This window comes from Pseudoalteromonas sp. SR45-4 (assembly GCF_014163535.1).
Lineage (GTDB): Bacteria > Pseudomonadota > Gammaproteobacteria > Enterobacterales > Alteromonadaceae > Pseudoalteromonas > Pseudoalteromonas nigrifaciens.
Genome location: NZ_JACJDO010000001.1, coordinates 114109 through 229451, shown reverse-complemented (window position 1 = coordinate 229451; position 115343 = coordinate 114109). Strand labels below are relative to the sequence as shown.

The 115343-nt window shown below is 39.4% G+C and carries 97 protein-coding genes (2 of these 97 only partly in view); 53 read left to right on the top strand and 44 right to left on the bottom strand.

All coding sequences use genetic code 11. From position 1 onward, the window contains the following. From folA to H5058_RS01025, 4 genes are all read left to right on the top strand, one after another. Window positions 1-461, top strand: partial view of a type 3 dihydrofolate reductase gene (gene folA / locus H5058_RS01040; protein ID WP_172459222.1) — the 3' portion only. 31 nt of this gene lie to the left of the window's left edge; the window shows 461 of its 492 coding nt (coding positions 32-492); its start codon lies off the left edge, out of view; the stop codon is at window positions 459-461. Between the two features lie 79 nt (window positions 462-540). Then, window positions 541-918, top strand: coding sequence for a DUF3718 domain-containing protein (locus H5058_RS01035; protein WP_179806927.1), 378 nt, complete (start codon window positions 541-543; stop codon window positions 916-918). 381 nt (window positions 919-1299) lie between these two features. Then, window positions 1300-3225: a methyl-accepting chemotaxis protein gene (locus H5058_RS01030; protein WP_182676577.1), complete on the top strand. Its 1926-nt coding sequence runs from the start codon at window positions 1300-1302 to the stop codon at window positions 3223-3225. A gap of 92 nt (window positions 3226-3317) precedes the next feature. Next, entirely contained in the window at window positions 3318-3791 is a 474-nt protein-coding gene (locus H5058_RS01025) for a peroxiredoxin (protein WP_086997685.1), read from the top strand. Between the two features lie 70 nt (window positions 3792-3861). Here H5058_RS01025 and H5058_RS01020 read toward each other — a convergent pair whose 3' ends face one another. Next, the gene (locus tag H5058_RS01020; RefSeq protein ID WP_182676575.1) at window positions 3862-5997 is read right to left on the bottom strand and encodes a S8 family peptidase; all 2136 of its coding nucleotides are present in this window, start codon (window positions 5995-5997) and stop codon (window positions 3862-3864) included. A 313-nt stretch (window positions 5998-6310) separates the two neighbouring features. Here H5058_RS01020 and H5058_RS01015 point away from each other — a divergent pair, with 313 nt between their 5' ends. The 5 genes from H5058_RS01015 to H5058_RS00995 all read left to right on the top strand — a co-directional run bounded on the left by H5058_RS01015 (window position 6311) and on the right by H5058_RS00995 (window position 12831). Next, window positions 6311-7495: an NAD(P)/FAD-dependent oxidoreductase gene (locus H5058_RS01015; RefSeq protein ID WP_182676573.1), complete on the top strand. Its 1185-nt coding sequence runs from the start codon at window positions 6311-6313 to the stop codon at window positions 7493-7495. A gap of 131 nt (window positions 7496-7626) precedes the next feature. Continuing rightward, on the top strand, window positions 7627-8454 hold the full coding sequence (locus H5058_RS01010; RefSeq protein ID WP_182676571.1) for a TnsA endonuclease N-terminal domain-containing protein: 828 nt from the start codon (window positions 7627-7629) through the stop codon (window positions 8452-8454). Then, window positions 8441-10579 (top strand): DDE-type integrase/transposase/recombinase, encoded by a 2139-nt coding sequence (locus H5058_RS01005; RefSeq protein ID WP_182676569.1) that lies wholly within the window; start codon window positions 8441-8443, stop codon window positions 10577-10579. The genes H5058_RS01010 and H5058_RS01005 overlap by 14 nt, the downstream gene beginning before the upstream one ends. Then, on the top strand, window positions 10576-11997 hold the full coding sequence (locus H5058_RS01000; RefSeq protein WP_182676567.1) for an ATP-binding protein: 1422 nt from the start codon (window positions 10576-10578) through the stop codon (window positions 11995-11997). Before H5058_RS01005 ends, H5058_RS01000 begins: the two co-directional genes overlap by 4 nt. Window positions 11998-12072: 75 nt before the next feature. Then, window positions 12073-12831 (top strand): TniQ family protein, encoded by a 759-nt coding sequence (locus H5058_RS00995; RefSeq protein ID WP_182676565.1) that lies wholly within the window; start codon window positions 12073-12075, stop codon window positions 12829-12831. 27 nt (window positions 12832-12858) lie between these two features. On the opposite strand, the gene istB is transcribed toward H5058_RS00995, so the two are convergent. Beyond that, a complete protein-coding gene (gene istB / locus H5058_RS00990; RefSeq protein ID WP_024603886.1) occupies window positions 12859-13614 on the bottom strand; it encodes an IS21-like element helper ATPase IstB in 756 nt (251 codons plus the stop codon). A 14-nt stretch (window positions 13615-13628) separates the two neighbouring features. After that, window positions 13629-15173, bottom strand: a complete 1545-nt coding sequence (gene istA, locus H5058_RS00985) for an IS21 family transposase (RefSeq protein WP_182676563.1) — start codon at window positions 15171-15173, stop codon at window positions 13629-13631. Between the two features lie 458 nt (window positions 15174-15631). Between istA and H5058_RS00980 the strand changes: the two genes are divergently transcribed. The 9 genes from H5058_RS00980 to H5058_RS00940 all read left to right on the top strand — a co-directional run bounded on the left by H5058_RS00980 (window position 15632) and on the right by H5058_RS00940 (window position 30470). Continuing rightward, window positions 15632-16240, top strand: a complete 609-nt coding sequence (locus H5058_RS00980; RefSeq protein ID WP_404936285.1) for a TnsD family Tn7-like transposition protein — start codon at window positions 15632-15634, stop codon at window positions 16238-16240. 125 nt (window positions 16241-16365) lie between these two features. Then, window positions 16366-17235, top strand: a complete 870-nt coding sequence (locus H5058_RS00975) for a WYL domain-containing protein (RefSeq protein ID WP_182676561.1) — start codon at window positions 16366-16368, stop codon at window positions 17233-17235. A 37-nt stretch (window positions 17236-17272) separates the two neighbouring features. Then, a complete protein-coding gene (locus H5058_RS00970) occupies window positions 17273-18856 on the top strand; it encodes a type I restriction-modification system subunit M (RefSeq protein WP_182676559.1) in 1584 nt (527 codons plus the stop codon). Beyond that, a complete protein-coding gene (locus tag H5058_RS00965) occupies window positions 18853-20091 on the top strand; it encodes a restriction endonuclease subunit S (RefSeq protein ID WP_182676557.1) in 1239 nt (412 codons plus the stop codon). The genes H5058_RS00970 and H5058_RS00965 overlap by 4 nt, the downstream gene beginning before the upstream one ends. 14 nt (window positions 20092-20105) lie before the next feature. Beyond that, window positions 20106-20543, top strand: a complete 438-nt coding sequence (locus H5058_RS00960) for a DUF2513 domain-containing protein (RefSeq protein WP_182676555.1) — start codon at window positions 20106-20108, stop codon at window positions 20541-20543. A gap of 14 nt (window positions 20544-20557) precedes the next feature. Then, window positions 20558-23518, top strand: coding sequence for a type I restriction endonuclease subunit R (locus H5058_RS00955; protein ID WP_182676553.1), 2961 nt, complete (start codon window positions 20558-20560; stop codon window positions 23516-23518). Window positions 23519-23574: 56 nt separating this feature from the next. Further along, window positions 23575-28059, top strand: coding sequence for an AVAST type 2 anti-phage system protein Avs2 (gene avs2, locus H5058_RS00950; RefSeq protein WP_182676551.1), 4485 nt, complete (start codon window positions 23575-23577; stop codon window positions 28057-28059). A 273-nt stretch (window positions 28060-28332) separates the two neighbouring features. Further along, on the top strand, window positions 28333-29046 hold the full coding sequence (locus H5058_RS00945) for a hypothetical protein (protein ID WP_182676549.1): 714 nt from the start codon (window positions 28333-28335) through the stop codon (window positions 29044-29046). A 224-nt stretch (window positions 29047-29270) separates the two neighbouring features. Then, window positions 29271-30470, top strand: coding sequence for a hypothetical protein (locus H5058_RS00940; RefSeq protein ID WP_182676547.1), 1200 nt, complete (start codon window positions 29271-29273; stop codon window positions 30468-30470). 149 nt (window positions 30471-30619) lie between these two features. On the opposite strand, the gene H5058_RS00935 is transcribed toward H5058_RS00940, so the two are convergent. The 4 genes from H5058_RS00935 to coaBC all read right to left on the bottom strand — a co-directional run bounded on the left by H5058_RS00935 (window position 30620) and on the right by coaBC (window position 36727). Beyond that, window positions 30620-31726: a GGDEF domain-containing protein gene (locus tag H5058_RS00935; RefSeq protein WP_179806931.1), complete on the bottom strand. Its 1107-nt coding sequence runs from the start codon at window positions 31724-31726 to the stop codon at window positions 30620-30622. 119 nt (window positions 31727-31845) lie between these two features. Then, complete coding sequence (locus H5058_RS00930) at window positions 31846-34626, bottom strand: S9 family peptidase (RefSeq protein WP_182676545.1); 2781 nt, start codon at window positions 34624-34626, stop codon at window positions 31846-31848. A gap of 161 nt (window positions 34627-34787) precedes the next feature. After that, window positions 34788-35375, bottom strand: coding sequence for a nucleoid occlusion factor SlmA (gene slmA, locus H5058_RS00925; RefSeq protein WP_011329292.1), 588 nt, complete (start codon window positions 35373-35375; stop codon window positions 34788-34790). 158 nt (window positions 35376-35533) lie between these two features. Beyond that, on the bottom strand, window positions 35534-36727 hold the full coding sequence (gene coaBC, locus H5058_RS00920) for a bifunctional phosphopantothenoylcysteine decarboxylase/phosphopantothenate--cysteine ligase CoaBC (protein WP_086997701.1): 1194 nt from the start codon (window positions 36725-36727) through the stop codon (window positions 35534-35536). Between the two features lie 143 nt (window positions 36728-36870). On the opposite strand from coaBC, the gene radC reads away from it, so the two are divergent. The 4 genes from radC to rfaH all read left to right on the top strand — a co-directional run bounded on the left by radC (window position 36871) and on the right by rfaH (window position 39024). Continuing rightward, complete coding sequence (gene radC / locus H5058_RS00915) at window positions 36871-37545, top strand: DNA repair protein RadC (RefSeq protein ID WP_011329290.1); 675 nt, start codon at window positions 36871-36873, stop codon at window positions 37543-37545. A gap of 273 nt (window positions 37546-37818) precedes the next feature. Continuing rightward, entirely contained in the window at window positions 37819-38055 is a 237-nt protein-coding gene (gene rpmB, locus H5058_RS00910; protein WP_041454777.1) for a 50S ribosomal protein L28, read from the top strand. Between the two features lie 11 nt (window positions 38056-38066). Continuing rightward, entirely contained in the window at window positions 38067-38222 is a 156-nt protein-coding gene (gene rpmG / locus H5058_RS00905; protein ID WP_004335545.1) for a 50S ribosomal protein L33, read from the top strand. Between the two features lie 316 nt (window positions 38223-38538). Beyond that, window positions 38539-39024, top strand: coding sequence for a transcription/translation regulatory transformer protein RfaH (gene rfaH, locus H5058_RS00900; protein ID WP_011329287.1), 486 nt, complete (start codon window positions 38539-38541; stop codon window positions 39022-39024). Window positions 39025-39081: 57 nt separating this feature from the next. Here rfaH and H5058_RS00895 read toward each other — a convergent pair whose 3' ends face one another. The 7 genes from H5058_RS00895 to lptD form a co-directional block, all read right to left on the bottom strand. Continuing rightward, window positions 39082-41097 (bottom strand): methyl-accepting chemotaxis protein, encoded by a 2016-nt coding sequence (locus H5058_RS00895; RefSeq protein WP_182676543.1) that lies wholly within the window; start codon window positions 41095-41097, stop codon window positions 39082-39084. Between the two features lie 252 nt (window positions 41098-41349). Continuing rightward, window positions 41350-42168 carry a symmetrical bis(5'-nucleosyl)-tetraphosphatase gene (locus tag H5058_RS00890; protein WP_011329285.1) on the bottom strand — a complete coding sequence of 273 codons (819 nt, stop codon included), beginning with the start codon at window positions 42166-42168 and terminating at the stop codon, window positions 41350-41352. A 12-nt stretch (window positions 42169-42180) separates the two neighbouring features. Continuing rightward, the gene (gene apaG, locus H5058_RS00885) at window positions 42181-42570 is read right to left on the bottom strand and encodes a Co2+/Mg2+ efflux protein ApaG (protein ID WP_011329284.1); all 390 of its coding nucleotides are present in this window, start codon (window positions 42568-42570) and stop codon (window positions 42181-42183) included. Beyond that, a complete protein-coding gene (rsmA, locus tag H5058_RS00880) occupies window positions 42554-43360 on the bottom strand; it encodes a 16S rRNA (adenine(1518)-N(6)/adenine(1519)-N(6))-dimethyltransferase RsmA (protein WP_011329283.1) in 807 nt (268 codons plus the stop codon). The genes apaG and rsmA overlap by 17 nt, the downstream gene beginning before the upstream one ends. After that, complete coding sequence (gene pdxA, locus H5058_RS00875) at window positions 43357-44349, bottom strand: 4-hydroxythreonine-4-phosphate dehydrogenase PdxA (protein ID WP_011329282.1); 993 nt, start codon at window positions 44347-44349, stop codon at window positions 43357-43359. The genes rsmA and pdxA overlap by 4 nt, the downstream gene beginning before the upstream one ends. 2 nt (window positions 44350-44351) lie before the next feature. Next, complete coding sequence (gene surA, locus H5058_RS00870) at window positions 44352-45647, bottom strand: peptidylprolyl isomerase SurA (protein WP_011329281.1); 1296 nt, start codon at window positions 45645-45647, stop codon at window positions 44352-44354. Between the two features lie 98 nt (window positions 45648-45745). Next, window positions 45746-47992: an LPS assembly protein LptD gene (gene lptD / locus H5058_RS00865; RefSeq protein WP_041454580.1), complete on the bottom strand. Its 2247-nt coding sequence runs from the start codon at window positions 47990-47992 to the stop codon at window positions 45746-45748. 93 nt (window positions 47993-48085) lie between these two features. On the opposite strand from lptD, the gene H5058_RS00860 reads away from it, so the two are divergent. The 3 genes from H5058_RS00860 to djlA are packed head-to-tail and all read left to right on the top strand — an operon-like array spanning window position 48086 to window position 50615. Beyond that, window positions 48086-49087 carry an aminoglycoside phosphotransferase family protein gene (locus tag H5058_RS00860; RefSeq protein ID WP_089368768.1) on the top strand — a complete coding sequence of 334 codons (1002 nt, stop codon included), beginning with the start codon at window positions 48086-48088 and terminating at the stop codon, window positions 49085-49087. Further along, complete coding sequence (gene murU, locus H5058_RS00855; protein WP_058374205.1) at window positions 49084-49737, top strand: N-acetylmuramate alpha-1-phosphate uridylyltransferase MurU; 654 nt, start codon at window positions 49084-49086, stop codon at window positions 49735-49737. The genes H5058_RS00860 and murU overlap by 4 nt, the downstream gene beginning before the upstream one ends. Window positions 49738-49754: 17 nt before the next feature. Next, window positions 49755-50615: a co-chaperone DjlA gene (gene djlA, locus H5058_RS00850; protein ID WP_089368767.1), complete on the top strand. Its 861-nt coding sequence runs from the start codon at window positions 49755-49757 to the stop codon at window positions 50613-50615. On the opposite strand, the gene H5058_RS00845 is transcribed toward djlA, so the two are convergent. Continuing rightward, window positions 50598-51611 (bottom strand): DUF3530 family protein, encoded by a 1014-nt coding sequence (locus H5058_RS00845; protein ID WP_182676541.1) that lies wholly within the window; start codon window positions 51609-51611, stop codon window positions 50598-50600. The genes djlA and H5058_RS00845 overlap by 18 nt on opposite strands. A gap of 92 nt (window positions 51612-51703) precedes the next feature. After that, entirely contained in the window at window positions 51704-52357 is a 654-nt protein-coding gene (rluA, locus tag H5058_RS00840; protein ID WP_179806938.1) for a bifunctional tRNA pseudouridine(32) synthase/23S rRNA pseudouridine(746) synthase RluA, read from the bottom strand. Window positions 52358-52494: 137 nt separating this feature from the next. Here rluA and H5058_RS00835 point away from each other — a divergent pair, with 137 nt between their 5' ends. The 3 genes from H5058_RS00835 (at window position 52495) to H5058_RS18660 (ending at window position 53188) form a co-directional block, all read left to right on the top strand. After that, window positions 52495-52722, top strand: a complete 228-nt coding sequence (locus H5058_RS00835) for a hypothetical protein (protein WP_011329274.1) — start codon at window positions 52495-52497, stop codon at window positions 52720-52722. Next, window positions 52722-53009 carry a type II toxin-antitoxin system RelE/ParE family toxin gene (locus tag H5058_RS00830; protein WP_182676539.1) on the top strand — a complete coding sequence of 96 codons (288 nt, stop codon included), beginning with the start codon at window positions 52722-52724 and terminating at the stop codon, window positions 53007-53009. Before H5058_RS00835 ends, H5058_RS00830 begins: the two co-directional genes overlap by 1 nt. Window positions 53010-53098: 89 nt before the next feature. Then, window positions 53099-53188, top strand: coding sequence for an IS3 family transposase (locus tag H5058_RS18660; RefSeq protein WP_404936287.1), 90 nt, complete (start codon window positions 53099-53101; stop codon window positions 53186-53188). Window positions 53189-53288: 100 nt separating this feature from the next. Here the strand turns inward: H5058_RS18660 and rapA are convergent, their stop codons facing one another. Further along, window positions 53289-56183 (bottom strand): RNA polymerase-associated protein RapA, encoded by a 2895-nt coding sequence (gene rapA / locus H5058_RS00825; protein WP_011329272.1) that lies wholly within the window; start codon window positions 56181-56183, stop codon window positions 53289-53291. Window positions 56184-56627: 444 nt separating this feature from the next. On the opposite strand from rapA, the gene H5058_RS00820 reads away from it, so the two are divergent. The 3 genes from H5058_RS00820 (at window position 56628) to H5058_RS00810 (ending at window position 62745) form a co-directional block, all read left to right on the top strand. Further along, window positions 56628-58025, top strand: a complete 1398-nt coding sequence (locus H5058_RS00820) for a PhoH family protein (protein WP_182676537.1) — start codon at window positions 56628-56630, stop codon at window positions 58023-58025. A gap of 66 nt (window positions 58026-58091) precedes the next feature. Continuing rightward, a complete protein-coding gene (locus H5058_RS00815; protein ID WP_182676535.1) occupies window positions 58092-61862 on the top strand; it encodes a PAS domain-containing hybrid sensor histidine kinase/response regulator in 3771 nt (1256 codons plus the stop codon). After that, window positions 61846-62745 carry a diguanylate cyclase gene (locus tag H5058_RS00810; RefSeq protein ID WP_011329268.1) on the top strand — a complete coding sequence of 300 codons (900 nt, stop codon included), beginning with the start codon at window positions 61846-61848 and terminating at the stop codon, window positions 62743-62745. The genes H5058_RS00815 and H5058_RS00810 overlap by 17 nt, the downstream gene beginning before the upstream one ends. Window positions 62746-62882: 137 nt before the next feature. On the opposite strand, the gene H5058_RS00805 is transcribed toward H5058_RS00810, so the two are convergent. Then, complete coding sequence (locus tag H5058_RS00805; protein WP_011329267.1) at window positions 62883-63827, bottom strand: D-2-hydroxyacid dehydrogenase; 945 nt, start codon at window positions 63825-63827, stop codon at window positions 62883-62885. Between the two features lie 502 nt (window positions 63828-64329). Here H5058_RS00805 and H5058_RS00800 point away from each other — a divergent pair. From H5058_RS00800 to H5058_RS00785, 4 genes are all read left to right on the top strand, one after another. Further along, window positions 64330-65463: a 1-acyl-sn-glycerol-3-phosphate acyltransferase gene (locus H5058_RS00800; protein WP_011329266.1), complete on the top strand. Its 1134-nt coding sequence runs from the start codon at window positions 64330-64332 to the stop codon at window positions 65461-65463. 318 nt (window positions 65464-65781) lie between these two features. After that, the gene (locus H5058_RS00795; protein ID WP_011329265.1) at window positions 65782-66027 is read left to right on the top strand and encodes a DUF1289 domain-containing protein; all 246 of its coding nucleotides are present in this window, start codon (window positions 65782-65784) and stop codon (window positions 66025-66027) included. Between the two features lie 181 nt (window positions 66028-66208). Beyond that, window positions 66209-66412, top strand: a complete 204-nt coding sequence (locus H5058_RS00790; protein WP_011329264.1) for a DUF3283 family protein — start codon at window positions 66209-66211, stop codon at window positions 66410-66412. Between the two features lie 220 nt (window positions 66413-66632). After that, window positions 66633-71138 (top strand): EAL domain-containing protein, encoded by a 4506-nt coding sequence (locus H5058_RS00785; RefSeq protein WP_182676533.1) that lies wholly within the window; start codon window positions 66633-66635, stop codon window positions 71136-71138. A gap of 57 nt (window positions 71139-71195) precedes the next feature. On the opposite strand, the gene H5058_RS00780 is transcribed toward H5058_RS00785, so the two are convergent. Together H5058_RS00780 and H5058_RS00775 are read right to left on the bottom strand one after the other, a co-directional pair. Further along, complete coding sequence (locus tag H5058_RS00780) at window positions 71196-72149, bottom strand: ion transporter (protein ID WP_011329262.1); 954 nt, start codon at window positions 72147-72149, stop codon at window positions 71196-71198. Further along, window positions 72150-74816: a bifunctional acetate--CoA ligase family protein/GNAT family N-acetyltransferase gene (locus H5058_RS00775; protein ID WP_182676531.1), complete on the bottom strand. Its 2667-nt coding sequence runs from the start codon at window positions 74814-74816 to the stop codon at window positions 72150-72152. It lies immediately after the preceding gene. Window positions 74817-74928: 112 nt separating this feature from the next. On the opposite strand from H5058_RS00775, the gene H5058_RS00770 reads away from it, so the two are divergent. Next, window positions 74929-75645 (top strand): SIMPL domain-containing protein, encoded by a 717-nt coding sequence (locus tag H5058_RS00770; protein ID WP_011329260.1) that lies wholly within the window; start codon window positions 74929-74931, stop codon window positions 75643-75645. Here H5058_RS00770 and H5058_RS00765 read toward each other — a convergent pair. The 8 genes from H5058_RS00765 to H5058_RS00730 form a co-directional block, all read right to left on the bottom strand. Next, window positions 75614-76300, bottom strand: coding sequence for a hypothetical protein (locus H5058_RS00765; protein WP_182676529.1), 687 nt, complete (start codon window positions 76298-76300; stop codon window positions 75614-75616). The two genes, H5058_RS00770 and H5058_RS00765, sit on opposite strands and share 32 nt — an antisense overlap. 109 nt (window positions 76301-76409) lie before the next feature. After that, a complete protein-coding gene (locus tag H5058_RS00760) occupies window positions 76410-78242 on the bottom strand; it encodes a DUF885 family protein (RefSeq protein WP_179806949.1) in 1833 nt (610 codons plus the stop codon). A 54-nt stretch (window positions 78243-78296) separates the two neighbouring features. Beyond that, window positions 78297-79433, bottom strand: a complete 1137-nt coding sequence (gene hemW / locus H5058_RS00755) for a radical SAM family heme chaperone HemW (protein WP_182676527.1) — start codon at window positions 79431-79433, stop codon at window positions 78297-78299. Further along, window positions 79430-80029 (bottom strand): XTP/dITP diphosphatase, encoded by a 600-nt coding sequence (locus tag H5058_RS00750; protein ID WP_086993672.1) that lies wholly within the window; start codon window positions 80027-80029, stop codon window positions 79430-79432. The genes hemW and H5058_RS00750 overlap by 4 nt, the downstream gene beginning before the upstream one ends. Before the next feature lie 7 nt (window positions 80030-80036). Next, window positions 80037-80480 (bottom strand): DUF4426 domain-containing protein, encoded by a 444-nt coding sequence (locus H5058_RS00745; protein WP_182676591.1) that lies wholly within the window; start codon window positions 80478-80480, stop codon window positions 80037-80039. Between the two features lie 58 nt (window positions 80481-80538). Then, a complete protein-coding gene (locus H5058_RS00740) occupies window positions 80539-81072 on the bottom strand; it encodes a YggT family protein (RefSeq protein WP_058374186.1) in 534 nt (177 codons plus the stop codon). A 12-nt stretch (window positions 81073-81084) separates the two neighbouring features. Further along, window positions 81085-81906 (bottom strand): pyrroline-5-carboxylate reductase, encoded by an 822-nt coding sequence (gene proC / locus H5058_RS00735; RefSeq protein ID WP_011329253.1) that lies wholly within the window; start codon window positions 81904-81906, stop codon window positions 81085-81087. A 17-nt stretch (window positions 81907-81923) separates the two neighbouring features. Beyond that, window positions 81924-82637 (bottom strand): YggS family pyridoxal phosphate-dependent enzyme, encoded by a 714-nt coding sequence (locus H5058_RS00730; protein ID WP_011329252.1) that lies wholly within the window; start codon window positions 82635-82637, stop codon window positions 81924-81926. Window positions 82638-82639: 2 nt separating this feature from the next. On the opposite strand from H5058_RS00730, the gene H5058_RS00725 reads away from it, so the two are divergent. After that, entirely contained in the window at window positions 82640-83680 is a 1041-nt protein-coding gene (locus tag H5058_RS00725; protein WP_041454575.1) for a type IV pilus twitching motility protein PilT, read from the top strand. Window positions 83681-83689: 9 nt separating this feature from the next. Next, window positions 83690-84826, top strand: a complete 1137-nt coding sequence (locus H5058_RS00720; protein ID WP_011329250.1) for a PilT/PilU family type 4a pilus ATPase — start codon at window positions 83690-83692, stop codon at window positions 84824-84826. A 66-nt stretch (window positions 84827-84892) separates the two neighbouring features. On the opposite strand, the gene ruvX is transcribed toward H5058_RS00720, so the two are convergent. The 6 genes from ruvX to H5058_RS00690 form a co-directional block, all read right to left on the bottom strand. After that, a complete protein-coding gene (gene ruvX / locus H5058_RS00715) occupies window positions 84893-85342 on the bottom strand; it encodes a Holliday junction resolvase RuvX (protein ID WP_011329249.1) in 450 nt (149 codons plus the stop codon). A 12-nt stretch (window positions 85343-85354) separates the two neighbouring features. Further along, complete coding sequence (locus H5058_RS00710) at window positions 85355-85912, bottom strand: YqgE/AlgH family protein (RefSeq protein ID WP_058374183.1); 558 nt, start codon at window positions 85910-85912, stop codon at window positions 85355-85357. A 140-nt stretch (window positions 85913-86052) separates the two neighbouring features. Next, window positions 86053-87003 (bottom strand): glutathione synthase, encoded by a 951-nt coding sequence (gshB, locus tag H5058_RS00705; RefSeq protein WP_011329247.1) that lies wholly within the window; start codon window positions 87001-87003, stop codon window positions 86053-86055. Window positions 87004-87057: 54 nt separating this feature from the next. After that, on the bottom strand, window positions 87058-87792 hold the full coding sequence (rsmE, locus tag H5058_RS00700) for a 16S rRNA (uracil(1498)-N(3))-methyltransferase (RefSeq protein ID WP_011329246.1): 735 nt from the start codon (window positions 87790-87792) through the stop codon (window positions 87058-87060). A 72-nt stretch (window positions 87793-87864) separates the two neighbouring features. Then, window positions 87865-88344, bottom strand: coding sequence for a hypothetical protein (locus H5058_RS00695; RefSeq protein ID WP_179806954.1), 480 nt, complete (start codon window positions 88342-88344; stop codon window positions 87865-87867). Window positions 88345-88411: 67 nt separating this feature from the next. Next, entirely contained in the window at window positions 88412-89305 is an 894-nt protein-coding gene (locus H5058_RS00690; RefSeq protein WP_011329244.1) for a hypothetical protein, read from the bottom strand. 79 nt (window positions 89306-89384) lie between these two features. Between H5058_RS00690 and glnE the strand changes: the two genes are divergently transcribed. After that, on the top strand, window positions 89385-92180 hold the full coding sequence (glnE, locus tag H5058_RS00685; RefSeq protein ID WP_182676525.1) for a bifunctional [glutamate--ammonia ligase]-adenylyl-L-tyrosine phosphorylase/[glutamate--ammonia-ligase] adenylyltransferase: 2796 nt from the start codon (window positions 89385-89387) through the stop codon (window positions 92178-92180). 67 nt (window positions 92181-92247) lie between these two features. On the opposite strand, the gene H5058_RS00680 is transcribed toward glnE, so the two are convergent. From H5058_RS00680 to tolC, 3 genes are all read right to left on the bottom strand, one after another. Continuing rightward, on the bottom strand, window positions 92248-92814 hold the full coding sequence (locus H5058_RS00680; protein ID WP_182676523.1) for a toxin co-regulated pilus biosynthesis Q family protein: 567 nt from the start codon (window positions 92812-92814) through the stop codon (window positions 92248-92250). Between the two features lie 48 nt (window positions 92815-92862). Then, on the bottom strand, window positions 92863-93786 hold the full coding sequence (gene lpxL / locus H5058_RS00675) for an LpxL/LpxP family Kdo(2)-lipid IV(A) lauroyl/palmitoleoyl acyltransferase (RefSeq protein WP_011329241.1): 924 nt from the start codon (window positions 93784-93786) through the stop codon (window positions 92863-92865). A 125-nt stretch (window positions 93787-93911) separates the two neighbouring features. Next, window positions 93912-95267: an outer membrane channel protein TolC gene (tolC, locus tag H5058_RS00670; RefSeq protein WP_182676521.1), complete on the bottom strand. Its 1356-nt coding sequence runs from the start codon at window positions 95265-95267 to the stop codon at window positions 93912-93914. 153 nt (window positions 95268-95420) lie between these two features. On the opposite strand from tolC, the gene H5058_RS00665 reads away from it, so the two are divergent. The 9 genes from H5058_RS00665 (at window position 95421) to rraB (ending at window position 104468) form a co-directional block, all read left to right on the top strand. Continuing rightward, window positions 95421-96047 (top strand): NUDIX domain-containing protein, encoded by a 627-nt coding sequence (locus tag H5058_RS00665; RefSeq protein WP_011329239.1) that lies wholly within the window; start codon window positions 95421-95423, stop codon window positions 96045-96047. Window positions 96048-96091: 44 nt separating this feature from the next. Beyond that, window positions 96092-96550: a DUF1249 domain-containing protein gene (locus H5058_RS00660; protein ID WP_182676518.1), complete on the top strand. Its 459-nt coding sequence runs from the start codon at window positions 96092-96094 to the stop codon at window positions 96548-96550. Next, window positions 96537-97346: a metallophosphoesterase gene (locus tag H5058_RS00655; protein WP_182676516.1), complete on the top strand. Its 810-nt coding sequence runs from the start codon at window positions 96537-96539 to the stop codon at window positions 97344-97346. Before H5058_RS00660 ends, H5058_RS00655 begins: the two co-directional genes overlap by 14 nt. Beyond that, the gene (locus H5058_RS00650; protein WP_011329236.1) at window positions 97331-97900 is read left to right on the top strand and encodes a YqiA/YcfP family alpha/beta fold hydrolase; all 570 of its coding nucleotides are present in this window, start codon (window positions 97331-97333) and stop codon (window positions 97898-97900) included. Before H5058_RS00655 ends, H5058_RS00650 begins: the two co-directional genes overlap by 16 nt. A 20-nt stretch (window positions 97901-97920) precedes the next feature. Then, window positions 97921-99810: a DNA topoisomerase IV subunit B gene (gene parE / locus H5058_RS00645; protein WP_011329235.1), complete on the top strand. Its 1890-nt coding sequence runs from the start codon at window positions 97921-97923 to the stop codon at window positions 99808-99810. 34 nt (window positions 99811-99844) lie between these two features. Continuing rightward, on the top strand, window positions 99845-100939 hold the full coding sequence (locus tag H5058_RS00640) for a sorbosone dehydrogenase family protein (RefSeq protein ID WP_011329234.1): 1095 nt from the start codon (window positions 99845-99847) through the stop codon (window positions 100937-100939). Between the two features lie 10 nt (window positions 100940-100949). Then, complete coding sequence (parC, locus tag H5058_RS00635) at window positions 100950-103244, top strand: DNA topoisomerase IV subunit A (protein ID WP_182676513.1); 2295 nt, start codon at window positions 100950-100952, stop codon at window positions 103242-103244. Window positions 103245-103419: 175 nt separating this feature from the next. Continuing rightward, complete coding sequence (locus H5058_RS00630) at window positions 103420-104133, top strand: 1-acylglycerol-3-phosphate O-acyltransferase (RefSeq protein ID WP_086995208.1); 714 nt, start codon at window positions 103420-103422, stop codon at window positions 104131-104133. Then, the gene (rraB, locus tag H5058_RS00625) at window positions 104133-104468 is read left to right on the top strand and encodes a ribonuclease E inhibitor RraB (protein ID WP_011329231.1); all 336 of its coding nucleotides are present in this window, start codon (window positions 104133-104135) and stop codon (window positions 104466-104468) included. The genes H5058_RS00630 and rraB overlap by 1 nt, the downstream gene beginning before the upstream one ends. A 94-nt stretch (window positions 104469-104562) precedes the next feature. Here rraB and H5058_RS00620 read toward each other — a convergent pair whose 3' ends face one another. The 3 genes from H5058_RS00620 to H5058_RS00610 all read right to left on the bottom strand — a co-directional run bounded on the left by H5058_RS00620 (window position 104563) and on the right by H5058_RS00610 (window position 106831). Continuing rightward, the gene (locus H5058_RS00620; protein ID WP_011329230.1) at window positions 104563-105033 is read right to left on the bottom strand and encodes a hypothetical protein; all 471 of its coding nucleotides are present in this window, start codon (window positions 105031-105033) and stop codon (window positions 104563-104565) included. A 71-nt stretch (window positions 105034-105104) separates the two neighbouring features. Beyond that, window positions 105105-105467 carry a hypothetical protein gene (locus H5058_RS00615; protein ID WP_182676511.1) on the bottom strand — a complete coding sequence of 121 codons (363 nt, stop codon included), beginning with the start codon at window positions 105465-105467 and terminating at the stop codon, window positions 105105-105107. A 392-nt stretch (window positions 105468-105859) separates the two neighbouring features. Then, window positions 105860-106831 (bottom strand): zinc transporter ZntB, encoded by a 972-nt coding sequence (locus tag H5058_RS00610; RefSeq protein WP_011329227.1) that lies wholly within the window; start codon window positions 106829-106831, stop codon window positions 105860-105862. A 278-nt stretch (window positions 106832-107109) separates the two neighbouring features. Here H5058_RS00610 and H5058_RS00605 point away from each other — a divergent pair, with 278 nt between their 5' ends. From H5058_RS00605 to H5058_RS00595, 3 genes are all read left to right on the top strand, one after another. Beyond that, window positions 107110-107532, top strand: a complete 423-nt coding sequence (locus tag H5058_RS00605) for an ATP-dependent zinc protease (RefSeq protein ID WP_086995212.1) — start codon at window positions 107110-107112, stop codon at window positions 107530-107532. Between the two features lie 64 nt (window positions 107533-107596). Then, the gene (rimK, locus tag H5058_RS00600) at window positions 107597-108502 is read left to right on the top strand and encodes a 30S ribosomal protein S6--L-glutamate ligase (protein ID WP_011329225.1); all 906 of its coding nucleotides are present in this window, start codon (window positions 107597-107599) and stop codon (window positions 108500-108502) included. Then, on the top strand, window positions 108489-109547 hold the full coding sequence (locus H5058_RS00595) for a succinylglutamate desuccinylase/aspartoacylase family protein (RefSeq protein WP_011329224.1): 1059 nt from the start codon (window positions 108489-108491) through the stop codon (window positions 109545-109547). The genes rimK and H5058_RS00595 overlap by 14 nt, the downstream gene beginning before the upstream one ends. Before the next feature lie 90 nt (window positions 109548-109637). Here the strand turns inward: H5058_RS00595 and H5058_RS00590 are convergent, their stop codons facing one another. The 4 genes from H5058_RS00590 to recQ all read right to left on the bottom strand — a co-directional run bounded on the left by H5058_RS00590 (window position 109638) and on the right by recQ (window position 114205). Then, complete coding sequence (locus tag H5058_RS00590) at window positions 109638-110207, bottom strand: mechanosensitive ion channel domain-containing protein (RefSeq protein WP_011329223.1); 570 nt, start codon at window positions 110205-110207, stop codon at window positions 109638-109640. A gap of 65 nt (window positions 110208-110272) precedes the next feature. Then, complete coding sequence (locus H5058_RS00585; RefSeq protein WP_182676509.1) at window positions 110273-111982, bottom strand: ShlB/FhaC/HecB family hemolysin secretion/activation protein; 1710 nt, start codon at window positions 111980-111982, stop codon at window positions 110273-110275. Window positions 111983-112089: 107 nt separating this feature from the next. Further along, window positions 112090-112374 (bottom strand): DUF3630 family protein, encoded by a 285-nt coding sequence (locus H5058_RS00580; protein WP_011329221.1) that lies wholly within the window; start codon window positions 112372-112374, stop codon window positions 112090-112092. Between the two features lie 7 nt (window positions 112375-112381). Then, window positions 112382-114205, bottom strand: coding sequence for a DNA helicase RecQ (recQ, locus tag H5058_RS00575; RefSeq protein ID WP_011329220.1), 1824 nt, complete (start codon window positions 114203-114205; stop codon window positions 112382-112384). A 201-nt stretch (window positions 114206-114406) separates the two neighbouring features. On the opposite strand from recQ, the gene H5058_RS00570 reads away from it, so the two are divergent. Both H5058_RS00570 and rarD read left to right on the top strand, forming a co-directional pair. Continuing rightward, entirely contained in the window at window positions 114407-114862 is a 456-nt protein-coding gene (locus H5058_RS00570) for a thioesterase family protein (protein WP_172459223.1), read from the top strand. Window positions 114863-114914: 52 nt separating this feature from the next. Continuing rightward, window positions 114915-115343: the 5' portion of an EamA family transporter RarD gene (gene rarD / locus H5058_RS00565; RefSeq protein WP_011329218.1), read on the top strand. It continues 492 nt past the right edge of the window; 429 of the gene's 921 nt are visible here — the first part of the coding sequence; its start codon is at window positions 114915-114917; its stop codon lies off the right edge, out of view.

The following is a 115343-nucleotide window of genomic DNA, read 5'->3' as shown; positions in this document are numbered from 1 at the left end:
ATAACCGTGTAATTGGCCTTAATAATACAATGCCTTGGCATTTACCTGGAGACTTACAGCATTTTAAAAAAGTAACCACAGGTAAACCTGTGATTATGGGGCGCAAAACATTTGAGTCTATTGGACGGCCTTTACCTGGGCGTCGTAATATTATTATTACCCGTAATAGCCAGTATCAAGCAACTGGAATAGAAATTGTTACAACGCCAGAGGCCGCGTTAAATTTAGTTGCTGATGTGGAAGAGGTGATGATCATTGGTGGTGGAAATATTTATCAACAATTTTTAGAAAGTGCACAAAGACTTTATTTAACCTTTATAGACTTAGATGTTGAAGGTGACACTCAGTTTCCTGATTACGAAAAAGTGGCAACCTGGCAGGTTAAAGATGAAATACAAATGGCTGCGGATGAAAAAAATCAATATAGTCATAAGTTTGTAACTTTATATAAAAACCCTTAACATTATTGCGAAATACTGAGCATATTGGTACAATATTAACTAATCCAATAGGAATAAAGTATTATAAAAAGGGTTTTCCATGATTAAGTTATCAAAGCTAGTTGTTATTACTGCGCTTGCAGCCGGTTCGTTTGTATATACTGCCCCTGCACAAGCAGATGATCAGTTAGCGATTTCTATCTGTGAGTATATTGCAGCGGATGATAAAAATCGTTTACGTAGTAAGCTTAAAAGCGCACGAGTGAAAGTTCGTAATATATACGACGCAGTATTTTGTAATGGTAATAATTTATTACGACATGCAGTGGCAAGTAACGCACTAGATAGTGGCGAATATATAGTTAAAAACCTATCTAAAAGCTCACTAGAAGATGGCGCTGATGTATCATGGGCTGAATCGAACGGTCATTCAGGATCGCCCTTAATTGCGATAATTAAAGAGCGCGCAGGTCTTTAATTTTACAATAAATACGATTAAACCACGTTTTATACGTGGTTTTTTTACGCCTGTATTTTTATAAATAATTTTATATAACACAGCACTATTTTAGTGTTGTAATCCCCCCTTTTAACACAAACGCCAACCTTATTAAAAACATAACCCTTTTTACTTATTAACTTACTTATTGTGTTGAAATGAACTTATAGCCGACTCTATAGGTGCTGAAGTTAAAGTAACCTAGGAATAGCCACACAAAATAACTCATTGTTTTTATTTGGGTTAACATTCTTGTTGTTGCTTTGACAGCTCATGAATTTAATACGATTGTTAGTATTTGCCATTAAACTGTCATAAATAGTCAATATTCTACGCGCATATGATTTTAGGGATTTATTTATGCGCGCCTCTACATTTACCCGCTTACTGGCTGTTTTGTTAACTCTCGCAAGTGTTTTATTAGCTATGACTCTACTTTGGGCCAGTCAAACTTTACTTAAACTAGAGCAGCAAGACGGTGCATATAGACAGCTTAAAAATACGATTATGGTTGATCTAGCGAGCTATCTAAGTAATTACTTAGCACAAGGCGATAGCCAATACTTAACACAAGCCTCAAGTTTAATCTCGCAAGTAGAGCAAAAACAGTTAACGCTATTACCAGCAGCTCTTAAATCACAACTTACTGAGCAGTTAATTACTCTAAATAATGATATAAACGGTAAATATAGAGCCTTGGGTAAGCTCTCTGGTAACGAAACGGCTTTACTTGATAATGCGCTAAGGCAAATGGCTGGTTCGGCATCCTCGTTAATTAATTATGCGCGCTCAGCTTCGGATAATAGTAACAACACGCTTAGTTATTATAAATTGGCCAATGAGTATTATAGTGAAGTGATTAACTTATCATTATTTAGTTATCAACTGGTGCTAGATTATCAGCAGAGTGTAGAGCAGAGTTTGCAACAAAGCGTGAAAAATTTAAATGTATTAGCAGCAAAAATAGAGCAGCTACCAAACTTAGGTGTGATGGATAAAGTAGATGAGTATAGTTTATTTATTGACGAGCAAAGTGAAGATTTAGCTACTGATATTAAATCAGAATTAAGTAGTTGGCCAAATCGCTATCCTCGGGATTTAACCAGTACATTAACTCAGGCACAACAACGACAGACGGGGGCCGATGAATTGCGCACGCAGCTTAGTAATTTATCTAAAACAGTGATAAATGCAGAGCAAGCACTAAAAACACAACAAGATAATTTAAAGCAGCAAGTATTTTGGGTGTTTTGTGTTGCTATTAGTGGGCTAGTTATACTTGCTGGCGGTGTTTATATTGTTCAGCGTAATCTGGTACTTAATCCTCTTCGACGGTTGCGCGACGGATTTGCATTTTTAATTGAAACGAATGAGCTTAAAAATATTGTCAGTAATAACCCAAAAACTGAAGTTGGGGAAATAGCCCAATACTTTAATCAGCTAATTGAACGCCAGCGCATAGAAGCACAAGAGCGAGCGCAAATGCTAAAAGTAGTGAATGCTTTTATGCAGCAAATGAGTAAACACTTACAGACGATTGAGCAACAAACTACTACGAGTTATGGGCAAGTGGAACAGAATCAGTATTTACTAACCGATATTCAGCAGATTGGAGAGCAAGTTAATGATATTAATACACAAGTAGCTGATAACGCACAAAGTACCTTTAGTGCCATGGAACAAAGCTTAGGATTTGCGCAAAGTATGTTAAGTGCGAGTGCCGATACACAGGCACGGGTTGAACGCAGTATACAAAGCTTACAAGAGCTACTTAATGGTGTTGAAGGCGTAAGTAAAATTATAGAAGTAATACGTAATATTGCAGATCAAACCAACTTACTTGCGCTAAATGCAGCAATAGAATCAGCTAGGGCAGGTGAGCATGGTCGCGGCTTTGCAGTAGTGGCAGATGAAGTTAGGCAATTGGCACTGCAAACGCAAGGCTCGCTGAGCGAGATAAATGGGCAGCTCACCATACTGAGTGAAAACTCACGGCTAGTTGCTACGCAAATAACAGCATTAACCCAAGGTGCTCAATCGCAAACGCAAAATGCCCAAGAACTTAAGTTAAATTCGGAAGCGGTGGCAAGTAATGCAAAAAATGCTAATAAAGTAGCGTTTGAGGCGATGAAGCTTGCTAAGCAGCAAAGCAATTTATTAGATAACTTTAGTCAGTCAATGGCTGAAATGAAGGGGCAAGTAAGTGAGTCGAGCTCGTTGGTGGATGATATACGACATCAGCTACAACAACAAATTCATTCGATTAAAGGGGGCCTGGGGTTGTAATAAATTAGCTTTAGCGCTCATCTTATATCATGCTCTAAATTCTATGTGCTAAGCTGTATGCTGGTTTTATTTTATAAAATGAAGGATTTATAATGATTGTACAAGGTCAAACTATTCCCTCGGTTACGCTAAGCCAGTTAACCGACGATGGTATGCAAACACTGACTAACAGTGAATTATTTGCAGATAAAAAAGTTGTATTGTTTGCAGTCCCCGGTGCGTTTACACCTACCTGTTCAAATGCACACTTACCTGAGTTTATTACTCTGGCAGATAAAATAAAAGCAAAGGGCGTTGATGCAATTTATTGTGTATCGGTAAACGATGCGTTTGTTATGAAAGCATGGGGGGCATCACAAAATGCACAAGAAATAGCCATGCTGGCAGACGGCGATGCGAGCTTTACCAAAGCATTAGGCCTTGATATGAATACGGCAGGGTTTGGCGGTGTGCGTTCAAAGCGTTACGCAATGATCGTGGAAAATAGTGTAGTAACCGGTTTATTTGTAGAGCAAGAAAAAGAATTTGTGGTTAGTCGTGCTGCTGCTGTTTTAGAAAAGCTATAGAATAAATTAGCGATTTGAAAATACAAAAGCCGATGTTGATGCAACATCGGCTTTTTGCAATTATTGCTTATTAAGGCTGATATTGCCCGCTAATTGTTAAGCCCGAGAAGGTTTTATACGCGTTAACACTTAAGTGCCACGTACCCGCTTGTGGGCTTGAGAAAGTACAGGTTTCGGCATTACCATTTTTATATGGACGACAATCGTAACTCGATGTCGTGGGCTGACTGCCAAACTTAACAAACAAATCAGCATCGCCTGTGCCACCGCTTGTTGTTACTGTAAATGTAGCCATACCTGCTGGCACGTCTAGTGTGTAATGCTTCCATTGACCTGCATTAGCACTCACATCGCTTACAGTGCCACCACCAGCTTGAGGTATGCCTGAGCCCCCGCCCGAAGCTGCTGTAATATTACCAGTTAAGCTGATCCCAGAATAGGCAGAATAACCTCGTAGCATCACATGATACGTACCTGATGTAGGGTTATCGATTGAGCACTCTTCGTTGTTACCACTTTTGTAAGGGCGGCAATCGTATGTAGAGGTTGTTGGCTTACTGCCAGAGCGCACGTATAAATCGGCATCACCAGTGCCTCCACTCATAGTGAAAGTGACATTAGTTGCGCCACTGGGCACTGTCATTGTATAAAATGTTTCTGAGTTAGTTGCGCCGCTTAAACCGGTTTGAGTTTCGCCATCAAGAAGTTCATTACCACTTGGTGGTGGTGCAGTGCCACCACTTGCAGCAGCTACGGCAGCTGCTGCATCAACAATACCGGTACCACAGCTAGTACATGTGGCTGGGAACGAGCGGGTGGTTGTTTTTAAAATATTTTCGATTTCATCGGGAGTAGCATTCGGCTTTGCTTGTTTTATCAGTGCCGCTACGCCAGCAACATGGGGGGCTGCCATTGATGTACCCTGCGAAAAACCGTAGCTATCACTAGAAGGGGTTGACGAACCGGCGTTATAAGTGGATAAAACACCTTCAGAATCGTTAGCAAAACTTTGCGCACCACCCGGTGCGGCAACATCAATATTACTACCGTAATTAGAGTAATAAGCACGACCGCCATTACGGCCAACCGAGGCTACATTTACCACGCCATTACAGTTGCCTGGGTTATAGTTTGCTGAGTTATCGTTATCGTTACCGGCAGCAATTACCACTACTGTGCCGTTATTACGTGCGGTGTTAATAGCACTTTGTGTTGTAGAGCTACATGAGCCACTGCCCCCTAAGCTCATATTTATTACATCTGCAGGATTGGCATTTGCCGGTAGCCCAGATACATTGCCACCAGAAGCCCAAATAATACCATCAGCAATATCAGAGGTTAAACCGCCGCACTTACCTAGTACACGTACAGGCACTACTTTGGCGCCGTAAGCAACCCCAGCAACACCCTCACCATTATTAGTAACTGCAGCAACAGTACCCGCTACATGTGTACCGTGCCAGCTAGAGTTTTGTGCACCGTTAGTACCACATTCATTGGCAGCAACCGCATCGCCCGGATCGCGGGCATCGCTATCGCGACCATTGCCATCATTAGCCACCGATAAATTCGAGATCATATCGTAACCGGGTAAAATATTAGCGTTTAAATCAACATGAGGGCGATAGCCTGTATCGAGTACTGCAACAACAACACCGCTACCAGTGGCTGTATCCCATGCGGTAGGTAAGTTTAAGCCGCCAGCTTGTTCATAATAATGCCATTGGTCGTCAAATCGTGGATCATTAGGCGTTGCAAAGGGTTGCAGCATTTGATCGACTTCAATGTACTCAACGTTGCCAGATTCAAGCATTTCTTGCATAAATTGCTGTGCTTCTTGTGCATTTAGCTTTTTACTTGCACGCATTACATGGTGATTATTAAGTGCCATGGCACGAATATACTTCGCTTTTACTTTGCCTTTTTTAGAGGTGTAATTTTTAACAAAGCTCTGCGCTTTATTTTGCATATTTGATTGGCTTACATCTGTGTCTGTAGCTGCAAAGCTAGCTAAATCATTAGTGTTATTTTTATATTTAATAATGAATTGTGTTTCAAAACCAGTTTGATTTTGTAATTTAGCTGTTGTTTCTGCCATTGATGGTGCAATTGCTTGTGCAGGAGTTGCAATACTCGATGTTGCAGCAAATAGTGAGCTGATAGTAAAGGCTATTGCACACTTTTTAAATGATTTACCTGTTGTCATGATTATCCTTAGTTTTTATTTGTTATTTCGTAGCACAAATCCACGAAGTGGGTACAAAGGTAAATGATCTGTTAAATTAATTGAAAGATTAATTACTTATTAGCTTCTTTCATTTGGTTATAACCTTGTTATTAGCGGGTTTGTAGTTACTTTGTACTTTTTATATTTATAAATATAAGCATAAGTAACTAGTTTTAAATTTGAGTATTAATACTTTTATTTTTTATTTGTTGTGCAATTGAAAATAATCAATTCGATGTCCAGCCGGTGCATAAATTTTGTTATAATCAAAAAAAATTAATGAGATAAATAAATGACCCAAGTAGATGTGATAGTAATAGGTGCGGGAGCAGCAGGCTTAATGTGTGCAGCGCAAGCAGGATATCGTGGCCGTAGTGTTACAGTACTTGATATGGGCAAAAAGCCAGGTCGAAAAATACTCATTAGTGGCGGTGGGCGCTGTAACTTCACCAACGAAAATGCCAGCCCTAGTAATTATTTGTGTGGCAACCCTCATTTTGTTAAATCATGTTTAAGTCGTTATACCCAACATGACTTTATTGAACTGGTAGATCGTCATGGTTTAGCCTATCACCACAAAACACTAGGTCAGCTTTTTTGTGATAATAATGCTCAAGACATTGTTGATATTTTACTTACTGAGTGTAAATGGGCGGGGGTATCTATAAAGTTGCGTAACGAAGTAATCAGCGTTTCAAAAACTGAAACTGGTTATAGCGTAGTAACCGAGCATGAAACATTTTATTGTGAGTCGTTAGTGATTGCCTCCGGTGGCTTAACTATGCCTAAGCTTGGCGCAACACCCATTGGCTATAAAATTGCTGAGCAGTTTGGCTTAAAAGTATTACCGACCATGGCGGCACTTGTACCATTTACTTTGCATCAGCACGATAAAGAACGTTTTGAAGCGCTTTCAGGTATAAGTATTTTATGCGATGTTACTAGTGAAGATGGCACTGCATTTAAAGAAAACATTTTATTTACCCATAGAGGATTATCGGGTCCTGCTATATTACAAATAAGCTCATTTTGGCGCGCCGGACAGGCGGTAACTATTAATTTATTACCCGAAACAGATTTAAGACAACAGCTAGCCGATTGGCGTGAAACGCAATCCCAAAAGTCGTTAAAAAATAGCTTAGCCACTATTTTACCTAAACGTTTTATTGAAGTTCTTCATGAGGGGAAAGCAATTCCTGATTGTAATATTAACCAGCTAACACATAGCCAAATTGGCGAGTTAGTTAACTATATACATGCATGGCAAATTAAACCAAATGGCACAGAAGGTTACAGAACAGCGGAAGTAACGCTAGGCGGTGTAGATACCGATGAACTTAGCTCAAAAACCTTTGAAGCAAAAAAAGCACAAGGCTTATATTTTATTGGCGAAGTAACCGATGTAACCGGCTGGCTAGGGGGCTATAATTTTCAGTATGCGTGGAGCTGTGGTTTTGCTGCTGGGCAGTATGCTTAATATTGTGTAGAGACAATAAAGTTTGCCCGTAAGCATTAAAGTTTGCCCGTAAGAGATTTTCAGACAATAAAGTTTGCCCGTAGTGAGGTTTGCCACTATGCTCTATTTAGTTAAGCGTATTGGTAAAAATAATGTCCAGAGGAAGAAAACTAGAGTCTGTAAAAGACTATCAAAGAGCCCTTAAAAGTAAATATGGCATAGGAGAAGGATTTAATTATAAGCCATGGCTTCGAATTCAGGATGTCAAATCTCACGGAACGAGGTCACTAATTTTTGGACGAAAGTCTCAGCGTGAACATCATATGATGTCCTCAATTGAGGCTGAGCTCTTCTATTTGGCAGAGTTTTCTGACAGCGTTGTTGATATAAGAGAACAATTTCCTATCTTACCACTCAATTATACGCAAAAAGTGGCAAGTATGTTGGGTGTTAAGCATCCGACCCACCCTAATACCAAAGAACCTATAATTATGACTACGGATCAATTACTCACTATTGATTCTACTCAAGGTATTTCATATCACGCCATTTCAGTTAAGCCCGAAAGTGAATCGAATAAACAACGAGTACTAGAAAAAATTGATATTGAGCGAGTTTGCTGGGAACTCCTTGGAGTTAAGTTTAGCTACTTCACCGGTAACGAATTAACCAGAATTCAAAGTCGTAACCTTGACTGGGCATCAGCTCCTTTTCGCGAAAGCCCAACACGTTTTTCTGACGAACAGATAAGTAGTGCCCTAACTATTATAAATGTAGGGCAGGTTTTTTTCGAAGATCTTTGTAATAAACTTATTTCAATGAATATAGCGACACATGATGATTCTCAGTTACTTATTCGTTATTTAATTGCAGATAAATATATTGATGTGGATCTATCTTCAAATATTCCTGAATTAGGGATTATGGATGTAAAATCTATAGTGGTTATGGGTAAAGGTGCTATGAATGGAACTTCCTAGAAACAGTGTATGGGAGTTAAAAGACTCGGACTTAGCCGAAGATGGTCTATACCGAATTTTAGAAATTATGCTTGATGTTACATCGATCATTCTATTTCCTTTGAATACTAAATCGGTCACCACTCGCCCTTTTGCTGTCTCAATTGAAGCATTTACTGAACATGTAAAAAGTCGAAATGCTAGTAAAGCAGGTTTTAATCTTCCCAGTTTTCTTTTAGTTGCAGAGGAAAATATCGCAAAAGAACATATTACTCGTAGAGATAAAAACTATTCTCTAATTGAAGGAATTATTTCTGACCGAGCTTTTATTTTTGATTACGCAACTAAAAAACGAGTTTCACATCTTGCAAAACACGCGAAAAAAGTAGGGATAGATCGAAAGGCATTATCTCGACTTTTAATGCAATATTGGCGTTACGGTCAAGATAAAATGGCTCTTTTACCAGCATATAATAACAGTGGTGGTTTTGGGAAAGATAGGAAGCCAACCGATAAACCACTAGGATCACCGAAACAGCCAAGAACCCTTGCAGTTGAAAGGTCGGTTAAATATATAACGACTGATATAGATAAAAGTAAGTTTAAGAAAGCGCTAAAAAAGTACTACCTAAAACAGGCCGGTTTGACGTTATCAAAAACTTATAAAAATATGCTAAGAGATAGTTATGCTGATGAAATACGCATTGCGGATGCATGCTGTAAACCGCCAGTAGTTCCTACTCTGAAACAGTTTAGCTATTGGTCAAATAAAATATTTACGAAAGATGAAGTTATTAAAAGTAAAAGCACGGAAAATGATCACCTAAGGAATAAAAGAGGTTTATTAGGTAGCGTTATTCAAGATAGTTATTTGCCTGGGGCTCACTTTGAAATCGATGCAACAGTTGCTGATGTTCATATTGTTTCTGAGCTTGGCTCTCAATATGTATTAGGCCGACCAACAATTTACATTATCGTTGACAGAGCTAGTCGAATGATAGTTGGCATGCATGTTTCACTCTTCCATGCTTCATGGCGTGCAGCTAGGCAAGCATTATCAAACTGTTTTATGCCTAAATCACGTTACTGCGAAGAGTTTGGTGTTGATATAGATGATTCACAGTGGCCTTGCGCGCATATTCCAAAGGAGCTTGTTTGTGATAATGGTGAAATGATTGGCTTACAGCCTAAAAAAACGTTAAACCCGATGACTAAGCTTTCTTTCACCCCTCCTTACAGGCCGGATTGTAAGGGAGTGGTTGAGAAGCGCTTTGATATTTTAAATAAAGAAGTTATTCATGAATTTTTAGGTACCACTCGAGGTGGTAACATCATCAGGGGGAGTAGAGACCCTAGAAAGGATGCTATTTACACTCTAAAAGAAGTGACTGTTCAAATCATTAAAGCTGTTTTAGAGCATAATAAATCCATATTAGGTGACTTAGCTTTTTCAAGTCCGTTATTAGTTGAAAATGATTTATCTCCAACTCCCATCAATTATTGGAAGATCCATCTCGCTAAGCATAAACATGAACTTCAAGCCGCTCTACCTCATGATGTTATATCCCGCTTACTTCCCCCTACACAAGTTAGTATGACGCGTAATGGAATTCATTTTAATGGGTTGTATTATTCGAACAAAGAAATTGAAGAACGAAATTTAGCATCTGTTGCTAGATCATCAGGTCAATGGAAATTAGAAGCACGAATTGATGAAAATACAACTAATCACATTTATGTAAAACTAGATAAAAATAAAAATTTTGAGCTCTGTTATTTATCGCCACGTAGTCGCATGTTTATAGATAAATCGATGTATGAGTCTGAATTTATACAGGAATGGCTCGACTCAAAAAAAGAATTGACCCCTATAAGTGTTACATCTATAGATGATCACCAAAACCGTCATCATGTGACTAAAAACGCTAAAAAAAGAAGCTACAATGCTGAAAAGATAGCGTTTTCCGAAAAAACGAAGAATGTCCGCCAAAGACGTGAGGATGAGTTGCAAGCAACAACGAACGTACTTCAGCCAAAAATACAGAGCAATAAAAATATCGATACTACACCATCAGAAAACAGATCTGATAAGATCGTTTCTTTACCGGTTGGTAGAAAGAGAAGAACAAAAGGAGAGTCATCATGACAATAACTCAAGCTGTATACCATGATGCAATATTACCTGAACACAAAGGTAATCCCTTAATTGAAGCCCTTCCTCCTAAAATTGCTTGGCAAGTTGTTATGACTGTATTTTGTAATTATCCAGATTATGCTGAAGAAGTTTCTGAACACCCAAACCCATTAGTAAGAGAAGAATACCTAAATAGAATAGAAGAACTCAGGCAACCTTTGACTGACTATGAGTCTTGCTTCAGAGCAATAGAAAGAGCTATTAAAAAAGGATACTCAGCAAAAAATCCACTTAGCCCTACTACTACACAATATTTACATTATTTAGTTGATGAAAGGCCTGAAATTGAACCTAGAACTGGCTTTTTCCAGCCTAAAGGTGAGGGTTTAACGCTAATTGGTGAAAGTGGTGTAGGTAAATCGTCAATGCTTGAGCAAGTTCTTAATTACTTTCCTAATGTTATAGAGCATGATTCATACAAAGATTGTTCATTAACAGCACTAAAACAGGTTGTTTGGATAAAAGTTGATTGCCCAAGTAATTCTAGTGTAAGAGATTTATGTGAAGAAATTTTATCAGTATTAGACCTTTCATTAGATAGAGAAAAAACTAAGCCAGCAGGAACAATAGGTGCACTTGTTCGTCAATTAGAGCAGTGTATTAAATCTAGCTTTCTCGGGATGCTAATTATAGACGAGATGCAAAACTTACAGTTTAAACGAACAGGTGGTGAGAACAATCTGCTTAGGTTCTTACATCGATTAGTGAACAAATTAGGTGTGCCCCTCTTCTTTATTGGAAACCCCCCATTTGATCAAACTTTAATTAAAGAATTGAAAGCAGCTAGAAGAGCTGAAAGTGGATACCATCACACTATGTCTGTGCTTGCTAAGGACAGTGATTCATGGCGGGCGTTTATAACTCAACTTTGGAATTATCAATGGACTAATGTTTATACAGAACTATCAGAGGAACTCAATGACTCACTTCATAAACTTTCTGTTGGAAATATAGATATGGCAAGCCGGACTTATCGCGAAGCACAACGCTTAGTGATTGGAACTATTGATGAGCGGCTAACAGTATCAACACTCGAGGCTGGCAATGCATTAGCATGTGGTTTATCCCGACAAACCAATGAGATTCATGAACTAAAAAGTGTAATTACTTTACCAATAGGGAAACAGCGGCGTAGTACTAAAAAGGTTGAGACAGAAAGAGTGAGTACTATCGATAAAACTGGCGATATTACTAAACCGCAACATCCAGAATTTGCGGGTCAACTGATTGAATTAATAGGTGCTGTCGATTTAAACGACAGAGTAAAAGTTCGCGATATATTTCAACAAGCTAGTGGTTTAGAAGATCCAATTAGTTTTTTAAAACAAAAAAAGATGTTACTTGAAGATCCTTTATCAGAGTTATTTTGATGTGTTCAGAAAGCAGGCAGTAAGTCTGTTTGTAGTCTAAAATACATAGATTGTTTAACTTGAAACTCAAGATGAATGCAACTTCCTTTATCTTATCCTGATGAAATAATATTTAGCCGTATTGTGCGTCACTTTACATTGAGTGGCATGACTTGTGAAGGCTATCTATCAGATGTGTTTGGTAACCATAAAGTAACTATTCACCCTTATTTAACAGCGGGCCTTGAACAAGTCTGCAACAAGTTGAGTCACGAATTACCAATTGATGTTTTAAAAAAGCAAACATTAGCTCCTTTATTTATGTATTTTTTACCACTATACGAATCGACTATTTCCAACGCTTTAATTTTAGGTAAAGCAAGCGAGGCTATTCGGGCATGCCAACTATCCTGTGTTCGTGAAAAAGAGAAAATCTCTCTTAAGTTTTGTCCTGAATGTGCTAGAGAAAATACTCAGGAGTTTGGTACACCTTATTGGCATAGAAGTCACCAAATCCCAGGTGTAGAGTCCTGTTCCTTACATCGAGTTAAGTTAGAACATTTTCCGCTAGAGAGCCGCTCAAGATTAAACTATTACTTGCTACCCCCTTTAAATATTAGAGCTAGGCCAACTAACCAGCTTAGCTTTGAGTTTGCTCAATATGCGTATGAGGTATTAACTCAAGTAAGCCACAGTAGTAAACACTTTGATTTACTAGCCTTTAAAACCCAACTTCAAAAATTTGGGTATATAACGGATAAAGGGAGTTATCGTAGAAGTATGATTTTAAAAAGCTTGTATCTGCGTATTCCGGTGATGGTGAACACCGATTCCGGTTTTATCGTGAACACTTAAATTCCACGCATTGGGTTCATGACATTTTTAACCTAAGTGTTCACGATGGTCAATTTTAGATTGAATTTTTCTCATAGACTCTCCCTTTAATTTTATCCGATGAGCATTGTGCATTAGTCGATCTAAAATGGCATCGGCTAAGGTATTATCGCCGATGGATTGATGCCATTCTTCGGTGGGTAATTGACTGATGATGGCGGTTGATGAACTGCCGTGCCTATCATCCATGATCTCCATTAAGTCATTTCGTTGTGCCGCTTTAAGTGGCTCAAGCCCCCAATCATCTAAAACGAGTAAGTCGATCTTAGCGAGTGACTGTAACATTCGACTGTAAGTGCCATCTGCTTTGGCTTGTGTCAGCGCAAGCATCAACCTTGAGAGTCGGTAATATTTAACGCTGTAGCCTTTCATGCATCCTGTATGCGCAAGCGCACAAGTGATATAGGTTTTACCGCTACCGCAAGGGCCTGTGATGAGTAAGTTTTGTGATTTATTCAGCCAATCACATTGCAGTAGCGATGCCATCATCGATTGATTGAGACCTCGCGGGTGATGATAATCTATGTCTCTGGCGTTAGCGGCTAATTTAAGTTTTGCCGCTTTAAGTAAGCGTTGTTGTTTTCGGCTCTCTCGGTCTTGGGCTTCACTGTCTGCTAGCAGTTGTAGTCGCTCATCGAAGGACAACCCTTCATAAGTACTTGGTTGTTCTATTTGGCTCACTAAGGCGTTGGCCATACCACTGAGTTTGAGTTGACGAAGCTGAGTTATCGTTTGTTCTAACATAGAATTTCCTTACCTTAATGGAAGCTTTTAGGACCACGGATATTTTCATGGGATTGTGGCAATAACGTCGACGGCTCTTCTTGCGTTCGCGGCAATTTATCTTGGTTGCAACTGAGTATGTCTTTGATATGTTTTAACCGATATAAACTGTATTGATTGGCTATCGCACAGGCGTTATTGAGCCGATCGGCGGGATAGCTTCTTGATAGGTTGAGTAAGCCTAAGCACACACGATACGCTTGTTCTTCATGTTGTTTCTGTGCCAATTGTGCTTTCACCCAGAGCAAAACGTCATCTCCAATATCTTTCGCCCAATTCATTAAACGCCCTGGTGACCATTTATGATGCTTCTCATGCTTTACAGGCATGTGCTCGGATGTGGTGGTCATGCCCGGATGATATTTTCTCGGGTGACTGGTGATGCGTTTATGCTTGAAATAAGCCTCAATCAAGTTGTCTTTGGCATGAAGTTCAAGCTTTTCACCCACCAAGTGATGGGGTACCGAGTAAAGATGGTTATCATACTGAACGTGATAATCAATATTCGCTTTGACGTGTTTAATATCCGTGAATTGATAAGCAAGTTTGGGCATGGGCGCGAGGGCGGGTTTGTCGATTGACTCGAACCATGATTGTCGTGTCCCACTCAGTTGCTTAAAGGGCTTATTATTGACCTCAAGCAGTAAGGCTTTGATGCAATGGTTTAGCTCAGCTAATGAGAAAAAGGTTTGGTGTCGTAACTTGGCGAGTATCCAGCGTTCAATGATTTGCACGCCCACTTCGGCCTTGGCTTTATCTTGTGGTTTTCTGGGACGAGCAGGCACAATCACGGTGCCATAATGCGCGGCCAATTGCTGATAACTCGGGTTAACATCAGGGTCGTAGCGACACGCTTTACTGACACCACTGCGTAAATTATCGGGGATAACCATGTCAGGTATACCACCGATAAATTCAAATGCTCGCACGTGACTGCCGATCCAGTCGGGTAGACTTTGGCTCCAGGTTGCTTCACAAAATGTATAATTCGATGCGCCCATCACCGCCACGAATATCTGGGCGAACTTCACTTCACCCGTCGCATTACAAACAATGGGCATCGTTTGACCCGCATAATCGACAAAGAGTTTTTCTCCTGCTTTATGCACTTGTCGCATCGAACGTTTTTGCTTTTTAAGCCAGGTCATATAGCGATCGCAGAACTGAGAATAGCTGTAACAACGATTCGGATATTGCTGAGTATATTCTTCCCAGAGTAAGTTCTTGGTGACGCCTTTGCCCGTTAATTCTTTTCGAATGGCTGGCCAATCTGGCACTTCAAATCGCTGGGATGGCCGAGTGTCGGCGCGAGGATAGAACTGACTAGCAAGCACAGAATCATCAAGCTCGTCGGGCAGTGGCCAACTTAACGATAAAGCTCTGGCTTTAGTGAGTAGTTTTTGAATACCACCGACACTGATCTTAGTGCTGGCACTTATTTTTCTGACACTGAGTTGGGCAGCAAAATGTAGCCTCAACACTTCTCGAATTTTACGCATTGTGATCCTCTTAGTCGCCATATCCCTTCCTCAGTAATACAAAAAGGAAATAGCTTAACAAAGTAATTAATAATCAATGCGTTGAAATTGTACTGGTTTGGTGTGAACACCGATTCCGGAAAATCAGTCAAAAGTGTTCACGATAAAACCGGAATGAGCGTTCACGCTAAAACCAGAACGGGTGTTCACGATGGGCCGGAATCACTGTTCACGATGCTCCGGAATATGCATATCCATTCTCTCAAGGTTTAATTTATTATACTCGCGCTTTTTTTCCTAGCTCAGCTAAAGATTATCGTTATATTTCTTACTTACTATCAGGAAAAGTCACTCAGCACCCAATTAAATATCTTGTATTAGGTTTTTGGCTTTCTAAAAAACTATTTAATAAAACACAAAATGATATTTTACCGATTGATTCAAAATCAGTGACACAGATAGAAACTCAATGCATTGATTTGCTAAAGAAAGGTGAGTCAATGGCGAGTATTAGTAGGGTCACAAGAAAAAGTCGCTGCTATATAAAGGGCCTTGCATTGAGATTTAATATTTCGGTTAACCTTAAGCCGAAATATATAACAGAGCAGGTAAAACAGAGGGTATTGAATCTTGCTAAAAAAGGTTTTCACCGAAAAGCTATTGCGGCATTATTTCAAATATCCTCAGGAAGCGTCGAGCAAATCATCTCCTCTGAACCTAGTTTAGTTAAAAATAGAAAGCAATTTAGGTATGAGTCTAAAAGGCGAAGATATAAAGTAGAAATACTAAAATTCGTAAGGCATAACCCTTTTTCTATTAAGCAGGAAATAAAGAAGGGTTGCTATGCTGCTTATTATTGGCTTTATGTAAATGAAAAAAAGTGGCTATACCTAACTTTGCCTTCCCCCATTAAGCCAAAACCTCTAGCAAGGATTAATTGGGATAAAAGAGACAGAGAATTAGCTCCTCAAGTAGAAGCTATACTGAACAAATCTAAGGTTGTTATGTCTCGCACAAAATTAGATGAAGCTATTGGGGGGCATGGTTGGTTGACTAGGTACGCACATAAATTACCGTTGACGATGGCTGTTTTTCAAAAAATCAAATAGCATGCTACTTATAAATAAATGTGCTTCAGAGTCCTAAGTTATAAAACATCATTTGATGTCTAACTCATAATGATACATACTATTTCAATCCAATTAGAAAATGTCAATAGAATCAGATTTATCGAATGGACGAATTCAGTTTTGCACAGAAGCAGCGCCTAGCTTATATCGACTTTAAGCTCTATTTTACTGGGATGGTTACTCGCAGTGAAATCGTTAGTCATTTCGAATTAGGCCTTGCCGCAGCAACCAGAGATTTAAAATTCTACAAAGACAATGCGCCTGACAACATGGCCTATGACAATGTAGAAAAGAAATACTTCATCACAACGCAATTCAAGCCCATATTTAAACACGATGCTCGCCGCACGCTTATTAAGTTAGCAAATAACATTAGTGATGGCTTTGATTCTATTGGTGATACTTCATTCCCTATTGAATCACCAAGTCCGTTAAACGTACCTGATATTGATATTATCGCTAAGCTCTCTCAAGCAATCATCAATCATAAGGCTATTAGCGTTATATACACGTCTATAAGCAGTGGTTCAGGTGCTAGAGAACTTGTGCCTCATTCAATCGTAGATAATGGCTTACGTTGGCATTTAAGAGCGTATGATCGCAAATCAAAGTCATTCAGAGACTTTGTTTTAACTCGCATTACCAAAGTTACAATTCTCGCACAGACACCTTCTCCTGAAGAAGATAAATTAGAAGATCATCAATGGATGCGAATGGTGCCATTACAAATTATTCCACATCCAAATAACGTAAAGCATCCAACTGCCATAAAACTAGACTTTGGTATGGAAAAAGGCATGTTAGAAGTAAACGTGCGTGCCGCAATGGCAGGATATTTATTAAGGCGTTGGAACGTGGATTGTTCTGAAAGTGGTTCACTTTCAGGCCCAGAATACCAGCTCTATTTGAAAAACAGTCAAACATTATATGGTGCAGAAAATCTCGCCATTGCACCAGGCTATCAGCATAGCTAAACACTCATTAAAGAATTTAAAAAGGAAGTTAACCAACATGGTTGAACAACACAAAAAAGCATTAGAAAAACAACTCTGGAATATTGCCAATACCTTACGTGGCAACATGAGTGCCGATGAGTTTCGTGATTATATTTTAGGGTTTATCTTCTACAAATATTTGTCTGAGCGTATGGATTTATATGCTGATGAGCTACTAAAAGAAGATGGCATCAAATTTGATACAATTGATGAAAACACAGACGAAGGCAAAGAATATTTAGAAGCGGTTAAAGAAGAGGCTATCGACCATTTAGGTTACTTTTTAAAGCCTAACGAGCTATTTCATGTATTGGCGCAAAAAGGTGAAAACGGCGAGTTTATTTTAGAAGACTTATCTGAAGTGCTTAATCATATTGAACAAAGCACTATGGGTACTGCCGCAGAAGATGACTTTAACGGCTTGTTTGATGACTTAGATTTAACCTCAAACAAGTTAGGTAAAACAGAAAATGCTAAAAACGAGCTTATTTCAAAAGTACTAACTCACCTTGATGATATTGATTTTCTACACCATGAAACTGACATTGATGTACTGGGTGATGCTTATGAATACCTTATTGGTCAGTTTGCCTCAGGTGCTGGTAAAAAAGCCGGTGAATTCTATACACCACCTATGGTTTCAACATTACTCGCCAAGCTAGTGACACAAGGTAAAGATAAGCTTAAAAGCGTTTACGACCCAACTTGTGGTTCAGGCTCACTACTTTTAAAAGTGTCAAAAGAGATCAAACGAAAAGGTGGTGAAGTTGGCGGCTACTTTGGTCAAGAATCTAACCCAAGTACGTACAACTTAGCTCGTATGAACATGATTCTGCATGGTGTGCATTACCGTAATTTCGATATTCAGCAAGACGATACCCTTGAGCAACCACATCATGTTGAAAAGCGCTTTGAAGCCGTTGTCGCAAATCCACCTTTTTCTGCTGACTGGAGTGCATCAGCTGGCTTCTTAACAGACGAGCGATTTCAAGATTACGGTAAATTAGCACCTAAAAGTAAGGCTGATTTTGCCTTTGTTCAGCACATGGTTCATCAACTAGATGAAAATGGCACTATGGCGGTGGTTTTACCGCATGGTGTTTTATTTCGTGCTGGAACTGAAGGGCATATCCGTAAACACTTAATTAAAGATAAAAATTACCTAGATGCTGTTATTGGATTACCAGCGAATATCTTCTATGGCACAGGAATACCAACTTGTATTTTGGTGTTAAAAAAGAACCGTGGACATAAAGATAATATTTTGTTTGTAGACGCGAGCCAAAACTACGGTAAAGCTACAAATCAGAACTTTCTTCGTGATGAAGACCTCAATACTATTCTATGTGCAGTACAGAAAAGAGAATATTTGGATAAATTTGCTTATGTGGCTTCATATAAGGAAGTAGCAGAAGAAAATGAATTTAACTTAAATATTCCAAGATATGTTGATACGTTTGAAGAAGATGAACAAGTTCAACTAAATGATGTAGCAAAAAAACTAGCTAAAATTGAACAAGATTCAATAGATGTAGACCAACAAATTTTTAAGTTTACTCAAGAATTAGGCATTGATTTCCCTGTACTGGAGAATAAATGATGCAAGTTCTAAGGTTTAGTGAGTTTGAAACCCACATCGAAAATGGAAAAATAGGTGATTTAGTTGAAACCCTAAATTCTGGAGTGAGTGTTAATTCATATGATTACCCGATTGAAAATGACGAAAGTACTGGCATCCTAAAAACTAGTTCAATAGCAAACGGCTTTTTCTTTGTAGACGAAAACAAAAAGGTTATTGAAGGTGATCTTCAAAGAGTTAAAAATTCATTGAGGAAAGATACTATTTTAGTGAGTCGTATGAATACTCCAGCTTTAGTCGGTGAAGTTGGTTATATAGATAAGAATTACGATAATTTATTTGTACCAGATCGATTATGGGTCTTAAAAGCTAACTATAAGTGCTTTCCTAAATGGTTGACGTATATGCTTATTGCTCCAAGAACCAAAAGTGCAATTAAAAATAGAGCCACTGGTACAAGTGCTAGTATGAAAAACATTTCAAAGCCGAGTTTTTTGAATATAAAAATCCCAATACCATACTATGAAGAACAACAAAAAATCGCTAACTTCCTTTCTTCAGTAGATAAAAAGATCAGTTTACTTAAAGAAAAGCATGCTTTGCTCACCCAATATAAAAAAGGCATGATTCAAAAGCTATTCAAGCAAGAAATCCGTTTTAAAGATGAAAATGGCAATGCCTTTCCTGATTGGGAATTAAAGCCATTATCAAAATTAGCGGATAAAAATAGCCTTAAAAACAAAGATAATGCTGTTAATGCTGTACTAACCAACTCAGCTAAGAGTGGCATTGTAAATCAAGGCGATTATTTCAATAAAGATATCGCTAATCAAGGGAATTTAACGGGTTATACCGTTGTTGAAAAAAATGACTTCATTTACAACCCTAGAATTTCAGTGCTTGCGCCTGTTGGCCCTATAAAACGTAATCACATAGGGCAAGGTGTTATGTCGCCTCTATATACTGCTTTCCGCTTTAAAGATGAAAGCGTATTGGATTACTTAGAGCAATATTTTAATACGACTATGTGGCATCGATATATGCACAGCATTGCTAACTTCGGTGCAAGACATGACCGAATGAATATAACATCTGCTGATTTTTATGCTTTACCTATTCCGTTGCCTTGTGAAGATGAGCGAGAAAAAATAGTTAGTTTTATAAAAGCTCTTGAAACAAAAGTGAATGCGGTAAAAGAGCAAATCGAACTAACCGAAACCTTCAAAAAAGGTTTGTTGCAACAGATGTTTGTATAACTAAAGGATTAGATATGAAGATTGATATTGAGTACATAAAGGATATTTTAAACGTATTCCTAGAGGCTGAGACAGCCCATATCACTGTTAATGAGCTTAAAGAATCTGGTATTTCATATGAAGGTTCTGATGGAGATATCGACCAAAAGTTTTTGTTTCACTTTCAATTGCTCATAGAAAACCAACTTATAGGTAAACAGTCCCTGAGGTATGCAGACCTAAAAGATATGGGCTTTCAGCAATGCATGGGAGGCGAGTGGTCAGTATGTGCGCTAGATATTAGGTTAACTCAAACTGGTCATGACTTTGCTCAATCGCTTGCCAACAAAGAAGTTTTCTCCAAATTGAAGTCTGAATTTAAAGACTTTCCATTTAAGGTCATTTTTGACTCTGGCAGAAAATTATTAGAGCACGTTGCCAAAAAGAAAATGGATAAATTGTTAGAGAGCTAGCACAAGGAGTTAATGTGGCCTATCAGTCAGAACAAGAGTTAGAAGATAAATTAGTTGCTCAACTTGCTAAAAAAGTTGGCGGTAAGCAGCAATTTGAAAAGGCCAACATCACCGATGTTGAGTCACTAAGAGCTAACCTAAAGAAGCAGCTATCAAAGCTCAATGGCTTTGAAATAAGTGATAATGAGCTTAAGCAAATTCGTAATGCTTTAGCTAAAGGTAATGTGTTTGATAAAGCAAAAATACTACGTGATAGGCTGCAAATTAATAAAGATGATGGCACCGCAGGTTACATTCGTTTTATTGATAGTGATGTTGATAACAACCATTTTCAGGTAACGCAACAAGTTACCGTAGAAGGTCGTTATAAAAACCGTTATGACGTAACTATTTTGGTTAACGGTTTACCGCTTGTTCAAATAGAATTAAAACGCCGTGGTTTAGAGCTTAAAGAAGCGTTTAATCAAATTAATCGTTATCAGCGCCATTCTTACTGGGCTGAAGATGGCTTATTCCAATATGTACAGGTGTTTGTCATCTCTAATGGTGTAAATACTAAATACTACGCTAATAACCGCAAACAAAGCTTTAAACAAACCTTCTTTTGGGCAAAAGAAAATAACGACCGTTATACTGAATTAGATCAATTCGCTAAGGTGTTTTTAACGCCTCAACACTTAACTGACATGATCACTAAATACGTGGTACTGAACGAAACAGACCGCATATTAATGGTGATGCGCCCGTATCAAATATATGCCACCGAAGCGATTATTGACCGTGTAGCAGAGCGAGAACAGTTAAAAGCTAATAACGAATCAATAGAAAAGCAAAATGGTTATATTTGGCATACTACTGGCTCTGGTAAAACACTTACCTCATTTAAAACCGCCCAATTACTTACGGGTGATAGCGCCATTCACAAAGTGGTGTTTGTGGTTGACCGTAAAGATTTGGATTATCAAACCGCAAAAGAATTTAATAGCTTCATTAAAGGCTGTGTAGACGGAACTGACAAAACAAAAGTGTTAGTTGACCAGTTTACCGGTAAAGATGTTTATTACCTTGAAAAAGACGGTGAGCAGCAGTCATCAACTAAAGCCAAAGGCGGTAAAGTTAATACTCGCCGTAATGAAAAGCTGATAGTGACCACCATTCAAAAGCTTAATAACGCCATTAGCAATAAACGTTATTCAAGCCGCATGGAGCCAGTAAAAGACAAAAACGTGGTGTTTATTTTTGATGAATGTCACCGCAGTCAGTTTGGTGATACTCATCAACGTATTAGCCAATTTTTTACTAATCACCAAATGTTTGGTTTTACCGGTACGCCTATTTTTGCTGAAAATGCGGTGTCTAAATTTTCTCGTAAATACACCACCAGTGACTTGTTCCATAAGCCGCTGCACAAATACACTATTGTTGATGCGATTAAAGACGAAAACGTACTTAAGTTTAATGTTGAGTATGTGGGTCGCTACAAGAAAAAAGACAGCGCCAATGAAGTGGATATTGACGTTGAAGGTATCGACACTAAAGAGTTAATGGAGTCTGACGTTCGGTTAGAAAAAATAACCGATTACATTATTGCTCAGCATAATCGTAAAACCCATAGTAAAGCCTTTACGGGTATGTTTTGTGTTTCAAGCGTGTCTGCATTAATTAAGTACTATGAGCTTTTTGCAAAGAAAAAGGCAGAAGGTAAACACAACCTTAAAATCGCCACCATTTTCTCGTATGCCGCTAACGAAGAAGACCCAGATGCTGATGGCTTAGACGAAGTTGTATTGGATAAAGTTGCAGAACCTGAAGCAGTTTACAGCCATAGTCGAGATAAACTTGAAGAGTTTATTGGTGACTACAACAAAATGTTTGGCAGTAGTTATACAACTAAAGGTAGTGAGTCTTATTACAACTACTACAACGATATATCTAAAAAAGTGCGTGAGCGAAAAGTTGATATTTTGCTTGTGGTAAATATGTTTTTAACAGGGTTTGATAGTAAAACCTTAAATACCCTATATGTTGATAAGAACCTTAAGTATCACGGGTTAATTCAAGCGTATTCACGCACCAATCGCATTTTAAACGAGCAAAAGTCGCAAGGTAATATCATTAGCTTCCGTAACCTGAAAAAGCGCACAGATGATGCTTTAGCGCTGTTTTCAAATAAGGATGCAAAAGATACGGTGATCATGCCGCCGTATGAAGAATTCATTAAGATGTTTAACCTAGCGTTAGACCAAATGCAAACCATCGCACCTGACACGGCAAGTGTTGATAGCCTTGAAGATGAAAACGCTGAACTTGAATTTATTAAGGCATTCAGGGAGTTAATGCGTTTACGCAATGTGCTTTCTACCTTCGCTGATTTTAAGTTTGATGATGTCAGTATTCAAGAACAAGAATATGAAGACTATAAAAGTAAGTACTTAGATTTATACGACAAAGTTAAAACCAATACCGCCCCTGAAAAAGAGTCAATATTAGAAGAAATTGATTTTGAGCTTGAGCTACTAGCGATGGATGAAGTGAATGTAGCTTACATCTTAAAGCTGCTAAGCAAGCTTAAACAGTCTGACTCTAACGAGGAATACGAACAGCAGTATAAATCACTAATGCAAACCATTGGTGGAGACCCTGAACTGCGCAGTAAACAAGAGCTAATTGATAAATTCATTCAAGAAAATCTGCCTGATGTGCAATCAGCCGAAGAAGTTGACGATGCTTTTGCCGCCTATTGGGAAGTAGAAAAAGAAAAAGCCACCAAGGCAATGGCTGATGAAGAACATTTAATACCTGAAAACGTAAAAGAGCTTGTTGAACGCATGATATTCAGTAACCAAGAGCCTCTACGTGAAGACATAGTAGCCACTATGGAAAAACCACCAAGTGTATTACAGCGCAAAAAAGTAATACCAAGGCTTGCCGAGAAGTTTAAAGGCTTTGTTAACACATTTTATGGCGGGATGTAGCGCTTAATAAATATGTAGCTAATTTGATGATCGAAACAGTAAGGAAAATGTAAAGAATGGAACCAGTCACATTGGCAATTGGTGGATCGTCTTATTATGTTGCCACCAAATTTGTAGACCAATTTATATCTCAGGAGGGGTATAGCTGGTTTCGAAAGCAGCTTTTTCAAAAACAAAGATATGTAGACAGGCTCTATCAGCTTATTGAGGAAACCGCTTCAGAGTTTGAAGTTGAATATCCAACGGATTCTGACAAGGTTCCGTTCTATCAATCTCAGCCATTATTTGACGTGTTAAACGAATATATTTTGTTTAAAGAGTTTCCAGATAAAACTGAGGTAGTGAATAAGTTTAGTGATTATCCTAGTGTACTTCCCCCAACTCAAAAACAACTTGAACGTTTTTATGCGATCCTTGCGCTAAAGATAAACGAGTGTGAAACATTAAAAAAACTCCATATCGAAGAGACTTATAAGGAAAAGATATTCGATATCAATGAAGAGCTGATTCAAATAAAACTTCTATTACGTTCTATAGATGAGAAGCTCACGTTTCACCTAAACGATGATTGGTTAAATGAGAAAAATAGGCAAGCAATAGCTGACTTGGGTGGGCGCTACACACCTGAACTAAACTTAAAGCTAGAAATAGCAAAGATATTTGAGGGGCTTGGTAGGACTCAGAACTTTTCAGAACTCTTTTATTCACATATAGATGACTTTCTGATTAAAGGAAACAAGCTCTGTACGTGCGATGAAATATCCTCACAGCTATCTGTAATATCTAAATCTTTAACTGAAATTATAACTTTATATCAAGCAATTGATTTTTCTAAATTAACTAAAATACCAACAGATGAGTTTTGTAAGAATATTGCCTTCTGCAACAATGCAGTAGCAGAATCTGAATCGGTGCTGTGGAAACTGCGTGAAGAAGCAAAAGCAGCCGGAGAATCTAATGATTACAGTGACAAATACTCATCAATTTTAAGGGAACTTAGGGATTTTGATTATGAGTGTAACAAGTTAAGTACTTTCTTAAACTCCATAACAGTAAAATTGTCGAACAACCCATTTTTGCTTCTTGAGGGGGAAGCTGGTATTGGTAAGTCTCACTTACTTGCCGATATCGTTGAAACAAGGATTAAAACAGGTTCTCCATCTCTTTTCTTATTAGGGCAACAGCTCACTTCTGATGAATCTCCTTGGGTACAAATTTTTAAAAGGTTACAGGTCGATACTACATCCAATGATTTTCTAGAAAAGCTTAATTTGTATGCTCAAAAAAATAATAAAAGGATTTTAATATTTATTGATGCGATCAATGAAGGGAACGGCAACAAGTTTTGGGATGACAATATAAATAGTTTCGTTGAAGAAATTAAACGATTTGATTGGCTTGGTTTAATAATGTCAGTTAGGTCAACGTATAAGAATATTACTATTTCTGATGAGAATGTATCACGCAATAATTTTGAAACTCATGAGCATATTGGTTTCAAGAACGTTGAGCTGGAAGCTGTTAATTTATTCTATGACAATTACAATATAGAAAGGCCCTCTTCACCCAACTTAAACCCAGAATTCAAAAACCCGTTATTTTTGAAATTACTATGCGAAGGAGTTAAGAAAAGTGGATTAAGTAAAGTCCCAGTGGGTTTTCATGGGATTTCTAAAATTCTCAGTTTTTTCATTACTGGTGTCAACAAGTCGCTTGCCTCTCCTAAAAAGTATAATTTCAATTCCAGCTTTCCATTGGTTAATGATGCATTAAATGAACTAATCAAGCTTAAGGTGGGCTCAGGGGCTAAGAGTATACCTCTTAAAGATGCGCATGTTGCCGTCCAGTCCGTTGTTCAAGACTATGTTAACGATAAAACTTTTCTTAGCGCATTAATAGATGAAGGGTTGTTAACAAAAGGAATTACTCGAAACGACGAAAACGTTGTTGAAGAGGTAGTATATATATCTTTTGAAAGGTTTGATGACCATTTAACAGTAAACTACTTACTTGACGGCATTGAAAATATTGAAGATGAGTTTAAGACGGGAGGCCGTCTTAGAAGTTATTTTAAAGAAGAGTATGACTTTTACTACAACCAAGGAATTGTTGAGGCTCTTTCGATTCAATTACCTGAAAAATATAGAAAAGAACTCTACGAGTTATTGCCAGAGTTCAATGAGCATGATTACTTAATAAATTCTTTTATTAATAGTTTAGTTTGGAGAGAAATTTCTGCGATAGATTTCGAAAAACTTAAACCGTTTATAAATGACAAGGTACTTCAGTTTAGGGGGACATTTAGCGACTTTTTAGAAATACTGATTTCAATTTCAGGTATTGAAGGGCACCCATTTAATGCGAATTTCTTACATGATTGGTTATCTAAGCACCCCTTACCAAACAGAGATGCATTTTGGACTACTCAATTAAAATATAAGTACAGTGAAGACTCTACATTCAGACATCTAATAGATTGGGCTTGGGATGACTTTGATAAGAGTTACATATCTGATGATTCAATCGAGTTAGTCGCTACTGCGCTGTGTTGGTTTTTAACTTCAAGCAATCGAGAGTTGAGGGATTGTTCAACTAAAGCATTAGTTAACTTGCTAGAAAATAGAATTCCAGTATTGGTTAGGATAATCAATAAATTTGATGCCGTAGATGATCCTTATGTTTGGGAGAGAGTGTTAGCTGTTGCCTTAGGTTGTGTCATGCGAACAAAGGAACATCATGAGCTAGGTGCTGTAGCTGAAATAGTTTATACAAAGGTCTTTGATACAGAGGATGTATATCCAAATATCCTCTTAAGAGACTACGCAAGAGAGATTATAGAGTATGTTTCACACCTTGGGTTGATAACAGAAAATATTGAAGTGTCCAAAACTAAGCCCCCATACAAAAGTGAATGGCCTGATGACATACCAACTAAAGATGAGCTGAAAAGTCTTTATGATAAGAAAGACTACTGGGACTTGTGGGGTTCAGTTATGGGGGGCGGTGACTTCTCTAGGTACACCATAGGCACTAACTTTAATCATTCAGATTGGTCCGGGTGTAGATTTGGCCAATCCCCTGTAAATAGAGAAGAAATCTTTAACAATTTTAAGAGCGATTTACCTGAAAAGCAGCTTGAATTATTTAATTCATTAGACCCTATTATTTATGCTGAAGACTCTGATGATTTGGTTATAGGTGAAACTATAATCCGTATGGGGAGTGCTATTGGCAGAAAAACAGAAGAAGTACTATCTGCGAATAAATTAGCTTTTAAAGAATCTTTATCATCAGAATGGCTAGCTCTTTATGAAAGAGATATAGAGCCATACCTTGATCACAATAACAACCTATTAGATACAGATGCTCATTTTGACCTTAGGCTCGCTGAATGTTTTATTTTTAATCGTGTAATAGAGTTAGGCTGGTCTCCAGATAAGCATGGGGATTTTGATAGAAGTATAGGCACAGGTAGAGGGCGGCATGAATCCCACCAAGAACGAATAGGTAAAAAATATCAATGGATCGCATTTCATGAATTTATAGCAAGGCTTTCTGATAATTACATCCGCTATGAGGGATACGGTGATGAACGAGAAGAGTCTCCTTATCTAGGTCCTTGGGAGCCCTATGAAAGGGATATAGATCCAACAATTTTGCTTAAAAATACAGGGGGTAAATGCATACCTATTGAAGAAAAATGGTGGGTTAGTAAAGAAGCTTTTGAGTGGGATTGTACTTTTGAAAATTGGGTAAAAGATACTTCTACGTTGGATAACCCGCAGGGGTTGATTGAAGTAAAAGATAATAATGGTGGTGTTTGGCTTGTTCTGGAAAGTTACCCGTCTTGGAAAGAGCCTAAAGAAGTAGGTAAGGAAGACTGGGGACATCCACGGAAAGAAGTTTGGTGTCATCTTAGAAGTTACTTAGTTAAGTCATCTGAATATGAACATTTTAAAAACTGGGCTGAAAGCCAACATTATATGGGGCGATGGATGCCTGAAAGCACTGATAGATATCAGTTATTTAATAGGGAGTATTACTGGTCAGAGGCTTTTAAATTCTTTAAATCTGATTACTATAGTGGCTCGGACTGGGTAACAGTTACAGACAAAAAGACAAGGACTGAGATTGCTGATGTTGGTGTTACTACTATCGGTTATCGTTGGGAAGAAGAGTTCGATCAATCAAAGGCCGAAACTTTAAGTTTTCTTAAGCCAAGTTCTCTAATTTTTGACAATATGAAATTAAAACATGGTTCTCAAGAAGGTAGTTATATCGATGAGGCTAATAATATTGTTTGTTTCGCAGCTGAAGCTTTAAACGATACAAAAGCACATTTATTAGTTAAAAAAGAACCATTTTTAAAGATGCTAAAGGATAATGATTTGGAGGTTGTTTGGACCTTATTAGGTGAAAAAGGCGTGATTGGTGGCGCTCTTACTTCGAATCATCGCTATGGCCGCGTGGAGTTTAGTGGCTCTTTTCACATTGATGAAGGTAAAATAGAAGGAAAGCATAAGGTTTTCTCTACTAGATAAAACCTTTAAATCGAAGTGGAATAGTAATTAGCTTGGACAAAGTCGCTTGGTGTTAACAAATTAGCTTGGATGTATTTTGGTCAGATCTGATGGTCACATATGTGTCAAATTAGGACGTTTGAGATACCTAAATCTCTTGTTAGGCAGCGGGCGACTAATTCAACAGGTACTTTTATCAAAATTCTTAAGAGGTAAACGACAACTAAAGTATTTGATTTATGACTACTACTTACAACCAATAATTAAACCACAAGATATACAACGGATATTGAAGTGCTAGAAATAATACGAAGATCAGCAAATAATTTACCCCCAGGAATCATTGATATCCCTCTGTATAGCAAAGAAATTATAGAAGGACTTAGTGAAAGCGGTGTTAGTGCAAAGGAAGATTTCTACGATTTAAGGCTAGGTGAAATTAATAGTCTTGAGCGAAATAAAGATCACTCATTTTTTAATTGCAAAACTTGGAAAGAAGCGGTTGATAAACTTGAATGCAAAGATTGGGATGAAGTAAAAATCGTGAGCTGGTTCACAACTCCAATCTTTGATACTCCATTTCCTGTAGAAGACTCTAAATCTGAACTACGTATAGGTATTGTAGGAGGTGCAAGGTATTGCAAGTTGGGTAATCACCGCTTAGCGGCAGCAAAAGTTTGGATGTTCGATAAAAAACCAAAGAAGCCTACCTTACAAAAGGTTCATTACTATTACTATCCAGTAGAACCTACAGCAATTCCACTACTTAGGGACGGTTTAAGAAATAACGTTCATGTGAGCTTTGGTTTTGATGACAATGGCCTGAAGCATTTGTTTGTCCAGTACTCAAAGAAATGGAAACTATATCAATTAAGAAATGGATATGAACTTATTAAATCAGGAAGATACAAATTCACGGGTAAGTTACATACACAAAATTGTGCCTTGGCATTGATACCAAAAGCGCTCATTGCTGATATTCTCAATGACACATGGCCTAATATTTAAAAAAATAGTAAATCCGTATTAGCTTGGTCAGGATAAGGAAGTCAGTTTAATAACTATTTTGACCCAATAAAAAGTTTATTCTTAATTAAATGGCTGATTACTAGAACTAATTAACGTCCAATAATTTAACTTTGAATTATAGACGTTAATAATACAGAGAAAACTATAGCTTTATAGTAGGAGTTTATTGATTATATTACTTTTAATTACACCAGTCAGATTAAATGGCTAAGAACAATACTTACCTTTATTCGCCCCTGGATGAATCTTTACAGAGTTATTTATTCAGAACTCTAAAGGTTAATGGCTTTGATAACTTTTCAAGTATCCTTGTTCCAAATGTAGGATGGGGAGATAAGCCATCAATTTCTTTTGAAGCAAAGCATCTTTTGCTCAAAATTAATAAATCTTATTTACTAGGATTATTCGAAAATAGTATTCGAGTACTGGAAAATGAATCTGATTTCATTAACCATTTTGACTTCATAGCGCTTTACGAAAAAACATTTTTTCCTGTTAAGCCTACTAAATCTGCGGGTAAAGGCATTAGCATAAATTTTTGCCCTCATTGCATGAAAGAGCAAATAGTCACATATGGGTACTCATATTTCAAAAATTGCTGGAATAATCAAACATTTTGCTCAAAGCACTCGGCAACATTACTGGCAATAAAACCATCTCACTTAAGTCAGCTGATAAAAAATATCAATAATGTGTTGAGGTGCAAAGTAGACACTAATTTTACTTCTCCTTCTACAATAACAAAGCGTCCTTCAAAGGTAATTTCAGATCGCACTATAAAGTTCACTCCCTGTGCAAAAAGTCAGTTAATTAGCTGGGCTATAAAAACCTTAAAGCATTACCCTATAGGATATACAGATACATTTGACTATGGTTTATTAACAAAGAAGTCTCTAAAAGCCTTTAATTTAATAAAGCATCGACAAGAGATAATGTTAAATTGGGAGCTGTTTTATCAGCAATTAACAGTCTATGCCCATCAAGAGTTGATTAACTATATCAATTGCAACATGATTTTCGATAGAGCTCTGTATCAAAAGGATGGTATTCATAGTACATCAAAAGTTATATTAAAAAATAAAACTAAAAGCTGTAGTACGTGTATGCGGTTTTCATTTGAAGAATATAAAGCTTGCCCAAAGAATAAGTTAATTTTTAGTTCACTTGTAGACGATATGCCTGATGTTTTCGAGTTTCTTTATTTTTATAACAGCCCATGTACTTCAAAATATTACGAACTAAAAAGTGAGATAGAAGGTCACCAAAACAAGTTAGGTATAAGAACAGGAGAAATAGAAGTTAAAAGAGAAGTAGAACTATCTAAACACTTTAAAAAGTATGGTGGGAAGGAGGGGTTTTATGAAAACCTCCAAGATATTGTTATGAATATAACGATAGTCTGACGCGGGTTACGGGCAAACTTTATTGTCATTTATTTCTCTTACGGGCAAACTTTATTGTCACTGCACAAATATTTTAGGAACAATAAGTTAGCAGTTACAAGGTTAATTTAGTTTATTGGGTTTAACCGCTGATACTTTAGAGCTAACTTTTAAATAGCAGCGGATTTACTTAATGTGTTTTCATAGTGAGTTTTGGTTAAGTTGTCGCTAGCAACACAGACCTGATCTCGCCCTTGTAATTTTGCTTTATAAAGCGCTTTATCGGCGCGCTCTAAAAGATGCAAAGCAGTGTCGTCAACATGCGCTTTAGCTATACCAATACTGATAGTTAACGCTCTATTATCGATTAAATGAGTGGCAATAAACGCTCTGAGCTCTTCAGCTTCGTTAATTGCGTTATCTAGGCTGCTATCTCGAAGAATAATAGTAAACTCTTCTCCGCCCCAGCGTGCAATTAATGCACTATTTGTAAGCTTGTTTTGTAAAATATTGGCAAACTCACTAAGCACGTTATCACCCGCTAAATGGCCATAAGTATCGTTTACTTTTTTAAAGTGATCTATGTCGCAAATCATCACTATATTTGATTTTCGCTCATTATTATTTTCACTCAGTAATTGCGACAATTCAAAATCAAATTTTTGCCTGTTATATAGCCCGGTGAGCTTATCGGTTTCGGCTAGCTGTTTTATTTCGGCATTGCGCTTCGAAAGATGAGAGTAAGCCGAAAAACGCGTTTTTTCATAAAACCTAAATAATAAAACATGCGCAATAGACACTTCAATAAAATTAAATAATGCAGATAAACCTATGGTAATTGATAGTTGTTGCTGTAAGTAAACTAGATAGGCACAAATACCAAAAGCAATGCTACTTAATATACTTCCCCAATTACGCCCAACTAAAAAAAAAGTAAAAGGCGGAATAAGTGTTGCCCAAAATAATGAATGAGCATGACCCTTTGCCGATACTATAAAGAGCATTATTAAGCCAACTATCATTAATGCAACAACCCAAGCAGCTTTACTAACCTGGGCTGTTTTATTAAACCATATACAAATACTTAATGAGGCTATAAGTCCTAAGGCATCAATAAGTGCAATATCGTAACTCGAAAAATAAAAAACATTTAGTAAGGTTAAAATTAAAAAGTAGCAGCAGCAGATTAATAAAGAATGTGCAATTAAGCGTGTTCGCCAGTAATCCTTATGATCTCTAGGGTATTGCGGAAATTCTTTATACCAAAAATGTAGCATCAAATAACGACTTAATAATTATTAGTTAATTCAGTATTGTCTATTTATTATAAAGTGGGTAGTAATAAATTATAAAACCCCGATAGACTTAAATCTATCGGGGTTCTTATCATTTATTTTTACTCTTGTATAAATGCTTCGCCTTCTTTCATCCACTTTGCGGCGGGTTTGCCTTTTAAGTAATGATCAAAGTACTGCATCATACGAATCGAAAAATCGACTTGATTAGGAAACTTTTTCAAGTGATGAGGTTCGCCTTCATACTGTAAAAAAGTGGCATCTTTACCCGCACGGCGCAGGGCTAAGTAATATTGTACCCCTTCGTGCCAAGGTACAGCGTCGTCTTTATCGCCAAACATAATTAAAATAGGAGTGTTTACTTTATCGGCAAAAAATACCGGTGAGTTTTCTATGTATAATTCTGGCGCTTCAAAAAGGTTTTTACCAATGCGGCTTTGTCCTGTTTCGTACTGAAACTGACGCGCTAAGCCCGATTTTAAACGAATGCCACTATAGGCGCTGGTCATGTTAGACACGGGAGCACCCGATACAACCGCTTTAAACATATCGGTTTGAGTGATCATAAAGGCACTTTGATAGCCTGCCCACGAATGACCTTGTAAACCAATTTTATTTTTATCAGCAATGCCTAAATCAATGAGCTTTTGCGTGGCGTTGATCATGGTTTGCGTTGATGATTTACCTGGGTGGCCTATTTCAAAACGAATGTCGGGTAAAAATACCGCGTAACCGTTTGAGGTAAACATAGGGAAGTTAGGGCGGTGGTTTAATTCCATTTTAGGAAAGTCGTACATGCGCTGGCTCATATAACGGTAAAAATACACCATTACTGGTACTTTATCGCCTTTTTTGTAACCCGCAGGTTTAATTAGTACGCCTTGTAAGTCTTCGCCATCAAAGCCTTTGTAGCTTATGAGTTCTGGTTTTTCGCCCCAGGCAAAGTTACTTATTTGTGGGTTAAGTGTAGTCACTTGTTGCGGAGCACTGAAACTAAAGTCAGTTTGATAAAAGTCTGGAAACTGATGATACGCTTGCTCAGTAAATAGGTATTTATCGGCATTTTTTGCTTTTTTAACTAAATCAAAACGTTTATTACCACTGAGCACTTTAGTTACTGTGTTGGTGGTTAAATCAAGCTTGGCTATTTCACTTTGCTTAGTTTGTAAGTTAATAGCCGATATAAGCAATGTTTCGTCTTTTTTAAAGCCAACTTGGCTTTTATCAAGTTTAATAACGCGATATTGAGTATTGGTTTGTTTACCATTAGTTAAACGTTTTGCCTGCTGGCTATTTACATCAAACGCCCAAATATCGTACTTACTGTAAGCAAGTAGTTGGCTGCTATCTTGATTCCAACCGGCAAAACCATAACCTGGTTGGGCTGAAGGGTAGTCGTGCTTGTCATCAGCAAAAGTAGCTTGAATTGCACGTGTAAGCGTAGTGACTTTATTATTTCTTAAATCTTTTAGCTGTATATGGTTATCGCTAAAGTAGGCGGCAAACTCGCCATTAGGTGCCAAACTTGGTTTAAACGGGTAGTTACTAACAATGGGAGTGTGTTTACCTGTATTAATATTTACAGCAAAGTAGTCAGCAAAAAAGCCGCCATACATTATTTTCTCAAGGTATGGGGTATCAGTATAACCAAGCAGTGATGTATCGCGTTGCGGATTAAGCGCAACCTCTGGCATGCTCACAGTACTTAGCTGGGTAACTTTTTGCGAATTTATGTGGTACACCGCGCTGTAATGGCGGTTTTTGTTTTTTTCGTTCCACTGCTGCTGTTCACGCGGTTTTATTTGCGCGTCGTTGTTATGCCATACTTTTAAGCCTTTATGCTCTCGTATAGTGTCAAAGTCGTATAGTGAGGCTTCGTCGCTATACTCTTTAGCTTTTACTTTAGCGGCTAGTTTAGGGCGATTTTCAAAATATAAACGCTCGCCATTTTCAGACCATATTAACGCGGCGGTTTTACCTATTCCCCAATCTTTGTTGGGGGAGTTAATCGTTGTTAGCTGCTCATTTTGCCAAAGTTGTAAGCTGTAGTTACGACGGCGCATGTCGTCGTTAACATAGTTACCTAACGTAAATGCTACGCTTGCCTCAGTTGGGTGCCAGGCTATTTTACTGGCCACAACACCAGGCTCATCTATGAGTATGCTGCTTACAAAGTCATTTAAATTAAGCAGTGCTATTTGATTGTTGTTACCATCGCTGTAACTCTGGCTAACTAATAGTTGCTGGTTAGTTGCGCTAATACTGTAGTTAAATACATCTGTAATTGTGTGGCTGCGTTTATTGCTTAAATTTACAATAACCAGTGGATAGGTTTTATCATCTTTGTCTGGTGTGATGGCGCTATCGTTTTTATTAGCATGAGTGCTGGCACTTTCATCCTCGGCTTTTTCATCATCGCCTTTAGCTGCTTTTTGATCTAAGCGATAGGCAAGCCAAGTTCCATCGTTTGATAACTTATAGTCTTTCACATTACTAAAACTTTGTTGCTCGCCTGTTTGGGTATTTACTAGTACCAGGTTGTTTTTTAGAGCATCTTTTTTATTCGTGGTTTCTTGTTCTAGTAGCGTGGGTACTTGGGTAAATGCGACCCAGTTAGCAGCTTGATTAATAACTGGTTTAGTACCACGCGGTACTTCTGCAATTAAGCTATTACCGCTTAGCGAGTAAACTTGGCCAGTGGCATCACCACGATACGGGGTTGCACTGAGCGATAAAATACGGCCATCTTCAGATAGCTGCGTTGCTTTGGCTGATTTAAAATCAAACACATCGTTAAATTGTAGCGACTCTTTAGCGTAAACTGTGGTGCTAGCTACGCTGACAATAAGCGCAGAGCTTAAAAGGGTGAGCTTTGTTTTCATTATAGGTTCTCGTTTTTTAGCGTTATTTTATTGTAACGAGTTTTGTCTATAATTCGAGTATATACGACAAGTGGTAGCAAAGCAGAGTTGAAAGGCTGAAGGTGAAAATTTAAAAACCTTGCAAGCGTGGCTCACAAGGTTACGTGTGTTGAATTTGGAGTTTATAACCAGATTTTTTGTAGCTCCGGCCATTGTTTTTCAAATTGTGCGCTTGGCTTAGTACTAAAATTACTGCGTACAAACTGATTCATTTTACCTTCAACATAGGCAAGTAAAAAGTTGGCTAGGGTTAGCTCGTCACTTTGAAAGTTTTTACCTTCACGCAGCTTTCTCTCGCGCAGCACTTGTTTAAATTGGGTCTCAAGTTTTTCAAAGAAACTTTGCACTCGTTCACGTAACCGCTCTTGCTCACCTTGCAATGCGTCGCCGGTTAAAATACGGGTAATACCAGGGTTCTTTTCAGCAAACGTTAGTAGTAAATGCAAAATATTATAAACGCGTGCTTGGCTTTCTTTTTCGTTTTCTAAAATAAGATTTATACGAGATAAAAGCGTGTCTTCAATAAATTCTATTAAGCCCTCAAACATACGTGCTTTACTAGGAAAATGACGATACAACGCTGCTTCCGATACACCAACCTCAGCGGCTAGCTTTGCTGTGGTAATACGCTGGCCGGGACTGGTTTCTAACATTTGTGCAAGTGCTTGCAGTATTTGCTCTTTGCGATTACTTCTTTTTGTCGCAGGCATGAACATTCCTTTTTTATTAGTTATCTTTTAGCAGGAGCTAGTCATTTTGATTCAAATGTTTAAGGCGCGTTTATATTTAGAATTAAACAAATTTAAACTCTTAAAAGTAAACGCGTGTTTAGCATGTTAATGTTTTATTCAGTTTGTTTCCAGCTCTTTTATATTCTCTGAGCGAGCTGTTGGATCACTGTTAGCGCAATTGCTGTTTTGCTATTTGTTGGTAATTCAAGCTGTTCATTATGCCAGTACAGGGTTAGCGCATTATTGTCAGCGTTAAACCCAAGATCACTTTGTGATACATCGTTAGCGCAAATCATATCCAGGTTTTTATTTTTTAGTTTACCTTTTGCGTAGTTTGCTACATTTTGTGTTTCTGCGGCAAAACCAACAGTGTAAGGGCGGTTTTGCTGTAAATTAGCTACGTGTGCAATTACATCCGGGTTTTTAACTAAAGTAAGAGTAAGCTCGTCGCCTTGCTTTTTCATTTTTTGTGCTGCAACGGTTGCTGCGCGGTAGTCGGCAACAGCTGCGCAGCCAATAAACGCATCTGAGCGCGGTGCGTAGTTGAGTGATTCGTTTAATAGCTGCTCGGCGCTTTCTATATTGATCAAATTTACGCCAGCAGGGGCTTTTATAGTCACCGGGCCTGAAATTAAATTAACTTTAGCGCCAAGTAATAAAGCGGCCTCAGCAAGTGCGTAGCCCATTTTACCTGAGCTGTGATTAGATATAAAACGTACCGGGTCAATGGCTTCTCGGGTCGGGCCTGCGGTTATGGTAATGGTTTTACCTGCAAGTAACTGAGGTTGCTCTTTTGCAATACATAAAGCAACTAGCTCATGAGGCTCTAGCATGCGCCCAGCGCCTACATCGCCACAAGCTTGCTCACCCTTTCCTGGGCCCCAAATAAGCACGTTACGTGCCTTAAGTGTGGCTAAATTAGCTTGTGTAGCAGGGTGAGCATACATTTGCTGATTCATAGCCGGTGCGATAGCGACTTTAGCCGGAGTTGCAAGTAATAAGGTAGTGAGTAAGTCATCGGCAATGCCCGCCGCCATTTTAGCAATAATGTTGCTGGTGGCTGGGGCAACTAAAATTAAATCGGCCCACTTGGCAAACTCAATATGGCCCATAGCAGCTTCTGCTGAAGGGTCGAGTAAGGAGTCTGCAACCATTTCACCGCTCACAGCTTGCATAGTTAAGGGGGTTATAAAATGTTTTGCTGATTCAGTCATAACTACTTTAACACTACAACCATGCTCTTTTAAGCGTCTAACCAGTTCTGCGCATTTATAGGCCGCTATACCGCCGCTAATTCCCAGCACTATTTTTTTATTAGTTAAATTAATCATGGTTGTCCATCAGCCTTATTTAATATTAGGGCTAAAATAACAAATCTTGACCCGTACAGCTAAGCTTTTAAGATGAAAATAACAGGCTAATTTTCAAATTTGCATTACAGTTAATATATAAGCCGATTTATCAAGGATGAATAATGCAACTAACCTCACTTCCTAATTCGCAGCGTCCCCGCGAAAAGCTAATCGAAAAAGGCGCAAAAGCGCTCAGTGATGCTGAATTGCTTGCCATATTTTTACGCACCGGTTTGCCGGGTATGAATGTGATTGAGCTTGCCCAACATTTACTTAATGAAAACAAAACGCTACACAATTTATTTAATGCCAGTATGGAAGAGTTTTGTGCGCAAAAAGGGTTAGGTACAGCTAAGTATGTGCAGTTGCAAGCGGTGCTTGAGCTCAGCCAGCGTTATATGCAGGAGCGTTGCCAGCGCGATGCTATATTTAACTCGCCAAACGCTGTATATGATTATTTAACCTTGCAAATGCGTGGTTTGCAGCAGGAGGTATTTATGGTGCTGTATCTTGATAGTCAAAATCGCTTAATTAAAGATGAAATACTTTTTTATGGCACCATTAATTCTGCCAGTGTATATCCACGAGAAGTGGTAAAAGCGGCACTTAAAAATAATGCAGCAGCGGTTATTTTTGCGCATAATCACCCAAGCGGGATTGCCGAACCGAGTCAGGCCGACAAACTTATTACTAATAAATTGCAACAAGCACTGCAATTGGTAGATATAAATGTGCTGGATCATATTATTGTTGGAGGAGAAACCTGTGTTTCTTTTGCTGAACGAGGTCTTATTTAGCTTTACTTTTACAGAAGAGTACTAAAAACGAGCAGTTTAGTGTGTTTTGGCAAATTAGTTTAATTTAAATGCAGTTTTTACTTTCCCTATGGGCTTTCGATCTTTATAATTAGCCGCTATCAAATTTGCACATGAGCTGATTGGATGAGATCAGTTATTTGATCTTCGCCTGTAAAAGCTGTATAAAGAGCGCCCTTCGATTTATCTCTAGGGCACAACTACATGGCCTTAGGGAAAATTAAGCTCGAGCTAAGTTATTGGAGATATATAGACATGGCTAAAGTATGTCAAGTTACAGGTAAGCGTCCTGCGGTTGGTAATCACCGTTCACACGCGAGAAACGCGACTAAACGTCGTTTCCTACCTAACCTACAAACACACCGTTTTTGGGTTGAAAGTGAAAAACGTTTTGTAACATTACGCACTACTACTAAAGGTATGCGTATTATCGATAAAAAAGGCATCGACACGGTTCTTACAGAAATCCGTGCTCGCGGCGTAAAAGTTTAAGGATCTGAATCATGCGCGATAAAATCCGTTTAGTTTCAACTGCCGGTACTGGTTTTTTCTACACTACCGACAAGAACAAACGTAACATGCCTGAGAAGATGGAAATCAAAAAGTTTGATCCAAAGATTCGTAAACATGTTCTTTTTAAAGAAGCAAAAATTAAGTAATTTTAGTTTTCTATTAGAATGTAAAAACCCAGCTTATGCTGGGTTTTTTGTTTTTGATTTACGTAAAATAATAGCTTAATTGTTTAATATTGCCCTTAGCTTTAGCTTAGAGCTTGCTTCTAATAGCTGTAATATATCAGCGCTTACCCCTCAATTAAAACCTACTCGTTTGATTATCAGCGTATTAAATCACTTTTTCTAAGTGAGTACTTATTTACTGTGGGGCTATTTTACATAAAGGTTTGCATAGGAGTATAATGCTGCGCTCATTTAGTTTATGGTTGTCTTATCTTCAACTCAGGCTGTAGGAATTGCCATGGAAAGTTGGTATTTAGTTGTATGTAAACCTCGCCAAGAAGAGCGTGCGCAGGTTAATTTAAAAAACCAAGGAATAGCGTCATTTTTTCCAAAGTTAACTACTGAAAAGTTAGTTAAAGGACGCCGCACTGTTAAGCAGTCTGCTTTATTTCCTGGTTATGTATTTGTGTGTTTAGAAGCTGAGAATGGTAACTTTTTTGCGGTAAAAAATACCCGCGGAGTAAGTGGCTTTGTAACTTATGGTGCTGCATATCAGCGTGTGCCCGTTGAGTTAATTAATCAGCTTAAAGCAGAGCGTTCGCACTCACATGAATCGCAAGTTCCTAAAAACGGTGACTTGGTGAGTGTAAACAATGAGTCATTTAAAAATATTGACGCTATTTATAAAGAGCCTGATGGCGATATGCGCAGTATTTTGTTCATTAATTTGCTTAACAAACAAATAGAAATTAGCGTGAGTAATCAAGCAATAAGCAAAATCTAATAAAAAAAGGGGAAGTAATAAATTACTTCCCCTTTTTATAAATGTTTATAGCAATAATTAAACCTTAAAGTTCTCTACTGATAACCTAAGTTCTTCTGCTAGTTTTGCTACTTCTGAACTTGATATGGTCGTTTGTATTGCGCCCTCAGCGGTTTGCTCGGCTATAGCAACAATGGACTCTAAGCGCTCACTTATTTCTTGTGATACTTGTTGTTGCTCTTGCGCTGCCGTTGATATTTCTTCACTCACGTTATGCGCTTGCGATACGGCTAAAGTAATCGAGTCGAGAGCGCTGCTTGCTAAATCGCTTTGCTTAACACACGACACGGCTTGTTGTTTACCTTTTTCCATAGCCGATACAGCGGCTTCTGCACCGCTTTGTAGTGACTCAATCATAGATTGAATCTCTTGGGTTGATTCTTGTGTTTTACTTGCCAGGGAGCGTACTTCATCTGCTACTACAGCAAAGCCTCGGCCATACTCACCTGCACGCGCTGCTTCAATCGCGGCATTTAATGCCAATAAGTTTGTTTGATCAGCAATACCGCGAATCACATCTAATATACTGCCAATCGATGCGCTGTCTTTGTGGAGCTTATTAATAACATTCGACGCTTCATCAACTTCGTAAGCTAGTTGCTCAATAGTGGCTTTATTTTGATTTGAAATGTCTTTAACGCGCTCGGCTTCTTTATCGGCATTTTTAATCTCATGTAACGCCTGTTGAGCGCTATTACTTACCGTTTGTGATGTACTACTCATTTCTGTTGTTGCTGTAGCTGCCTGTTCAACTTGTGCTTGCTGATTACGAATTGCTTTACTTGATTCGCCAGTAATTGTTGAGGTTTGCTCTGATGCAGCTGCAAGCTGAGTTGAGCGTGAAATAATGCCTTTAATTAAACTGCGAAGGCTATCAATTAAGGTGTTACAGCTTTTAGATAGCTCACCAAACTCATCTTTGGCACTGTCATCTAAGCGCTGTGTCATATCGCCACTTGCTACAATATCTAAAATGCGGTTAACTTCAGCCAGTGGTTTAGTAATACGATTAACTGTAACGACTGCCACGATAATTGCAATTATGGTGGCTATTATCATGCCTATCCAAGTCCACAAGTTTGCAGAATCTACGTCGCTGCGCACCCCTTTTTGCAATGAAAAAGCAACATCGCTGGCTTGTTTTACAAGTACGTCAATTTGATTTAGCGCTGTTTTAGTTGCTTGCTCAGACTCTGCAAGTTCACGTTCAGTAAGGCTAATTGCATCGATTAAGCGTTTTTTATTCGCAGCAAGGCTATTGTTACCTACAATGTTGCTCTCTAGCGTGTCTACGTATTCTTTTAGACTATTGTATAAACCACTATGGCTTTGCTCTATGGCTGGTTTAATTAGCGCTACGGTGCGGGTCACTTCTTCGAAGTAGTATACTTGCTCATTTTTTACAATATCTAAGGTATTAAGCGTTTTAACCGTTAGCATGTCGGTACTGTTGCTTACTACAGACATAAAATTGTTTTCAAGATTATTAGCAGCCTGGTAAGCGCGTGGGTTACTTTGCTCTAAGCCGTTTATATCAATAATATCGAGTACAATTGAGTTTGCATCTTCGGCGGCAAGCTCTATGCTTTCTAGTTGCGCTTTTAACATTTTATTCAGTGCTAGCTGTTTAGCTTTGTCGGCAAGTAAGCCCTCTACCGTGCTTAAAAAACTTAAATAGGTTGTTTCAACTTGTTGGCTACTTTTACTCAATAGTGGATCGTTTTTAACCACTTCTTGTAATTCACTATGCAGCGTATTGAATAACTGCTTTTGTTCGAGCACTTGGTTTTTTATTGGTTCTAGTTGCTCTGCAGAAGAGGTATAAAAACTAGCTTGAGCAGCTTTGCTCATTAAAATAAACTCGGCTTGTAATTCAGCGCTTTTATTTAAAGCGGGCAGCGACAACTGATTTACTTTTTGGGTGGAGCGATCAATATTTGCTATTTTTATTAAAGAGTTACCGCCAATTATTAAAAGCAGTAGAGTGATGAAAATAAATCCACCCCAAATACGCTGGCTCACTGTTAAATTCATACGGATTTCCATTCTAAAGTATATCAGTTAAAACTTATCGGCTTGTATTGCAATAAGTTAAGTAATTAAAGTTAATTTTAATTGTTTAATCTGTGTTGATTATTTTTAATTAAGCAATGGCCATGCGTAGCTCTAATTATAGGAGTGCTATTTTTGCTACTAAATATAATGCCAACTTAATGTGAACAGGTTGTAGTTACAAAGTTTCAACATGCGACATTAAACTTAACAGATGTATTACTTTATTTCAGTTTATTTAGACGAAAGTTGTGATTTTTCTACAGTTTTTTGTTTGCTTTTTAATTCTATTAAGGTCATGGCACCTCCCCAAACACATCCGGTGTCTAAGGCTAATAAATGATTATGAGGTGTTTTACCATTTAATGCTGCCCAGTGGCCAAAAATAAGCGTTTGTTTAGCCGTTGTTATTGCTGGATGCATAAACCAAGGGGTTAAGTTATTGCCACTTGTTACTTCCCCTTTTGCACTTAAGTCGAGTTGGTTATCGGCAGTTAAAAATCGCATACGGGTAAAGTAGTTAACTGTGTATCTAAACTTTTCGTAGTTATTAAGTTCATTAGGGTTATTAATGGGGTGAGGTTGGTACATGTTTGCAAAAAAGTCATGCGCTTTAGGCGAGCTGTAACAATGCTGAGCAAACTGAGCATGTTGTAAGGCTTGTGCTATCGACCAGTCAGGGTTGAGCCCAGCATGGGATATAAAGCTATTGTACTGCTTAAGGTAAAGTGCCAAAGGCTGAGTTTGTAAAAATGCAATATAGTGGGGGAGTTTAGTGCTATTGAATACAGCTGCTAATTTATCATTAGGGTTGGGTGGTTTATTAAGTAGATAGCAGGCAATCAGGTGTAAGTCATGATTGCCTAGCGTAACTGTAATGCTATTTTGGTGTTTGTATAAGTACTCTAAACAGGCTAGTGAGTCAGGGCCTCGAGCGACTATATCGCCCACCAAGTAGAGATGATCTTTACTTGGATTAAAGTTAACGCGTTGGAGTAACGCGTTAAACTCGTTAAAGCAGCCTTGCAAATCACCTATTGCGTAGTCAGCCATGCTTATAGTGTACTAGTGCAGTATGTTAGGGCAGGCTAAACGAAACACGTTAATAGGCGCTTTAAACTCAGTGCCAAACTCGTTACGTAACGTATAATGCCCTTGCATAGTACCTACAGGGGTATCTAGTATTGCCCCACTGGTATATTTATAACTTTCGCCGGGTGCTATAACCGGATTTTCGCCGACCACACCTTCGCCTTGCACTTCAATTTCTTTGCCATTTGCATCGGTAATTAACCAATAACGGCTCAGTAATTTAGCGCTACACAAACTGTGGTTTTTAATGGTTACAGAATAAGCAAATACAAACTTTTCTAGTTCAGGTTGCGACTGCTCTTCTACATAAAATGTTTCAACAGATACCTTTACAGGCGATCCAATATTACTGCTTGTTGTCATAAATCCAATTTGCTATGTCAATAAATTGTTGTAACGATAAGCGCTCAGCACGCAAAGTAACATCTATGCCAATGCTGGTTAGCTCATCTGCAGTTAGTAAGTTGCTTAAACTATTGCGTAGTGTTTTACGACGCTGGTTAAAGGCTTCTAGGCAAACGTTATTTAAAATTTTCACGCTTTTTGCAGTGCGTTGTTCAGGCTTTTTAGGGATTAAGCGAATAACCGCCGAATCAACTTTAGGCGCAGGTTTAAAGCACTCAGGCGGTACTTCTATAACCGGCATTGCATTACAGTAGTACTGAGTCATTACGCTTAAACGACCAAAGGTTTTGCTCCCCGGGCCTGCAACCATGCGTTTTACTACTTCTTTTTGCAGCATAAAGTGCATGTGCTCAATATTGTCTGCAAATTCAAAAAGATGAAATAATAACGGAGTCGAAATGTTATACGGTAAGTTACCAAACACTTTTAGTTTTTTGTCATCTCTCACCAAGCTTGCAAAATCAAAGGTCATTGCATCGCCTTGGTTTACGGTTAATTTAGGTCCCAAAAATGGGTGTTCAATTAAACGCTGTGCCAAATCTTTATCTAATTCTACAACCGTTAAATGGCCGCTTAATTCGGCTACCGGTTCAGTAATTGCGCCAAGGCCTGGACCAATCTCTACTAGGTTATCTTCTGGTTTAGGATCGATTGCGCTCACTATTTTACCGATGATCATGTCATCAAATAAAAAGTTTTGTCCAAAACGTTTACGGGCGCGGTGTCCTAAATGTACTTTATCGGTCATTGATTTTGTGCTTTTTCTTGGGCGAGCTTAATTGCTTCGCGGATCGCTAATTCAAAACTGCCAACATCAGCAGTACCTTTGCCTGCCAAATCCAGAGCAGTACCATGATCTACTGAGGTGCGGATAAATGGTAAACCTAAGGTAATATTTACCGAGTTACCAAATCCCTTGTATTTTAGCACAGGTAGCCCCTGATCGTGATACATAGCTAATACGGCATCGGCTTCATTTAGGTATTTATCTTGAAATAAAGTGTCGGCAGGGAGTGGACCAATCAGGTTCATACCTTGGTTGTTAAGTATTTCAAGTGTTGGAATAATGGTATCTATTTCTTCACGGCCTAAATGGCCATCTTCACCAGCATGAGGATTTAAACCACAGACTAAAATACGCGGCTTTTCTATACCAAACTTAGTTTGTAAGTCGTGGTTTAAAATACTCGCTACTTTGATTAGCCGATCCTCTGTAATAGCACGCGATACATAGGCAAGCGGAATATGCGTCGTTACCAGCGCTACTCTTAGGCCTTGCGTAGCAAGCATCATTACTACATCTGCGGTATTCGACTGTTGTGCAAAATACTCGGTGTGGCCACTAAACGAAATACCGGCTTTATTAATAATACCTTTATGTACAGGGCCGGTAACAACTGCTGCAAAAGTGCCATCCATGTTTTTTTCACTGGCAATACGCAAAGTGTCTAATACGTATTGGCCATTAGCATCGTTAAGCACACCTAGCTCTACAGGCTCAGCTACATCTACTTGATGTAGGTAAAGGCTTCCTGCTGGTGCAGGCGTTGCTGCAGCATGCTGGTCAAACTCTATTAGCTTTATACTTAAGCCTAAATGTTTAGCACGTTGCTTAAGCATATTTGCGTCGGCAATGGCAACAAGCTGTGCGTCCCAAGTTTGTTGGGCAAGTTTTAACAGTAAATCTGGACCAATGCCCGCAGGCTCACCAGGGGTAATTGCGATACGTAATGTCATAGTTATTCGTCTATTGGGAAAATTTCAACATGGGCTTGTTCGCGCATTTCTTGCTGCCAGTTAAAGCTTTCTTCTTTAAATTTACGATTAAATAGCATGCCATGGGCGCGGTTGCGTTTAGCTTGCTCGGTTTTATCAGCTACACGGGTATCGAGTAACTGCACAATATGCCAACCGAATTGGCTTCTAAATGGTTCGCTAATTTCATTTTGCTTAAGTGATAATAAAGTATCTCTAAAGGCTGGAACATAGCTAGTTGGATCAGCCCAATCGTACTCACCACCTTTAAGGGCTGAGCCTGGATCTTCTGAGTATTCTTTAGCAAGTTTTGCAAAGTCGGCTTTATCAGCGCGTAAGTCTTTTACAAAACCGGCAAGCATACTACGTGCTTTCTCTTCACTTAAAATAATAGATGGCTTGATTAAAATATGACGTGAGCGAGTTTCAGTTGTTTCTACAACTTGACGACCACGAACATCTTGGACTTTTATAATATGAAAACCAGCACCAGAGCGCAGCGGACCAATAATAGCGCCTTGCTTTTTACCTTTTACGGCTTCAGCAAATAACGACGGCATTTCGTTAATGCCCATCCAACCTAGTTGTCCACCTTCAAGTGCTTGAGAGCCGCTTGATGATGAAATAGCAATGCGTTTAAATTCTTGCTCGTCATTAAGTAATTCAATTACTTTGTCTGCGCGCGTTTTAGCTGACGCAATTTCATCGGCGCTAGCATCACTAGGAATATCAATTAAAATATGGCCAATGTCATACTCTTCTGCGTTTTGACCTTGGCTTTCCATAATTTTTAGTAAGTTATCTACTTCTTGCTCGCTTACATAAACACGGCGATCAACATTGGCGCGCATAACTTGTTGCGTAGTGATCTCTTTACGAATTTCTTCACGGTATGCTTGAAAGCTTTCTCCCGAGCCCTCAATAGTACGACGTAAATCTGCAATGCTACCGCCTTGCTCTTTAGCCATACTTGCAAGTGTTTGATCTAGTTGGCTGTCTGAAATCTCTAACCCCATACGCTCAGCCATTTGCATCATGAGTGTTTGGTTAACTAATCGCTCTACGGCCTGGACACGTAATGTTTCGTCTTTAGGAAGCTCCTGACTCTGTTCTTCAGCTTGCTTTTTAACACGGTTAACTATGGTGTCCACTTCACTTTTTAAAATAACTCCTTGGTTGACTATGCCAATAACTTTGTCGATTTCAACCGGAGCTGCAAATGCGCTTTGGCATAAGCTAATACTTAAAACTGCTGATGTTAATAATTTTTTTAAATTCATATTCTTTTTACTACTCTTGCTAATAGTACTGTTGTGATCCTAGGGAATACTCAATTTTTAGCGTTAATTAATAATACTTTAACTTTAAAAATAGTGTCCTAGTCATTAAGAAAATACGGTCTACGATAACCAAAAATACCTTGTTGTAATAATTTTTTAGCATCATAACGGCTTTTACTACCTAACCCTTTTAAAACAAAATTCAAACGAATGCTTGAATCAAAAGTCGCCTGTTGTTGCCCTATAGACTGATTTAAGTCGGTAACAATTTGGCGATGGCCAGTAATTTGAAATGCCCAACAGCACGATTCATACTGTAGCCCGCTTAACACTTCGATACTGCGGTTATTTTCAAGGTCGCGGTGATAGCTTGCAATAAACTGCCATTCGTCGCTCACTGGAATGCTTGTAAATAAGCCTGTTTGTTCAATTGCATTACCTGAGACATCATCTGAATACCGATGGTTCAATTGAACTAGCTCATTATCGTCGCCTTTATAGTCGAGCGTTACGTTAGACTGAATAATTTGTTTACCGTCAGTATCATACTGAATACCCGCAGATAAATACCAGCGACGATGCCAATGTACCATGGTTTGTGCTGCAAACAAGGCATTGTAGTTGGTGTCTGAGTTTAATCCTTGCTCTGTAGGTTTGGCTGAATCGCTTAAATAAAATATTTGTCCGGCGCTAAAATTAAATACTTCTTGGTGTTTTTTGTCAAATAACCGAGTCGTTGCACCTAAGGTAAATTGGTTAGCAGCAGCTATTCTATCAACACCTGAAAAGCGTGTGTCTCTAAATAAACCAAAAAAATCATCTTGTAGTTTGGCAGTATCAAATAAGCCAATATCAGATTGATCTTCATTAGGGGTATATAAATATTGTAGCTGTGGCTCTAAAGTTTGAATACCGTCATCAATAAAGTAGGAGGTTTCGCGCTCAAAATTAAGTTGTGTATACAAACGTACTTTTGGCAGTGTACGCGATACGCTTTCGCTGTATTGAGTACCTTCTAAATCACCATGCTGTTTGTAGTTTGTTTGTAATATGCTTACTTCTGATAAAAACGACCATGCATGTTCTTTATAATCAAAGCGAGCTTTTGGCTCAATATGTATTCGAGTAGCTTGATCAATAATAGCTGAGCTATTAGTAAAGTGGCTCACTTCTCCCGATACACTAAAATCAAAGTTGTCGTATTGCCAAGGTGCGGTTTGGGTAAAACTAATTTGTGGCAAAGCGGTATAAGACTCTAAGTGATCGCCCAGTACTTCAAAGTTTTGTACTGTAATATCGGTACGCCAAGTGTCGCCCATATGAGTAAGCGAGCCTGTTCTGTACAATTGAGTATCGGTTTTACTGGCATAATTAGAGTCTAAATCAGTTAAGTAGTTGTCGTCACTCACGTTTGTTATATCAACATTAGCGCGCCAGTTTTCACCTAAATAGCTTTTTTGTTGCCAATGAAACATATAACGATCGCCAAGATCGGGGTCTGAATCATCTTTATTTAAATATTCAATACCCACTAAGCCTTCATGCTCTTGGGTTAAATATCTAAATTCAGTTTGCAGTTGTAAACCTTTACGCGACATATAACGCGGGGTAATGGTGGCATCTAAATTGGGAGCGATATTCCAGTAGTAAGGCGTAATAGTTTCTAAACCATAGCGATCTGAGCTTGAAAAACTAGGCGTAAGTAACCCAGATTTACGGCGCTCATCAAGCGGAAAGGTAAAATAAGGTAAATATAAAACCGGCGTATCTAGGATGCGTAAAACCGCATTATAGGTTTCGCCCCAGCCTTCTTCGCGAGAAAGGTTAATTTCGTCGGCTTCAATGGCCCACACAGGTACTTCGCCAGGGCAAGCAGTAAAGCTTGCATTCATTAGCATTAAGCCAGACTCATCAACGGTGAGTTTTTCAGCGCCACCTTTGCCTAGCTGTTGTGTTAGGCTATATTGTGCACCAAGTAAGCTGATTGCTGAATTATTTAAATCGGCGTTGAGGCCAGTGCTGTTAACTTCGCTTATTTTGTCGCGATAAGTAATTGGCCCAGTAGCATTGAGTAAACCGCGTTGTTTATCGATTAGTGCAGTTTGTGCGGACAAACTCATATTAACGGTGTTAATATCAACATTACCAGTAAATTCAGCGCTTTGTGTGCCTAAAAGCTCTACGTCGTTAGCGCGAATATCAACCATACCTAGCTTTAAGCCAGGAAGCGGTTGCCAAGCTCTGGTTTGCATTGAAGTGCCACAAAACTTGTGTGTCAGTTCAGTTTCGGCAAGCGATGGTGCGCTCAGTACGCTTAGCATCAATATGCCCCAGGTTTTGCTCATTTATCGACCTTTATACGCTGTGATTAATTTCAAGTAGACATAATAAAGGAAAACAATGGCAAAGTAATTAGTGAAAAATAGATAGCTTATAAAATGACACGTTTTGAACGCTTACAACTCTTTATAAATACTCACTTTAGTGAGCAACAATGCACGTTAGCGGCAATTACTGCCGATGCGAGTTTTCGTCGTTATTATCGCTTAAATTGTGCTAATAACAGCTTTATAGTGATGGATTCCGATCCGCTTAAAGTAAATAATGCGCCGTATATCTCGCTTAATAGCGTATTTACGCAGCAAGGATTTTTATTGCCCGCTATTATTGCCAGTGACGAGCAGCAAGGTTTTTTTATTTTAAGTGACTTAGGCAGCACGCACCTAGCAGACATGCTTGATGATGAGCACCGCACCGAGTATTACCAGCAATTAATTAAGCTGAGCGTACAGTGGGCAAAAACACCTGCAGCCGCTGCTATGCAAGCTTATGATAAAAAGTTTATAGCTGTTGAGCTTGGCATATTCAGCCAGTGGTTAATGCATGACTTCATTGATTGTGAACTAACAGCAGAGCAACAAATGCTGTGGCAAACAAGCTGTGATCTGCTTAGTAATACCATGCTTGCTCAGCCTAGCGTTACCATGCACCGCGATTACCATAGTCGTAATATTATGCGCTGCAACCAGCAATGGGCGATCATAGATTATCAAGATGCTGTACGCGGGCCGTTGTGTTACGACTTGGTATCTTTGTTACGCGATTGCTATTTTAAACTGCCAGAGAGCGAATTAACTCATTTAGTTAAATACGGATACGATGAATTTAATCGCCAAGGTTTAATTGCTAATGTTACCTTTAATGAATTTAAATATTGGTTTGATTTAACCGGTTTACAGCGCCATTTAAAAGCGGCAGGTATTTTTTGTCGTTTGTATTTACGTGATGGTAAAAAAGGTTATTTGGCTAATATACTTCCTACACTTGCATACATTGTAGAGGTAGCTGCTAATTATTCAGAGCTACAGGCCCTTGGCTTATTTATACAAAATACCATTGCTCCTAAAGTGGTTGAGCGCTTGGCTAAGGAGCGCACATGAAGGCGATGATTTTAGCGGCCGGGCGCGGACAACGTATGATGCCACTAACGCAAAATATGCCTAAACCTATGTTGGCAGTAGCGGGTAAGCCATTAATTGAGCATCATATTGTTAATCTTAAAGCGGCGGGTATTACCGAAATAGTAATAAACCTTGCGTGGCAAGGTGATAAAATTAAAGATTATTTTGCCAATGGCAGCAAGTGGGGCGTAAATATACGTTATAGCCAAGAAGTGGCAGGTGGCCTTGAAACGGCCGGTGGCATTATTGCTGCGCTGCCCCTATTAGGCGATACCTTTATTGTTATAAATGGCGACATATATACCGATTACGACGTAAGCGCGTTAACTCAACTGCATTTACAAGCGGGTGAGGCGCACATAGTGCTGATAGAAAACCCACCGCATAATCCTAACGGTGATTTTGCACTCAGTCATTTGTCGAGTGATAGTCAAAAATATACATTTTCTGGAATTGGCCGATATCAAGCCGATTTTTTTAACGATTTTGAGCAAGGTGTTCGTCCGCTTGGGCCTATTTTAGCTAAAAAATTAACTGAACATTTAGTCTCTACCGAACTCTACATAGGCCAATGGGATGATGTAGGTACTCCTGAGCGATTATCAGCACTTAATCAACGACAAATTTAATAGAGGTAATAATTTAGATGTGGGGAAAAATACTCGGGTTTATTTTCGGTTTTATGTTTGGCAAAATATTTGGTGCTATTTTTGGCCTATATCTTGGCCATATGTTTGATAAAAGCTTAAAAAAAGATTTTGATAAAGCCGGTGGCTTTTCAAACTTATTTAAAGGTGACGACGTCAACGAGCGTCAAGCGCTGTTTTTTTCTAGCTGTTTTGCAGTTATGGGGCATATTGCTAAATCAAATGGGCGCATTAGCGAAGTACATATTAAAGCTGCAACGTTATTTATGGACGAAATGGGCCTACAAGGCGAAGAGCGCCGCGAAGCACAACATGCATTTCAGTCGGGTAAAGAAAATGATTTTTCATTAAAAGAAACAGTACAAGACTTTAAAGAACGTTTTGCTAAGCGTTATGATTTATTACAGCTATTTTTAGAAATTCAAATTCAAATGGCATTTTCAGATGGTGTACTCGCTGAGCAAGAAAAACTACTTTTACAAGAAGTGAGTAAACAGTTAGGCGTATCTAGAGCGCACTTTGCTTTTGTATTAAAGCGTTACCAAGCAGAGTTTAGCTTTAGGCAGCAGCAACAGCGTTATAAACAACAGCAACAAGGGCAAAGTAGCAGTTACCGTGAAGGTTCAGGCCATCATGTACCACCTAATAATAATATAAACCGCGCACAAGCGTTGGCATTATTAGGGCTTAATGACTCGGCAACAGCGCGAGAAATAAAGCTCGCGTATCGAAAACTGATGGCGCAGCATCACCCTGATAAATTGGTATCGCAAGGTTTACCAAAACATATGATGGAATTAGCGGTCAAAAAAAGCCAAGATATTCAAGCTGCTTACGAGTATTTAAAAAAGTCGGCGTAAAAAGCCGTCTATTTCTTTACTTAGGCGTGCATGTTGATCGGGCTGATTGCGCAAACCAAATAACTGGCGTTGGCGATAATCAAATTTTGCGTTGCGGTTAACCCAGCGCTGACGATTTTTAAGGTTCATTAAAATCTCGTTGTTATCGTTAGCGTAGTAAATATCCAGTAATGGTGGGGCAATTAAAGACGAAGTTTGGCTTAAGTCTTGATTACGTTTACTGTTAGGTAAATAACTGCTTAAACTTATAAATGCATTAAGTCTTGAGTCGGGAAATTGCGCATAATGTTCAAGTAGCACGCCAGCACTGATCCCCTGGGCAATTACTACAATATTATTCGGCTCTGCCATTACTGTATTATACAGTGCTTCATAGCGGGCGATTAAATTTACTTTATAGTTATCGAGTACCGCGTCACTCACTTTTTCAATGGCATTAACATGGTGTGGCTCAGCACTTTTGTTTACACCAGTATCCTCAATAGTAGCACTTTCAACTGCAGCACTTTCATTATCAGTGCTTTGATTAGCTGTATTTGCATTGTCAGAGCTTTGGGCAAGAATATTTTCAGCTGAGGTGCTTTCAGTTGCAGTGTTTTCGTTAGTTGCAGCAGTGGCTATTTCTTCACTCGCCTGCCAGTTAATATCAGGTACTGTCATTGCGTAGGTAGTGTAGCCTAAATTATTTAGTTCTTTGCGTAAAAAGCTCATTCCGGCATTATTGGTCGCGCTTGATTGCCAATCAGGTATAAGCAGTACAGTGCCTCTAAAATCAGCACTCATATACTCGCTGTATAAAGTTAAAAATTCAGTATCGCCAGCTAATATAGGCTTTATTTCATCATTGGGAAGTAAGTGTTGAATATCATTATTTTCAATACTTGCATACGAGGGTGGGGCAATATGCTCTGCTGCAGTTACTTGCACAGTTAAAAGTAGCGCACAGCTTAGCAGTACGTTTAGTTTAATTACCTTTAAATACTGCGCCAATACCATAACCAACTCAAATAAAAAATATTACTTAGATATCGGCGCAGCAGCAAAAAAGTTTAGCGTAACAGGCTAAACTTTAATATTAATTGTTAGCGCTAAAAATCAGGGTCAGCTTCAAATGTAAGTATTTGCTCAGTAGTTGGATGTTTTAAGCTGAGCATTTGTGCGTGTAATTGCAAGCGCGGCGCCGCAGCGAGTGCCTCTTTGTGCGCGTAAAGCCTATCACCTAAAATAGGATGGCCTAGGCTTAGCATATGTACACGCAACTGGTGCGAGCGGCCTGTAATAGGGGTTAGTTCTACACGGGTTGCATGTGGTTCACGTTCAAGTATTTTAAAGTGCGTAAGCGACGGCTTACCGTTTTCGTGATCAACCATTTGCTTGGGGCGATTAGGCCAATCGCAAATAAGCGGTAAATCAACCGAGCCGGTTTGCGCCTCAAGTTGCCCATATATCCGGGCAATATAGCGCTTGGCGGTTTCGCGCTCTTGAAACTGCATACTTACATGGCGGTGTGCGGCTTTATTCATTGCCAAGCAAAGTATGCCCGAGGTTGCCATATCTAAACGGTGCACTATTTTAGCGGTAGGAAAAACTCGGTTAACACGGCTTATTAAGCAATCGGCATGTTTAGGGTCTTTACCCGGCACGGTTAACAACTCGCTAGGCTTATTAACGATGAGTAAGTCCTCATCCTGATACAGAATAGTTAAATAAGGATCTGTTGGGGGATTGTAGTTAATTAACACGGCCGACCTCAGTGATTTTCAAGGGCGCCATTTTAGTGGAGCGGGCACTAAGGCTCAAGGAAAAAGATCAAAGTTTAATTGCATGTTTTTCATGCTGGTGTAAAATTACACCAGTATGATTTTTTGAGGTATATATTATGGCAAGGCAAAGCATTTCGCTCACTGAGAAAAATGATTTATGGCTGCGTAATCACATTGAAAATGTAGGTGATTACGCGAATAAAAGCGAATTAGTGAATGACTTAATTCGACGTGCAAGAAGGGCTGAAGCTATCAATAGTAAACTGCTTAAATCTGAAAAAAGTGGCTTTACTAATCAATCTGCTGATGAAATCCTGACTGAATTTAAACTAAATGTTAAGTAATGCGAAAGTTTAAACTCTCAAATGATGCTAAAGAAGACTTACGTCGTATTTATCAGTATGGCTGTAAGGAGTATTCACAGCAGCAAGCAGATACTTATTTTTATGCTTTTTTTACTCTGTTTGAAAAGCTAGCTGCAAATCCTTATTCCTGCCAATCAGTTGATCATATTCGTAAAGGTTATCGACGTGCCGTTTGTGGCTCAGATAGTATTTATTACAGAGTTTATGAAACTGATGTTGAAATAATGGCTGTTTTGGGTGGGCAAGATATAGAAGAGTGGTTGTGATTTACAAGTGATTTTAGAAAGAGTTGAATAGCACTTAACTAATCGTTTTATAGGGTTTTTATCAAGTTTTAAGGTGAGCTCAGTAATAAATTTTTTATTACAACAACGCATGCATTAAGTTGAAACTAAAAAGCCTGAGTTCGATACACTACCGAAATCAGGCTTTATTAGCTGCTTAGAAATGAATCCAACTTTATGGGGTCACTTCAAAATACCGCGCTTTCTTCATTCGCACATTAGCAATTTTTTACTAACGGCTGTCAGCTTATCGCCAAAGCGTTAGTGCGAAACCACAATCAAGCGTATCGCATCTAGTTTTAACTGGGTTTTTTCAATGTAGGTAGTCAAATCTGTGCGTTGCTTATCGTAGAAGGTAATTTCTTCTTGGCGAATATTAGGGTTAATTTGCTTAAGAGCAACTAATCGTTGCTGCTCTTCACTTAGTGATGTTTGCATTTTAGCCAGTGACGCAGCACGAATAACTTCAAGCTTTTCTTGTGCCATGTCTTTTGCGGTGCTGATCATTGGGTGAATAGCACTTTGCAATGCGCCGGCTAGTTTACTGGCTGTTTGGCGACCAACGGCAGAAAGCTGCTGATTAAAGCCGTCAAACGCGACGTTTTCACCTAAGTTATTACCTGCTTTATCGAGTAAAATACGAATTGGCGTAGGTGGTAAAAAGCGTCCTACTTGTAATACTTTTGGTGCCATAGCTTCGGCTACAAAAATAAGCTCAACAAAAAAGGTGCCTGGTGGTAGTTTTTTGTTTTTAAGTAAAGCAACCGATGCGCTACCAAAATCGTCGTCACAAATCATATCTAGGGTGCCTTGCACCATAGGATGATCCCAACTAATAAAGTGCACGTCTTCTTGCGAAAGCGCGGTATCGCGGTCAAATGTAACTGTCATGCCATCTTCTCTTAATGCCGGAAACGAGGCGTTTAACATATGCTCGGTTGGCTTTAAGATAATGGTATTTTCGCCTTTATCTTCTTGGCTTACGCCAAAGGTGTCAAATACGTTAATCATGTAACTAGGCAGTTCAAACTGATTGTCTAGTTTTTCAATATCAGCTACCAAAGAGTCGGCTGCGCCTTGGCCCGATGAATGCAGCTCAAGTAAACGGTCGCGTCCGCTTTCCATTTGTTTGCGCAGTACCGCATTTTTTTGTGCTACTTGCTCAAGTAATGGATCTAACTCGTCTTCGTCGCAGTTATGCGCTGCAATGTAATCAAGTAGGTCATCACGGAATTCTTTATACAACATTTGTCCCGTTGACGAGGTAGATTCGAATGCGTCTAGGCCTTCGTTGTACCAACGTAGTAATACTTCTTGGGCGGTGTTTTCAAAATATGGCACGTGAATGTTCACATCTTGAGTTTGTCCAATGCGGTCTAGTCGGCCAATACGTTGCTCTAGTAAATCTGGGTTTAGTGGTAAATCAAATAACACTAAATGATGTGAAAACTGAAAGTTACGCCCTTCAGAGCCAATTTCAGAACACAGCAGTATTTGCGCGTTGTCGTACTCGTCTGCAAAAAATGCAGCGGCGCGGTCACGCTCAATAATCGACATACCTTCGTGAAACACTGAGGCTTTAATTGCTTCGCGTTCACGTAGTATTTGCTCAAGGCTGATAGCTGTTTCGGCTTTAGCACATATTAGCAGTACTTTTTCACGCTTAAGGGTTTTAAGAGTGTCGATTAGCCAATCTACGCGAGGATCAAATGCTCCCCAGCTGGCGCTTTCGCCTTCAAACTCTTGAAATATTTTTTCTGGGAATAGTGCGCGCTGTGCACTAAGTTCGGGATTTTGAATGCCGCTCATATTGCCCAGTACTGTCATTGCTGTTTTATATTGCTTTGGCAATGGCATAGGGTAGGCGTGTAATATACGGCTAGGGTAGCCGTCAATGCCGCTGCGGCTATTTCTAAATAAGATGCGGCCGGTGCCGTGGCGATCCAGTAACATGTTAAGTATTTCTTTACGCGCGGGTAAATCACCTTGCTGTGCTTTTGCCAGAATATCGGTAATGTCGGTTTCTTTTAATAGCTCAATTAAAGTCGCTTTAGCGCTCTCGTCTAGGCCTTGCTCTTGGAGTAATTGATTAGCAGCTTCGGCAACGTCTTTGTAATTTGCTTCTTCTTCTTTAAACACGTCGTAGTCGTAAAACCTGTCTGGATCGAGTAGCTGTAGGCGAGCAAAGTGGCTGCTATGACCAAGTTGATCTGGCGTGGCGGTAAGTAAAATAAGGCCCGGAATATCTTGGCTAAGCTCGGCCATACGTTGGTACTCTGAGCTTGGCTTGCCATTATTAATACTTAAATGATGCGCTTCATCTATTACTAGTAAATCCCAGTCAGCTAAAGTTGCTTGTTCGAACCAACGTTTTTTCTTGGTTAAAAACTCTAGGCTGGTAAGTACCAGTTGTTCGGTATCAAATACATTTGGCGAGTCGGCAAACGCTTCATCGCAACGATCTTCATCAAAAATAGAGAAACGTAAATTAAAGCGGCGCAGCATTTCTACTAACCATTGGTGCTGCAGATTTTCGGGTACTACAATAAGCACACGGCTGGCACGGCCACTAATAATTTGCTGATGTAAAATCATTCCCGCTTCAATTGTTTTACCAAGGCCTACTTCATCTGATAAAAGTACGCGTGGTGCAAAACGTTTACCTACTTCTTGGGCTATATAAAGCTGATGCGGAATAAGATTAGCACGCTGACCAATTAAGCCTTTTATAGGCGACTGTTCACGTTCAAATTTATGTAACCATGTTTGGTAGCGCAGCGTGTAACGATCAAAACGATCTACTTGGCCGGCAAATAAACGATCTTGAGGTTTGTTAAACTTAATAAAATGATCTAGAAAGGTTTCTTTTAGTTTGGCTGCTTCACCATTATCAACACGAGTACCGTGATAACAAAGTAGCTCGCCTTGCACTTCAATAGACTCAACTTCTAATTCCCACTCTTCAACGCTTTTGATCACATCGCCAGGATTAAATGACACACGGGTTACGGGTGCTTCTGCCCAAGAATAAACGCGGCTTTCGCCACTAGCAGGAAATAATATGCTGACCTGACGGCCTTCAATGGCAACAACTGTGCCTAATCCTAAATCTGACTCTGTATCACTGATCCAACGCTGACCTAAGGAAAAATTCATATATGTCTCGTCTATGAAGAAAAAGGCGGCTATGTTACCTGTTAGACAACACCACTGCAAGGCGCTATTAGCCTCACTTTTAATTAATTCGGTAAGTGTGAATTATTCCTAACAAAACGGCTAACATCTGGATCTTTTTTGGGTAAATAAGTACACAGTAAGATAATAAATAGCTCTGCAGCTATTACTTTGAGCGTTAGCAGCATTAAAAATATTTCCTTAGCAAAACCTACTTAATTAACTTTTATAATGCACTATTTTAGTCAGTCGATTGCTTTGATTTTAAGGTTTAATTAAAACAAAATCGAGTTTGTAATAAAACGGACTTTTATGACAAATAGACTAAACTAAAATTATACCTAAGTAACTAACGAGCCATCACTACTCAAAAGCACTTAGTTAGTTTGGTATAGCATACTCATCATAAAAAGTAAGGACAGTGCTATGGAAAATGCTTCGAACCTTAAAAGTAAAATGTATGTGCTAGATACCAATGTATTGCTTCACGAACCCCTCGCGTATTTATCGTTTCAAGAGCACCATGTAGTTATTCCGATGACAGTGTTAGAGGAGCTTGATCATATAAAAGATAGAAAACACGATGTAAGCCGTGATGCTCGCGTGGCTATTCGTGGTTTAGATGAAATATTAAAAAATGCCACACCAGAGCAAATGCTCCAAGGCGTAGCCCTTCCTAGCAATAAAAAAGCGAAAATAGCATCAAACGGCACTTTAATTATTGTAAACGATCATTTATTTGCCGACTCTATTTCTGGCCTGCCAGGCAATGAAAACGATCATCGCATTATTAACTGTGCAGTGCATTTACAAAAGCAGCACACAAATAGCAAAGTAATATTAGTCACTAAAGATATAAACATGCGCTTAAAAGCCAAAGGTGCAGGGCTTAATTATGTTGAGGATTACCGCACCGATCAGCTTATAGACGACATTAGCTTACTAACCAGCGGCTACAAAAAAATAGCCGGAGACTTTTGGCAGCATGTTGGCCAATGTAATACTGAGCAATATGGCCGTGAGACCTTGCATCATGTGGCTAAAAACTTAATCCCTGATGTATTTTATAATGAGTATTTAATTGATGAGGGGGATCAGTTTGCAGCGCGAGTTAAATCGTACGATGAGGAGCATATAACCTTAAAAGATATAGGTTATGAGCGATTAATGAACCAAGGTGCATGGGGTATTAAACCAAAAAATATTTACCAAGGTATGGCACTCGATGCTTTATTAGATACCAGCATAGAACTGGTTATTTTAACCGGCCCTGCAGGGTGTGGTAAAACTTTATTGGCGCTTGCTAGTGCACTAGAAATGGTGATCGAAAAAGGCATTTACGACAAAGTAATAGTAACGCGTAATACGCCAGAAATAGCCGAGTCAATTGGCTTTTTACCCGGCACTGAGGAAGAAAAAATGGCGCCATGGCTAGCGGCCATTACCGACACCCTAGAGGTATTACATAAGGGCGACGAAAATCCAATTTCAAGCCGTAATTATATTATGGAAAAAGCCAATATTCAGTTTAAGTCGGTAAATTTTATGCGTGGTCGCAGTATTCAAAATGCAGTAGTTATTTTAGATGAAAGCCAAAACTTAACGGCGGCACAATTAAAAACCATTATTACCCGTTGCGGCGAAGGTACTAAGCTAATTTGTACCGGTAACTTGGCACAAATAGACAGTAACTACTTAACACCGGTTACTTCGGGCTTAACTTATATTGTGGAGCGCTTTAAAAACTTTGAAGGTAGCGCAACAATAAACCTCAATGGTGTGGTACGTAGTCGCCTAGCTTCATTCGCTGAAGAAAACTTATAACTTGCGCTTAACATTATGGCTCGCTAGTCTATTAGCTGATTATTGAGCCATAAAACAGGCAAACAGTTGAAGTTTTTACCCTTAAAAGATTATTACCGCTCTTTAGTTGTGGCTTTGGCCGTGCCTTTGTTTGTGGCTTTATTATTATGTTTGCACCTTTACAATATTAAGGTTGAACGTGCGATAGAAAAGCGCCATGGCGATTTTGCTAATGTATCGGCGCAAATTGAACATACTATGGCTGGGGTAAATAACTTATTTACCACTATGTTTAATTTGTATCACCAACCTAAGCCGCATTTAGCAGATAGCACAATGCCATTGCACGTTAATCAGTATGATGACTATTACTATCGGTATTTAAGTAATTTAAATGGCGAAATAGTAGGTGCTGGCGAATTTTCTCAATCGCAAAGTGCCTTATTACGCTGGCAAAAAGTCGTCATGTTAGCCCCTTCATTTAACACCACGTTAGCGCTAATACAGTCATTAAGTGCAGTTGCTTATGTTGATGAGCAAGGTTTTGCTTACGTTGCCAGGCGAGATCGTAGCCAAAGTGCCTTTTTAACTGATATTTTAAAAGGCAAATTTAAACCACCACTTTTAACCGAGCAACTCAGCTCTAGCCAAATTATTAAAGTTGCTAATAAAGCCTACTTTGCCATTGGCCGACAACAAGATATTAACTCCCAAGATTACATAGTTCTTATTTATGACTTACAAGCTATTTCTAATTGGCTAAAAAAAGTATCGCCGCAGCAAGGCGAATATATATTTATGAATCAGTATCATGAGGTTATTGCCAGCTCACAAAAGTTGATAAACAAAGCTGTTAAGTTAAATCAATATTGGCCGGCAGTATTAATAGAGCACAATAATACTAAGGAAGTTAAAGGTAATCAGTTTTTAATGCAGCCAATTGGTAACTACCCTATACATGCTGCCTACCATGAGCCAATAGAGCAGTTATCTGCGCCGATTATTTACGAAACAGCGATAGAATTTATATTTTTAACCGTGTTTTTAAGCATTATGTTTAGCGTGTTTTTTTGGTTGAGCCAGCGTATTTTTATCAAGCCGATGACCTTTTTAATGCGTTATCTAGAGCATAACGACACTGTAACTGGCGAGCAGTTAAACTATAAAATTCCTTTAAATTGGCAGCCATGGTTTTTAAAGGTAAAAGCTATATTTGCTAAAAATACTCAGCTGGTCGAATCCCTACAGAACGTTAATAAAGATTTAGATAAAAAATTGCAGCTACAGTCTGAAAAACTAACCAGCAGCTACGAAGCCAAAGAGCGTCATTTAGCTTTACTTAATACTGTACTTAATAACGTTCCTGACTTTATTTATTTTAAAAGTATTGATGGCTTATTTTTAGGTTGTAATAAAGCTTTTGAAACATTTATTGGTAAAAAGCAAGCTGAGCTAGTTGGTAAATTAATAGAAAATGAGAGCAGCGATAGTAAAAAAATTAGTAAGCTAGAGCAACAAGTACTACACAATCGCACGCAAATTCAACAACGTATTGATAGCGCAGAACGCTCTTACTTATTAACCATAGCGCCATTTTATAATGAACAGCAACAACTGTTAGGCGTTATGGGGATTGGCCGCGACATAACCGAGCAACAGCAAACCCTACATGCATTAAAAGAATCAGAAACTAAATTTAGAAGTGCGATAGAGTTTGCGGCTAATGGAGTGGTGTTACTTTCGCTTGATCATACTATTTTACAAGCGAATAAAGCGGCTAGAGAGCTATCTTCTGAACAAAATTTATTGGCGGGAGCGCCTTTAAATCGAGTGTTTAGTAACCCCCAATGGCAAGAAATTAAAGCCACGTTGGCGCAATTACTAAATAATAAAAAACGGGTATACCATTTAACTTTAGCGCACGGCGAACTGGCAGATTGGTTACAGCTGAGCGTGTCGTTAGTGTGGAATGAAAATGCCGAGCCGCTGTATTATGTTATTCATATTCAAGATATAAGTATATTAACCAAAGCAAAACATGATGCAGAGCGCGCCACATTAGCAAAAAGTCGATTTATTGCTAATTTAAGTCATGAGATCCGCACACCGCTAAATGCGGTATTTGGTTTACTTGATATGCTTATTGAGCAAGGACTTACGCCAAAACAATTAGAACAAACCGCGCAAGCTAAGCACGCAGCACACAGCTTGTTGTTAATGCTTAACAGAATGCTGGATTTTGCACGGGTAGAAAGTGTGGCAGCGCAGTTAAAACTCGCGCCATTTAGCATTGTTGAGTTGGTTGATATTTGTGAAAGTTTAACGGCACCTTTATGTGAAAACAAAGGGATTGAATTAATTATTGATATTGATCCCTTAATTGCCCCCAACCTTATATGCGACAGCATTCGCTTACAGCAAGTATTAGGTAACTTATTAACTAATGCTGTTAAATTTACTAAAACCGGTAGTATTACCCTTAAAATGGATTTATTACCAAGTGATACCTCAGAGCAACAACATATTTGCTTTAAGGTAATAGATACCGGAGTTGGCATAGATAAAGCCGATCAAAGGCGCTTATTCGATGCCTTTACCCAAGGGGATGAGTCATCTACGCGAACTCATCATGGCGTGGGCTTAGGGCTGGCTATTGTAAAGTCGGCAGTGCTGTTAATGGGTGGCGAAATAGCGCTAAATAGTGAAAAAGGCGAAGGGTGTGAGTTTTACTTTAGTGTTTTATTAGATGTTGTACCTGCTTGTAAGCAGCTACCTGATAATACATTAGTTATTTTATCAGCGCATAGTCACGAATTAACTCAGGTTATAAATGCATTCCCTACGCTTACTTATACTAATTTAGAGCAAATATTAAAATCTCCTCGGGAGCATTTAAAAGCCAAGCAATTAATTATAGGTGCAGCAGATTTACCTGCTTTATTAGCGGTAGCAGTAATTAAAGATATTTTATTTGCAAAAGCAATTACGCTTATTGTTGTAAGTAATCAACCAAGGTTAAATTTGCCGATCAGCATGGGTTTAACTGTACAGCATATTAAAACGTCAGCGCTTGCACAGCGATTGTTTAATTTAAATTTAGAGTCAGCTTTAAAAATAACGAATACAACGAAATTAAACCCAAGTGTGTCGGGTCTGTTAGTGTTAGCGATTGACGATAATCAATTAAACTTAGAAATAATTAGCAGCGTGTTACGCCAAGCAAAAATTAATGTGGTTACAGCCACCAGTGCCATTGATGGTATGGCATTATTACCGAATTTAATGCCAGACTTAATTTTAATGGATGTGCAAATGCCTCATTTAGATGGTTGCCAAGCAACAACTTTAATTAGGCAGCAGTATAGTGCAGAGCAATTACCTATTTTTGCACTAACCGCTCATTGTGAGCCTGCAGATATTGAACGCTCTTTAGCGTGTGGCATGAATAAGCATTTAACTAAACCTGTGGTTGCAGAAGTGCTTATAGGTGCAATAACCGATTTAGCACCTTATAAGCCGAGCTTTTTTGAGTACTCATTTGCTTTAACTCAGTTTAGTTTAAACGAAACACTGCTTAACACTATGATCGGTAAATTTGCTAGTGTGTGCAAAACTCAATTAGCGCAGCTCAAAATAAGTAATAATAAAGATGACTTAATTCGTATAGCGCATAGTATTAAAGGCGTAGCGGGTAATTTAGGCTTTAGTCGACTGTCGCAATGTGCACAGCAAACTGAAAAAGATCTTAAAACAACCGATAAAGCTGTTGAAATAACAACGAAAGAGCTTATTATGCAGTTAGAACAGGTGGTTGTTTTTATAAACGTTTTAGGGGCAATGGATGTCAAAAAAAGCTAAAGTATTAATTGTTGATGATGATGCTCTTAATCGAATTGTACTCGAAAAAACACTTAGCGATGAGCATGAGGTGTTTTTAGTTAAAAGTGGTGACGAAGCGCTTACTTTTATAAAAACAACACAAGTTGATTTAATTATACTCGATATTGTTATGCCAGGGATGAATGGCTACGAAGTACTGGTTAAATTAAAAGAAGATTCAGCAACGCAAATGATCCCGGTTATTTTTATATCGGCAAATAGCAGCCATGATGACGAGTCTAAAGGTTTAGAACTAGGCGCAATGGATTATATAACTAAGCCATTTTGTTCATCAATTGTGCGCGTAAGAGTACGTAATCAACTGCTTATTAAGCAAAAAAATGATTTGCTTGAAATGTTAGCTTCGATTGATGGCCTAACCGAAATACCCAATAGACGCAACCTAGACGAAAACCTATCTCGTGAATGGCGTAAAAGTAAGCGCAACAACACACCACTTTCAGTGCTACTTATGGATATAGATCACTTTAAGCGTTACAACGATACTTATGGGCACCGAGCTGGCGATGACTGCTTAAAAGCGGTGGCTCAAGCACTTGCGGCACAATGTGAGCGTGGCAGTGACTTTATTGCACGCTATGGCGGAGAAGAGTTTGCAGCCGTTTTACCCGGTGTAGATAAAGCTGAAGCGACAGGCTTTGCAAATAAGCTACGTAATGCTGTTAATGCATTAAATATAGCGCATAAAGCATCGCTTAATGCTGAGCATGTAACTATTAGTATTGGTGTAGCTAGTACTGAAAACGCAAGTATTGAAACTGAGCAGGCACTTTTAGAAGAAGCTGATTTAGGTTTATATGCAGCGAAAGAGGGTGGCCGTAATCAAGTTGTTGCCCGCTAATTAAACTTTTATTTGTAAAGTAAACGCCAACGTTATTGGCGTTTAATAGTTAATTTTCGGATGAACACATTTAAAAAAGTGTAGCGCTTTTTAGAGCTACACAGCTGGGCATTACAGCAGGGCACTACAGCAAGGTATTACACTAAGCGATTACGTGATTGCTGCTGCGTAAACGCCATAATATTTAAACTTACCTCATTTACCAAACGTACAATTGACTCTGTGCTTGCCCAAGCAATATGTGGCGTAAGCAGTAAGTTATTGCCTTTATAATTAGCCAGTGGGTTAGTTAGTTCAGCGGGCTCTTTAGTCAGCACATCAACCCCGGCACCTGCAATTAAGTTTTGCTCAAGAGCGGTTGCTAAGTCTGCTTCGTTAATAATGCCGCCACGTGCAGTATTAATGATAATGCTACTTGGCTTCATCATTTTAAGCTCATTGAGTGTAATTAGATCGCGAGTTTCATCGGTTAATGGGCAGTGCACACTAATTATATCGGCGGTTTTAATTGCTTGTTCAAAAGGGATACGACCTTCACGGCACTGTGTCCCTTTGCGCTCGGCAGTAATTACATTTGCGCCAAAAGCGCTAGCAACCGTTGCAACCGCGCTACCAAGGGTTCCACCACCAATAATAGCGAATGTTTTGTCTTGTAAATCGTTAAAGCTATAATCTAGGCGGCAAAACATTTCACTTTTTTGCCATGCACCTTGCTGGCAGTCTGCTTGGTAGCGATGTGTATTACCTAATAAATTAGTGATTAAAGAAAAGGTATGTTGTACTACAGAGGGGGTTGAATAGCCGGCAACGTTAGTTACTGCAATACCAAGCTCTTTAGCTGCTACTAAATCTACATTATTAGTACCAGTGGCACTAACACAAATTAGCTTTAGTGATTTTAATTGGCTCATAGTTTCACGGTTTACAACTGCTTTGTTGGTAATTAAAACGTCAGCATTTTTACTATGAGCAACAACTTGCTCCGCACTTGTTAATTCATGAACGGTAAGCTCACCTAATTGAGCAATACAATCAAGTGATGTTTTAGCAAGAGTCGCATTATCGAGAATAGTAATTTTCATATTTTTTCCTAAAATTAAACCCCATTTAAGAGAGTTATTTGCAATGCTTGCATTGCTTGATTTGAGGTTGGAAATATTTGCAGTACTAATGAAAGCAAATACAGCGCAGCATACGTATGCAAGATTAATACACTAAAGTACTATAAAGCATACACTTTGTTAATTTTAAAGTCGTAAAAACGTAGGCCAACTTAAATGTGGTCTGCCCACTAGGTTAGTTGTTACATGCTACCCTTTACGGCTATTTTGTTGTACTGCCGTCGCCATGCAGCTTTAGTAAAGCTATTTGCTTTAACTAATATTCACTATAAATAACAACAGGGCAATGTAAGTTGCATCAAGTGTGCAAACTTATAAACTTGCCGACTAAACTATAACTCTATTTGAACTAGGTAAATCGAACTTTAGTATTGCTAGTTTCGTATTTTTGATTGAGTTATAATCAAAATTAGACACGACGGTGCGCTTTGGCGTGCCGTTTTTAACTTTGTAGATGCGCTAAATGATTGAATTAGAAGATAAGTACGCTGACATAAGACCTTACAATGATGATGAAGTTGCCACTTCGCTGAAGCGTTTAATTGACGATAATGCATTTATTGATGTAATTGCAAAGTACAATTTACCACGCATTTTATCGGCAATTCCATTTGTTGCACGACCATTAATTAGACAGCAACTACGTAAAAAATGGGGCCAAATTAATAGCGTTGAAGATGTACAAAATGAAGTTGCAAAGTATTTAAATAAGTTAGTAAAACGCACTACGTCAGAAGTCACTTTTTCAGGGTTGGATAAACTAGACCCTAATCAGGCCTATTTATTTATATCGAATCATCGTGACATTGTGCTCGATCCGGCTTTAGTAAATTGGGGATTGTTTCAACATAAAATGAAAACAGTGCGCATTGCAATAGGAGATAATTTATTGCAAAGACCCTATATCACTGAGCTTATGCGATTAAATAAAAGCTTTATAGTAAAGCGATCTGCAAAAGCGCCTAAAGAAATGCTTAAAGCATTAACGCAGTTATCTTCCTATATTTATGACTCACTAACAGCAGGAAACTCTATTTGGATAGCGCAAAAAGAAGGGCGAGCAAAAGACGGTGTAGATCAAACCGATCCGGCACTACTAAAGATGCTACAACTAAATGGGCGTAAGCAAAAAAAAGAATTTGGCGATTATATTAAAGAGTTAAAAATAGTGCCGGTATCAATATCGTATCAATACGAACCCTGCGCAATTGCTAAAGCAAAAGAGCTTTATCATAAACAACACCATGGTCAATATGTAAAATCTGTAGGTGAAGACATAGCCAGTATTGTTGAAGGTTTTAGCTCATCTAAAGGACATATTCATTTAGCTTTTGGACAGCCGATAGAGTCACATTGCGACAGCGCAGATGAGCTGGCTAAAACAATAGATAAACAAATAATAGATTCATTTTATTTGCACCCAGGTAACTTTATAGCAGGCGGCTGTACAGAAGCGGTCATTAATAAAGCCGACGCTGCAAAGTTTGCAAAACGTATGGATAAAGTGCCCGAAGAGCTTAAACCTTTGGTATTAGCTATGTATGCAAAGCCATATCATCGTAAAGCAGAAGTAAATATTAAAAGTTGTGAGCATTAAAAGCTAAAAGCAGTTTTTTGGCGATTATATTTTAGCTTTTAGTAAGCGATAAAAGTCACTCAGTATTTATTTAAAGTATTTTTATTACTGAAAGCTAATAGCTAAAGTTGCTTTTTGTTACGGCACTTTAGCTAAAGCGAAGTAAATTTGTATTACAGCTTCAGCGCATGTTGGGCTGTGGTTTATGCCCCGGCTGATACCTACATTTTATCTGGTTAAGAGATTTACTAAACGTCCAGAGCTAATTACTCACAAAGCTGCTCTTTGAGTAAATAACGCTATACTTAACCTGTATCTTTATAAGTGTGGGGAGGGGCAATGCAACAAATTGAAATATTTGATATTCCAAGCCCTTGCAAGAGTATTTGTTTGGTTAATAATAGGGGGTATTGTAAAGGTTGTTATCGTAGCCGCGATGAGCGTTTTTTATGGAACTCGTTAACCAACGCACAAAAGAAAAAAGTATTAAATTTGTGCCAGCAGCGCTACAAGCGTTTTATACAAAAAAAACTAGACGTTACTGCCGCTAGCGAATTAATTAATCAGCAAGGTTTTGACTTTTAGTTAGGGGGCGTGCCCTTTGTTGATTAAATTCGTAATTATCTGAGCCAATAAGCTATTAAATCCCCAAACATAATATAGCATTTAGCTGACTAAGCTTGTTGGCCTAGATGCTTTATTAAAGCAGCATTCATAACTATTTATAAGTATAATAAAACATCTTTAGTAAGTAATAGGAGTTACTGTGAGTTTTAATTTATGTAATTTACCTCGTGAACAAAAGTATCAAATTCAGTTAGATTATGAGGCTTCTTTTTGGGCGTATCAAATTAAGCGCGGGAAAAAAACACGTGAGCAAATATATAACACCCTCCATAGCCGCCCTATTGCAGAGCAAGCTTCTTTAAAGCAACAATTTGAAAGGTATTTAGCACTAATGTTAGGCTAATGTTGTGCTTACTTGAGCAGCTCGAGTTGATTTAAAACCTCTTTAGTTTATAGGATTTATACATTCATCTCTAAAAGTAGACCTGATTTATACCGCACTATTGGTTTTAACTCGATGTTAACATACAATCATTCCTTAGTATTGCTTTTGGTGTGTGCCAATATCGTATATCGTCGCTGTCAAATACCTATCAAAAGCAACATAATAAGTGGGATCAAGAATGGGTAAAGCTATTAACAGAACAATAAGTTGCTTGCTCGCACTTATGCTAATAATGAGCAGCCAAATAAACGCACAAGTGAAGCGTTTATCTCCTAGTGAGGGGCTATCTCAAAGCTATGTTAATACTATGCTTATTGATAATAAAGGTTACTTATGGCTGGCAACAGAAGGTGGCCTTAACCGTTATGATGGCTACCAAGTAATGCTAATTAACGGGCCTAATGGTGAGCTTGAAGAAGCTATTATTGACCGCATATATCAAGACACCCAAGGGCATATTTGGATTGCCTCACTGCTGGCAGGGCTATTTCGCTATGATCCAGCTACCGATTCTTATAAACAGTTTTTAGAAAAGCCGCTAAGCGAAGAGCAGATAATTAATCAATCTGTTTTTAGCATGTTAGCAATAGATGATAAAACCCTCTGGATTGGCCGAGGCCGTGACTTTGCAAAGCTTGATATTGAAAGTGGTGAAATAACCACTATTTTTGAGCTTCCGAGTAAATACAAAAGTACCCTAGTTAGAAAGCTATTTTATTATAATGGCTATATATTTATTGGTACTAGTCATGGTGCTTATGTGTTTGATATTGCCAGTGAAAAAGTGCGGCCATTAGAGCATTTACGCGCAGAAGCTGAGCATATTTACCAAAATAATGTGAAGTCATTTGCTATTGCTAACAATAATCAGCTATTAGTGGGCGCTGTTAAAGGGTTGTACCAAGTTGATATTAGCAATTTATCGAGCATGTTTGAGCGCCCCGATGTGGCATTTAACAATAGTGTATTGCTTGATAATTTAAATATTTGGCAAATTACAAATGACCATGAAAAAATTGATTTAGCCACTGATAAAGGGTTGTTCAAGTTTAATTTAAAAACGGGGGAAATAATAAAAAACACCCGCATTAACCAAAGTAAATATACCCTAGCCGATACGAGTATTATTGATATGGTTAAAGATAATTCTGGTGGAACATGGGTGGCCACTAAAACAGATGGGGCGTTTTATTTAGCCAATAATAACTATCAGTTTACCAATGTTGAGGGCAGCATGCTTGGCGGTGACGGCTTATCGCATCATTCTATTTGGGGTATTACTGAGTATAAAGACAAGCTATGGCTAGCTACGCATAATGGTTTAACTGAAGTTGATTTAAAAACAAATATAGGCAAAACGTATTTACAAGATTTTAAAGTTGATTTGCTAACTACTGAATTTACTATTTATAAAATAATGCCTTATAAAAATAAATTATGGCTGCACTCCAACAGAGGTTTATTTATTTTTGACCCTGTTAGCCTGCAATTAACTGAGCCGCAAACACAAAATCCGAGCAACCAAAAGCTGATCGCCGGCTGGGTTCATGGTGTTACTTTAATGCCCGATGGTAACTTGTACTATGTGCACTCAGATCATGGCATGCTTATGTATAATATTAATACCCAGCAACTAACCCAGTTAGAGGGCGAGTTTACTCAGTTTGACCCTTTTTTAGCGCATGGGTTTTTACCACCATTATCGACACAACCAGATAAGCCTTTATTTTTTAGTGGTGGGATTTTATATCAAGTTAATCCTCACAGTTTAACTCTAAAAATAATATATAAGGTTCCTAAACAACATGAAAATGTTGCCATAAATGTGCTGTCGTATGAAGTTGATCGTAATAATATTTTATGGCTCTCGTTATCCAACTTTGGCCTGATTGGCATTGATGCCTTAACGTATGAACTTGTTCATACTATTGATTTAGACAAAAACAAATTGGGTACCTTATTGTACGATATGGTGCTTGATGACGATGGCATGATTTGGATGAGTAGTCATAAAGGCATTTGGCGTTTAAACCCGACTACACTGCATTTTCAGCAATTTACTACGTCAGAAGGGCTGCTCTCTGCAGAATTTAACAGCGGCGCTATGGCACATTTAAAAGATGGGCGTATTGCTTATGGTAGCCTAAAAGGCTTTACCTATTTTCACCCAATGAACAATCAAAACACCAAAGCGTTAATTGATCACGTTAATATTACTCGGATCAATTTAATGTCGCGAAACTTGTCGCTTAATTTACAGCAACCACTTGAAGAAATAACATTAAATCATGACGATATAGGTTTAGAAATAGCTTTTTCGGCAATGTCGTTTAGTTTTCAAGAGCGGATTATTTATGAGTATCAGCTCGATAACGGGCAAAAAAGTTATACCCGTAACAACAGAGTGTTATTTCCAAAATTAAATCCGGGTAACTACCAATTAAAAGTGTGGGCTAAAGACCCATTAACCGGCGAATATACGTCGCCCGCTAGTTTAAAAATAAAAGTGAAATACCCACTATGGCGTGCCCCTTATTTTGTGGTGCTATATGCATTATTGCTAATTGCTTTAGTGGTTGCTTGGGTAATGCGCCGCAATAAAATACAGCGTATTTTATTGGCAGCTCACAAAGAAAGTAAAGAAAGCGAAGCGCGTTTAAAACTGGCACTAGAGGGCAGTGAATCCGGGGTTTGGGACTGGCAGTCAAGCAGCCTTAGTATTTATCAACCGCGGTTAATAAATGAATTAGGCTACAGCGTTGAATGCGTAAATTTAGATGACTATTTAGTAAAAATACACCCACAAGACAGACCTTTATTTAGATTGGAGTGGTTAGAGTTTTTATCTACAGATAAAGGATCTTTTAATTGTACCTACAGGCTTAGGCATGCAAAAGGGCATTGGCGCTGGTACAAAGATTTTGGCAAAGTAGTAGAGTGGCATAATAAATTACCGCAAAAAGTGGCCGGAACTTACACCAATATGACCCGTGAAATGGTGTTTGAAGAGCATGCTCGCTTATTCGCAGCAGCCTTTGAGCAAACTCGCGATTGGGTATTTATACTCGATAAAAACTTTAATATACGCGCCTCTAATAAATCCTTGCAAACTGCGTTTAACTTCCCAGCTGAGCCGCGATCTAGCCGAGTACTTAATTTAGGAATTTCGCGCAGCAGCCGCTTTGATTACTTGCGCATTATGCAAAAGCTCAATGTAGGGGAGCACTTTTCTTGCGAAGACACAGTAACATTGGTTAATAACGAGCAACGCCACGTGCTTGTTAAAATAAGTGCAGTTGCCGATAACGAACACAGACTAACCAGTTACGTTGTTATTTTAACCGATATTAATGCACAAAAATTAGCAGAAAATGAGCTGCATATACTCGCCAACTACGATCAGCTAACTAGCCTGCCAAATAGGGCATTATTTAATGACCGTGTAATACATGCCATTGAGCAAGCACAGCGCCATAACAGCAAGGTTGCTTTGCTGCATATTAATATTAAACGCTTTAAACACTTTAATGATTCGTTAGGGCGAGAAGTTGCCGATGAATTGATTAAAACAGTGGCTGAGCGATTAAAAAGTACCTTACGCCCCAGCGATAGCGTAGCTCGATTTGGTGGTGATGAATTTGTTGTGTTGGTTGAAGATATACAGCAAATAGAAGAGGTATTGCTCGTTTGCACTAAATTAATGGGCTGTGTTAATAAAAATATTGCCCTTAATGGTCAAATAATTAATATTAATTTAAGCATTGGTGTTGCCACATATCCAGGTGATGCGCAGCAATATAAAGATCTATTAAAAGCTGCCAATATTGCTTTATACCACGCTAAAGATAATTTAGAAGGGAGCTATAAGTTTTATAAGCAAGAGATGAATCAACGGGTGCAAAAAGCACTGCACCTAGAATCGCAGTTAACTAAAGCGTATCAAGAGCATGAATTTTGTAATTATTATCAACCTATTATAAGTGCTAATAGCCAAAAAACCGAAGGCTTTGAGGTATTGCTACGCTGGCCAAAAAATCAATTAGTGAACACTCAAGAGTTTTCGTTAGCGGCAGAGAGTATTGGTTTAATTACAAAAATAATGCTGCAAACATTGGGCCGTGCTTTAGAAGAGTTAGTGGCTTGGCGCAAAATTGCTCCCGAGTTATATTTGTCGATTAACTTATCGGCACTCGATTTTGAATTTGAACACTTGGTGCCTGAAATTAAAAAGGCATTAATTAAAGCAGCTATCCCTTCTAAGGCGATTGTATTTGAAATAACAGAATCAATATTAATGCGCGATTCAAAGCAGGCCTTATCGAGTATGGATATGTTAAAACAACTAGGTTGTAGGCTTTATATGGATGACTTTGGTACAGGTTACGCATCGTTAACTTATTTGAAGCGCTTTCCTATTGATGTATTAAAAATTGACCGTAGTTTTGTACAAGATATAGGGGTTGATTCTAATGATGAGGCAATTATCCAATCTACGCTTACTTTAGCCCACAGCTTAAATAAAGAATGTGTGGCAGAAGGCATTGAAAGTACCCATCAATTAGTATTTTTAAAAGCACTTGGTTGCGACTATTTTCAAGGTTATTTATTTAGTAAACCTGTGCCCACAAATGCAGTTATTCCTTTAATTACTCGCGATTGGAGCGACGTGTTTAAGCAAGATTAAAGGAAAGCCCTTAGTGTGCAGTTGCCAGCTAAAAGCTGACAACTACTTTTAACCTATTTATGGGCGCTTGCCACAGTTTCTACAAAACATGTGTTCGCTGCGCTCGTTAAGCTGAACTTTTATGGCTTTATTGGCCTCTAGTTTACTCAGCCCTAGTTTGTAACGCAGATCTTCAAGGTGACTGAGGTGCTCCTCGCTGAGAGTGCCGTTAGTGATCTGTTCATGTACTGCATTTTCGAATACTTGACGGCGTTTGCGTACTTGCTCTGAAAAGCTCGATGCAAGTAAACCGGTAGGCACTGCAACCATTCCCATACTCACTAGGGTTATTACCCCACCAAATAGTTTACCAATAGGTGTTATGGGTACTACGTCGCCGTAACCTACGGTAGTTAGCGTTGCCATAGCCCACCACATTGCCGCAGGGATAGAGCCAAATTTATCGGGCTGTATATCGTGTTCAAGCAAGTAAATACCACAAGAGGCTAAAATAAGCACCACGGCCATAATAAAAAATGCCGCTAAAAGTGTACTGCCTTCATCAATAAATGCTTGTAACAGCAACTGCATAGCACGCGAATAACGGGTTAACTTAAATACTCGCAGTAACCTTAAAACTCGTAAAAAGCGCAAATCTAGCATAAAGAAAAACATCAATAAGCTAGGTAATATAGCAATTAAATCAATTAATGCTAAAGGCGAAAAAATATAGTGCAAGCGTCGTTTGGTATTTGAGCCCTCAATAGCTGCATATTTAACTCTGTCTACACAGGTCCAAAGCCGTATTATGTATTCAATAGAAAATATAGTTATGGAAACAATTTCTAATAAGAAAAATTCTTCATGGTACTGTTTAGCAATACTCGATACAGACTCAAGGACAATGGCAACTACGTTGACCATTATGAGACAAACCAGCATTACATCAAGTATGTGCCCCGCGCGCTGATACTCTCCAGAGGCTTCAAAAGTGTGCGCAATTTTTTGTCTAAGTTTTCGTATATAGTTCATTTATAGTTTAAGTACCATATTTATACTGCCTTCTTCAAAGTCGCGGCTTATTTTAAAGCCCAATTTACGCGCAAGCTCAATCATGCCGGTATTCTCTGGTAAAGTAATCCCTTCAATAGATTTAACTCCTTGGCGCTTACAGTGCTCAATTGCGGCTGTCATTAATATACGACCTAGGCCAAGGCCTTGGCAGTCTGAGCGCACTACAACGGCAAATTCGGCCTGTAAATTATCAGGATCCATAATAACGCGCGATACGCCAAGAGTACGAGGCTGCCCTTGATATGTTTGAGATACAATAAAGGCCATTTCACGGTCGTAATCTATTTGCGTCATTTTAGCGAGTTGGTCGTGATTAAACTGCCTTAACTCCCCAAAAAATCGTTTATAGCGATCCTCTTTAGTTAAAGACTGATCGAACTGCTGATGTGCTTGCTCATCTTCTGGTTTAATTGGGCGCAGCGTCGCTTGGGTATTATTTTTTAACGTTACGGCCTCTACCAATTCAATCGGGTAGGGGCGAATAGATAAACGTTTACGATGCGTTTGCACTCGATAGCGGTTAATGGTCATGGTGGCGTCCAGCACTAAAAATTGCCCATTACTGGCTAATATAGGGTTGAGCTCTAAGGAACTAATGTCGGGCTGATCAATTACTAACTGCGAGATGCGAGTAAGCAGTGCGCAGAGCCGATATTTATCTACTTTTTCAGGTAGAATACGATCCTTTAGTACGCCTTTATCGTGCGCCGCGGCAATTAAGTATTTTGCTAGGTTCATATTTAGCGGTGGCAAAGCTACTGCTGCTTGTGCGTATTCAAGGCCGGTGCCTGCTTCTCCTAGTAAAATAACGGGACCAAAATTAGGCTCTGTTTTTATTGCTATTCGCAGCTCGTTGGCTCCGGCACGCGGCGCCATTTTTTGTAGCGAAAAACCATCAATAATGGCATCGGGATAAGTGTTCTTTATTCTTAATAACATCGAAAAAGCAGTTTGCTCTACTTCTTGAGCGTCATTTAAGTTAAGCACTACGCCACCCACTTCAGATTTTGAAGGAATGCTTGGGCTAATTAATTTTAGCGCCACCGGAAACCCTAACTCAATGGCTTGCTCTTTTGCTTCTGTTGGCGTGTAAGCCACTTCGGTTTGAATACACTCAATACCGTAATGACTTAAAATTTGGCTCGCTTGATGGGTCGGTAAATAACTTTGTCCTTCTTCTAAAAATTCATTTACTAAGGCTTTAGCTGCCGACTTATTAATTTTTGTATCTACGGTATTCGACTCAGGTGTTTGGGTTAAATGCTTTTGATTGCGTCGATAACTAACTAAGTGCATAAAGGCCCCAACAGCGCCCTCGGGAGTACGATAAGTTGGGATCGCGTTATTAGCGCAAACACGCCTAGCAGCATAGGCGGCATCTTCACCGGTAAAGTTAGTAATAACATACGGGCGCGCCATTTTTGGGAGTGCTTGTAAGGTTTTAACAATAATATTTGCATAGTCTTCGCTAGGTGCTAGCGCAGATGGAGTGTGAATAATCAGTAAGTTTTTTACTTCAGGAGCTTTAAGTAGAATTTCTAACGCCTGCTTATAGCGGCTCGGGGCTGAGTCACCAAAAATATCCACCGGGTTTGAGGCCTTCTCTGAGCGAGGAATTACTTTATTGAGTGCATCACATGTCTCGTCACTCAATTGCGTTAATTTACCTGAACTTTGTATTAGCTCATCTACTGCCATTACGCCAGGGCCGCCACCATTGGTTAAAATAGTGAGCTGCTCTACTTTTAATAATTTTGGGTGCATGGCTAATGTTTGCGTTGCAGCAAATAGCTCGCGTAAATCGTTTACCCTTAACATACCCGCGCGCTGAAATAGAGCATCGTATACCGCATCCGAGCTATGCGCTATTCCCGATTGAGCTTCAGCGGCAATAGCGCCCGCATGGGTCCTGCCCGTTTTAATTACAATTACGGGTTTGCTAAAAGCAGCCGCTCGAGCGGCTGAAATAAAGCTGCGACTGTCCTCAATGTTATCTATGTAGAGCAAAATAGCCGTAGTTTTAGCATCGCGACCTAAAAAGTCGAGCAATTCAGTAAATTTAATATCCAGACAATCGCCCATTGACACAAAGTAAGAAAAGCCAATTTCTTTATTTTTTGCCCAATCTAAAATGGTTGAGCACACTGCCGCCGATTGTGAAACGAAAGCGAGTTTGCCAGGGCTCGCTACGGTATGTGAAAAGCTGGCATTTAGGCCAATATGAGGAATTAATAACCCTAAAGAATTTGGGCCCAACAGCGTAACTTGATGGCTAAGTGCGCACTCTTTTAAAGTTTGTTTTTGTGCGTTACTTAAGCCGTCAGCAATGATGATGGCATTATGACAGCCCAGTTTTCCAAGTTGCTCAATAATAAGGTCTAAGGTGTTTTTATTGGTACAAATAACCGCGAGATCAGGTACTTTTGGTAGGGCATCAATACTAGGGTATGCCAGTACACCATGCACCGCAGTGTGGTTTGGTGTTACTGGCATAATTGGCCCTTTAAAACCACTTTGCAATAAGTTACGCATAACTACGTAGCCAGCGCGGGTTGGCGTGTTAGATGCCCCAATAACGGCTACTGAGCTTGGGTTAAAAAACTGACTGATACGCTTGAGACTCATGGCTTTTCCTATGCTGATTAATATTTGCTATCTGTAATTTCACAATGTACTCTGTTTATATTATATTTTCGAGCGTTTAGGGTTGTTTTAGGCGCTTAACAAGGGAGTTTTAATGAATAAAGTATCTAACTTTAATATTGTTATTGCGGCTATTTGTTTAAGTATAGGCCTAATTAGCTTAGGATTTATTTTAAAAGGTGCTGCGCTTGATATCAAAGGTATGGAACGTACCGTACAAGTAAAAGGATTGGCTGAGCAAGAAGTGCTGGCCGATACCGTGATCTGGCCACTACAATTTAGTGATGCCGACAATAACTTAGAAGCGTTAGTGAGTAGAGTTGAGGGTAAAAACGATGCAGTAATTGCATTTTTAAAGTTACACGGCTTTGATGATGAAGAAATTAGCACTGGCAGCCAATCAATTATAGATAAACAAGCTCGCGAATACGGCAGCGAAAATCAACAATTTAGATATATAGTGCGCTCTAATATTATTGTTTATTCAAATGCGCCCGACAAAGTAAAAAATGCCCTGAGCAAGGTAAGTCAGCTGGCTAAGCAAAATATTGCCATAGTGCAAGATAACTACGAAACCCGTGTGGAGTATATGTTCACTGGTTTAAACGACATTAAACCAGCAATGGTACAAGAGGCCACCGAAAAAGCCCGTGAAGTTGCGACTAAATTTGCCAAAGACTCAAATTCAAAATTAGGTAAAATAAAAACGGCTCGCCAAGGGCAATTTAGCATTAGTGATCGTGACTCTAATACGCCGCAAATCAAAAATATTCGCGTGGTTACGAGTGTGGAATATTATCTTTCTGACTAAGTAAATTAATCACTTGAGTTATTGAGCGCTGTAAATAGGCAGCGCTTAATAAAAGCGTGGTTTCGTTTACCGTATTGCTTTGTAATACATTTAATAATTGCTGTTTTGCTTGTGCATTTTGCTTTTGCTCCATTTCCATTAATGCGAGTAGCGCCGAAAACTCATGCTTTATTGGCGTAGTCGGTTTATTTGCATAAGCAATATAACAGGCAACTGGCGTTAACCCTTGCAGGTTAGGCTGTGCCAGCGCTTTGAATAAGTCATCGTTAGATTCAAATAACATTAACGAACGTACATAGTTAAACGGTAAATTATTTGCATCAGGGTGTTTAAATACAGTATGCAACACAGTGTTACCGGCCTCATTTTGCGCCAAAAAACCCTTGTTAACTTTAAGCGCAGGTGTAAAAAAGCTTAATGCGTCTAGGGTGCTTAGTTGGCTAATAAACGATGTTGGTAAAGGGTTACTGGTTAAAATACGGATTGCCACATTTTGCATAAAGTTATATTTAACACTCATTCGCTGCGCGCTTTGATACAAGTGCATTAATTGGCTTGCTTGCTGAGCAGGCGTTAACTGCTTAAAGTCGTTATCAAGCTCGTCGAGTTGATACTTAGCAAGGCGTGCGTTAAGTAATTGTATGCATAATTCCATGGCTTATCTCCTTAGTTTATTATTACCTACTCTAGCTTAAACAATTGGCTTATAAAACAAAAAAAGGCCGCATAAGCGACCTTCTATATTGTTACTGAGTTATAGCAAGTTAAGCTTGTTTACTTGCTATCCACTGATTAACAAAGTTTTCTAGTACGTTAAGTGGTACTGGGCCATTTTTAAGCACTACGTCGTGGAACTGGCGAATATCAAACTTATCACCTAGTTGCTGCTTTGCATTTTCACGCAGTTCTAAAATCTTCAGCATACCCACTTTATAAGCAGTTGCTTGCGATGGCATTACAATGTGACGCTCAACCATTTTAACCCCGTCAGAGGTCGCATTAGGCGTGTTATTTACGTAGTAATCAATACCTTGTTGGCGGTTCCACTGCATAGCGTGAATACCTGTATCAACCACTAAACGTGCTGCGCGCCATAATTCCATCGAAAGACGACCAAAGTCAGAATATGGGTCTTCGTATAAGCCCATTTCTTTTGGTACTAGCTCAGAGTATAAGCCCCAACCTTCAATATAAGCAGTGTAGCCACCAAATTTACGAAACTTAGGCACGCCTTCTAGCTCTTGCGAAATAGCAATTTGCATATGATGTCCCGGAATGCCTTCATGATAGGCTAGTGCTTCCATTTGGTAAGTAGGCATAGCTTCCATGTCGTAAAGGTTAGCGTAGTAAACACCTGGGCGAGAGCCATCTGGTGCCGGTTGTTGATAAAACGCTTTGCCAGCTGCTTTTTCACGAAATGCTTCAACGCGTTTTACAATCATATCGGCTTTTGGTTTTACAATAAATAACTCATCAAGACGCGACTTCATATTATTAATTAGGTCGGTTGCTTGGCTAATATATTGCTCTTTAGCGGCATCAGTATTTGGTAAATAAAACTGCTTGTCGGTTTTCATAAACTGCATGAAAGCAGCTAAATCGCCTTTAAAACCTACTTTATCTTTTATGGCGCGCATTTCGTCATGAATACGAGCCACTTCAGCAAGGCCAATAGCGTGTATTTCTTTTGCTGTTAGGTCTGTTGTAGTAGTGCGCTTTAACGCATTGTTATAAAACGCTTCGCCGTCAGGAAATTTCCATGCGCCGTCGCGGTTATCTGCGCGCTTTTCAAGTTGGGCTATGTAATTAATCAGTTTAGAGTAAGCCGGTTTAACAGCCGACTTTAAAGCATCTACTGCATCAGCGGTTAGGCTGTCTTTTTCGCTTTGACTGATCTCTAGTTTATTAACTTTACGTTTAAAGTCGCTAAGTAAAGTAGAGTCGTCGTCTTGCTCAAATGGAGCGCCTTTAATAATATTTTTGCTTGAGTCGATAACATGCGGGAATACAAACTTAGGGGCAATAATACCTTTTTCAGCACGTACTTCTAAATCAGTAATTAACTGATCAAATACTGCTGGCACACCGTTTAAGCGAGATATATACGCTTTAGCGTCTTTTACATCACTAATTGAGTGTTGATTAATTAAAAATGCAGCGATCATAGAATGAGTGCCGTACATTTGGTTTACCGGGTAACTGTGGTAACGCCATTTGAAGTCAGCAATTGAGTTTTCAAGATCTTGTTTTTTTAAGTCGTAACTTACTTTAGTTGCATCATCAAGCTGAGCACGATTAATGCTATTAAGCGTTACTAAGTCAGCTTTGGTTTGTGCAAAATCTTTTAATTTTTTAGCTTCGCTACCATCGTCCCACTTGTCGTAATCTTGCTTAATACCCATGTATGTTTGATACACAGGGCTGCTCATTACGTCGCGGTTAAAGGTATCTTCAAAAAAAGCATTCGCTTTGTCTATTTCATTTTGTACTGGTTGTGCTTGTACTGCTGGTGCTGTTGTTACTTGTTGTGTAGCTTGCTGGCAACCAGCAAGTAGTGCAACACTTACTGCAGCTGCAATAAAAGTAAATTTACGCATTATTTATCCTCTTGATGTTAGAAATTTATTATTATAATTTTGTAGAACCTAGCGTTAAACGAATAACTCTAGCAGATCATTTAAAAAGCGCTGACCTTTTAGTGTTACTTGCCAATGGCTATTAGTTTGTATTAATAAGCCCAATTTAATTGCCTGTTGTAGCGCGTGTTGTTGGCTTTGTAATGGTTGCTGTGTAAGCGCATTAAAGTTGTTAATAGGGCACGGCTCTACTAGACGAAAGCGGTTCATAAAAAACTCAAATGCTAAATCGTCTTGTTCAACCTGCCAGCTTTTAAACAAGTAAGGTTTGATCAGATCCATGTAACCACGCGGGTGCTTAACTTTTTCGGTGCGGGTTATTATGCCTGTATTTGCATCAGTTACCTTACCATGCGCGCCACAACCAATACCGATATAATCGCCAAAACGCCAATAATTTAAGTTGTGTTGGCATTGATAGCCAGGCTTTGCATAGCCTGATATTTCGTATTGCAGGTAACCTGCTTGCGCGAGTAACTCTTGGCCTTGCTCTTGAATGTCCCACAGCGTTTCGTCTTGTGGCAGGGTAGGCGGCTTAGAAGCAAATTGTGTATTGGGCTCAATAGTTAGCTGATACCAAGAAATATGCGGCGGGTTAAGGGCAATAATTTGCTTTAAATCACCCAGTGCATCATCGAGTGTTTGCCCAGGTAAGCCATGCATTAAATCAAGATTAAAGCTATTTAACCCCGCTTCTTTGGCTTGCTCTGCGGCGTAGTTTGCCTCGTCGCTGCCATGAATACGGCCAAGCGCTTTAAGCTTGTCGTTTTGCATGCTTTGCACACCAATAGAAATGCGGTTAATACCTGCTTTTACATAATCTTTAAAGCGGCCAGTTTCAACAGTGCCAGGGTTTGCTTCAAGAGTTATTTCGCAGTTATCTTCAAGCCCAATAAGGCTTTTAACTTCACTAAGTAGGCGTGTGTAAGCTACGCCAGTTAATAAGCTAGGTGTGCCACCACCAATAAAAATACTATGAATTTTACGCCCTTGGACTAAATGCAGGTCGGCTTTTAAATCATCAATTAAATGCTGCACATATTCAGCTTCAGGAATTTCACCTTTTTGTCCGTGGCTATTAAAGTCGCAATATGGGCATTTTTGCACGCACCAAGGAACGTGCACATATAAGCTTAGTGGTGGTAGGTTCACAGGCCGCCTTTTAGCTTAAGTTGCTGTAGTAAATTTTGTAATGCTTGACCGCGATGGCTAATGGCATTTTTTTGCTCTTTTGTCAGCTCGGCACTGGTGCAATTAAGCGTAGGTACAAAAAATACCGGGTCGTAGCCAAAGCCGCCTTCGCCATTTTGGGTTAGGGTTATTTCACCTTCCCAACTGGCACTACAAATAAGCGGAGTTGGGTCATTAGCGTGACGCATTAATACCAGTACACACCAAAAGCGTGCTGTTCTAATTGGGTTATTATCCAGCTCAAGTAGTAGCTTATCTATGTTATCTTGATCAGTTGCACCTGCTCCGGCAAAGCGCGCAGAGTACACACCTGGCGCACCATTTAAACCATCAACTTCTAATCCAGAGTCATCAGCAATAGCAGGCATACCGGTAATTTTGGCTGCATGGCGGGCTTTAATAATGGCATTTTCTACAAAAGTGGTACCGGTTTCGGCCACTTCACCTACGTTAAAGTCGCTTTGCGGCACAACATTAATATTGAGCGGGCTGAGCATGTTTGCAAGTTCATTTACTTTGCCAGGGTTGCCTGTGGCAAGTACTAAAGTTTTTATCATAAGTTATTTAATCTACGTAAAATTTTTGCTGAAACTGTAATTTTTGAAATTGTGAGTCTTGCTGTATTTCAATCTCAAAACGTAAAACTTCTTCGTTAGTGTAGTTAACTTGAGCAAGGTAATAAATTGCATCGCCTTCAATTACTTCTTTAAAGTTAAGCGTTTGTTTATTGCCAAGTAAATTTTTAGCTGTGCCTTTTAATACGGCCTTTTGCGCTGTGTTATCGGCATCGTTAGCTAATATAGATATATTAACAATCCCTTTGTAGCCGCTACGCTCAAGACCATAAGCTTGGGCTATTTTAGGTTGCACAAAGGTTGAAGGAAAAGCAATGTAATGTACTTGCCACTGACCTAGCTCTTTGTACTGTGCGCCGGAAACTTGCTCACTGTGAGCATTAAAGGTAAAAGCTAAACAGGTAATAAAAAACAATTTAATTAACCGTTGCATCATTAACTCCTAAAACATAAAAAAGAGGTCTAGTGACCTCTTTAGCTAAAATAAGTGCTTAAACTAATAAATCCATAAGCAGCATTTGTAAAAACTGTATACCAATAATAAGCACTAAAACCGATAAATCTAAGCCACCTAGCGGCGGTAGAATTTTACGAATAGGTTTTAACATAGGTTCAGTTAGCTGGTGGAATACCGCTTCTATTGGGTTATAGCCTTGGCTAACCCAGCTTAAAATAGCGCGAATAATAAGTACCCAAAAAACTAAATTTAAACCTTCTTTTAGTACGGTGATTAATGCTTGAATAAGTACAGGTTGTATAGCCCATGACTTATAAATAAGCCACATAAGCACGCTTATTTTGGCTGCGGCAACAAAAAATGCCAGCAATAGCGAGGCTAAATCAAGGCCTCCAAACCCAGGAATAATTTTACGCAGTGGCTTTACCGCGAACGAGGTGGCTTTAACCACAAATTGGCTCATTGGGTTGTAAAAGTCGGCTTTTGCCCACTGTAGCCAAAAACGCAGTAATACCACCATTAAAAATAAGTCAAACAGGGTACTGATTAAAAATTGCATGGCATTCATAATTTAACCTTCTTAAAGTTCTTGTTCCATTTGCTGTGCACGCGTAATACACGCATCCATAGCATCGGCAACGGTTTGGGTTAAGCCTTTATCTTTTAAATGCTCAACGGCTGCATGCGTAGTACCACCTTTAGATGTTACGTTTGAGCGTAACTGCGAAATGGTTATATCGGGTTGGCTGAGTGCCATTTCGGCAGCGCCAAGTGCTGTTTGTTGTACTAAGCGACGTGCATCTGCATCGTTAAAGCCCAGTGCTTTGGCCTTCTCTTCTATGGCTTCCATAAATAAGAAAAAATAAGCAGGCGATGAGCCTGTAACCGCAATAATATCGTTAATTTGCGATTCTTGTTCAACCCACACTACAATGCCAGTGCATTCAAAAACTTGTTGTACAAATTCGTGCTCGCTTGGCGTTTCGCCGGCGCCATATAAACCTGATACACCACGCCCAAGCAGCGAAGGTGTATTAGGCATGCAACGTATCATTTTAACGTCTTGGCCAAGCATTTCGCGCAAACGCTTTACGGTTAAACCAGCTGCTACCGAAATAAACAGTTTATCGCTAAAGTCGACACCTGACTCCTGAAACGATTTACATAAATCGCCCATCATTTGTGGTTTAACAGAAAGTACAATTACGTCAGCATCGCGCAGGGCTTCGTTATTGTCACTGGTGGTTTTTACCTTGAAATCGGCTGCTACTTTGGCCAGCTTTTCTTGGTTACGGTTTGTGGCAATAATATTGTTTGCATTAAACCCATTTTTTACCATGCCACCAATAATGGCGTAGCTCATATTACCTGTGCCTATAAATGCGATTGTTTTATCTGACATATATCTGTTATCACCTTTTAAGTTCGTGTGCCAAAAATGTCTGTGCCGATCCTCACCATGGTTGAGCCTGCACTAATTGCAGCTTCAACATCATTGCTCATCCCCATCGACAAAGTATCTACTTGAGGATATTGGGTCTGTAGTTTATCAAAGCAAGTTTGTAATTGCTTAAAATATTGAGTTTGCGTTGTAATATCATCGCTTTTAGCCGGAATAGCCATTAGTCCGCGTAAAGTTAATTGTTCACATTGGTTAATAAAACTGGCCAGTTCGGCTACTTCATTAAGCTGGCAACCCGACTTAGCCTCTTCATTACTAATATTTACTTGAATAAGTACATTAAGCGCGGCTTTATCGGCTGGTCGTTGGCTGTTTAAGCGTTTCGCTATTTTAATCCGATCAACACTTTGTACCCAAGCAAAATTGGCGGCCACTAATGCGCTTTTATTTGATTGAATAGGGCCAATGAAATGCCAAATGATATCGCTATATGCGTGTAGTTGCGCTATTTTATCTACAGCCTCTTGAACATAAGACTCACCAAATTGGCGTTGGCCATGCTTGTAGGCAGCAATAATATCGGCACTTGGTTTGGTTTTTGATACTGCAAGTAAGGTTATTTCGTTACTATTTCGTTGGGCGTTTTTTGCCGCTACTGCAATTCTAGCGTAGGCGGATGTGAGTCGTTCTGCTATTGTAACCATATATTTATCAGTTAGTTGTGGAGTCATAAATGGATATTACCGAATTATTGGCGTTTAGTGTGCAACACAAAGCATCCGATTTACATTTATCATCAGGGGTTTCACCTATGATACGCGTAGACGGCGATGTGCGGCGTATTAATATACCAGCACTAGGAGACAAAGATGTAAACAACCTAGTTTACGATATTATGAACGATAACCAGCGCAAGGACTACGAACAAAATCTCGAAGTGGATTTTTCATTTGAAGTGCCTAATTTAGCACGTTTTCGTGTTAATGCCTTTAATACTCATCGTGGCCCAGCCGCTGTATTTCGTACGATCCCCAGTGAAGTGCTCACACTAGATGATTTAGGTGCTCCCGATATTTTTAAAACCATTGCCGATAACCCTCGCGGCTTAGTATTAGTAACTGGCCCTACAGGGTCAGGTAAGTCGACAACATTAGCGGCTATGGTTGATTATATAAATCAAACAAAACATCACCATATTCTCACTATTGAAGATCCAATAGAGTTTGTCCACGATAACAAATTAAGTCTGATTAATCAGCGAGAAGTACATCGCGACACACATAGCTTTAAAAATGCGCTACGCAGTGCACTTCGTGAAGATCCAGATGTAATATTAGTTGGTGAATTACGTGATCTGGAAACCATTCGCCTGGCAATGACAGCAGCCGAAACTGGTCACTTAGTATTTGGCACTTTGCACACCACCTCTGCACCTAAAACCATTGACCGTATTATAGATGTATTCCCAGGTGAAGAAAAAGCCATGATCCGCTCTATGCTCTCGGAATCATTACGTGCGGTAATTTCGCAAACCCTGCTTAAAAAAATTGGCGGTGGGCGAGTAGCTGCTCACGAAATTATGCTTGCAGTACCTGCTATTCGTAACTTAATTCGTGAAGATAAAGTGGCGCAAATGTACTCGTCTATTCAAACTGGCGCTTCGCATGGAATGCAAACAATGGATCAATGTTTAACAAACTTAGTTAATCATGGCATTGTTACCAATATTGCAGCGCAAGCTAAAGCGCAAGACAAAACTCAGTTCGGTGGTTAAGGAATACTAATGGCTTTATCTTTAAATAACTTTTTACAAATAATGATAGATAAAAAAGGCTCTGATTTATTTGTTTCAAGCCAACTGCCTATCAGCGCTAAAATTAATGGTGAATTAACCCCGCTTGATGATGAGCCGCTCAGCGATGAGCAATCACTTGAGTTGGTTGAATCGGCAATGAGTGAAAAACAAAAAGCCGAGTTTCATACAACGAAAGAATGCAACTTTGCGATTGCCACTGACGAAGGACGTTTTCGTGTTTCGGCATTTTGGCAGCGCGATAAAGCGGGCATGGTTATTCGTCGTATTGTTACTAAAATACCTGAAATTGGCGAACTTGGGCTGCCGTCTACACTTACCGATGTGATTATGTCGAAACGTGGTTTAGTGCTATTTGTGGGGGGAACCGGTACGGGTAAGTCAACCTCACTTGCTGCACTTATTGGCTATAGAAACCGTAATCAGCGCGGACATATATTAACCATTGAAGACCCGATTGAGTTTGTACACGAACACCGTAAAAGTATTATTACTCAACGCGAAGTAGGGCTAGATACCGAAAGTTTTGAGTCAGCGCTTAAAAGCTCGTTACGCCAAGCACCCGACGTAATATTAATAGGCGAAATACGCTCACAAGAAACCATGGAGTATGCATTAAGCTTTGCAGAAACAGGGCACTTATGTGTGGCTACCTTGCATGCAAATAACGCTAACCAAGCGATAGATCGGATCATGCATTTAGTGCCAAAAGAAAAGCACGATAAGCTTAAGTACGATCTAGCATTAAATTTACGCGCTATTATTGCCCAGCAGCTGATCCCCACATCTGACGGGCAAGGTCGAGTTGCTGCTATTGAAATATTGCTTAATTCACCTATGGTTGCAGAGCTAATTAAAAATGGTGATATAGGCGGTATTAAAGAAACCATGGCTAAATCGAAAGAAATGGGCATGCAGACCTTTGATCAGGCCTTATTTGAGTTGTATAAACAGCAACGAATCAATTATGCAGATGCATTGCACCATGCCGATTCGGCGAACGATTTGCGCTTAATGATAAAGCTGCGCAACAATGAGCAGCAAGGGGCGGGCTTTTTACAAGGGGTCACTATTGATGGCCTTGATGATAAAGGCAATATTAGTTAAGTTAAAGAGAAGGCTTTGGGTATCAGCTTAAAAGCTCTGATATTCAAAGCCTAACACCTAATATTTTCACTCACCGTAACTTGTTTCAAAAAAGCTCTCTAAAATAATCACCGCAGACATGTTATCTACTTTGCCTTTGCCTAAGTTTTTATAACCGCCTTGCTCAAACAAGCGCGCTTTAGCATCGGCGGTGGTTAAGCGCTCATCTTGTGTTTCTACCGGTATGGCATAGTGATTGTGTAATCGATTAGCAAACTTTTTAGCTTTAAAAGTTACCTCTTGGGCGGTGCCATCCATATTTAGCGGTAAACCTACCACCATTAAATCGGGTTGCCATTCGTTTACTTGTACTGCTATGTCATCCCAATTAGGAATGCCATCTTGTGCTTTTACAGCTTTAAGGCTCGATGCGCTGCCAGTGAGCTCTTGACCTATAGCAATACCAATACTTTTGGTGCCAAAGTCAAAGCCCATTACAGTACGCTGGCCTTGCGGCTTGAAGTTTTTTTTTGTCATAAGTTTATCTTGTTAAGCATGACCAGCTTCAGGGCTGAGTTGACTTATATCAAAGCCCAGCATAGAAACTGCTTTTTCCCAGCGTTTTTCAACGGGGGTGTCAAAAATAATTTTCGGATCAGCTTTAATTATCAGCCAGCTATTATCCAATAGCTCTTGTTCTAATTGACCTTGCTCCCAGCCAGAGTAGCCCAAAGTAATAATAAATTGTTCAGGTGCTTGTGCTGTGGTTAACGAAGCGAGTACATCTTTAGAGGTGGTGATCATGATATCACTGCTGAGCGTTTGGCTCGCAGAGTAACCATGCTTTGGAGAGTGCAGTACAAAACCACGGTCGGTTTTAACCGGCCCGCCAGCATATACGCTAACTTGCGCTGCTTGCTGAGTTTTGTCGTTATCAATTTCTATTTTATCGAGTAACTCACCTACGGTAATATTAATAGGTTGGTTGATTACCAAGCCCATAGCCCCGTCTTCATTGTGCTCACAAATATAGGTAACAGCACGTTTAAAAAAAGGGTCTTGCATCGACGGCATTGCGATTAAAAAATGATTTTCTAATGACTGCATAGATTTCACCCTTTTTAGTTAATGAATTTTTAGTATGGCACATACCCATGTTTTTAAAACAAAATAAGCACTTTCATACGATTTAAAAATAATGAATACCTTAAACCTTACAATATGAAAGCGCTTTTAATAACGCTAACTTATTTAGCGAGTCGTTTTTCAATTGCGTCAAATAAAATACCCGTAATTGAAATATCGTACGCCGCTTCAATTTCTTTAACACAGGTTGGTGCGGTTACGTTAATTTCGGTTAATTTGTCGCCAATAATATCTAAGCCGACAAAAATTAGGCCTTTTTCTTTAAGTGTTGGTGCCACAGCTTGTGCAATTTTTAAATCGGATTCACTTAAAGGACGTGCTTCGCCGCGTCCACCTACGGCTAAGTTACCGCGTGTTTCTCCGTTTTGTGGAATACGCGCCAAGCAATATGGAATTACTTCGCCATCAACAACCAATACGCGCTTATCGCCTTGAGTGATCTCTGGAACATAATTTTGTACCATGGCAAAGCGACTGCCGTGCTCGGTTAATGTTTCACAAATTACACCAATGTTAGCATCGTCTGCTTTAACTCTAAAAATCGACGCGCCACCCATGCCATCAAGCGGTTTTAAAATAATGTCTTTATGCTGGGCTAAAAACTCACGAATTTGCTTTTGGCTGCGCGTTACTAAAGTGTCGGGCGTGTATTCGCTAAACCAAGCTGTAAACAGCTTTTCGTTTGCGTCGCGCAGGCTTTGTGGCTTGTTAACTATGAGTGTACCTGCTTGTTCGGCACGCTCTAAAATATAAGTTGCGTATATGTATTCGGTATCAAAAGGGGGATCTTTACGCATTAAAATAACGTCTAAATCGCCAAGTGCAATAGTGGTTTTTTGCTCAAGCTGGTACCAATTGTTTGGATCGTCAAAAACCTGTGCTTTTGCAGCTGTAGCATATGCCTGACCTTGGCGTAGTGAAAGATCATCCATTTCCATATAGTAAATTTCATAGCCACGTGCTTGCGCTTGCATCATCATTGCAAAACCAGTGTCTTTTTTAATATTAAATCCGCTAATAGGATCTGAAATAATGCCTAACTTAATTGCCATGCGCTGTGCCTTAATATGAATATTAATATATATATGTGGGTACTTTTAGTTATTTCAATTAGCTAAGTCGCCAAACTGCAGCTGTAATGCACTTAAAACAGTTAATGCTGCTGTTTCGGTGCGTAATACGCGCGGGCCTAAGCGAATATCTACAAAGTTTTGTTGCTTTGTTTGCGCCATTTCCTCATCAGTAAAGCCGCCTTCAGGGCCAACTAAAAAGCGTACGCCATCTTTTGGGACGGTAATTGTTTTGATACTGTGCTCGGCACGTGGATGCAAAGTGAGCTTAATTGCTGCACTTTGCTGTGCAAGCCATTGCTTTAGATCTACCGGCGGATGAACAACAGGTACAAAATTACGCCCAGATTGCTCTGCGGCGGCTATGGCTATTTTTTGCCATTGTTGGTGTTTTTTATCAAGTCGATCGCCCATTAATTTAACGCCGCAACGCTGACTAAAAATAGGGGTGATTTCGGTAATGCCCAGTTCCACCGATTTTTGAATGGTAAAATCCATTTTATCGCCACGCGATACGCATTGGCCTAAGTGAATTTTTAAGGGCGACTCTACATCATGAGTATTTAGCTGTTGTGGCATAACCACGACATTTTTTTTAGTCACCTCAATAATTTCACTAAGGTATTCACCGCCTTCACCATTAAAAATAGACACGTGCTCGCCTACTTTCATTCGCAATACTCGGCCAATATGCCCTGCAGCGTCGTCATCTAATGTAACGGGAGTGTTTAAGGCAATACTCGATGCCTGATAAATATGAGGAACTCGCATGTGGTGTCACTTATTGGTTAGTGCATAAAAGTTATATGCCGCTATGGTAAGTAAGCTGTGAGCTAGGTGCAATTATTTATTTTTATTAAATTGCTCATCAGTCTCTATTTGGTTTAGTGACGCTTGTGCTATATCGGTATGGCACGATAAGTGATTTGAATGCCCTGGGTCTGTTACTGGGCTAAACGAAAAGCCATTTTCGTCTTGGCTAACTAAAAAGCGACTTTTGTGTAGTGAGTTATAAATAAAGCGCTGTTTATCATCGCCAAGTAAGTAATCAACACGGTTAAATAATACGCCTTTAATTTTATGATGATCATGCAAGTAGGTAGCGAGCTCTGATACACTAATTTCATTTTCAAAGTCGCAATAGCAGTAATCTTTTATAAGTTCATCAAACATCATTTTTACTAACTGCCGGGTGTGGCTACCAGCTGCTATTAACCCGCTGGGTGATTGGCTCTGAGCATGATTAAAAGAGTACTCAGCAAATGCTCTGCTAAACTCATTATCTATATCAACTAACAGATAATTGGTTACATCAAATAGCATAAGGCCCCATTACACTTAAGCAAAGTGTTCACAAGCTGATTAAATATTATATTTAATCAGCTTGGTGTTAAATTGAAAACATACTAATAAGCAAATAACCTACAGCACAAAAAACCGCAAATTCGATACAAGCAATACCAATATTATCTTGATGATCAATTTCCAGCGAAGTATCGATATTTGGTAACGAAATCTTTTTTATTACATAAGTTAAACTGTAAAGTAGCACCCACATTACACCGCAATGCATCACGAGTGTAAATAAATTTTCGACCATCTTACCATTTTGAAACGCTGCGCTGGACAAACCAGCATACGCGGCCAGCGATAAACCAATTGATTTACCCGCGTAACGAATACCAATAGAGGTATTTTCAAGGCCAAAGTTACTTTGTAGTGATGCGCCTTGGTTAGCTTTGGCAAAGTGGTATTCACGTATTTTACTATCAAAAGCAAACATACCTTGTAGTACAAAAAAACTTACAAAGGCAATGAGTAAACTGCTAAAACCTTGAGTGTGAGTCCAAGTGTAAAGCCCTAAAGTAATAATACAGTTTGCAATTAACATACCTGAGTCGACCAGTGCGGCGCAGACATTTTGTTTTAAAATAGCGGCTTCTTCATTAAAGCGATGCAAAATCCATTTGCGATGAATTAAGTGACCTACTTTAATAAATAAAAATAATAAAACGATTAAAAAGATCACTTTTAATGGGTTCGATTGCGCTGTGCTTATGCTTATTTCATCAAATAAAAATGCTACTGAGGCAATCACCACCGATATTTCTGAGGCAAAACTAATCCCCATTGCAAAGTTATCATGCTGCGCTAACTCATCTTTAAGCGCTTGTTTTGCTTTTAGTTGAGTGGTTATTCTTAAGCTCATTATGATCACGCAAATAACAATAAAACTAATAGCAATCGCAAGTAAACTAGTGTTAGATAATGACAAATATGACATGGTTTTCCTAAGTAGTATTTACCTTAATAGGTTTTTAATCATTCTAGTACGGTTATTGATGATATAAAAGAGAGTATTGATGAGTAACGTAAAGCAACTTCCCATTCAATTACAAAAACTTGGCGAAACACGCTTCGAACAGCTTTATCCACAACAAAAGCAAGAATTAGCGCTGGTACGGTTATTAGCCTTGAGTGACTTTGCATGGCGCTGTTTAACATCGCAACCTGAGCTAAAAAACTGGTTATTATGTAACACCGAAATTAAAAATAGGGTGATTGCAGCTCCTTTTATTGACTTAGACCTAAATAATATTGATGAGCGCGATTGCCATAAATTACTGCGGCAATACCGAGAAAAGTACTGGCTTAAAGTGGCTTTTTTAGATTTATGTTGCGACAACCCAATTGCCGATAGTATCAAGTATGTAAGCCAATTAGCAGATAACCTAATAGAAAGTGCAAATCAGTGGGCTTATACACAGGTGGCAAAAACCAATGGTGAGCCTTTAAATGAACAAGGTCAGCCATTGCCTTTAATGGTGTTAGGAATGGGTAAGCTTGGCGGACAAGAGCTAAATTACTCATCAGATATAGATCTTATTTTTGCCTATCCTCGCAATATTAAAACCCAAGGCGGGCGTCGCTCGCTCGAAGCCCAAGTGTTTTATACCAAAGTGGCGCAAAAGTTAATAACCGCACTTAATCAAGTGACCGTTGACGGCCAAGTATTTAGAGTAGATATGCGACTGCGACCTTTTGGTGAAAGTGGCCCGTTAGTTATGAGCTTTAATGCAATTGAAGATTATTACCAAGAGCAAGGCCGTGATTGGGAACGTTATGCCATGTTAAAAGGGCGCTTAATTGGCACGCCTAACATTTATTTTTGCGAGTTTAACCAGCTATTAAAGCCGTTTGTATATAGACGCTATATTGACTTTTCGGTGATTGAGTCGCTGCGAAAAATGAAGTTGATGATTGCTCAAGAAGTACGTCGTAAGCGCCTAACCAACAATATAAAACTAGGCGCAGGCGGAATACGAGAAGTTGAATTTATTGTACAAGCACTACAAATGGTACGTGGTGGGCGAGAGGCTAATTTGCAAACTCAATCATTATTACACGCCCTTAAAGAGCTTAGCTTAAGCCAAGTAATTGATGAGCTTGAAGCAAAAGATCTGCAAAAAAACTACTTATACCTGCGTAAAGTAGAGCAGTACCTACAAATATTTGATGACCAACAAACGCAAACCCTCCCGGATGAGGAGCTAAATCAGCAACGTTTAAACTATTTACTCAATCAGCCCGACTTTAGCGCTACGTTAAGCTATTTAGAGCATGTAATGGGGCAAATTCATAATGAGTTTAATCATGTAATAGGGGAGGAAACCGAGCCGCTAGATACTTGCGAAGGCGCATTTATTAGTACTTGGGATCATGGTGATGTGAGTTTTTTAAATGATCCCAGGGAAGATTGGCAAACACCACTACACGACTTTAAACAACGTATATCTAAAGCAAAAGTGGGTAATCGAGGGCGTAATATTCTTGATAAATTAATGCCGGTTTTACTCAAACAAATGAACGACTTTAATGCCACTGCCGAAACATTTAATGTTATTTGCCAAATACTCAATAAAATAATTTCGCGTACCGCCTATTTAGAGCTGTTATACGAAAACCCAGGTGCCTTAAAGCAGTTAGTATTATTGTGTTGTTATAGTAAATGGATAGGTGAGCATATTTCGCTTTACCCTATTTTGCTTGATGAGCTAATAGACCCCGCAGTACTTTATAAGCCAACACCTTTAAGCGCCTATAAAGACGAAATTAGGCAATATTTTTTACGTATTGAGCCCGACGACTTAGAAATGCAAATGGAGGCGTTACGGCAGTTTAAACAAACGCATCAGTTACGAATTGCCGCTGCCGATGCCACCGATGTTATGGATGTAATGAAGGTGAGCGATCATTTAACGGCACTGGCGGAGGCTATTGTCGATCAGGCCGTTAATATTGCATGGCACAATTGTGTAAAACGCTTTGGTATGCCACCTAGTACTAACGACGAAAGCAAAGGTTTTGCGGTTATTGCCTATGGTAAAACCGGTGGCTTTGAAGTGGGTTATGACTCTGATTTAGATTTAGTCTTTGTACATAACCACGATGGCAGCAGCCAAACTAATGGTGTAAAGCCAATAGATTCAAGGCAATTTTATTTAAAATTGGCGCAACGTTTAATGCATTTATTTAATACCCGAACCGCTTCGGGGATTTTATATGAGCTTGATACACGACTACGCCCTGAAGGCGCATCGGGGTTACTGGCAATTAACCTAGAGAGCTTTAATCATTACCAACAAACACAGGCATGGACGTGGGAGCATCAAGCGCTAGTGCGAGCTAGGCTGATTTTAGGGCAAGCTGAATTTGTTGAGCGTTTTGCGCAAATTCGTAAAAATATACTGTGTCAGCCGCGCGATAAAAAAGTGCTCAAAGACGATGTAATAAAAATGCGTGAAAAAATGCGTGAACATTTAGCAACAGGAAATGAGCAGCAATTTGATTTAAAGCAAGATGTTGGCGCAATGACAGATATTGAATTTATTACTCAGTACTTAGTGCTAAATTATGCGCAACAATTTGAAGAGCTATGTGTGTATTCCGATAACGTCAGAATTTTAACTGATGCTGCAAAGCTTGGCTGCATTACCAAGGCGCAAAAGCAGCAATTAATTCAGGCGTATATTAATTACCGTTCGCGCTATCATGTGTTGAGTTTAGATCAGCAAGGGCGCCGCGCAGAGCGTGCACAATTTAGTGATGACATTAAAAATGTAACTGCAATCTGGCAAACTGTGTTTGAATTAAGTTAACTTGAACTTTGGTTAAGCGCGCGTCACTTTGATACTCAGATGAGTATCAAAGTGCTAATTATTAAGTTCAAGCTTTAAGTTGTAAGCAGTTAGTGCGAACAAATTCAGAAGGTAGTTCAGTAATTACGGCCGCGCGCTGTTTATGACATAAGTAAGTGTATACTTCGTTTTCAAAGTCGTCGTTAATTGCACGCCCTACTTGATACAAGGTAGAAGTGAAATTGCTATCGACTCTAAAATGATCTTTAACGACGTAATCTTTACTTAAATACCAATATAACTCTATGCCTTCATTACTGGCATATTGCGATAACGCCTTTTTTAGTGTTGACCCGTTTTCAAAGCGTCGAGGCTCAATTTTACCTGTCCAGGTTTTTGGAATCGGTTCAATAATACGCATGCGCTCAGCTAAAACACGCTCAAGAGTTTGTTCTGGCTTTTTAAGCTGCAATACAAACTTACCTTGCTCGTTGCTCACTTTATTACGAATTGAAGAGTAAAACCGACTTAATCCTTGCGCCGCTGCATTGTTTGATTCTTTAAAATCAAATACTGGACCATCACCTAATAAAAAGTAGACTGCGAGAATTATTAGCCCCGCAGCCAGTGATAAATGTTTAATCCAGAACCACATAGTTGGTACTCATTTTTATTTTTATTATCTATTGTTATACCATTACTTTTAATAAAAAGAAGTGCTATTTTCATCGGGGCGTGTTTTAAAACGGCGGTGTAGCCACATATATTGCTCAGGAGCGGCATTAATTGCTTGTTCTATACGTTGGTTAACACGAGTGACATCGGCTTTCTTGTCGCCACTGGGGAAGTTTTCAAGTTCAGGTAATACTTCTAAGTGGTATTTACCGTGTTCGTCGCGACGGCTAACTAAACTAACTGTTTCACAGTGTTTACTGGCTGCAAACATTAGCGTTCCTGTGGTTGTTGCTGTGTCTGGTACGGCAAAAAATGGCACAAATTCACAATGCTTACGACCATAATCTTGATCAGGTAAGTAGTAACATATTTTTTTGTTTTTAAGTGCTTTTAATAAACCTTTTACGTCTTTTCGGCCAATTAAATATTCGTTAGAGCGCAAGCGACCATTGGTAGTAAAGTATTCCATAAGCGGATTGTTGTGCGGGCGATAAAAACCTAAGCCTTGGTATTTTAATCCCATTACACGGCTCGCCATTTCAAGATGCAAAATATGCGGAACTAGCATTAACACGCCTTTGCCCGACGCTTGAATGCGCTCAAAGTGCTCAAGCCCTTTAATTGAACCGTAAGCTTTTTGTACTCGCCACTTTGGCCACCACCATGCCATACCGGTTTCGACCATGGCCATTCCGGTATTTTCCATGTTTTTTAATACTAATGCTTGTTGGTCTGCTTCGCTCATATCTGGGAAGCAGTGTCTTATATTTACCTCAGCAATATGGCGGCGTCGCTTCATATATTTATGCACTAATCGGCCAAGCTGCTTGCCCATTGCTAGTTGTAGCTTTTGTGGTAGCCACGAAATTAAATATAAAAAGAAAACACCCACCCAAGTTAACCAGTAACGAGGACCCAAAAAAGATATTTTAAAAGGAGATGAGGTAACCACAAAAAAATTCTCTAATAATAAAAACGCTAGTTTAACGCTAAGCGCTATAAAACACAAAAAGCCAGCAAAATGCTGGCCTTTAATTAAAACCGTCAACCTATTTCAGGACGGGACACTAAGTTGTGTTAAATTGCGTTTAAACCTTTATTAATCGCCATTAAGTCAGCATTTGTAAGTGTTCCTGTTGCTTGTTTTAAACGCAGCGTAGATACCACGTAGCGATAGCGAACATTGGCAAGGTTACGTTTTGCATTGTACAAGTTTTGTGTGCTAACAAGTACATCAACAATAGTACGAGTACCTACTTCAAAACCTGCTTCAGTTGCTTTAAGTGCACTCTCGGCAGATATAACCGCTTGCTCTAGCGCTCTAAAGGTCGCTATATCTGAAACCACTTGATTATAAGAAGTAATAACTGTGCGTGTAACTGCGCGATAGTTAGTTTCGTAATCTTGGCTTGCAGCGACGTAAAATGCACGTGCTTGATTAGTTGCAGCAACCGTGGCACCACCTGAGTAAAGAGGCACACTAAAGTTAATACCTATAGTGGTCGAATCGGCACGAGGTTGGTTATCAAAACTTGCACCGTTTGTGTCGCGATTGGTTAAAGAATCACCGTAACGCGCATCAAGTGTTAATTTTGGGTAGTGGCCTGCTTTCGCTAGCTCAATTTGATCTTTAGCTATATCAACTGTGACTTTTGCTACTTGTAAATTTAAGTTCTTTTCTTCAGCCACTTTAACTAAGTCGCTAGAGGGTTTATTTGGCTTTACAGTTGAAAATGTTTCGGTATTTAAAACGTCAAGTTTTGCGTGGTACTTACCTGTTATTTCGCGCAGTAGTTCACGTGCTGTTTCTACGGCATTACCGGCAACAATTTCTTGTGCTACTGAGTTATCAAACTGAGCTTGCGCTTCGTGTACGTCGGTAATAGCAGTTAGGCCTACCGCGTAGCGTTGCTTTGTTTGCTCTAATTGGCGTTCAATAGCGCGCTTTTCAGCTTTAACAAATTCAAGGCTATCGATAGCACTTAATACATTAAAGTAACCATCGGCAACACGTACTATTAAATCTTGCTTAGCAAAATCGTACTGTGCACTGGCTTGTAAAGCTTGTTTATCAGCAATACCTAGGTTATTCCATGCGCCTAAATCAAACAGTGTTTGGCTTAAGCTAACACCACGAGTGAATTGGTCAGTATCGCTTTCTAGTTTAACTTGGTTGAAGGTACTTTCATCAACTTGAAAAGAGGTAGAGTCACTTTTTTCGTAGCCTAAGCTTAAACCTATTTGAGGTAATAATGCGCTCATCGCACGATCACTTTGATAAGATTGTGCATCCGCTTGGGCTTTTGCCTTTAACACGGTAGGATCGTTTGCTGTCGCAATTTCAAAAACTTGTAGTAAATCTTCAGCGTGAGCAGCTGTAGCGCCAATTGCGCATGATAAACTAACCAGCGCCGCAAGGATGTTCTTTTTCATGTGTGGTTCGGTCCTTAGACAAATTTTATACTATTGGGCATGTTAACCTGTTTTGGCTCATAACTAAAAAAAAAATGAGTAAAACAATGTTTGTAAGTGTAACAGAATATATTAATCCACTTTAGTTTATTAAAATAAGTAAGAGGTAGTTATATGACCAATAAAAAGTTGATCGAATTTACTCACCAAGATGTGAGGTTAAAACCTATTACTAACCTTTACGATGGTTTTTTTAAAATTAACTTATATCAATTTGAACATGCATTATTTGCCGGTGGCGAGTCGCAACTCATTAGCCGTGAAATTTTAGAACGCGGCGATGCTATTGCCGTGCTGCCTTACGACCCTGTAACCGATACAGTGTTATTAATAGAGCAAATACGCATTGGTGCAATAAAAAGCAAACATTCGCCATGGCTGTTAGAATGTATTGCAGGTATGACCGATGGCAGTGAGGATTATGCAGCGGTAGTAAAAAAAGAAGCCTATGAAGAAGCCGGACTTAATTTAACCGAGCTCGAGTTTATGCTTTCGTATCTTTCAAGCCCAGGAGGCACTACTGAGCGGTTACATTTATATTTAGCCCGCGCCGATTTAAGCCAAGTAAACAGCGGAGTTTACGGTTTAGAAACGGAAGGGGAGGATATTAAAACCCATATATTAACGCTAGATGATGCACTGGCACGGCTTAATAGTGGGGAAATAGACAATGCTGCAACGGTTATTTGTTTGCAATGGTTAGCGCTCAATCGTGATGGTATGATCAACAAGTGGGCATAAATTTTATACATAAATAGTAATTTATAAATTGTAATGGCGGTACTTTGACAGCACTTTTAGCAACCGAAAGATATATTCAAAACCTTCCAAAGTATTTAACACTTTGCGAGCATAATTACGTGCGGCTTTTAAAGTTATTACCAAGCGAGCAAATTAAACAAAGTATTCGCGAGGTAAAGTTGGGTAACAGTGAGTTTGCTGTAAAAATAGATGACATGGCTAAATACACTATGGATGTGTCAATTAAACAGCTATCAGGAATGGTAAAAGGCATTACCCCATTATACTTAACCGTTAGGCTTTATAATGATGCGAAAGTGGCCGAAATTATTCATCACGACTATCATCAGCGCATAAAACCTTCTTACGGTTATCCTAATCCTAAAATGCATCAAAAAGATGAAAAATATCAGCTTAACGCCTTTTTATATGATTGGCTGGTGGCGTGTGTTGAGCATGGCCAAGCCACGCTAAATTGGGATGTAAATAATGGCTTGGTTTGATGATACTTATACTTTTAATAAGCCATCTTTACGTATTGCTCATGTTACAGATTGCCATTTATTTGCCGATAGAAATGCTGAGTACTTTGGGGTAAATACAGCCACATATTTTCAACAAGCGCTTGAACATATGGCGTTACAACAACTAGATGCAGTGGTATTTGGCGGTGATTTAACACAAGATCATAGTGTGGAATCTTACTTATTATTTAGTGAGCTTATAAGCAACAGTACACTTACTTGCCCAGTATTTTGGCTACCAGGTAATCATGACGAAATTGCCTTGCTTGAGCAAATCAGTGGTGGACAAATAAAAGCGGCAAAACGCTTAGTGGCTAATAACCTAACTAATAACGCAAGCACTGATATTGAGCTATTACTTATTAACTCCAAAGGGCTCACTCCAGCCGGTTGGGTGACAAGTGAGCATTTAAATGAAATATCCGATTGTTTAGCGCAGCCAGTTAGCAAGCAACTGGTATTTTGCCATCATAATCCGTTGCCAATAAACGGTTATTTAGATAAACATATGCTCGAAAATGGCCCACAACTATTAAATACATTGGTTAATAATGGCAATGTTGCTGCGCTTATTCATGGTCATGTGCATAATGATTATACGCAATGTTTTAGAGAGCTTGATATTTACGCTACGCCGGCAAGCTCAGTGCAATTTACTAAGCACAGTAAAGCGTGGCAACAGCAAAATAATGGCCCAGCTTATAGAATGCTTTATATAAACTCATCGCAAGGGCAAGTGCATATAAATACGGACGTGATATGGTTAAGCGCGTAATTTATATTCACGGTTTTAATAGTTCTGAAAAATCATATAAAGCTGTGCGCTTTGGTGAGCTTATGGCACACTATGATGTTGACTATTATGTACCACGTTTAAACCACGAACCTCTGCAAGCTATTATCGAGTTAGAGCAGTTAATCACACCTAATACCGCGTTATTGGGTAGTTCATTAGGCGGTTTTTTTGCCACCTATTTATCGCAGCGTTATCATATTCCTGCGGTGGTTATTAACCCAGCGGTAGCACCGGGCAATTTATTACAGCCTTTACTTGGGGCAAATTATAATCCGTATCAAGATTATAATTATGAACTAAATAACCGTCATATAGATGCTTTAAAAGTATTAACATTGAGCGAGTTAAAGCACCCTGAGTTGTTGTACTTGTTGCAACAAACGGGTGATGAAGTGTTAAATTTTCAACACGCAGTAAATTATTATTCACACTGTAAGCAATTAATAGAATTTGGTGGTGATCACAGCTTTATTGGCTTTGAGCGCACTATTGCAAGCATTGTCGATTTTCTTAAATTAAATAAAACTAGTTAGCGCATATAAAGATAAAAATTATGAGTCAGCAAAATTATAACGCCGAAGCTATTGAAGTACTCAATGGGTTAGATCCGGTAAAACGCCGCCCCGGTATGTATACAGATACCTCGCGGCCAAATCATTTAGGCCAAGAAGTTATCGATAATAGTGTCGATGAAGCAATGGCCGGCCATGCCACTCGAATAGATGTGATCTTACACGAAGATAACTCGCTCGAAGTGAGTGACGATGGCCGTGGTATGCCTATTGATATTCACCCAGAGGAAGGTATTCCCGGGGTTGAGCTAATATTTACCAAACTGCATGCTGGTGGTAAGTTTTCTAACAAAAACTATCAGTTTTCGGGTGGTTTACACGGCGTTGGTATTTCGGTTGTAAATGCGCTATCAACCCGCGTAGAAGTGACCGTTAGACGAGATGCCCAGCAATACAGAATGGCATTTGAAAATGGCGAAAAAGTTGAAGACTTAAGCGTAATTGGCGTGGTGGGTAAGCGCAATACCGGTACCACAGTACGTTTTTGGCCAGACGTTAGTTACTTTGATTCGCCTAACTATTCAATCACTAAACTAAATCACTTATTAAAAGCTAAAGCCGTGTTATGCCCAGGCTTACGCATTAAGTTTGTTAATAAGCAAACTAAAGAAACCCAAGAATGGTTTTACGAAACGGGTTTAAAAGATTACTTAATTGAAGCCATTAAAGGCTACGAAACATTACCAGATGTGCCCTTTGTAGGTGAGTTTTCAAGCTCAATTGAAGGTGCAGACTGGGCATTGATTTGGCTACCTGAAGGGGGCGAGTCAATAGCTGAAAGTTACGTAAACTTAATACCTACCGCACAAGGCGGTACTCATGTAAACGGTTTACGCCAAGGTTTACTTGAGGCAATGCGTGAGTTTTGTGAGTTTAGAAATTTATTACCACGAGGTGTAAAACTCACCCCAGATGATATTTGGGAGCGTTGTAGCTATGTGCTTTCTGTTAAAATGCAAGATCCGCAGTTTGCCGGTCAAACTAAAGAAAAGTTATCGTCGCGCTCATGTGCGGCATTTGTATCGGGCGTAGTAAAAGACTCCTTTAGTTTATGGCTAAACGAGCATACCGATATTGCAGAGCAACTCTCTGAATTGTGTATTTCTAATGCGCAGCGACGTTTACGTGCTGCTAAAAAAGTGATCCGTAAACGCGTAACCGCAGGGCCTGCACTTCCGGGCAAATTAACCGATTGTAGTGCCGCAGATAACGATCGCACCGAGCTATTTTTAGTGGAAGGTGACTCGGCAGGTGGCTCGGCTAAGCAAGCGCGAGACCGTGAGTTTCAAGCAATAATGCCGCTGCGTGGTAAAATATTAAATACCTGGGAAGTTGATTCGGGGCAAATATTAGCATCGCAAGAGGTGCACGATATTTCGGTGGCATTAGGTATAGACCCAGATTCAGACGATTTAACAGCGCTGCGCTATAATAAAATATGTATATTAGCCGATGCTGACTCGGATGGGTTACACATAGCTACCCTATTGTGCGCCTTATTTGTGCGCCACTTTAAGCCACTAGTAAAAGCAGGGCATGTGTATGTTGCTATGCCACCACTTTTTAGAATCGATATTGGTAAAGATGTTTATTACGCACTAGATGAAGACGAAAAAACCGGTATTTTAGCGCGCATTGAAGCTGAGAAAAAACGCGGTAAAGTAAACGTACAGCGATTTAAAGGCTTGGGTGAAATGAACCCGTTGCAACTGCGTGAAACTACTATGGATCCAAATACCCGGCGTTTAGTGCAACTCACCTTGGATGAAGAAGAATTAACCATGGAAATGATGGATATGTTACTGGCTAAAAAACGCTCTGCAGATAGGCGTCAATGGCTAGAGGATCACGGTAACAAGGCACAAGTTTAATTAGCGTCTGCGTTTAAATAAACAAGGAGAATATATGAATACGGTACTAAAAATAGTGCTATTACTAGGTTTAACTAGCAATACCGTAATGGCTAAAAATATATTAGATAAACTCACGGTAGCCCCGGGGTTTGAGCTTAGCTTATTTGCCAGTGATGTTGAAAATGCACGGCAAGTTGTAGTATCAAAAAAAGGCATAGTATATGTTGGCTCGCGCAAAGCAGGCAATGTATATGCACTTATTGATCATAACAGCGATGGCGTAGCAGATAAAAAAATGCTGGTTGCAGAGGGCTTAAATATGCCTTCAGGTTTAGCAATGAAAGATGGCGATTTATATGTTGGTGAAGTACACCGCATCATTCGTTTTAAAAATATTGATACGCAATTAAAAAACCCACAGTTTGAGGTGCTTTACGATGCGCTGCCATCAGAGCGCCATCATGGTTGGAAATTTTTACGCTTTGCCCCAACTGGCGAGCTAATAATTCCGGTTGGTGTACCTTGTAATATTTGCGCTGAAGACGAGCGTTTTGGCCGTATTTTTGCGTTAAACGTAGAAACCAAGCAAATTACTACACTGGCGCAAGGCGTACGTAACTCAGTAGGGTTTGACTTTCACCCTAGCACACAAGCGTTATGGTTTAGCGACAATGGTCGCGACATGATGGGGGATGACATTCCGCCAGATGAGTTAAATAGAGTCACTAAAGAGGGCGAGCATTTTGGTTTTCCGTATGTTCACGCAGGCGCGATTATTGACCCTGAATTTGGAAAAGGTAAAAAAATTGCCGACTATACTTCACCTGCACTAGCCTTACCGGCGCATGTAGCGCCTTTGGGTATTCATTTTTATAACGGTAAGCAATTTCCAGCAAGCTATAAGCAGCAGTTATTTGTTGCTGAACATGGCTCGTGGAACCGTTCTAAAAAGTCAGGTTATAAAGTGGCATTAGCGAGCATTGAGCAAGGCCGTGTAACTAAATATACGCCATTTATTACAGGCTTTATGCAAGACGAAACAACATATGGACGCCCTGTTGCATTTGCAGAATTAGGTGACGGCAGTCTATTGGTAAGCGATGATTACGCCAATGTGATCTACCGTGTAAGCTATAAGAAAAACTAGGTAAGCTTTAATGAGTGATACAGATACCTTGCTAATGCAAGGAATTGAGCAACAAACAATGGGTCGTTTTACCGAAGACGCCTACTTAAACTATTCTATGTACGTAATTATGGATAGGGCATTACCCCATGTGGGCGATGGCTTAAAACCAGTACAGCGACGTATTATTTATGCTATGAGCGAGCTGGGATTATCGGCTAATGCCAAGTATAAAAAATCAGCCCGTACCGTAGGTGACGTACTAGGTAAATACCATCCCCATGGTGATAGTGCCTGTTATGAAGCCATGGTATTAATGGCGCAGCCGTTTTCTTATCGTTATCCATTGGTTGACGGGCAAGGAAACTGGGGCGCGGCCGACGATCCTAAATCGTTTGCGGCAATGCGTTATACCGAAGCACGTTTATCTAAGTTCTCTGAAATACTCCTCAAAGAGCTAGGCCAAGGGACGGTAGATTGGACGCCAAACTTTGACGGCACCATGGATGAGCCTGTGGTACTGCCATCGCGTTTACCGCATATATTACTCAATGGTATAACGGGTATTGCAGTTGGTATGGCAACCGATATTCCGCCTCATAATGTGCGTGAAGTAGCCAGTGCCTGTTGCTTATTACTTGATAAACCAAAAACTGAGCTTGAAGAATTACTCACCTTGGTACATGCGCCAGATTACCCTACAGACGCAGAAATAATTACCCCAAAAGCCGATATTCACAAAATATATAAAACTGGGCGTGGTTCAATCAAAATGCGTGCTGTTTATACGCAAGAACAGGGTGATATAGTTATTACCGCACTGCCACATCAGTGCTCTGGTGGTAAAGTACTGGAGCAAATTGCAGCGCAAATGAACGCTAAAAAGCTGCCAATGGTAGCCGATTTACGCGATGAGTCAGATCACGAAAACCCGACTCGTATCGTCATTATTCCGCGTTCAAATCGCATTAAAGCTGAGCCATTAATGGCGCACTTATTTGCCACCACAGATCTAGAAAAAAGCTATCGTGTAAACTTAAATATGCTTGGCCTAGATGGGCGTCCGCAAGTTAAAAATTTACTGACTATTTTAACCGAATGGTTAGTGTTTAGACGCGAAACAGTACGTCGACGTCTACAATATCGTTTAGATAAAGTGTTAGCGCGTTTACATATTTTAGAAGGCTTATTAGCAGCCTTTTTAAATATTGACGAAGTGATTGAAATTATTCGCAGCGAAGATAAACCAAAGCCAGTATTAATGGAGCGCTTTGATTTAACAGACATACAAGCAGAAGCTATTTTAGAGCTAAAACTTCGTCATTTAGCTAAGTTAGAAGAATTTAAAATACGTGGTGAGCAAGATGAACTCGCTAAAGAGCGTGATAAATTGCAGCAAACGCTAGGCTCAGATCGTCGTATGTCAACGTTGCTTAAAAAAGAAATTCAAGAAGCGGCTGAAATATATGGCGACGACCGTCGCTCGCCAGTTGTTGAACGCCTAGAAGCAAAAGCGTTAAATGAAAAAGATTTAATCCCATCAGAGTCGGTCACTGTGGTGCTTTCAGACAAGGGCTGGGCACGCGTTGGCAAAGGACATGATTTAGATGTGCAAGGGTTAAGTTATCGAGCCGGTGATGCTTATAGAGCCTCAGCTCGGGGTAAGAGTAATCAGCCCGCCGTGTTTTTAGATTCAGCAGGACGAGCGTTTGCAACCGATGCGCATAGCCTGCCCTCAGCACGTAGCCAAGGTGAGCCCATGACAGGGCGTTTTAACCTTAGTGCAGGCGCTAACTTTGAGCACGTAGTAATGGGTGAAGATAACCAAGTATTACTTATGGCATCAGACGCAGGTTATGGCTTTATTACTGACTTTAAAGACTTAGTGAGTAAAAACAAAAACGGCAAAGCATTGGTGAGCGTACCTAAAGGCGGTTTATTACTGTCGCCAATTAGGGTTAACGAGGTCGCTAGTGATTATTGTATGGCCATTTCCAACGAAGGGCGGATGTTGTTATTTCCGCTGCGCGACTTACCAAAATTAGGTAAAGGTAAAGGTAATAAAATAATTTCTATTCCGGGGGCTAAAGTACAAGCCCGCGAAGAGTTTGTAAAAGTATTAGCAGTAGTGCCTGATGGCAGTAGTGTAACGCTGCATGCAGGTAAGCGAAAACTAACGCTTAAACCAAGTGATTTAGAACATTATTATGGCGAGCGAGGGCGTAGGGGTAATAAACTACCACGAGGCCTACAAAGAGTAGACGAAGCTGTTGTAGAGTTTAGCCCGCAAAACGACGAGCCAATTGAAAATGCTATTGATGAGTAGCGATTAATTCACATTCGCTCATATTAAACGGCTTGCTTATGCAGGCCATTTTTTTGTTATAAATTTAGTTTGTTGTAAAATTGAGCGTACACTTGTGCGCTATTTTCTCGTGTAGATCATAAAATAACGTTATAATAGCCGCTGGCTTAACGCGATTATATTTGGAGACGCTCTGTTGCTTGCTGTTATACGTATTTTTATTATGCTGTTGTTTATATTATTAAGTTGTATTTTTGGGTTACTGTTATCAATAGTGAGGCCATTTCATCCTAATAATGTGCATATTATAGCGAGCTGGTTTGGCTCAGTAGCAAAAATGCTGGGCGTTAAAGTTGTACTAAAACATCATCCGGATAGCGTAAATCTTGGTCCTGCGGTTTATGTGGCAAATCATCAAAATAGTTATGACTTATTTACTATTCCTGCAATGGTGCCTAAAAACTGCGTGAGCGTAGGTAAAAAAAGCTTAAAGTGGGTGCCATTTTTTGGTCAGTTGTATTGGCTTTCGGGGAATATTTTAATTGATCGTACAAACCGCTCAAAAGCTGCGGGAACTATTTCTAAAGCCGCTGAAAAAATAAAGAAAAATGGCTTATCAGTATGGATGTTTGCAGAAGGTACACGCAGTTACGGACGCGGTTTATTACCTTTAAAAACAGGCGCATTTCATACCGCTTTAAGTGCGCAAGTACCCATAGTGCCCGTATGTATGAGCACAACGCATAAAACCATTAAACTAAATCGTTGGGATAATGGTACAATTTATATTGAAATGTTAGCCCCCATATCGCTTGATAAAAACATCAGCGCGCGCGAGCACGCTAAAAGTGTGCACAGTATTATGGCTGCTAAAATAACTGAATTAGATGCTCAAGTGAGAGAAAATTAATGGAAAACTGGCGTGAAATAAGTGAAGACATCGTATCTTCATTACTCGAAGATGGTTCAGACCCTGAAATACTTTACGAAGTAGAACATCACTTTGTATGTGAAGACTTCCCTAAGTTAGAGCAGGCCGCATTAGCCGCTTTTAAATTAGGCTACGATGTGGAAGAACCAGCAGAGCTTGAGCTTGAAGACGGTGCAAAAATTTGGAGTTTTGACATAGTTGTAGAGTCAGAGCTTGATGTTGACGTAATAATGGAAGACGTTGATAAGCTGGCAGCACTTGCTGTTGAATGCGAAGTAGAATACGACGGTTGGGGTACTTACTTTCAAGAGTAATTAGCTGACTGTTATAAAAAAGGCGAACATTGTAAAATGTTCGCCTTTTTTATATTGGTATAATCTCTACAAACTGTATTAGATCGTTAGTGAGCTATATTTTTACCGTGCTAACTTGGATGGCGGACTTTCCGATTATTCGATTCGTGTTTTTACCAGTTCGTTGATGAATAGCTATAAAGTATTCTATAGGGTACTTTATTTTAGAAAGCTGCTCTTCAGAAGGAGAGTGCGCCTTATCTAATATGGTTGGCCATACTATAGATTTTTCGCCTTTGGCTTTATTCAACTCACAAGGTGATTTTTTACCATTTGATATTGAGATTGTTGTGCCATCTAAAGCTAAAAATTGTACAGAGCAATTATATAAATTGTTCGCATCTACATATTCAGATATTTCATAATCAAAAGATATTTCTAGCTTATGCTGCCTTTCATTTAAATTATGAGTTTCGTTAATTTTAAGCTTTGATATTACAGCTTCACTAACGTCAAAATCTGAATAATTTGTTGATGCACAGCCTGCTAAAGCTAATAAAGCAATTGAAATTCCGAGTTTTCTCATTATTTTTCCTTAAAATATAAAGCAACCAGATGTTGCAGTTTAGTGTTTTAAATATTCACGTTTAATCAGTATTAAGTTATATCAACAAGTGCCTTTAATTCTGAGTTTATTTTAACCTTAACCGGAATTTTAGTCGGGTTAGTTATGGAAGGCTTATATTGTTGTATTGGCATTTTATCTAATATTTTTTGTGTCATCCAATCATTAGGTATGGAGTCAATTAACTCTCTACTAACCAAAGTTCCGTTAGAATCAATAGTAATAAAAAAAGATGCTTTACCCATTCCTTTAGGTATCCACTTTGGACGCCCAGGTAAGAAAACTACCTTAGATGTTTTAGCAACCCAATATTGGTTCAAATCAGCTACATCAATCACTACAATATCGTTATTAAAAGTTGGCTTTTTAACCGAGCTACAACCTAATAAAGTCATAGACGCAAAAATAAACCACAGTACTAATTCACTTGCTTAAAGGCATTATAGAGAAAGACTAGGAGGCAATACTATCAGAGCTTCCTAGTTATTATTTCCTATATTAGTAACAAATAGTCAAGGGTTTTGCTAGTTTATTGTAATTAAATTGTTACTTTATCTGGTGTGGTTTGTTTTTTGGAGAATATAGAGGGTTTTATATTTGAATTTTTTTTGCGTGTTTAGAGCCGCATCAGATTTTTATTGCATAAAAATTTGATGCTACTCACGTTAAATTACCCATCGTATTTATAAGCTGTCTTTGCTTTTATACACAGGTTAAAAGCTAATATCGCTTTGCTTGTTGCTTTACCCGCAGCGCGTTACTTTCACTGAATAATTAATTTATACTGTTACAGCCATTTTTTATTTTTAAAGTACACGCCAATACTGCCGGTAAGTACAACTAAAAACACGACGAATAAAGTGAACGCATAAGGGCTTTCTGTGCCAGGTATGCCGCCTACGTTTACGCCTAATAAGCCGGTTAAAAAGCCCAGTGGCAAAAATAATGCAGCCACCACCGACATAACATACATACGCTGATTTAGCTGCTCAGATACTTGGTTAGTGACTGTTTGTTGAATAATTTGCGCCCGCTCTATTGAGCTGTCTAATTCTTCAAGGTAACGAGTTAGTAAATTAGTGGTTTCATTAAGCTTAGCTTTATCCTCATCGAAGAGCCATGAATAGTGATGATTAACCATGCTAATAAGCGCTTCTTTTTGTGGCTTTAAATAGCGTTTTAAAGCAATAGTTTGCCGACGTAATTGCGACAAACCTTGATTATCAAACTTTTTGCTTGGCTCATCTATTTCTTCTTCAAATTCATCTAGGGTTTCATCTAAAGCATCAATAACACTTTCCATACGGGAAGTGAGTTTTTGGGTGATAGTGCAGACGAGTTCAGAAATACTGCGCGGACCGGTATTGTTACTAAATGAAGCTAAAATATCTTGAATAGATAGTAAGCGACGCTTTCGGGTAGTAATAACAATATCATCGTTAATAAAAAGGCGAATTGAAACCATGTCTTCAGGGCTTTGTGCCGGATTTAAATTAATACCGCGTAAAAATAACATATGGCCGTTTGTAGCAGGGGTGATACGTGGACGAGTTTCGTCTGCAGTTAGCGACTCTAATTCGTAGTCGGTTAAAAATTCACAGCCTTTTAGCCAAGTGACAACGTCAGCTTGGCTATAATCCATGTGCACCCAAAGCTTGCCTTGCTCTGGTTGCCAATTATGTAGTTCGGCGCTGTTTTCTATAGTGCGCGCACCGCCTTGCTCATCAAGTACAAGGGCGTGAAGTAAGCCATTAATCATAATAATTTCTCATAGATGGTGTGTTTTTAATACCGTTTACTATAGTGTATTTACTTTAGTAAATTAAACTTATCTTTCTTTTTTAAGAAGTTAAATTTATTTAGCGCTTCGAACAAGGGGGTTTTTGGCCCTTAAAGTTGACTAGTTTGTTACGCTTATATTGTTAAACTAGTCGGCTATAAAGATCAATCAAATCAATTTGTCGACTTGATAAATTTATTTTGTTGGTGTTTTTTTTCCGGTAGCGTATAAGACACTTTTTTATTAAGGGCACATTTATGACAGCAAAGATTACCGTTGGTTGGCGTGAGTGGTTGAGTTTACCAGAGCTAGGCATCGAGAAAGTAAAAGCAAAAATTGATACCGGTGCCCGCACCTCATGTATTCATGCACTTAATATAGAAGAGTATGAAGTTGATGGCGAAAAGTGGGTTAAATTTATTACCCAGCCATTGCAAGAAGATGAAGAAACACAAGTTGTTTGCAATGCAAAAGTTAAAAAGAAGAAGCACGTAACCAGCTCTGGCGGGCAAAAAGAGTTACGTTACTTTATAGAAACAACATTGCATGCGGGTAAATATAGCTGGCCTATAGAAATTACCTTAACTAGCCGCGCAACAATGAAGTTTAGAATGTTACTCGGGCGTACAGCCATGGAAAATCGTATAGTCGTTGACCCGGCTTTATCTCATTTATTATAAGGATGTATTAACTTTTAGAGGGACTAAGCTTCTAAAATAATACGTACTTATTAAGGTTTAAATTATGAAAATTGGTATTTTATCTCGCAACAAAAAATTGTATTCAACGCGTCGTTTAATTGAGGCGGCTGAAGCTCGTGGTCACGAAGTTAAAGTAGTAGATGCACTGCGTTGTTATATGAATATAAACTCTGAGCTACCAGAAATTCACTATCGTGGTGAAAACTTAAAAGGCTTTGATGCAGTTATTCCGCGTATTGGCGCATCAGTTACGTTTTACGGCTGTTCGGTGCTGCGTCAATTTGAAATGATGGGCGTGTATCCAGTAAACGAGTCGGTTGCTATTTCTCGCTCTCGCGATAAGTTGCGCTCATTACAGCTTTTATCTCGTAAAGGTGTAGGTATGCCAGTGACTGGTTTTGCTAGTAAACCAGATGATGTAAAAGACTTGCTCGAAATGGTAGGCGGTGCGCCGGTAGTAATTAAACTACTAGAAGGCACGCAAGGTATTGGTGTGGTATTGGCTGAAACGCGTAAAGCGGCTGAGAGTGTTATTGAAGCATTTATGGGCTTAAAAGCTAACATTATGGTGCAAGAGTACATTAAAGAAGCCGGTGGTGCTGACATTCGTTGTTTTGTTTTAGGTGACAAAGTGATTGCAGCAATGAAACGCCAAGCACAAGAAGGTGAGTTCCGCTCAAACCTTCACCGTGGTGGTAGCGCTACATTAGTGCGTATTACGCCAGAAGAACGTAAAACAGCCGTTGCAGCTGCTAAAGCGATGGGCTTAAATGTAGCCGGTGTTGATTTACTTCGCTCGTCACGTGGTCCTTTAGTGATGGAAGTTAACTCATCACCAGGCCTTGAGGGCATTGAAATAGCAACCGGTAAAGATATTGCAGGCATGGTGATTGATTTCATTGAAAAAACTGCGTCAAGTAAAGGAACCGCAACTCGTGGCAAAGGTTAAAATTAACCGTTCTTTTACCTTATTAGGTGAAAGTGTTGGCGTAGGCGAGCGTAAAACGCTGGCCTTAGAAGCGGCAAAACTTTATACCCACTCTCCACTTAATATTCCAATTGAAGTGGTTAATGGTGTTATGGAAGGGCCGGTACTTATGGTGTGTGCGGCTATTCATGGCGATGAGCTCAATGGCGTGGAAGTGGTGCGTCAATTACTTGCTAAAATAGATCCTAACCAGTTGCGCGGCACGCTGATTGCGGTGCCGATTGTAAATGTGTTTGGCTTTATACATAAGTCGCGCTACTTACCTGATAGACGCGATATGAACCGCAGTTTTCCGGGTTCAGAGCGTGGCTCGCTGGCTGGTCGTATGGCGTATATGTTTTTTAATCAAGTGGCAGTACATTGTACCCATATTATTGATTTACATACCGGAGCTATTCACCGCACTAACTTACCGCAAATACGCGCTAATTTAGCCGATGAAGCCACCGCACAAATGGCTAAAGCATTTGGTACACCCGCAGTGATAGATGCCTCGTTACGTAATGGCTCACTGCGCAGCGAAGCCGCTAACTTAGGGATCCCGGTTATTACTTATGAAGCCGGTGAAGCACTGCGTTTTGACCCATTTGCGATTGCTGCAGGTGTACAAGGCGTTGACTATGTTATGCGCCATTTAAAAATGATCCGTGGTAAGCGTCCTAGAAAGCTTCCTGAGCCTATTATAGCCAGCTCTACAAGTTGGGTGCGTGCTAATGTAGATGGCATTGTGCGTGCGCAGGTATCGCTTGGAGAGCGTGTTACTAAGGGACAAGTGCTTGCTTATATTAGCAGCCCACTTGGCGACTCTGAACTTGAGTTACCAGCACCACGCAGTGGAATTATTATTGGCCAGCAAACTATGCCATTAGTAAATGAGGGTGATGCAGTGTTTCATATTGCATATTTTGCTCATGCAAATAGCTTGGTTGAACAACAACTTGGCACTTTTATTGATGAAATAAATGATTTAGATGATGAGCTTAAAACAGCTGAGTTAAATAACTAGTTGTAATAGTAAGCTACTAAATGTTGGTAGAATAAATTGTAAAGCCGTTTTAGTTAACCCAGTTGGGATAACAAAACGGCTTTTTTATTGCTATTTATTTGGCTTTTTGGGGCCAATAATACGCCTAATTACCGGGGCTTTTGTTGGCTTAGGCTCTTTGTTTAAAACCAGCACCGGACGAGTTACAAATAAGTTATTGGGATAAATAACTCTATGCCCGTCAATGTGCTCAAGCACTACATTCATTAAGCCCATTTCTATAATGCGCCCTTCAATACTATTTGCGCCATCAACAATACGTACCCAATAGCCAACGCGGCAGTCATTTTGAATAAACATCAGTAAAAAAGCGGTAAGATTACTCAGTAATGACCAAGCGGCAAACAGTGCAACACCTAGCATAGCAAATAGCGACGAACCTAGTACTAGGAGTCCGCGTAGCTCAATACCCCAAAATACCAGCACTAAACATAACATCACAAATGCGAGGATAATTTTAAGTAATAGCTCAGCACGATATTTTCGGTGTAGGTCTATTTTTCCTTTAATAGCTTTTTCGAGAAGCTTTTTAGTACCTTTTAACAGTATCGGAAAAAGTAATAACGCAATAAGGGTAACGACCAGTTTATATTGGGTGCCAAGCAGAGCTAACAATTCCAAAGTTATAGTCTCACAATAATTATATATGCCCAGTTTAACGCTTTAGGGTGCGACGAAATAGCCATTTAAAAAGAATTTTTAACATTTACCAGCCACTGTACCGAATCTACGCCATCGGCACTATCTAGCGGTGCAGCTATATCTATATGGATCATGGTGCCGGCATTAGCACGGCTTGGTGCTAAGCGCAGGCCTATACCTACATTTTTAAGAACGCGGCTATCTTCAATATTGTTTGGGGTGTTAGACCATGCTCGGCCAACATCAAGAAAAGCAGCGCCGCCTACTTTAAATAATTGTAGTAAATCATATTCCCAATAGTAGCGCTTTTCTAAACTCACTAAAAAGCTGCGATCTCCATGTTGATAATCCATAGGGTAGCCACGTAGGCCGGTTTCGCCGCCGAGTGTAAGTTGTTTATCGTCAGTGAGGTTTTTAGCGTACTGCACCCGAGCTTTTACATACCAAGACTGATCAATGCTGGTATTTAAATAATATTGTATTTGGCTGGTGGAGATCAGGTTTTCAAATTTGTCCTGCTCTTTATTCCAGTAACCATCAATGTCTGCACTAAAGCGCCATAAGGTATTATCGCCACTAAAGTGAGCTTTTTTAAAGTTAAAAGAGTAAACCGCGCGGCTATCATCGTTACTAACAGATTCATCGGAGTAACCCAGTAAGGCTTTTATGTTCCAACCTAAGTTTAAGTCCTCAGTACGATAAATACTGTCGAAATTGCGTACTTTTATAAAGTTATCTTCAAACCAGTGTCCGCTTACATAGGGGTAGCTTAAACTGCGATCGACAGCTAAGGGGGCAAAGGTAGAGTCTATTGCAGCAAAAGTATGTTGCTCATCAACGTAGCCCAGGCTGAGGCGCTGGGTCCAGTTACGGCTTAATGATTTGGAGTGACCAACAAAAAAGCTGTTGTAGTCGGTCGTTTGATCAAATTCACTAAATTTTTCACCGCGCTGATATAGCGCTTCTTCGCGTTGCTCTGAATAGCTTAAAATACCGTAGCTAAAAGGGGTGTCTATAGCAAAAAACGGATAGGTAAGCTCTAGCAGATGGCGTTTACCATCGTTATTATCGGCGTACTCTAATCGCCCACGATAGCGGGTTGATAAAATATTAGGATCGTCGTATACAAATAAATATCCATTACGATCGCTATCTGTAGTGCGCGACAGCGACAAACGTTTACCCCAGCCAAATAAGTTAGATTCGCGAAAACCAATGCTTGATTTGTTTTCCCCGCCACTGCGGCTAAAGCTTATTTCTGGTAGTAGTGTCCATAAGTCACGCGTAACGACGGTAACATTAACGTTCCCTTCGCAGTTTTCGGTGGCAATGACTTGAGCATCGTATAAATAGTTTTGTTTACGCAGTAAGCGTTCTGATTCGGCGAGCTTTTTAGGATCAAAATTATCACCGCTCTCAAACAATAAAATACTTTTAATAACCTCTGGCTCAGTTTGAATATGCGCGCGGTTAGCAAAGCGAAATAGGGCGTTATTTTCGGCTTCGAGTTCAGTATTAAATACGTTAAGTTGCTGCAAAGTAATATTGGCAATTTTTGCATTACTACTTTGCTTTAACAATGGCGTTGGTTGATCTAGTTGACGGCGTAAATTATTACTACTTGATGGCGTTGGTTGCTCGCTTGCGCAATCATTTTGCGCATGAGGGGTTTCTTGCGCAGCTAAACTGAACATAAAAAAGCTTGGAATACAGAGGCTAAAACAACAAGATGAAATCCATTTTTTAGTAATCATTCAAACCCTTTACTGCTACGTAGCAAATTACTACCGTAATATCAGCTTACATCATTGTTACTAAAATGTAAGTTAAAAGTAGAGAGCTTGAAGTTATTTAATTGCTATTAACTTAGGTAAAAAGTAAGTGCGGCTAATAAATGTTCAGCGTCATGGCCTTCACCGTTAATCCAAATACTTTGGCTGTAGTGTTCAAAGTTTAAATTAAATGTTTGCTGCTGATAAGTGAAGCGCAGTTGATGACGATCGGCACCAGCAGAGTACTCATTAATGGTTATTTCATCGTGGTGTAAAAACAAGCGACTCCACAGTTCAAAGTCTTCGTCGTGGGGCGGCTCTACCGGCGTAATAATAATGCATTGATGCGTGTGGTGATATTCTATTATGGTCATAATGCTCTTAGTTAGTAGCAAGGTAGTTGCGAATTGCAGTTAAAAACTCACCGCCATACTTATTTAATTTAGTAAAGCCAACACCCGACACCTTTAAAAATTCGCTGTCGTTGGTCGGCATTAGCTGCGCCATTTCTGCAAGCGTTTTGTCGTTAAATACCACGTACGGCGGTACATCGTCGGCATCGGCTAACTCTTTTCGCAGCGCCCTTAAGCGAGCAAATAGCTTTTTGTCGTAATTAAACTGGGCTAATTTATCTTGATAAACATGCTTAGCTTGCAGGCGAGGCTCTGCGAGTTGCAACGCATATTCGCTTTTTAAAATAGCGCGCGCGGCTTCGGTTAAACGCAGTGATGCACCTTGGGTTATATCTTGGCTTAATAAGCCTTGATGAATGAGTTGGCGTAAAATACTTAGCCAAAATTCACTACTTTTGTCTTTGCCAATGCCGTAGGTGCTGAGTTGATGATGGTTATTATCGCGAATACGACTGGTGTTTGCACCGCGTAGTAACTCAACAATATATCCAAGGCCAAAGCGTTGCTCTGCTCTGTATACACACGATAGCGCCTGCTGCGCTACTAAAGTGCCATCAAAGCTTTTGGGCGGATTTAAGCAAATATCGCAGTTACCGCATGGCTCACGTTGATACTCACTAAAATAGTTAAGCAGGATTTGTCGACGGCAGGTTTGTGCTTCGGCAAAACTGGCCATGGCATTAAAGCGCTGCTCTTCGACGCGGCGACGTTGCTCGTCGTCAATATCTTCAAAAAAGCGTCTTACGCGGCCTATATCAGCCGGATCAAAATACATTATAGCCTCAGCGGCAAGGCCATCTCGCCCAGCGCGGCCAGTTTCTTGATAGTACGACTCTATGCTTTTGGGAATATCGTAATGCAATACAAAGCGCACATTGGGTTTATTTATACCCATACCAAAGGCCACTGTAGCAACCACTATTTGTATATCGTCGCGGGCAAAGCCGGTTTGCACAAATTGGCGCTGCTCGTTACTCATACCTGCATGATAGGCGGCGGCGTTAAGTCCCGCGTCGGCTAACTTTTCGGCTATGTCGTCTACGCGCTTACGGCTGGTGCAATAAATTATGCCGCTTTGGCTTTTTTGTTCTTTTAAATAGCGCAGCAGTTGCACCATAGGTTTAAATTTTTCTTCTATGGTGTAGCGAATATTAGGGCGATCAAAGCTGCCGGTATGAATATAGGGTTGTTGTAACTTTAATTGCTCAACAATATCAAAACGAGTGGCTTTATCGGCAGTTGCAGTAAGGGCCATCATAGGTACATGAGCAAAGCGTTGTTTTAATTCGCTTAAACGAAAGTAATGGGGTCTAAAATCGTGCCCCCAATGCGATACACAATGCGCTTCGTCAATAGCAAATAAGCTGATTTTTAAATGCGATAAGCGCTCTAAAAACTCGCGCTGCAGCACTTTTTCAGGGGCAACATACAGTAGTTTAATTAATCCCTGATGGAGTTGTTGGTATACCTGCTGCTGCTCTTCGCGGGCTAAGCTATTATTTATATATGCGGCTTTAACGCCCAGCGCTTGTAGTTGAGTTACCTGATCTTGCATTAGCGATATTAGCGGAGAAATAACAATAGTTACCCCTTCAAGCACTAAAGCGGGTATTTGATAGCACACAGATTTACCGCCACCGGTTGGCAGCAATACCAACGAATCTTGGCCGTTAATGGCTGCATCAATAACCGTTTTTTGGCCGTCGCGAAATTCACTATAACCAAACACTTGTTTGAGTACAGCTTCAGGGGTGCGCACAAGTGAGCTAGAGGGTGGTGTTAATGTATTCATTGCGGGGTATTTTAGTGTTTTTTGTACAGGATGTCTTTAGCGAGTGTTGAATGTTTTTTGAATAAATTTATAACGTGTGAATTTACTCGCTCAGGGGGGGGATATTAGCTGACTTTAAGCGGCTAATAAATTTAACTGTGTTGCTAGCTTTATCCTAGTTATGCTTTACTCCTCTTACCAGATATAACATAGAGAATAATAATGAATAAAGAAATGTTAATAGAGCACGTAGGCTCGCTGTTTGTAAATAATATGCCGTTTAATCAGTTTTTAAAAATATCGGTAGAATCACTTAGCCCAGAACAAGCAAAAATATCGTTTCCTTGGCAGGATATACTCATAGGTAATCCGGCACAAAAAATACTCCATGGCGGTGTTATTTCGGCAGTGCTCGATAACGTAGGTGGTATGTTAGCTGCAGCAAGTGTAATAGATAAGCTAAACGATGTTGATATTTTATCTGTGCAGCAAAAACTAGCCACCTTGGGCACTATAGATATGCGCACCGATTACCTACGGCCAGGCAAAGGCGAGAAATTTATAGCCAGTGCCACTTTAATTCGCTCGGGCAATAAAGTATGTGTTTGTAGGATGGAATTGCATAATGAGCAAGCAGTACAAATAGCATTTGGTACGGGTACGTATTTAGTTGGCTAATAAAAGTTTGCGGAGTAAACTGGCGACCTTTTGAATAACTAAGTGTTTATTTATGCCGATTGATACCGAGAAGCGCAAGGGCGCCATTTTGGCTTGCATCGCTTTTACTATATGGGGTTTAGCACCTATATACTTTAAGCAACTCCAGCATGTTACTGCATTTGAAATTTTAACGCATCGTGTTGTGTGGTCGGTGATGTTTTTAATTATTATTGTAAGTATTTTAGGCCAGTGGGATAGAATTAAACGCATTATAGTACAGCCTAAATTATTGTTAATGCTGGTTTTGACCTCGTCGATACTGGGGTTTAACTGGGGCTTGTTTATATGGGCAGTTAATAATAATCATATGCTTGATGCCAGTTTAGGTTATTACATTAATCCGTTACTAAATGTATTACTGGGAGTGTTATTTTTAGGCGAACGTTTACGTAAGTTTCAAATGGTTGCTGTTGCTTTAGCATTTACCGGTGTACTGCTG

Excerpts from the sequence above, each read along its gene's own strand:
- H5058_RS01035 (WP_179806927.1), top strand. The coding sequence starts at position 541 with ATGATTAAGTTATCAAAGCTAGTTGTTATTACTGCGCTTGCAGCCGGT.
- H5058_RS01030 (WP_182676577.1), top strand. The coding sequence starts at position 1,300 with ATGCGCGCCTCTACATTTACCCGCTTACTGGCTGTTTTGTTAACTCTC.
- H5058_RS01025 (WP_086997685.1), top strand. The coding sequence starts at position 3,318 with ATGATTGTACAAGGTCAAACTATTCCCTCGGTTACGCTAAGCCAGTTA.
- H5058_RS01020 (WP_182676575.1), bottom strand. The coding sequence starts at position 5,997 with ATGACAACAGGTAAATCATTTAAAAAGTGTGCAATAGCCTTTACTATC.
- H5058_RS01015 (WP_182676573.1), top strand. The coding sequence starts at position 6,311 with ATGACCCAAGTAGATGTGATAGTAATAGGTGCGGGAGCAGCAGGCTTA.
- H5058_RS01010 (WP_182676571.1), top strand. The coding sequence starts at position 7,627 with ATGTCCAGAGGAAGAAAACTAGAGTCTGTAAAAGACTATCAAAGAGCC.
- H5058_RS01005 (WP_182676569.1), top strand. The coding sequence starts at position 8,441 with ATGGAACTTCCTAGAAACAGTGTATGGGAGTTAAAAGACTCGGACTTA.
- H5058_RS01000 (WP_182676567.1), top strand. The coding sequence starts at position 10,576 with ATGACAATAACTCAAGCTGTATACCATGATGCAATATTACCTGAACAC.
- H5058_RS00995 (WP_182676565.1), top strand. The coding sequence starts at position 12,073 with ATGCAACTTCCTTTATCTTATCCTGATGAAATAATATTTAGCCGTATT.
- istB (WP_024603886.1), bottom strand. The coding sequence starts at position 13,614 with ATGTTAGAACAAACGATAACTCAGCTTCGTCAACTCAAACTCAGTGGT.
- istA (WP_182676563.1), bottom strand. The coding sequence starts at position 15,173 with ATGGCGACTAAGAGGATCACAATGCGTAAAATTCGAGAAGTGTTGAGG.
- H5058_RS00980 (WP_404936285.1), top strand. The coding sequence starts at position 15,632 with ATGGCGAGTATTAGTAGGGTCACAAGAAAAAGTCGCTGCTATATAAAG.
- H5058_RS00975 (WP_182676561.1), top strand. The coding sequence starts at position 16,366 with ATGGACGAATTCAGTTTTGCACAGAAGCAGCGCCTAGCTTATATCGAC.
- H5058_RS00970 (WP_182676559.1), top strand. The coding sequence starts at position 17,273 with ATGGTTGAACAACACAAAAAAGCATTAGAAAAACAACTCTGGAATATT.
- H5058_RS00965 (WP_182676557.1), top strand. The coding sequence starts at position 18,853 with ATGATGCAAGTTCTAAGGTTTAGTGAGTTTGAAACCCACATCGAAAAT.
- H5058_RS00960 (WP_182676555.1), top strand. The coding sequence starts at position 20,106 with ATGAAGATTGATATTGAGTACATAAAGGATATTTTAAACGTATTCCTA.
- avs2 (WP_182676551.1), top strand. The coding sequence starts at position 23,575 with ATGGAACCAGTCACATTGGCAATTGGTGGATCGTCTTATTATGTTGCC.
- H5058_RS00940 (WP_182676547.1), top strand. The coding sequence starts at position 29,271 with ATGGCTAAGAACAATACTTACCTTTATTCGCCCCTGGATGAATCTTTA.
- H5058_RS00935 (WP_179806931.1), bottom strand. The coding sequence starts at position 31,726 with ATGCTACATTTTTGGTATAAAGAATTTCCGCAATACCCTAGAGATCAT.
- H5058_RS00930 (WP_182676545.1), bottom strand. The coding sequence starts at position 34,626 with ATGAAAACAAAGCTCACCCTTTTAAGCTCTGCGCTTATTGTCAGCGTA.
- slmA (WP_011329292.1), bottom strand. The coding sequence starts at position 35,375 with ATGCCTGCGACAAAAAGAAGTAATCGCAAAGAGCAAATACTGCAAGCA.
- coaBC (WP_086997701.1), bottom strand. The coding sequence starts at position 36,727 with ATGATTAATTTAACTAATAAAAAAATAGTGCTGGGAATTAGCGGCGGT.
- radC (WP_011329290.1), top strand. The coding sequence starts at position 36,871 with ATGCAACTAACCTCACTTCCTAATTCGCAGCGTCCCCGCGAAAAGCTA.
- rpmB (WP_041454777.1), top strand. The coding sequence starts at position 37,819 with ATGGCTAAAGTATGTCAAGTTACAGGTAAGCGTCCTGCGGTTGGTAAT.
- rpmG (WP_004335545.1), top strand. The coding sequence starts at position 38,067 with ATGCGCGATAAAATCCGTTTAGTTTCAACTGCCGGTACTGGTTTTTTC.
- rfaH (WP_011329287.1), top strand. The coding sequence starts at position 38,539 with ATGGAAAGTTGGTATTTAGTTGTATGTAAACCTCGCCAAGAAGAGCGT.
- H5058_RS00895 (WP_182676543.1), bottom strand. The coding sequence starts at position 41,097 with ATGAATTTAACAGTGAGCCAGCGTATTTGGGGTGGATTTATTTTCATC.
- H5058_RS00890 (WP_011329285.1), bottom strand. The coding sequence starts at position 42,168 with ATGGCTGACTACGCAATAGGTGATTTGCAAGGCTGCTTTAACGAGTTT.
- apaG (WP_011329284.1), bottom strand. The coding sequence starts at position 42,570 with ATGACAACAAGCAGTAATATTGGATCGCCTGTAAAGGTATCTGTTGAA.
- rsmA (WP_011329283.1), bottom strand. The coding sequence starts at position 43,360 with ATGACCGATAAAGTACATTTAGGACACCGCGCCCGTAAACGTTTTGGA.
- pdxA (WP_011329282.1), bottom strand. The coding sequence starts at position 44,349 with ATGACATTACGTATCGCAATTACCCCTGGTGAGCCTGCGGGCATTGGT.
- surA (WP_011329281.1), bottom strand. The coding sequence starts at position 45,647 with ATGAATTTAAAAAAATTATTAACATCAGCAGTTTTAAGTATTAGCTTA.
- lptD (WP_041454580.1), bottom strand. The coding sequence starts at position 47,992 with ATGAGCAAAACCTGGGGCATATTGATGCTAAGCGTACTGAGCGCACCA.
- H5058_RS00860 (WP_089368768.1), top strand. The coding sequence starts at position 48,086 with ATGACACGTTTTGAACGCTTACAACTCTTTATAAATACTCACTTTAGT.
- murU (WP_058374205.1), top strand. The coding sequence starts at position 49,084 with ATGAAGGCGATGATTTTAGCGGCCGGGCGCGGACAACGTATGATGCCA.
- djlA (WP_089368767.1), top strand. The coding sequence starts at position 49,755 with ATGTGGGGAAAAATACTCGGGTTTATTTTCGGTTTTATGTTTGGCAAA.
- H5058_RS00845 (WP_182676541.1), bottom strand. The coding sequence starts at position 51,611 with ATGGTATTGGCGCAGTATTTAAAGGTAATTAAACTAAACGTACTGCTA.
- H5058_RS00835 (WP_011329274.1), top strand. The coding sequence starts at position 52,495 with ATGGCAAGGCAAAGCATTTCGCTCACTGAGAAAAATGATTTATGGCTG.
- H5058_RS00830 (WP_182676539.1), top strand. The coding sequence starts at position 52,722 with ATGCGAAAGTTTAAACTCTCAAATGATGCTAAAGAAGACTTACGTCGT.
- rapA (WP_011329272.1), bottom strand. The coding sequence starts at position 56,183 with ATGAATTTTTCCTTAGGTCAGCGTTGGATCAGTGATACAGAGTCAGAT.
- H5058_RS00820 (WP_182676537.1), top strand. The coding sequence starts at position 56,628 with ATGGAAAATGCTTCGAACCTTAAAAGTAAAATGTATGTGCTAGATACC.
- H5058_RS00810 (WP_011329268.1), top strand. The coding sequence starts at position 61,846 with ATGTCAAAAAAAGCTAAAGTATTAATTGTTGATGATGATGCTCTTAAT.
- H5058_RS00805 (WP_011329267.1), bottom strand. The coding sequence starts at position 63,827 with ATGAAAATTACTATTCTCGATAATGCGACTCTTGCTAAAACATCACTT.
- H5058_RS00800 (WP_011329266.1), top strand. The coding sequence starts at position 64,330 with ATGATTGAATTAGAAGATAAGTACGCTGACATAAGACCTTACAATGAT.
- H5058_RS00795 (WP_011329265.1), top strand. The coding sequence starts at position 65,782 with ATGCAACAAATTGAAATATTTGATATTCCAAGCCCTTGCAAGAGTATT.
- H5058_RS00785 (WP_182676533.1), top strand. The coding sequence starts at position 66,633 with ATGGGTAAAGCTATTAACAGAACAATAAGTTGCTTGCTCGCACTTATG.
- H5058_RS00780 (WP_011329262.1), bottom strand. The coding sequence starts at position 72,149 with ATGAACTATATACGAAAACTTAGACAAAAAATTGCGCACACTTTTGAA.
- H5058_RS00775 (WP_182676531.1), bottom strand. The coding sequence starts at position 74,816 with ATGAGTCTCAAGCGTATCAGTCAGTTTTTTAACCCAAGCTCAGTAGCC.
- H5058_RS00770 (WP_011329260.1), top strand. The coding sequence starts at position 74,929 with ATGAATAAAGTATCTAACTTTAATATTGTTATTGCGGCTATTTGTTTA.
- H5058_RS00765 (WP_182676529.1), bottom strand. The coding sequence starts at position 76,300 with ATGGAATTATGCATACAATTACTTAACGCACGCCTTGCTAAGTATCAA.
- H5058_RS00760 (WP_179806949.1), bottom strand. The coding sequence starts at position 78,242 with ATGCGTAAATTTACTTTTATTGCAGCTGCAGTAAGTGTTGCACTACTT.
- H5058_RS00750 (WP_086993672.1), bottom strand. The coding sequence starts at position 80,029 with ATGATAAAAACTTTAGTACTTGCCACAGGCAACCCTGGCAAAGTAAAT.
- H5058_RS00745 (WP_182676591.1), bottom strand. The coding sequence starts at position 80,480 with ATGCAACGGTTAATTAAATTGTTTTTTATTACCTGTTTAGCTTTTACC.
- H5058_RS00740 (WP_058374186.1), bottom strand. The coding sequence starts at position 81,072 with ATGAATGCCATGCAATTTTTAATCAGTACCCTGTTTGACTTATTTTTA.
- proC (WP_011329253.1), bottom strand. The coding sequence starts at position 81,906 with ATGTCAGATAAAACAATCGCATTTATAGGCACAGGTAATATGAGCTAC.
- H5058_RS00730 (WP_011329252.1), bottom strand. The coding sequence starts at position 82,637 with ATGACTCCACAACTAACTGATAAATATATGGTTACAATAGCAGAACGA.
- H5058_RS00725 (WP_041454575.1), top strand. The coding sequence starts at position 82,640 with ATGGATATTACCGAATTATTGGCGTTTAGTGTGCAACACAAAGCATCC.
- H5058_RS00720 (WP_011329250.1), top strand. The coding sequence starts at position 83,690 with ATGGCTTTATCTTTAAATAACTTTTTACAAATAATGATAGATAAAAAA.
- ruvX (WP_011329249.1), bottom strand. The coding sequence starts at position 85,342 with ATGACAAAAAAAAACTTCAAGCCGCAAGGCCAGCGTACTGTAATGGGC.
- H5058_RS00710 (WP_058374183.1), bottom strand. The coding sequence starts at position 85,912 with ATGCAGTCATTAGAAAATCATTTTTTAATCGCAATGCCGTCGATGCAA.
- gshB (WP_011329247.1), bottom strand. The coding sequence starts at position 87,003 with ATGGCAATTAAGTTAGGCATTATTTCAGATCCTATTAGCGGATTTAAT.
- rsmE (WP_011329246.1), bottom strand. The coding sequence starts at position 87,792 with ATGCGAGTTCCTCATATTTATCAGGCATCGAGTATTGCCTTAAACACT.
- H5058_RS00695 (WP_179806954.1), bottom strand. The coding sequence starts at position 88,344 with ATGCTATTTGATGTAACCAATTATCTGTTAGTTGATATAGATAATGAG.
- H5058_RS00690 (WP_011329244.1), bottom strand. The coding sequence starts at position 89,305 with ATGTCATATTTGTCATTATCTAACACTAGTTTACTTGCGATTGCTATT.
- glnE (WP_182676525.1), top strand. The coding sequence starts at position 89,385 with ATGAGTAACGTAAAGCAACTTCCCATTCAATTACAAAAACTTGGCGAA.
- H5058_RS00680 (WP_182676523.1), bottom strand. The coding sequence starts at position 92,814 with ATGTGGTTCTGGATTAAACATTTATCACTGGCTGCGGGGCTAATAATT.
- tolC (WP_182676521.1), bottom strand. The coding sequence starts at position 95,267 with ATGAAAAAGAACATCCTTGCGGCGCTGGTTAGTTTATCATGCGCAATT.
- H5058_RS00665 (WP_011329239.1), top strand. The coding sequence starts at position 95,421 with ATGACCAATAAAAAGTTGATCGAATTTACTCACCAAGATGTGAGGTTA.
- H5058_RS00655 (WP_182676516.1), top strand. The coding sequence starts at position 96,537 with ATGGCTTGGTTTGATGATACTTATACTTTTAATAAGCCATCTTTACGT.
- H5058_RS00650 (WP_011329236.1), top strand. The coding sequence starts at position 97,331 with ATGGTTAAGCGCGTAATTTATATTCACGGTTTTAATAGTTCTGAAAAA.
- parE (WP_011329235.1), top strand. The coding sequence starts at position 97,921 with ATGAGTCAGCAAAATTATAACGCCGAAGCTATTGAAGTACTCAATGGG.
- H5058_RS00640 (WP_011329234.1), top strand. The coding sequence starts at position 99,845 with ATGAATACGGTACTAAAAATAGTGCTATTACTAGGTTTAACTAGCAAT.
- parC (WP_182676513.1), top strand. The coding sequence starts at position 100,950 with ATGAGTGATACAGATACCTTGCTAATGCAAGGAATTGAGCAACAAACA.
- rraB (WP_011329231.1), top strand. The coding sequence starts at position 104,133 with ATGGAAAACTGGCGTGAAATAAGTGAAGACATCGTATCTTCATTACTC.
- H5058_RS00620 (WP_011329230.1), bottom strand. The coding sequence starts at position 105,033 with ATGAGAAAACTCGGAATTTCAATTGCTTTATTAGCTTTAGCAGGCTGT.
- H5058_RS00615 (WP_182676511.1), bottom strand. The coding sequence starts at position 105,467 with ATGACTTTATTAGGTTGTAGCTCGGTTAAAAAGCCAACTTTTAATAAC.
- H5058_RS00610 (WP_011329227.1), bottom strand. The coding sequence starts at position 106,831 with ATGATTAATGGCTTACTTCACGCCCTTGTACTTGATGAGCAAGGCGGT.
- H5058_RS00605 (WP_086995212.1), top strand. The coding sequence starts at position 107,110 with ATGACAGCAAAGATTACCGTTGGTTGGCGTGAGTGGTTGAGTTTACCA.
- rimK (WP_011329225.1), top strand. The coding sequence starts at position 107,597 with ATGAAAATTGGTATTTTATCTCGCAACAAAAAATTGTATTCAACGCGT.
- H5058_RS00585 (WP_182676509.1), bottom strand. The coding sequence starts at position 111,982 with ATGATTACTAAAAAATGGATTTCATCTTGTTGTTTTAGCCTCTGTATT.
- H5058_RS00580 (WP_011329221.1), bottom strand. The coding sequence starts at position 112,374 with ATGACCATAATAGAATATCACCACACGCATCAATGCATTATTATTACG.
- recQ (WP_011329220.1), bottom strand. The coding sequence starts at position 114,205 with ATGAATACATTAACACCACCCTCTAGCTCACTTGTGCGCACCCCTGAA.
- H5058_RS00570 (WP_172459223.1), top strand. The coding sequence starts at position 114,407 with ATGAATAAAGAAATGTTAATAGAGCACGTAGGCTCGCTGTTTGTAAAT.